This window comes from Terribacillus saccharophilus, assembly GCF_002272745.1.
GTDB lineage: Bacteria > Bacillota > Bacilli > Bacillales > Amphibacillaceae > Terribacillus > Terribacillus saccharophilus_B.
This window is the reverse complement of record NZ_NPBD01000002.1, coordinates 461,371-575,473: the sequence shown is the minus strand read 5'-3', so window position 1 is coordinate 575,473 and position 114,103 is coordinate 461,371. Positions and strand designations below refer to the sequence as shown.

The 114,103-nt window shown below is 44.0% G+C and carries 133 protein-coding genes, 1 other RNA gene and 1 riboswitch (2 of these 135 running past the window's edge); of the genes, 119 read left to right on the top strand and 15 right to left on the bottom strand.

Annotated elements, in window-relative coordinates:
- A protein-coding gene (locus tag CHH58_RS04720) for an aldo/keto reductase (RefSeq protein WP_095262090.1) crosses the window boundary here: on the bottom strand, positions 1-89 show its start. It extends 832 nt beyond the left edge of the window; 89 of the gene's 921 nt are visible here — the first part of the coding sequence; it begins with the start codon at positions 87-89; its stop codon lies off the left edge, out of view.
- Between the two features lie 125 nt (positions 90-214).
- On the opposite strand from CHH58_RS04720, the gene CHH58_RS04715 reads away from it, so the two are divergent.
- The 20 genes from CHH58_RS04715 to lysA all read left to right on the top strand — a co-directional run bounded on the left by CHH58_RS04715 (position 215) and on the right by lysA (position 16,081).
- Complete coding sequence (locus tag CHH58_RS04715; protein ID WP_095262089.1) at positions 215-763, top strand: NUDIX hydrolase; 549 nt, start codon at positions 215-217, stop codon at positions 761-763.
- 66 nt (positions 764-829) lie between these two features.
- Positions 830-1,465 (top strand): stage II sporulation protein M, encoded by a 636-nt coding sequence (gene spoIIM, locus CHH58_RS04710; protein WP_038561067.1) that lies wholly within the window; start codon positions 830-832, stop codon positions 1,463-1,465.
- Positions 1,466-1,573: 108 nt separating this feature from the next.
- A complete protein-coding gene (locus CHH58_RS04705; protein WP_051748136.1) occupies positions 1,574-2,065 on the top strand; it encodes a Fur family transcriptional regulator in 492 nt (163 codons plus the stop codon).
- 160 nt (positions 2,066-2,225) lie between these two features.
- Complete coding sequence (locus CHH58_RS04700) at positions 2,226-2,435, top strand: DUF4227 family protein (protein ID WP_038561065.1); 210 nt, start codon at positions 2,226-2,228, stop codon at positions 2,433-2,435.
- Between the two features lie 5 nt (positions 2,436-2,440).
- Positions 2,441-3,325, top strand: a complete 885-nt coding sequence (gene xerD, locus CHH58_RS04695) for a site-specific tyrosine recombinase XerD (protein WP_095226997.1) — start codon at positions 2,441-2,443, stop codon at positions 3,323-3,325.
- Positions 3,326-3,349: 24 nt separating this feature from the next.
- The gene (gene deoB, locus CHH58_RS04690) at positions 3,350-4,534 is read left to right on the top strand and encodes a phosphopentomutase (RefSeq protein WP_095262088.1); all 1,185 of its coding nucleotides are present in this window, start codon (positions 3,350-3,352) and stop codon (positions 4,532-4,534) included.
- A 2-nt stretch (positions 4,535-4,536) separates the two neighbouring features.
- Positions 4,537-5,361, top strand: a complete 825-nt coding sequence (locus CHH58_RS04685) for a purine-nucleoside phosphorylase (protein ID WP_095226999.1) — start codon at positions 4,537-4,539, stop codon at positions 5,359-5,361.
- 15 nt (positions 5,362-5,376) lie between these two features.
- Positions 5,377-6,678 carry a pyrimidine-nucleoside phosphorylase gene (locus CHH58_RS04680; RefSeq protein WP_095232782.1) on the top strand — a complete coding sequence of 434 codons (1,302 nt, stop codon included), beginning with the start codon at positions 5,377-5,379 and terminating at the stop codon, positions 6,676-6,678.
- Between the two features lie 106 nt (positions 6,679-6,784).
- Positions 6,785-7,945, top strand: a complete 1,161-nt coding sequence (locus CHH58_RS04675) for a D-alanyl-D-alanine carboxypeptidase family protein (protein ID WP_095227001.1) — start codon at positions 6,785-6,787, stop codon at positions 7,943-7,945.
- 98 nt (positions 7,946-8,043) lie between these two features.
- Positions 8,044-8,400: an anti-sigma F factor antagonist gene (spoIIAA, locus tag CHH58_RS04670; RefSeq protein WP_093879646.1), complete on the top strand. Its 357-nt coding sequence runs from the start codon at positions 8,044-8,046 to the stop codon at positions 8,398-8,400.
- Positions 8,397-8,840, top strand: a complete 444-nt coding sequence (gene spoIIAB / locus CHH58_RS04665; RefSeq protein ID WP_095227002.1) for an anti-sigma F factor — start codon at positions 8,397-8,399, stop codon at positions 8,838-8,840. The genes spoIIAA and spoIIAB overlap by 4 nt, the downstream gene beginning before the upstream one ends.
- A 9-nt stretch (positions 8,841-8,849) precedes the next feature.
- Positions 8,850-9,605, top strand: a complete 756-nt coding sequence (gene sigF / locus CHH58_RS04660) for an RNA polymerase sporulation sigma factor SigF (RefSeq protein ID WP_095217964.1) — start codon at positions 8,850-8,852, stop codon at positions 9,603-9,605.
- 113 nt (positions 9,606-9,718) lie between these two features.
- Complete coding sequence (locus CHH58_RS04655; RefSeq protein ID WP_095227003.1) at positions 9,719-10,342, top strand: stage V sporulation protein AA; 624 nt, start codon at positions 9,719-9,721, stop codon at positions 10,340-10,342.
- A complete protein-coding gene (locus CHH58_RS04650; protein WP_095227004.1) occupies positions 10,323-10,739 on the top strand; it encodes a stage V sporulation protein AB in 417 nt (138 codons plus the stop codon). The genes CHH58_RS04655 and CHH58_RS04650 overlap by 20 nt, the downstream gene beginning before the upstream one ends.
- Positions 10,740-10,754: 15 nt before the next feature.
- Positions 10,755-11,216: a stage V sporulation protein AC gene (gene spoVAC, locus CHH58_RS04645; protein WP_095227005.1), complete on the top strand. Its 462-nt coding sequence runs from the start codon at positions 10,755-10,757 to the stop codon at positions 11,214-11,216.
- A gap of 4 nt (positions 11,217-11,220) precedes the next feature.
- The gene (gene spoVAD, locus CHH58_RS04640) at positions 11,221-12,231 is read left to right on the top strand and encodes a stage V sporulation protein AD (protein ID WP_095227006.1); all 1,011 of its coding nucleotides are present in this window, start codon (positions 11,221-11,223) and stop codon (positions 12,229-12,231) included.
- Between the two features lie 2 nt (positions 12,232-12,233).
- Positions 12,234-12,584, top strand: a complete 351-nt coding sequence (spoVAE, locus tag CHH58_RS04635; protein WP_095227007.1) for a stage V sporulation protein AE — start codon at positions 12,234-12,236, stop codon at positions 12,582-12,584.
- Positions 12,585-12,591: 7 nt separating this feature from the next.
- Positions 12,592-13,155: a stage V sporulation protein AE gene (locus tag CHH58_RS04630; protein ID WP_095262087.1), complete on the top strand. Its 564-nt coding sequence runs from the start codon at positions 12,592-12,594 to the stop codon at positions 13,153-13,155.
- Complete coding sequence (locus CHH58_RS04625; protein WP_095227009.1) at positions 13,148-14,623, top strand: spore germination protein; 1,476 nt, start codon at positions 13,148-13,150, stop codon at positions 14,621-14,623. Before CHH58_RS04630 ends, CHH58_RS04625 begins: the two co-directional genes overlap by 8 nt.
- A 159-nt stretch (positions 14,624-14,782) precedes the next feature.
- Positions 14,783-16,081, top strand: coding sequence for a diaminopimelate decarboxylase (gene lysA / locus CHH58_RS04620; protein ID WP_095227010.1), 1,299 nt, complete (start codon positions 14,783-14,785; stop codon positions 16,079-16,081).
- Between the two features lie 35 nt (positions 16,082-16,116).
- On the opposite strand, the gene CHH58_RS04615 is transcribed toward lysA, so the two are convergent.
- Complete coding sequence (locus tag CHH58_RS04615) at positions 16,117-16,557, bottom strand: peptidylprolyl isomerase (RefSeq protein ID WP_038561014.1); 441 nt, start codon at positions 16,555-16,557, stop codon at positions 16,117-16,119.
- 351 nt (positions 16,558-16,908) lie between these two features.
- Here CHH58_RS04615 and CHH58_RS04610 point away from each other — a divergent pair, with 351 nt between their 5' ends.
- Complete coding sequence (locus tag CHH58_RS04610; RefSeq protein WP_095217955.1) at positions 16,909-17,262, top strand: GNAT family N-acetyltransferase; 354 nt, start codon at positions 16,909-16,911, stop codon at positions 17,260-17,262.
- 48 nt (positions 17,263-17,310) lie between these two features.
- On the opposite strand, the gene CHH58_RS04605 is transcribed toward CHH58_RS04610, so the two are convergent.
- Positions 17,311-17,391 (bottom strand): YjcZ family sporulation protein, encoded by an 81-nt coding sequence (locus CHH58_RS04605; protein ID WP_038561009.1) that lies wholly within the window; start codon positions 17,389-17,391, stop codon positions 17,311-17,313.
- A 137-nt stretch (positions 17,392-17,528) separates the two neighbouring features.
- Between CHH58_RS04605 and CHH58_RS04600 the strand changes: the two genes are divergently transcribed.
- From CHH58_RS04600 to CHH58_RS04535, 14 genes are all read left to right on the top strand, one after another.
- Complete coding sequence (locus CHH58_RS04600; RefSeq protein ID WP_093879651.1) at positions 17,529-18,281, top strand: segregation/condensation protein A; 753 nt, start codon at positions 17,529-17,531, stop codon at positions 18,279-18,281.
- Positions 18,265-18,837: an SMC-Scp complex subunit ScpB gene (gene scpB, locus CHH58_RS04595; protein ID WP_095227011.1), complete on the top strand. Its 573-nt coding sequence runs from the start codon at positions 18,265-18,267 to the stop codon at positions 18,835-18,837. Before CHH58_RS04600 ends, scpB begins: the two co-directional genes overlap by 17 nt.
- Positions 18,838-18,888: 51 nt before the next feature.
- Complete coding sequence (locus CHH58_RS04590) at positions 18,889-19,743, top strand: superoxide dismutase (RefSeq protein WP_249275030.1); 855 nt, start codon at positions 18,889-18,891, stop codon at positions 19,741-19,743.
- 101 nt (positions 19,744-19,844) lie between these two features.
- Positions 19,845-20,900, top strand: coding sequence for a D-alanyl-D-alanine carboxypeptidase family protein (locus CHH58_RS04585; protein WP_095262086.1), 1,056 nt, complete (start codon positions 19,845-19,847; stop codon positions 20,898-20,900).
- Positions 20,894-21,487 carry a nucleoside recognition domain-containing protein gene (locus CHH58_RS04580; RefSeq protein ID WP_095232778.1) on the top strand — a complete coding sequence of 198 codons (594 nt, stop codon included), beginning with the start codon at positions 20,894-20,896 and terminating at the stop codon, positions 21,485-21,487. Before CHH58_RS04585 ends, CHH58_RS04580 begins: the two co-directional genes overlap by 7 nt.
- A complete protein-coding gene (locus tag CHH58_RS04575; protein WP_095227014.1) occupies positions 21,484-22,017 on the top strand; it encodes a spore maturation protein in 534 nt (177 codons plus the stop codon). The genes CHH58_RS04580 and CHH58_RS04575 overlap by 4 nt, the downstream gene beginning before the upstream one ends.
- Before the next feature lie 64 nt (positions 22,018-22,081).
- Positions 22,082-22,822 (top strand): pseudouridine synthase, encoded by a 741-nt coding sequence (locus tag CHH58_RS04570; protein ID WP_095217949.1) that lies wholly within the window; start codon positions 22,082-22,084, stop codon positions 22,820-22,822.
- 56 nt (positions 22,823-22,878) lie between these two features.
- Complete coding sequence (resA, locus tag CHH58_RS04565; protein ID WP_095227015.1) at positions 22,879-23,412, top strand: thiol-disulfide oxidoreductase ResA; 534 nt, start codon at positions 22,879-22,881, stop codon at positions 23,410-23,412.
- A 17-nt stretch (positions 23,413-23,429) separates the two neighbouring features.
- The gene (resB, locus tag CHH58_RS04560; protein WP_141235082.1) at positions 23,430-24,977 is read left to right on the top strand and encodes a cytochrome c biogenesis protein ResB; all 1,548 of its coding nucleotides are present in this window, start codon (positions 23,430-23,432) and stop codon (positions 24,975-24,977) included.
- Positions 24,977-26,134, top strand: a complete 1,158-nt coding sequence (ccsB, locus tag CHH58_RS04555; RefSeq protein ID WP_095232776.1) for a c-type cytochrome biogenesis protein CcsB — start codon at positions 24,977-24,979, stop codon at positions 26,132-26,134. The genes resB and ccsB overlap by 1 nt, the downstream gene beginning before the upstream one ends.
- Positions 26,135-26,160: 26 nt before the next feature.
- Complete coding sequence (locus tag CHH58_RS04550; protein ID WP_038560981.1) at positions 26,161-26,877, top strand: response regulator transcription factor; 717 nt, start codon at positions 26,161-26,163, stop codon at positions 26,875-26,877.
- Positions 26,877-28,637, top strand: coding sequence for an ATP-binding protein (locus CHH58_RS04545; RefSeq protein WP_095227019.1), 1,761 nt, complete (start codon positions 26,877-26,879; stop codon positions 28,635-28,637). Before CHH58_RS04550 ends, CHH58_RS04545 begins: the two co-directional genes overlap by 1 nt.
- 15 nt (positions 28,638-28,652) lie before the next feature.
- Positions 28,653-28,831: riboswitch (cobalamin riboswitch) on the top strand.
- A 74-nt stretch (positions 28,832-28,905) separates the two neighbouring features.
- On the top strand, positions 28,906-29,295 hold the full coding sequence (locus CHH58_RS04540; protein WP_212551787.1) for a DUF4430 domain-containing protein: 390 nt from the start codon (positions 28,906-28,908) through the stop codon (positions 29,293-29,295).
- A complete protein-coding gene (locus tag CHH58_RS04535) occupies positions 29,295-29,822 on the top strand; it encodes an ECF transporter S component (RefSeq protein WP_095227020.1) in 528 nt (175 codons plus the stop codon). Before CHH58_RS04540 ends, CHH58_RS04535 begins: the two co-directional genes overlap by 1 nt.
- 14 nt (positions 29,823-29,836) lie before the next feature.
- On the opposite strand, the gene CHH58_RS04530 is transcribed toward CHH58_RS04535, so the two are convergent.
- Complete coding sequence (locus CHH58_RS04530; RefSeq protein ID WP_038560969.1) at positions 29,837-30,085, bottom strand: ferredoxin; 249 nt, start codon at positions 30,083-30,085, stop codon at positions 29,837-29,839.
- Between the two features lie 102 nt (positions 30,086-30,187).
- On the opposite strand from CHH58_RS04530, the gene CHH58_RS04525 reads away from it, so the two are divergent.
- From CHH58_RS04525 to CHH58_RS04405, 25 genes are all read left to right on the top strand, one after another.
- Positions 30,188-31,186: a helix-turn-helix domain-containing protein gene (locus CHH58_RS04525; protein ID WP_095234056.1), complete on the top strand. Its 999-nt coding sequence runs from the start codon at positions 30,188-30,190 to the stop codon at positions 31,184-31,186.
- A complete protein-coding gene (locus tag CHH58_RS04520; RefSeq protein ID WP_095227022.1) occupies positions 31,183-32,703 on the top strand; it encodes a RecQ family ATP-dependent DNA helicase in 1,521 nt (506 codons plus the stop codon). The genes CHH58_RS04525 and CHH58_RS04520 overlap by 4 nt, the downstream gene beginning before the upstream one ends.
- A 26-nt stretch (positions 32,704-32,729) precedes the next feature.
- Entirely contained in the window at positions 32,730-33,029 is a 300-nt protein-coding gene (locus CHH58_RS04515; RefSeq protein WP_095262085.1) for a hypothetical protein, read from the top strand.
- A 194-nt stretch (positions 33,030-33,223) separates the two neighbouring features.
- Complete coding sequence (locus CHH58_RS04510; protein ID WP_095222640.1) at positions 33,224-33,805, top strand: genetic competence negative regulator; 582 nt, start codon at positions 33,224-33,226, stop codon at positions 33,803-33,805.
- Between the two features lie 162 nt (positions 33,806-33,967).
- The gene (locus tag CHH58_RS04505; protein WP_249275029.1) at positions 33,968-35,239 is read left to right on the top strand and encodes a Glu/Leu/Phe/Val family dehydrogenase; all 1,272 of its coding nucleotides are present in this window, start codon (positions 33,968-33,970) and stop codon (positions 35,237-35,239) included.
- Between the two features lie 88 nt (positions 35,240-35,327).
- Positions 35,328-36,305 (top strand): YpdA family putative bacillithiol disulfide reductase, encoded by a 978-nt coding sequence (locus tag CHH58_RS04500; protein WP_095227025.1) that lies wholly within the window; start codon positions 35,328-35,330, stop codon positions 36,303-36,305.
- A gap of 14 nt (positions 36,306-36,319) precedes the next feature.
- Complete coding sequence (locus tag CHH58_RS04495; protein WP_095262084.1) at positions 36,320-37,282, top strand: asparaginase; 963 nt, start codon at positions 36,320-36,322, stop codon at positions 37,280-37,282.
- Positions 37,283-37,381: 99 nt separating this feature from the next.
- A complete protein-coding gene (prsW, locus tag CHH58_RS04490; protein WP_095227027.1) occupies positions 37,382-38,050 on the top strand; it encodes a glutamic-type intramembrane protease PrsW in 669 nt (222 codons plus the stop codon).
- 107 nt (positions 38,051-38,157) lie between these two features.
- A complete protein-coding gene (gene sleB, locus CHH58_RS04485) occupies positions 38,158-38,988 on the top strand; it encodes a spore cortex-lytic enzyme (RefSeq protein WP_095227028.1) in 831 nt (276 codons plus the stop codon).
- Between the two features lie 15 nt (positions 38,989-39,003).
- A complete protein-coding gene (gene ypeB / locus CHH58_RS04480; RefSeq protein WP_095232769.1) occupies positions 39,004-40,356 on the top strand; it encodes a germination protein YpeB in 1,353 nt (450 codons plus the stop codon).
- Between the two features lie 85 nt (positions 40,357-40,441).
- Positions 40,442-41,116 (top strand): flagellar brake protein, encoded by a 675-nt coding sequence (locus tag CHH58_RS04475; RefSeq protein ID WP_170937519.1) that lies wholly within the window; start codon positions 40,442-40,444, stop codon positions 41,114-41,116.
- 85 nt (positions 41,117-41,201) lie between these two features.
- Positions 41,202-41,882, top strand: coding sequence for a (d)CMP kinase (gene cmk, locus CHH58_RS04470; RefSeq protein ID WP_095227031.1), 681 nt, complete (start codon positions 41,202-41,204; stop codon positions 41,880-41,882).
- 12 nt (positions 41,883-41,894) lie between these two features.
- Positions 41,895-42,479, top strand: a complete 585-nt coding sequence (locus tag CHH58_RS04465) for a lysophospholipid acyltransferase family protein (RefSeq protein ID WP_095227032.1) — start codon at positions 41,895-41,897, stop codon at positions 42,477-42,479.
- Between the two features lie 108 nt (positions 42,480-42,587).
- Positions 42,588-43,733: a 30S ribosomal protein S1 gene (gene rpsA / locus CHH58_RS04460; protein WP_095227033.1), complete on the top strand. Its 1,146-nt coding sequence runs from the start codon at positions 42,588-42,590 to the stop codon at positions 43,731-43,733.
- A 108-nt stretch (positions 43,734-43,841) separates the two neighbouring features.
- On the top strand, positions 43,842-44,429 hold the full coding sequence (locus CHH58_RS04455) for a YphA family membrane protein (RefSeq protein WP_095227034.1): 588 nt from the start codon (positions 43,842-43,844) through the stop codon (positions 44,427-44,429).
- Positions 44,430-44,534: 105 nt separating this feature from the next.
- A complete protein-coding gene (gene der, locus CHH58_RS04450) occupies positions 44,535-45,845 on the top strand; it encodes a ribosome biogenesis GTPase Der (protein WP_095232767.1) in 1,311 nt (436 codons plus the stop codon).
- 21 nt (positions 45,846-45,866) lie between these two features.
- Positions 45,867-46,904 (top strand): NAD(P)H-dependent glycerol-3-phosphate dehydrogenase, encoded by a 1,038-nt coding sequence (locus CHH58_RS04445; RefSeq protein ID WP_141235080.1) that lies wholly within the window; start codon positions 45,867-45,869, stop codon positions 46,902-46,904.
- A 57-nt stretch (positions 46,905-46,961) separates the two neighbouring features.
- Positions 46,962-47,222, top strand: a complete 261-nt coding sequence (locus tag CHH58_RS04440) for a stage VI sporulation protein F (RefSeq protein WP_038560923.1) — start codon at positions 46,962-46,964, stop codon at positions 47,220-47,222.
- A 336-nt stretch (positions 47,223-47,558) separates the two neighbouring features.
- Positions 47,559-49,037, top strand: coding sequence for a stage IV sporulation protein A (gene spoIVA / locus CHH58_RS04435; RefSeq protein WP_095227037.1), 1,479 nt, complete (start codon positions 47,559-47,561; stop codon positions 49,035-49,037).
- Positions 49,038-49,264: 227 nt separating this feature from the next.
- Entirely contained in the window at positions 49,265-49,537 is a 273-nt protein-coding gene (locus CHH58_RS04430) for an HU family DNA-binding protein (RefSeq protein WP_038560918.1), read from the top strand.
- 148 nt (positions 49,538-49,685) lie between these two features.
- A complete protein-coding gene (locus CHH58_RS04425; RefSeq protein ID WP_095227038.1) occupies positions 49,686-50,468 on the top strand; it encodes a heptaprenyl diphosphate synthase component 1 in 783 nt (260 codons plus the stop codon).
- Between the two features lie 2 nt (positions 50,469-50,470).
- A complete protein-coding gene (gene menG / locus CHH58_RS04420; protein WP_095227039.1) occupies positions 50,471-51,190 on the top strand; it encodes a demethylmenaquinone methyltransferase in 720 nt (239 codons plus the stop codon).
- A 35-nt stretch (positions 51,191-51,225) separates the two neighbouring features.
- Positions 51,226-52,197, top strand: a complete 972-nt coding sequence (gene hepT / locus CHH58_RS04415) for a heptaprenyl diphosphate synthase component II (protein ID WP_095234065.1) — start codon at positions 51,226-51,228, stop codon at positions 52,195-52,197.
- 64 nt (positions 52,198-52,261) lie between these two features.
- Positions 52,262-52,711 carry a nucleoside-diphosphate kinase gene (gene ndk / locus CHH58_RS04410; RefSeq protein WP_095227041.1) on the top strand — a complete coding sequence of 150 codons (450 nt, stop codon included), beginning with the start codon at positions 52,262-52,264 and terminating at the stop codon, positions 52,709-52,711.
- Positions 52,712-52,822: 111 nt separating this feature from the next.
- Positions 52,823-53,605, top strand: a complete 783-nt coding sequence (locus CHH58_RS04405) for a CheR family methyltransferase (RefSeq protein WP_249275028.1) — start codon at positions 52,823-52,825, stop codon at positions 53,603-53,605.
- Between the two features lie 21 nt (positions 53,606-53,626).
- On the opposite strand, the gene CHH58_RS04400 is transcribed toward CHH58_RS04405, so the two are convergent.
- Positions 53,627-53,860: a DUF2798 domain-containing protein gene (locus CHH58_RS04400; RefSeq protein ID WP_095217919.1), complete on the bottom strand. Its 234-nt coding sequence runs from the start codon at positions 53,858-53,860 to the stop codon at positions 53,627-53,629.
- 117 nt (positions 53,861-53,977) lie between these two features.
- Between CHH58_RS04400 and CHH58_RS04395 the strand changes: the two genes are divergently transcribed.
- The 12 genes from CHH58_RS04395 (at position 53,978) to CHH58_RS04340 (ending at position 64,348) form a co-directional block, all read left to right on the top strand.
- On the top strand, positions 53,978-54,274 hold the full coding sequence (locus CHH58_RS04395; protein WP_095227042.1) for a MerR family transcriptional regulator: 297 nt from the start codon (positions 53,978-53,980) through the stop codon (positions 54,272-54,274).
- Positions 54,275-54,377: 103 nt separating this feature from the next.
- A complete protein-coding gene (aroC, locus tag CHH58_RS04390; protein ID WP_095227043.1) occupies positions 54,378-55,544 on the top strand; it encodes a chorismate synthase in 1,167 nt (388 codons plus the stop codon).
- Complete coding sequence (gene aroB, locus CHH58_RS04385) at positions 55,544-56,623, top strand: 3-dehydroquinate synthase (RefSeq protein WP_095227044.1); 1,080 nt, start codon at positions 55,544-55,546, stop codon at positions 56,621-56,623. The genes aroC and aroB overlap by 1 nt, the downstream gene beginning before the upstream one ends.
- Positions 56,620-56,994 (top strand): chorismate mutase, encoded by a 375-nt coding sequence (aroH, locus tag CHH58_RS04380; RefSeq protein ID WP_095227045.1) that lies wholly within the window; start codon positions 56,620-56,622, stop codon positions 56,992-56,994. The genes aroB and aroH overlap by 4 nt, the downstream gene beginning before the upstream one ends.
- Positions 56,991-58,091 (top strand): histidinol-phosphate transaminase, encoded by a 1,101-nt coding sequence (hisC, locus tag CHH58_RS04375; RefSeq protein ID WP_095227046.1) that lies wholly within the window; start codon positions 56,991-56,993, stop codon positions 58,089-58,091. The genes aroH and hisC overlap by 4 nt, the downstream gene beginning before the upstream one ends.
- 1 nt (position 58,092) lies before the next feature.
- The gene (locus CHH58_RS04370) at positions 58,093-59,190 is read left to right on the top strand and encodes a prephenate dehydrogenase (protein WP_095227047.1); all 1,098 of its coding nucleotides are present in this window, start codon (positions 58,093-58,095) and stop codon (positions 59,188-59,190) included.
- Positions 59,191-59,201: 11 nt separating this feature from the next.
- Entirely contained in the window at positions 59,202-60,491 is a 1,290-nt protein-coding gene (gene aroA / locus CHH58_RS04365; RefSeq protein ID WP_095227140.1) for a 3-phosphoshikimate 1-carboxyvinyltransferase, read from the top strand.
- A gap of 120 nt (positions 60,492-60,611) precedes the next feature.
- Entirely contained in the window at positions 60,612-61,865 is a 1,254-nt protein-coding gene (locus tag CHH58_RS04360; protein ID WP_095227048.1) for a tetratricopeptide repeat protein, read from the top strand.
- Positions 61,866-61,909: 44 nt separating this feature from the next.
- Entirely contained in the window at positions 61,910-62,479 is a 570-nt protein-coding gene (locus tag CHH58_RS04355; RefSeq protein ID WP_095227049.1) for a ReoY family proteolytic degradation factor, read from the top strand.
- 143 nt (positions 62,480-62,622) lie between these two features.
- Positions 62,623-63,204: a DUF1405 domain-containing protein gene (locus tag CHH58_RS04350; protein WP_373554248.1), complete on the top strand. Its 582-nt coding sequence runs from the start codon at positions 62,623-62,625 to the stop codon at positions 63,202-63,204.
- Positions 63,205-63,274: 70 nt separating this feature from the next.
- Positions 63,275-63,595 carry a sporulation protein YpjB gene (locus CHH58_RS04345; RefSeq protein WP_095227051.1) on the top strand — a complete coding sequence of 107 codons (321 nt, stop codon included), beginning with the start codon at positions 63,275-63,277 and terminating at the stop codon, positions 63,593-63,595.
- Positions 63,596-63,661: 66 nt separating this feature from the next.
- Positions 63,662-64,348 carry a zinc metallopeptidase gene (locus CHH58_RS04340; protein WP_095227052.1) on the top strand — a complete coding sequence of 229 codons (687 nt, stop codon included), beginning with the start codon at positions 63,662-63,664 and terminating at the stop codon, positions 64,346-64,348.
- A gap of 27 nt (positions 64,349-64,375) precedes the next feature.
- On the opposite strand, the gene CHH58_RS04335 is transcribed toward CHH58_RS04340, so the two are convergent.
- Positions 64,376-64,900, bottom strand: coding sequence for a type 1 glutamine amidotransferase domain-containing protein (locus tag CHH58_RS04335; protein ID WP_095227053.1), 525 nt, complete (start codon positions 64,898-64,900; stop codon positions 64,376-64,378).
- A 66-nt stretch (positions 64,901-64,966) separates the two neighbouring features.
- On the bottom strand, positions 64,967-65,839 hold the full coding sequence (locus CHH58_RS04330) for a YitT family protein (protein ID WP_095227054.1): 873 nt from the start codon (positions 65,837-65,839) through the stop codon (positions 64,967-64,969).
- A 144-nt stretch (positions 65,840-65,983) separates the two neighbouring features.
- Between CHH58_RS04330 and CHH58_RS04325 the strand changes: the two genes are divergently transcribed.
- The 15 genes from CHH58_RS04325 to nth all read left to right on the top strand — a co-directional run bounded on the left by CHH58_RS04325 (position 65,984) and on the right by nth (position 79,414).
- The gene (locus tag CHH58_RS04325) at positions 65,984-66,334 is read left to right on the top strand and encodes a nucleotide pyrophosphohydrolase (protein ID WP_095227055.1); all 351 of its coding nucleotides are present in this window, start codon (positions 65,984-65,986) and stop codon (positions 66,332-66,334) included.
- Positions 66,327-67,133, top strand: a complete 807-nt coding sequence (dapB, locus tag CHH58_RS04320) for a 4-hydroxy-tetrahydrodipicolinate reductase (RefSeq protein ID WP_095227056.1) — start codon at positions 66,327-66,329, stop codon at positions 67,131-67,133. The genes CHH58_RS04325 and dapB overlap by 8 nt, the downstream gene beginning before the upstream one ends.
- 10 nt (positions 67,134-67,143) lie before the next feature.
- Positions 67,144-67,557: a methylglyoxal synthase gene (gene mgsA / locus CHH58_RS04315; RefSeq protein WP_038560866.1), complete on the top strand. Its 414-nt coding sequence runs from the start codon at positions 67,144-67,146 to the stop codon at positions 67,555-67,557.
- Positions 67,554-68,681 (top strand): N-acetyl-alpha-D-glucosaminyl L-malate synthase BshA, encoded by a 1,128-nt coding sequence (bshA, locus tag CHH58_RS04310; protein WP_095262082.1) that lies wholly within the window; start codon positions 67,554-67,556, stop codon positions 68,679-68,681. Before mgsA ends, bshA begins: the two co-directional genes overlap by 4 nt.
- A complete protein-coding gene (locus CHH58_RS04305) occupies positions 68,678-69,847 on the top strand; it encodes a CCA tRNA nucleotidyltransferase (RefSeq protein ID WP_095262081.1) in 1,170 nt (389 codons plus the stop codon). The genes bshA and CHH58_RS04305 overlap by 4 nt, the downstream gene beginning before the upstream one ends.
- Complete coding sequence (locus tag CHH58_RS04300) at positions 69,831-70,811, top strand: biotin--[acetyl-CoA-carboxylase] ligase (protein ID WP_095262080.1); 981 nt, start codon at positions 69,831-69,833, stop codon at positions 70,809-70,811. Before CHH58_RS04305 ends, CHH58_RS04300 begins: the two co-directional genes overlap by 17 nt.
- 4 nt (positions 70,812-70,815) lie before the next feature.
- Entirely contained in the window at positions 70,816-71,646 is an 831-nt protein-coding gene (gene panB, locus CHH58_RS04295; RefSeq protein ID WP_095262079.1) for a 3-methyl-2-oxobutanoate hydroxymethyltransferase, read from the top strand.
- A gap of 2 nt (positions 71,647-71,648) precedes the next feature.
- Complete coding sequence (gene panC / locus CHH58_RS04290; RefSeq protein ID WP_095232761.1) at positions 71,649-72,518, top strand: pantoate--beta-alanine ligase; 870 nt, start codon at positions 71,649-71,651, stop codon at positions 72,516-72,518.
- Between the two features lie 16 nt (positions 72,519-72,534).
- Positions 72,535-72,921, top strand: a complete 387-nt coding sequence (panD, locus tag CHH58_RS04285) for an aspartate 1-decarboxylase (protein WP_095227063.1) — start codon at positions 72,535-72,537, stop codon at positions 72,919-72,921.
- 78 nt (positions 72,922-72,999) lie between these two features.
- Entirely contained in the window at positions 73,000-75,765 is a 2,766-nt protein-coding gene (gene dinG, locus CHH58_RS04280; RefSeq protein ID WP_095262078.1) for an ATP-dependent DNA helicase DinG, read from the top strand.
- Positions 75,766-75,965: 200 nt separating this feature from the next.
- On the top strand, positions 75,966-76,139 hold the full coding sequence (locus CHH58_RS04275; RefSeq protein ID WP_095227065.1) for a YpmA family protein: 174 nt from the start codon (positions 75,966-75,968) through the stop codon (positions 76,137-76,139).
- Positions 76,105-76,635: a DUF5590 domain-containing protein gene (locus CHH58_RS04270; protein WP_141235079.1), complete on the top strand. Its 531-nt coding sequence runs from the start codon at positions 76,105-76,107 to the stop codon at positions 76,633-76,635. The genes CHH58_RS04275 and CHH58_RS04270 overlap by 35 nt, the downstream gene beginning before the upstream one ends.
- A gap of 39 nt (positions 76,636-76,674) precedes the next feature.
- Complete coding sequence (gene asnS / locus CHH58_RS04265) at positions 76,675-77,967, top strand: asparagine--tRNA ligase (RefSeq protein WP_095262077.1); 1,293 nt, start codon at positions 76,675-76,677, stop codon at positions 77,965-77,967.
- A gap of 69 nt (positions 77,968-78,036) precedes the next feature.
- Entirely contained in the window at positions 78,037-78,744 is a 708-nt protein-coding gene (locus CHH58_RS04260; RefSeq protein ID WP_095227068.1) for a DnaD domain-containing protein, read from the top strand.
- Positions 78,745-78,760: 16 nt separating this feature from the next.
- Positions 78,761-79,414, top strand: coding sequence for an endonuclease III (gene nth, locus CHH58_RS04255; RefSeq protein ID WP_095262076.1), 654 nt, complete (start codon positions 78,761-78,763; stop codon positions 79,412-79,414).
- Between the two features lie 51 nt (positions 79,415-79,465).
- Here nth and CHH58_RS04250 read toward each other — a convergent pair whose 3' ends face one another.
- Both CHH58_RS04250 and recU read right to left on the bottom strand, forming a co-directional pair.
- Positions 79,466-82,090, bottom strand: a complete 2,625-nt coding sequence (locus tag CHH58_RS04250) for a transglycosylase domain-containing protein (protein WP_095262075.1) — start codon at positions 82,088-82,090, stop codon at positions 79,466-79,468.
- Positions 82,090-82,698: a Holliday junction resolvase RecU gene (gene recU, locus CHH58_RS04245; protein ID WP_430980825.1), complete on the bottom strand. Its 609-nt coding sequence runs from the start codon at positions 82,696-82,698 to the stop codon at positions 82,090-82,092. The genes CHH58_RS04250 and recU overlap by 1 nt, the downstream gene beginning before the upstream one ends.
- Positions 82,699-82,790: 92 nt before the next feature.
- Between recU and CHH58_RS04240 the strand changes: the two genes are divergently transcribed.
- Positions 82,791-83,750 carry a DUF2515 family protein gene (locus tag CHH58_RS04240; RefSeq protein WP_095234074.1) on the top strand — a complete coding sequence of 320 codons (960 nt, stop codon included), beginning with the start codon at positions 82,791-82,793 and terminating at the stop codon, positions 83,748-83,750.
- 19 nt (positions 83,751-83,769) lie between these two features.
- Here the strand turns inward: CHH58_RS04240 and CHH58_RS18510 are convergent, their stop codons facing one another.
- Entirely contained in the window at positions 83,770-83,880 is a 111-nt protein-coding gene (locus CHH58_RS18510; RefSeq protein ID WP_212551786.1) for a spore protein, read from the bottom strand.
- A gap of 138 nt (positions 83,881-84,018) precedes the next feature.
- Between CHH58_RS18510 and CHH58_RS04235 the strand changes: the two genes are divergently transcribed.
- The 17 genes from CHH58_RS04235 (at position 84,019) to CHH58_RS04155 (ending at position 98,843) form a co-directional block, all read left to right on the top strand.
- On the top strand, positions 84,019-84,234 hold the full coding sequence (locus tag CHH58_RS04235) for a hypothetical protein (RefSeq protein ID WP_095227073.1): 216 nt from the start codon (positions 84,019-84,021) through the stop codon (positions 84,232-84,234).
- Between the two features lie 45 nt (positions 84,235-84,279).
- Positions 84,280-84,642: a DUF1798 family protein gene (locus CHH58_RS04230; RefSeq protein ID WP_249275027.1), complete on the top strand. Its 363-nt coding sequence runs from the start codon at positions 84,280-84,282 to the stop codon at positions 84,640-84,642.
- Between the two features lie 22 nt (positions 84,643-84,664).
- The gene (locus CHH58_RS04225; protein WP_095262073.1) at positions 84,665-85,081 is read left to right on the top strand and encodes a cytidine deaminase; all 417 of its coding nucleotides are present in this window, start codon (positions 84,665-84,667) and stop codon (positions 85,079-85,081) included.
- Positions 85,082-85,207: 126 nt separating this feature from the next.
- A complete protein-coding gene (locus CHH58_RS04220; RefSeq protein ID WP_095262072.1) occupies positions 85,208-86,731 on the top strand; it encodes a phytoene desaturase family protein in 1,524 nt (507 codons plus the stop codon).
- A complete protein-coding gene (locus tag CHH58_RS04215) occupies positions 86,728-88,209 on the top strand; it encodes a phytoene desaturase family protein (RefSeq protein ID WP_095262071.1) in 1,482 nt (493 codons plus the stop codon). Before CHH58_RS04220 ends, CHH58_RS04215 begins: the two co-directional genes overlap by 4 nt.
- The gene (locus tag CHH58_RS04210; RefSeq protein WP_095227077.1) at positions 88,178-89,032 is read left to right on the top strand and encodes a phytoene/squalene synthase family protein; all 855 of its coding nucleotides are present in this window, start codon (positions 88,178-88,180) and stop codon (positions 89,030-89,032) included. The genes CHH58_RS04215 and CHH58_RS04210 overlap by 32 nt, the downstream gene beginning before the upstream one ends.
- Positions 89,029-89,760, top strand: coding sequence for a carotenoid biosynthesis protein (locus tag CHH58_RS04205; RefSeq protein WP_095227142.1), 732 nt, complete (start codon positions 89,029-89,031; stop codon positions 89,758-89,760). Before CHH58_RS04210 ends, CHH58_RS04205 begins: the two co-directional genes overlap by 4 nt.
- Entirely contained in the window at positions 89,726-90,388 is a 663-nt protein-coding gene (locus CHH58_RS04200; RefSeq protein WP_170937518.1) for a lysophospholipid acyltransferase family protein, read from the top strand. Before CHH58_RS04205 ends, CHH58_RS04200 begins: the two co-directional genes overlap by 35 nt.
- 16 nt (positions 90,389-90,404) lie before the next feature.
- A complete protein-coding gene (locus CHH58_RS04195; RefSeq protein ID WP_095227079.1) occupies positions 90,405-91,526 on the top strand; it encodes a glycosyltransferase in 1,122 nt (373 codons plus the stop codon).
- Positions 91,523-92,992: a phytoene desaturase family protein gene (locus tag CHH58_RS04190; protein ID WP_095262070.1), complete on the top strand. Its 1,470-nt coding sequence runs from the start codon at positions 91,523-91,525 to the stop codon at positions 92,990-92,992. The genes CHH58_RS04195 and CHH58_RS04190 overlap by 4 nt, the downstream gene beginning before the upstream one ends.
- Positions 92,993-93,015: 23 nt before the next feature.
- Positions 93,016-94,056, top strand: a complete 1,041-nt coding sequence (gene fni / locus CHH58_RS04185; protein WP_095227081.1) for a type 2 isopentenyl-diphosphate Delta-isomerase — start codon at positions 93,016-93,018, stop codon at positions 94,054-94,056.
- Between the two features lie 80 nt (positions 94,057-94,136).
- A complete protein-coding gene (locus CHH58_RS04180; protein ID WP_170937517.1) occupies positions 94,137-94,571 on the top strand; it encodes a CotD family spore coat protein in 435 nt (144 codons plus the stop codon).
- An 80-nt stretch (positions 94,572-94,651) separates the two neighbouring features.
- Positions 94,652-95,221, top strand: coding sequence for an SLOG family protein (locus CHH58_RS04175; RefSeq protein ID WP_095227083.1), 570 nt, complete (start codon positions 94,652-94,654; stop codon positions 95,219-95,221).
- A gap of 75 nt (positions 95,222-95,296) precedes the next feature.
- Positions 95,297-95,671, top strand: a complete 375-nt coding sequence (gene gpsB / locus CHH58_RS04170) for a cell division regulator GpsB (protein ID WP_095227084.1) — start codon at positions 95,297-95,299, stop codon at positions 95,669-95,671.
- A 62-nt stretch (positions 95,672-95,733) separates the two neighbouring features.
- Positions 95,734-96,107: RNase P RNA component class B (gene rnpB / locus CHH58_RS04165), an RNA gene on the top strand.
- Between the two features lie 94 nt (positions 96,108-96,201).
- Positions 96,202-97,335 (top strand): THUMP domain-containing class I SAM-dependent RNA methyltransferase, encoded by a 1,134-nt coding sequence (locus tag CHH58_RS04160; protein WP_095227143.1) that lies wholly within the window; start codon positions 96,202-96,204, stop codon positions 97,333-97,335.
- 17 nt (positions 97,336-97,352) lie between these two features.
- Positions 97,353-98,843 (top strand): carboxypeptidase M32, encoded by a 1,491-nt coding sequence (locus CHH58_RS04155; RefSeq protein ID WP_095262069.1) that lies wholly within the window; start codon positions 97,353-97,355, stop codon positions 98,841-98,843.
- Positions 98,844-98,877: 34 nt separating this feature from the next.
- Here the strand turns inward: CHH58_RS04155 and CHH58_RS04150 are convergent, their stop codons facing one another.
- Positions 98,878-99,408 carry a hypothetical protein gene (locus tag CHH58_RS04150; RefSeq protein ID WP_095232745.1) on the bottom strand — a complete coding sequence of 177 codons (531 nt, stop codon included), beginning with the start codon at positions 99,406-99,408 and terminating at the stop codon, positions 98,878-98,880.
- Positions 99,409-99,599: 191 nt separating this feature from the next.
- On the opposite strand from CHH58_RS04150, the gene CHH58_RS04145 reads away from it, so the two are divergent.
- A complete protein-coding gene (locus CHH58_RS04145; RefSeq protein ID WP_095234082.1) occupies positions 99,600-99,881 on the top strand; it encodes a DUF6123 family protein in 282 nt (93 codons plus the stop codon).
- On the opposite strand, the gene CHH58_RS04140 is transcribed toward CHH58_RS04145, so the two are convergent.
- From CHH58_RS04140 to CHH58_RS04130, 3 genes are all read right to left on the bottom strand, one after another.
- Positions 99,875-100,267, bottom strand: a complete 393-nt coding sequence (locus CHH58_RS04140) for a ribonuclease HI family protein (protein WP_095227088.1) — start codon at positions 100,265-100,267, stop codon at positions 99,875-99,877. The two genes, CHH58_RS04145 and CHH58_RS04140, sit on opposite strands and share 7 nt — an antisense overlap.
- Positions 100,268-100,279: 12 nt before the next feature.
- On the bottom strand, positions 100,280-100,963 hold the full coding sequence (locus CHH58_RS04135; RefSeq protein WP_095227089.1) for a queuosine precursor transporter: 684 nt from the start codon (positions 100,961-100,963) through the stop codon (positions 100,280-100,282).
- Positions 100,964-101,093: 130 nt separating this feature from the next.
- Positions 101,094-101,294 carry a cold-shock protein gene (locus tag CHH58_RS04130; protein ID WP_038560820.1) on the bottom strand — a complete coding sequence of 67 codons (201 nt, stop codon included), beginning with the start codon at positions 101,292-101,294 and terminating at the stop codon, positions 101,094-101,096.
- Between the two features lie 381 nt (positions 101,295-101,675).
- Between CHH58_RS04130 and CHH58_RS04125 the strand changes: the two genes are divergently transcribed.
- The 9 genes from CHH58_RS04125 to CHH58_RS04085 all read left to right on the top strand — a co-directional run bounded on the left by CHH58_RS04125 (position 101,676) and on the right by CHH58_RS04085 (position 110,723).
- Positions 101,676-102,539, top strand: coding sequence for a DUF72 domain-containing protein (locus CHH58_RS04125; RefSeq protein ID WP_170937516.1), 864 nt, complete (start codon positions 101,676-101,678; stop codon positions 102,537-102,539).
- Positions 102,540-103,157: an HD domain-containing protein gene (locus CHH58_RS04120; protein ID WP_249275026.1), complete on the top strand. Its 618-nt coding sequence runs from the start codon at positions 102,540-102,542 to the stop codon at positions 103,155-103,157.
- Between the two features lie 14 nt (positions 103,158-103,171).
- Positions 103,172-104,128 (top strand): thymidylate synthase, encoded by a 957-nt coding sequence (locus CHH58_RS04115; protein ID WP_095262068.1) that lies wholly within the window; start codon positions 103,172-103,174, stop codon positions 104,126-104,128.
- Positions 104,129-104,140: 12 nt separating this feature from the next.
- Positions 104,141-104,635, top strand: a complete 495-nt coding sequence (locus CHH58_RS04110) for a dihydrofolate reductase (protein ID WP_095227092.1) — start codon at positions 104,141-104,143, stop codon at positions 104,633-104,635.
- 111 nt (positions 104,636-104,746) lie between these two features.
- A complete protein-coding gene (locus CHH58_RS04105) occupies positions 104,747-104,962 on the top strand; it encodes a YozE family protein (protein WP_095227093.1) in 216 nt (71 codons plus the stop codon).
- Between the two features lie 130 nt (positions 104,963-105,092).
- A complete protein-coding gene (plsY, locus tag CHH58_RS04100) occupies positions 105,093-105,689 on the top strand; it encodes a glycerol-3-phosphate 1-O-acyltransferase PlsY (protein ID WP_095262067.1) in 597 nt (198 codons plus the stop codon).
- A 6-nt stretch (positions 105,690-105,695) separates the two neighbouring features.
- On the top strand, positions 105,696-107,297 hold the full coding sequence (locus CHH58_RS04095; RefSeq protein WP_095262066.1) for an aminotransferase class V-fold PLP-dependent enzyme: 1,602 nt from the start codon (positions 105,696-105,698) through the stop codon (positions 107,295-107,297).
- Entirely contained in the window at positions 107,297-109,132 is a 1,836-nt protein-coding gene (locus CHH58_RS04090; protein WP_095232740.1) for an LTA synthase family protein, read from the top strand. The genes CHH58_RS04095 and CHH58_RS04090 overlap by 1 nt, the downstream gene beginning before the upstream one ends.
- 190 nt (positions 109,133-109,322) lie before the next feature.
- The gene (locus CHH58_RS04085) at positions 109,323-110,723 is read left to right on the top strand and encodes an L-cystine transporter (RefSeq protein WP_095262065.1); all 1,401 of its coding nucleotides are present in this window, start codon (positions 109,323-109,325) and stop codon (positions 110,721-110,723) included.
- A 55-nt stretch (positions 110,724-110,778) separates the two neighbouring features.
- On the opposite strand, the gene CHH58_RS04080 is transcribed toward CHH58_RS04085, so the two are convergent.
- Positions 110,779-111,111 (bottom strand): YolD-like family protein, encoded by a 333-nt coding sequence (locus CHH58_RS04080; protein ID WP_095227098.1) that lies wholly within the window; start codon positions 111,109-111,111, stop codon positions 110,779-110,781.
- 113 nt (positions 111,112-111,224) lie between these two features.
- On the opposite strand from CHH58_RS04080, the gene CHH58_RS04075 reads away from it, so the two are divergent.
- The 4 genes from CHH58_RS04075 to CHH58_RS04060 form a co-directional block, all read left to right on the top strand.
- Positions 111,225-111,443, top strand: coding sequence for a transcriptional regulator (locus CHH58_RS04075; RefSeq protein WP_095227099.1), 219 nt, complete (start codon positions 111,225-111,227; stop codon positions 111,441-111,443).
- Between the two features lie 73 nt (positions 111,444-111,516).
- A complete protein-coding gene (locus CHH58_RS04070; RefSeq protein ID WP_095227100.1) occupies positions 111,517-112,254 on the top strand; it encodes a YqcI/YcgG family protein in 738 nt (245 codons plus the stop codon).
- Positions 112,255-112,326: 72 nt separating this feature from the next.
- Positions 112,327-113,478 carry an exonuclease SbcCD subunit D gene (locus CHH58_RS04065; protein ID WP_095227101.1) on the top strand — a complete coding sequence of 384 codons (1,152 nt, stop codon included), beginning with the start codon at positions 112,327-112,329 and terminating at the stop codon, positions 113,476-113,478.
- A gap of 1 nt (position 113,479) precedes the next feature.
- A protein-coding gene (locus CHH58_RS04060) for an AAA family ATPase (RefSeq protein ID WP_095262064.1) crosses the window boundary here: on the top strand, positions 113,480-114,103 show its 5' end (the start). Its footprint extends 2,484 nt past the window's final position; the window shows 624 of its 3,108 coding nt (coding positions 1-624); it begins with the start codon at positions 113,480-113,482; its stop codon lies beyond the right edge, outside the window.

Genomic DNA, 114,103 nt, shown 5'->3' with positions numbered 1-114,103 from the left:
CCTTGCTGCTCGTCTGTACCGATACTCATTGTCCCGAAAGAAATTTCAGAAACTTGAAGATCAGAAGTACCTACTCGTCTTTTCTGCATCGTTAAGTCCCACCTTTCTTTTTATCCTACTTGTTAAGTGTAAGCGTAAGCAGATCAGCAGACAACTTATGTGTCCCAGGCAAGCTGTGGTAAGATGAAAGAAGCGATATAAAGGAGTGTACATAATGAAGAAATTTGAAGAAAAAACAATCGATACATCCTCCATATATGAAGGTAAAGTTATTTCATTAAGAGTAGATACTGTTTCTTTACCTGACGGAAATACTTCTAAACGGGAACTGATCAAGCATCCTGGTGCAGTAGCTATTATCCCGATTACAAAAGAAGGAAAAATCATTTTTGTCGAGCAATACAGAAAAGCACTCGAAAAATCGATAATTGAGATCCCGGCAGGCAAGCTTGAGCCTGGTGAAGAACCAGAAGTGACGGCTGTAAGGGAGCTTGAGGAAGAGACAGGCTATACAACTAAAAAATTAAAAAAGCTTGGATCATTCTATACATCTCCAGGCTTTGCAGATGAATTACTTCATGTATACGAAGCAGATGATATCGAACTCCTTAGCCAAAAGGTAGCCGGTGATGAGGATGAATTTGTCGAGTTGATGGAACTGACTCTGGAAGAAGCGGAAGAGCTTGTAAAAAAAGAACGGATCCATGATGCGAAAACAATGTATGCTCTGCTGCATCTACGTTTGAAACACGCAAGTAAGTAACAGTTCTATCAGACAGGCTTCCGTCATAGATTCTAGTAACTAGACTAGAATACGGAGGCAGATAAGATGAAACAGCGGGAGTTTATTCTCTTTCATCATTTAAAGCAGCATGCTACAAGCTACTTGTTCATGCTTGTTCTATTCCTAATCGGAATCATATTCGGGGCGATTGTTGTCAACAGCATGAACTTTACGCAAAAGGAAGATTTGTTTTATTATCTGGAACGGTTTTTCGCGCAGCTTCAGCAAGGACAGGTGATCAGCAAGCAGGAGATTCTTCAATCAAGTTTTCTTGCTCATCTCAAATTTCTGCTGTTTCTGTATGTGCTCGGACTTTCTATCATCGGCATACCGATCATCTGGATGCTGCTGTTCAGCAAAGGGCTCATGATGGGGTTCAGTGTTGGATTCCTAGTCAATCAGCTCGGCTGGAAAGGCCTTACGCTTGCAGCGGCAGCTGTTGCTCCGCAGAATCTAGTCGTCATCCCGCTATATCTTATTGCTGGCACTAGCGCGATGCTGTTCTCTGTTACACTTTTGCGTAAGCTCATCGCCAAGCGGTCTCCATTATCATTAAGGCGATATTTTTTCCAATACAGTACCATTTTTCTGGTGCTTATTGCAGGTTCGGCTGCAGCATCCATCATTGAAACTTTCCTTGCGAATCCGCTTCTGTCAATGCTTGTAAATGATTTGCTATGAGTTAATCTATTAATAATGATTACAATTAGCTGTTTATAATAATTATAATTTGACACCTTTTTCTCAATCAGTATATAATAAGTGTGGGATTACGAGGGAGGAATTCACTTGGAACACCGCATTGAACGCATAAAGAAGCAATTACATGCGCAGAGCTACAAGCTGACACCGCAGCGGGAAGCAACGGTACGTGTGCTGCTGGAGCGAGAAGAGGACCATTTAAGCGCTGAAGACGTCTACCTCCTCGTAAAGGAAAAAGCACCGGAAATCGGTTTGGCTACTGTATACCGTACACTGGAATTATTATCAGAATTGAAAATTGTTGATAAAATAAACTTCGGGGACGGCGTTTCCCGCTATGACCTTCGCAAAGAAGGGGCAACGCACTTCCATCACCATCTTGTCTGCATGGAATGCGGATCGGTCGAGGAAATTGATGAAGACCTTCTAGAGGACGTCGAGAAGATCGTTCAAAGTGACTGGGGATTCAAGGTGAAGGATCACCGCCTTACTTTCCATGGTATCTGCCGCGTCTGTCAGGCTAGTGAGAAGGAAGAAGAGCTCGAAGCAGCCACTGTGCAAGTGAACCGAACATCATAAGCAGATGAAGCCTTTCCAAGTAGATGGAAAAGGCTTTCTTTCGTTTCACTAACCAATTTACAAAACAACAGGAATGAGGTAACGTTATCCTGTACGTATAAATTCCGCTTTCTTTGGCATAGTCTGTTACAAAGACAAGTCAGAGAAAGGGGACGTATACATGAAGCGATTCATCTTCGACACCTGTAAACTTCTGCTCGTATTTGTAGCTTGCTCCACATTCTTCTATTTTGGATTACGGTTCATCCATAGTGAATATGAGAGCTATCACCGCTATGACCCTCCAGAGGGAAATGCAGTGAAAGTTGCAGCAATGGAGCAGGAAAGTCTAGTGGATAGGATGACGTTATTCTTCCGGTTAGGAGAGTAGGATACATGCAGGAAGCACTGGATGACTTTATCCATTATTTGCAGATCGAACGGGGTCTTTCGGAGAATACACTGCAATCCTACGCCCGAGATCTGCGTACATATGCAAGATATCTTCAGGAAAATGAAGTGCAAGAGTGGGCACACGTGACTCGAGCCAAACTGACTGCCTATTTGCGCTGGCTGCATGATGATGGGAAATCAGCTGCGACGATAGCACGGACATTATCCAGCATCAGACTCTTTCATCAGTTTTTGCTGCGTGAATATGGATTGAAGGAAGATCCGAGCATACATATCGATACACCGAAGAAAGAACGCAAGCTGCCGAAGATCCTTTCTTCTGAGGAAGTGGACAAGCTGCTCACATGTCCAGGAACTGATACATTGACGATTCGGAATCGTGCGATGCTGGAAACACTATACGCGACAGGACTGCGAGTATCAGAGCTTTTGGCATTGGAACTGGATGATCTGCATCTGGAAATGGGCTTTGTCCGCTGTTTCGGGAAAGGATCGAAGGAACGAATCGTTCCGCTTGGAGATATGGCTAAGGCGAGGCTGGAGGAATATTTGAACCGGTCCCGTAAAATCTTGCTAAAATCCAAAGCGAGCGACATTCTGTTTGTGAATCATCATGGAAATCCTTTATCTCGACAAGGATTCTGGAAGGTGTTGAAACAGATAGCCCGGAATGCCGGGATTCAGAAAGAAATCACCCCTCACACACTGCGTCATTCATTTGCGACGCATTTGTTGGAGAATGGGGCTGATTTGCGTGCTGTTCAGGAAATGCTCGGTCACGCTGATATTAGTACGACACAGATTTACACGCATGTAACGAAAACAAGACTGAAGGATATTTATAAAACACATCATCCTCGGGCTTAAAGATTTAAATTAGGAGGCTTTAACTTGGATTTCAAACGCGTATTTCTTATAGTAATGGATTCTGTCGGTATTGGAGAAGCACCGGATGCAGAAGCTTTCGGTGATAAAGGAGCGGATACGCTCGGTCACATCGCTTCTCACCGCGGCGGTTTGCAAATGCCGAATATGGCGGCACTTGGCCTTGGTAACATCCGAGAAGTAGAAGGTATACAGGCTGCTAAACAGCCAAAAGCTTATTACACTAAAATGCAGGAAGCATCTAATGGCAAAGATACGATGACAGGACATTGGGAGATCATGGGCCTGCGCATCGATCAGCCTTTTCGCACGTTTCCTGAAGGTTTTCCAGATCCATTGCTTGATGAACTGAAGCAGCGGACTGGACGCGGTATTATCGGTAATAAACCAGCTTCCGGTACAGAGATCTTGGATGAACTCGGAGAACAGCATATGGAAACTGGAGATATGATTGTTTATACATCTGCAGATTCCGTTTTACAAATTGCTGCCCATGAAGATGTCATCCCGCTTGATGAGCTGTACAAAATTTGTGAAATCGCACGTGAGATGACATTGGATGATCCTTATATGGTAGGCCGTATCATCGCTCGTCCATTCGTTGGTAAACCAGGTGCTTTTGAACGTACTTCGAACCGCCATGACTATGCATTGAAGCCTTTTGGCAGAACGACGATGAAGAGCTTGCAGGATGCGAACTTTGATGTCATTGCTCTAGGGAAGATTTCTGATATTTACGATGGTGAAGGCGTGACAAAGTCTGTTCGTACAAAGGACAATGACGATGGTATGACGAAGATTGTAGAAAGTATGGATGAAGATTTTACGGGCATTAGCTTCCTTAACTTAGTCGATTTTGATGCGAAATACGGTCATCGTCGGGATCCAGAGGGCTACGCACAGGCGCTGGAGGATTATGATAAACGGCTTCCAGAAGTACTTGATAAGCTGAAAGAAGACGATTTGCTTATTATTACAGCTGATCATGGTAATGACCCTGTTGCGCCTGGGACAGACCATACACGGGAATATGTCCCATTGATTGCTTATCATACTGGTACTGAGCAAGGAGAGGAACTGGAATTACGCAATACATTTGCGGATATCGCTGCGACAATTGCTGATAATTTCAGTATTGAAATGCCAGAGCACGGAACAAGCTTTTTACGAGCATTGAAAAAGGGGAAATGAAGATGCAGGCAGAAGCAATCAAACAGGCAGCAGATTATATTAAAGAGAAACTGACTAGTACACCAAAGATTGGCCTGATTTTAGGATCTGGACTTGGAGTACTGGCTGATGAGATTACAGAAACAACAGTCGTACCATATGGAGATATTCCAGGGTTCCCAGTTTCGACGGTCAGCGGACATAAAGGACAGCTTGTCATCGGGAAACTGGAAGGACAAGCTGTAATAGCTATGCAAGGACGGTTCCATTTTTATGAAGGATATCCGATGGAGCTCGTGACTTTACCTGTTCGTGTAATGAAGGCTCTTGGTGTACAATCATTGATTGTTACGAATGCAGCTGGAGGAATCAACGAAAGCTTCGAGCCTGGTGACTTGATGCTGATCACTGATCATATCAACAATATGGGCACAAACCCGCTGATCGGACCAAATGATGATGATTTGGGAGCTCGTTTCCCGGATATGTCTTCTGTCTATAGCAAAGAGCTATTAGGCTATGCGCGTGAAGTAGCCGCTAAAATCGGACTTGGAGTAAAGGAAGGCGTTTATGTCGGTAACACAGGTCCATCGTATGAAACAGGTGCCGAAGTGCGGATGCTTCGGGTTTGGGGCGGGGATGCCGTCGGTATGTCTACAGTTCCGGAAGTGATCGTTGCCAGCCATTCAAAAATGGAAGTTTTGGGTATTTCTTGTATCTCCAACATGGCTGCCGGTATCCTTGATCAGCCGCTTACGCATGATGAAGTGATGGAGACAACGGGTCAAGTAAGGGAAGACTTCCTACGTTTCGTAAAAGAAATTGTTAAGCAGCTTCCAATAAAATAAAGCAGGTGAACGAATATGAGAATGGTTGATTTAATTACAAAGAAAAGAGACGGCGGTACGCTCTCCAAAGAAGAGGTAGCCTTTTTCGTCCATGGTTATACAAAAGGGGATATCCCTGATTATCAGGCTTCTGCCTTCTTGATGACAGTCTATTTCAATGGCATGACAGAAGAAGAGACAGCTTGGCTGACAGAAGAGATGGCCAACTCTGGCGAAACATTTGACCTTAGCAGCATCGAAGGTAAAAAGGTCGATAAACATAGCACAGGCGGTGTAGGAGATAAAATCACCTTGATTACAGGACCGCTTGTCGCTGCTATCGGAATTCCGGTTGCGAAGATGTCTGGACGAGGTCTTGGTCACACTGGCGGAACATTGGATAAACTTGAATCCTTCAAAGGCTTCTCAATTGATTTGAGCCGCGAGCAATTCATGGGATTGGTGAATGAAAATAAACTTGCAGTGGCTGGTCAGACCGGTAACCTGGCACCAGCAGATAAAAAGCTATATGCGCTGCGTGATGTTACAGGAACGGTTAACACAATTCCACTAATCGCAAGCTCTATCATGAGCAAAAAGCTGGCATCTGGTGCGGAAGCGATCGTACTTGACGTGAAAACAGGTTCTGGCGCTTTCATGAAATCATTGGATGAATCCAAGAAATTGGCAGAAACAATGGTTAAAATCGGTAAGAACCTTGGTCGCCAGACAGTTGCTGTCATTACGGACATGAACCAGCCGCTAGGATTTGAGGTTGGAAACAGCAACGAAGTGAAAGAAGCAATCCAAGTGTTAAGCGGTGAGAAGATAACAGATCTACGTGAGATTTCTGTTGAATTGGCAGCTCATATGGCACTTTTAGCCAACAAATTCTCAAGCTACGAGGAAGCGCGTACGCATCTTGAAGCATGCTTGGATAACGGAACTGCATTGGCAGCTTTCCGTACGTTCATCGGCGCTCAGGGCGGCGATACGGCACTTGTCGATAAACCGGAACTATTACCTCAAGCTGATTATCATATTGAAGTCAAAGCACCTGTTGCTGGCTTCGTTCACAGCATTGATGCGGAAGGAATCGGAACAGCAGCTATGTATTTAGGTGCAGGCCGTGCGACAAAAGATGATGACATCGATCATGCTGTTGGTATCACTCTGAAGAAGAAGCAGGGAGATGCAGTAGAGCAAGGTGAAACAATCGCGATTTTGCATGCACGTGATGCACAAGCTGTGGATTCAGTGAATAAAGTTTTAGCTTCCTATACAATCGATACAGCTCAGCCTAATAAAATGGAACTAATTTACGACGTCATTTCCTGATTTAAAGCAGTCCTTTTCAAGGGCTGCTTTTTTTGTGTACAAAATATTAATAAATCATTTCATTTGGGAGATTCTAACTGTATTACCGTAAACGGAGGAACCTTAAATGAAAAAAATGAGTCTATTAAGTTTGCTGATTGCTTTCGTTATCAGTCTTATGGCACTACCATCACAGACTTTTGCTGCAAAACAAGAAGAAAAGACAGCTAAATCAACTATTTTAATCGAACGTGATACTGGCCGTGTCCTGGCAGGTGAGAATATGGAGGAACAGCTCCCGCCAGCCAGTATGACAAAAATCATGACGATGCTCTTGATTATGGAAGAAATCGAAGCTGGTAAGCTGCGATATGATGAAAAAGTCAGAGCAAGTGAGTATGCAGCAAGCATGGGCGGTTCACAAATATTCCTTGAACCTGGAGAAGAAATGACAGTGAAGGATCTCTTAAAAGGTGTAGCTGTGGCATCAGGTAACGATGCAAGTGTGGCACTGGCTGAGAAGATTGCGGGTACCGAAGATGGATTCGTCCAAAAGATGAACGAGAAAGCAAGAGAACTCGGGCTGACTCATACAAAGTTCCAAAATGTTACCGGACTTCCTGCTAAAGATCATTATTCGACGGCTAAAGATATGGCGATGATGGCCAGAGCATTGCTTGAGCATGAAGAAATCACTGAATTTACAAGTATTTATGAAGATTATCTGCGCAAGGACACCGACGATCCATTCTGGCTTGTCAATACGAATAAGCTAGTAAAGTTTTATCCTGGTGTTGATGGCTTGAAAACCGGATTTACGAAAGAAGCAAGATATTGCCTCACGGCTACCGCCAAGAAAGATGGAATGCGGGTTATAGCAGTCGTAATGGGCGCGGAGACACCAAAGCAGCGGAACAATGAAGTGTCCCAGTTGCTTGATTATGGCTTCAACCAGTATACGATAAAGCAGCTTTATAAACAGAACCAGACCGTGGCCAAGCTTGATATGCTGAAGGCTCGCAATAAAGATGTTCCAGTTGTGACTAGCACGCCAGTGTCGCTGCTTGTCAAAAAAGGGGAAAAGCTTGGAGAATTGTCGACGGAAATCGTATATAAACCAGAGCTCTCCCTTCCGCTAAAAGCCGGGGAACAAGTAGGTGTGCTTGAGTTAAAAGCCGATGGTAAACATGTTTCTTCAACGCCGCTCATCATGAAAGAAGACGTTCCAAAAGCAAGCTATTGGCTGCTGATCAAACGCAGCTTTGACGATGTGGTGAAATTCCGCTGATTCTGACTAAACGTGCGAGTTTCTTCTATTTTTGTCACTCGAAAGGTATTCGCCTTTTTCTGCAGAAATCTATAAGCAGATAAGGGAGGAGAAAAGCTATGGGGTTGACAGTTGATTATGAATTGAAGGAAACCATCTTGCTGGCACGTCTAAATGGGGAGCTCGATCATCACACAGCGAGCGAGTTGAAAGAAAGCTGGCAGCTTGCCCTGCAGCAGCCTGGAATCAAGCATATGGTACTTAATCTGGAATCTCTTTCATTTATGGATAGTTCTGGTCTAGGTGTCATTCTTGGCAGATATAAAGAACTGAAAGCAGAAGGAAGGGAAATGGTTGTCTGCAGTCTGACACCGGCTGTAGATAGACTGTTTCAGCTATCCGGGCTATTCAAGATTATCCGTTTTGAAGAAAATGAGCGCTACGCGCTGGAAACTTTCGGGGTGGTATTATCATGAACACGAATATGATGCGGTTTTCCTTTTCGAGTCAAAGCAGGAACGAAGCTTTTGCTCGTGTAACAGTTGCATCCTTCGTCTCTCAGCTGGATCCGACAATGGACGAGCTAACCGAAATCAAAACAGTCGTTTCTGAAGCTGTAACCAATTCTATAATCCATGGCTATAATTCAGATCCAGACCAGATGATTACAATTATTTGCACACTGTCTGATGATGAAGTGGAATTAATCATTCAGGACGAAGGTGTAGGCATTCCGGATGTGGATGAAGCGATGGAACCCCTTTACACATCAAAGCCTGATTTGGAACGTTCCGGTATGGGCTTTACGATCATGGAGAATTTCATGGACCATGTATATGTGCATTCCACAGAAGGCGAAGGCACAACAGTGACGATGAATAAGCAGTTCAATCGAAGCAAAGCCATGAGTCAGTAGGTGGGGCATATGGATGTATATTTGAAACAGCAGAAGGCAAAAGAACAATTGACCGATAAGCAAGTGAAAACATACATCCAGTTAAGTCAGAATGGTGATAAAGAAGCAAGGGACATCCTTGTCGAAAGAAATGTACGGCTCGTCTGGTCTGTCGTCCAGCGTTTTATTAATCGCGGCTATGATCCTGATGATCTGTTCCAGATCGGCTGTATTGGGTTGATTAAGTCAATTGATAAATTCGATTTGTCATATGACGTACGCTTCTCGACATATGCGGTACCGATGATCATCGGAGAGATTCAACGTTTTATCCGAGACGATGGCAGTCTGAAGGTCAGTCGTTCACTTAAAGAAACAGCTAATAAAGTGAGAAAGAAAAAAGAAGAATTAACAAAAGAACTCAATCGAGTGCCGACCATTCAAGAAATTGCCAAGGAGCTGGAGCTGTCACCGGAGGATATTGTCCATGCGGAAGAGGCTGCCAAACTACCTCATTCAATCCATGAGACAGTTTTCGAAAATGATGGAGATCCTATCACTTTATTGGACCAGATTGCCGAACAGGACGATAACTGGTTCGATAAGCTTGCCTTACAAGAAGCGATTCAATCACTTGGTGAAAGAGAGCGACTCATCGTATACTTGCGGTTTTATAAGGATCAAACACAATCGGAAGTATCTGAACGGCTCGGTATTTCCCAAGTTCAGGTTTCTCGGCTTGAAAAGAAAATATTGGCTAGCATCAAAGAGCAGTTGGAAAAGTAGCTTTTGCACATTGTGCAGAAGCTTTTTTTATTTCCTGTAATTACCAGCATGTTTTCCTGTGCTTTTCCCATACTAAGTACAGAAACCCTTCTTCATAGGAGGAGAGGTGTATTATGCCAGCTATTGTATATATCCGGTTCATCCGGAAGATCACTACTTCTCCAGAATCCGTGATCAAGCTCAAAGATATCGCGCATATCGCGAATGCTGGAGATTATAAGGAGCGCATGCTCGACACCGTCATATACCGAATAACTAAAAAAGACAGCAATATCGTTGTCCTAGATTGTTTTTCGGTATTTCAGCAGCTGATGAAGCTCTTTCCGGAGCATGAACTACAGCTGATCGGTGCGGAACAAACGATTGTCCATGTCCAGCATGCAAGGAAACGCACTGTATGGCCTCTCGTCATTCTCATCTGGCTGCTTTTGTTCATAGGGTCGGCTATGACGATCATGAATTTTCATTTCGATGTTGCGATGGAGCCGGTGCAGCAGCAGATTCACTTTCTATTGACTGGAGAAAGGCTTGTGCATCCGCTGTGGCTGCAAATTCCGTACAGCATTGGCATTGGAGTGGGGATGATTCTCTTTTTCAACCATGTATTCAAGAAGCGTTTGAATGAAGAGCCTAGCCCTCTGGAGGTAGAAATGCACAAATATCAGCGTGATATGGATGTTTATGTAGCTTATCACGAAAACGAATTGGAACAGCAGCATGTGGATCGCCACAGTTGAATTGCTGATTGGGCTCAGTGCCGGGCTTGCAACTGGAGCAGGATTTGTTGCTTTTCTGACTGTACTAGGTATTATTCCGAGATTGGTGCAGCTTAGCAAGACACAGAATTTCCTGATTTCATATGAAGCAGGTGTCACTGCCGGCGCGTTCGCCGGAACGATTCTTTCCTTTCACTATTTTCATTTTCATGCGCCGGCTCTTCTGATCACGCTTTGGGGTCTTTTGCATGGTATATTCGTCGGAATGCTTGCTGCAGCTTTGACAGAGGTGCTGAATGTATTCCCTATCCTGACTAGACGAATTGGTCTGGATGGTAGTCTGATCTGGTTCTTTATGGCAATCGTCCTGGGGAAAATCACCGGATCTTTGTTCCAATGGCTTTTACTTTCCTACTAACTAAGAGGTGACATCATGGATTCCAAGTTCAAGAAAGAAAATTACAACGATACAGCGAAAACGTACTATCCGAAAGTCCCATACTTCAGAAATTGTTTAAAAGCTTTCTTTGTAGGCGGCTTCATCTGTCTCATTGGAGAGCTGCTAACTAAGTTTTACATGCAAGTCTTTGATATGTCCCAGCAGGAGGCTGGAACGCCTACTGTCACAACACTAATCCTTATATCTGCGATATTGACAGGACTTGGTGTTTATGACCGAATCGCTCAATTTGCTGGAGCAGGTTCAGCAGTGCCAGTAACCGGATTCGCCAATGCAGTGACAAGCGCTGCTTTGGAATATAAGTCGGAAGGTTATGTGCTCGGTGTGGGTTCCAATATGTTTAAACTTGCTGGCAGTGTCATTGTATTCGGGGTTACGTCGGCCTATATTGTCGGCATCATCCGGTATATATTCAGCCAGCTGATCGGGGGATGAAAAAATGGTCAAACTTGGTAAGCAATCTTGGACGTTGAATCAGCGGGTTTATATTCAAGAATCAGGAACAAGTGTAGGACCGAAAGAAGCAAGAGGTCCATTAGGAGATTCCTTCGATAAATCTTACGATAATTTATACTGCGGTGAAGATAACTGGGAAATGGCAGAAAGAAAGCTCTTGCAGGATGCTATACAAATAACGTTGGAGAAAGCTGGTTTGAAGCAGCAGCATATTGATATGTTTATCGCTGGAGATCTTCTGAACCAAAATGTGAGTGCCAATTATACAGCACGTGACATGGATATGAGCTATCTCGGTATGTTCGGAGCTTGCTCCACTAGTATGGAAACGCTGGCTGTAGCATCACAATTGGTCGATGCAGGAGTGGCAGATCGCATTTTGACGGCTGTCTGCAGCCATAATGCAACAGCAGAGCGTCAATTCCGTTTCCCAACCGAATACGGTAATCAGAAACCAGCTACAGCAACCAGTACAGCAACTGGAGCTGGATGTGCACTAGTAAGCCGTGAAAAGAGTCAAATCCGAATTGAAGGAGCGACGATTGGTAAGGTAGTCGATTTCGGTGCAACGAACGCATTTGACCTTGGTAGCGCAATGGTTCCGGCAGCATATGACACGATCAAGCGGCATTTGAGCGATTTTGGCCGTACACCTGCTGATTATGATCTGATTGTGACTGGTGACTTGTCGAGTGTCGGTTCTCCTATCTTGAAGGATATGCTCCGCAGTGATGGAATCAACATCGATGCCGTACATAAAGATTGCGGCAACTTGCTTTATAACAGTGATCAAGGGATGCTTGCCGGCGGCAGCGGGACGGCCTGTTCCGCAATTGTAACGTACAGCCATCTTTTGGATGAGATGCGGAAGGGGACCTACAAACGGATACTGGTTACCGCAACCGGTGCTTTAATGAACCCGACATTGTTACGACAGAAGGAATCCATACCAGCTATTGCGCATAGTGTCGTACTCGTTAGGGAGGAGGGATAAGCATGGACTTTTTTTGGGCATTTGTAGTCGGCGGATTGATTTGTGTTCTCGGTCAGCTGCTTTTAGATGTTGCTAAACTGGATGCTGGACATGTGATGAGTACCTTCGTCGTTCTGGGCTGTGTGCTAGATGGATTCGACTTGTATGATAATTTGCTTTCTTTCGCGGGTGCCGGTGCTTCTGTTCCTATCACTAGCTTTGGACATTCCCTGCTTCACGGTGCAATGGAACAAGCTGATAAACACGGTTTTTGGGGCATTGCACTCGGAATGTTCCAGCTGACATCTGCAGGGATCGCTGCCGCTATTCTTTTCGGATTCCTAGTGTCTGTATTCTTTAAGCCAAGGGGCTGAACCCTTTATGAAGAGAGTAATTCTGATTACGGACGGAGACGCTTATGCAAAGCGAACAATCGACTATTTAGCTAAGAAAATCGGCGGGACTTCTCTATCTTATTTGGCTGATAATCCGATGACAGTTGAAACTAAAACTATGGTTGATGCTATCCATGCTGCTGAAGTAGAACCGATTTATGTCCTTCTTGATGATGGAGGGGTACCGGGTGTAGGTAGCGGTGAACTGTTGCTTCAGACTATCGCTGATGATCCGGAAATCAACGTGATTGGTGCCTTGGCGGTTGCAGCTCATACGCAAAACCGGGAATGGAGTCGCGTCAGCTTCTCAATTGACCAGGATGGGGAACTGCAGCCATTCGGTGTAGATAAGGAAGGCGTTATTACAGAGGAAATAGGTCGTATCAACGGCGATACGGTGTATCTGCTCGACCAGCTGGATCTCCCTTTAGTAGTCGCAATTGGAGATATCGGCAAGATGCATGGCAAAGATGCAATCGAAATTGGATCTCCAATTACAGAACAAGCGCTTCGCATCATCCTAGAAAGGGAGGGAAGCAGAAATGGCTAGTGAACAAATAACACCGATTCCGGCTAAGGTCGATGACGTAAATGAGTTTATGAAGGAGCGTGTTGGTGTCGGTGTCTCCTTCGACGTCGGTCACCGCACCTTGATCATTCTCAAGAAAAAAGTGGAAATCTACTACACCACCGGTCTTGCGGACGCTGAGGTTGTGCAGCGTGTGCTTTCGAAATTGATGAGTATCAATGATGACGAAAGAAACACAAACAAAGTTTCTGAAATCATCGAAAACCGATTGGTTCACATGCAAGTGAAGCGGACAGAAAGTATCGATGATTGTGTCGATCAGTTCCTTTCAGGATTGATTGTCGTATTCATAGATGGCTGTGAGTTTGCTTTTGTTGTCGACACAAGGTCCTATCCGGGTAGACAGCCGGAGGAGCCCGACACAGAGAAGGTCATCCGCGGACCTCGGGATGGGTATACGGAAAATATTATCATCAACACTGCTTTGACGCGCAGAAGGATTCGGGACGAACGGCTTCGACTGGAAATGATGCAGGTAGGAGAAAGATCGAAAACAGATATTTGTATCGCTTATATCGAGGACGTTGCTGACCCAAATTTAGTAAAGCTGATTAAAAAAGAATTGAAGGAAATCGAAATCGACGGACTTCCGATGTCTGATAAATCAGTGGAAGAATATCTCGTAAAGCAAGGAAATAGACCATTTCCTCTTGTGAGATATACTGAAAGACCAGATATTGGCGCAGTCCATCTTTTTGAGGGGCACGTACTTATCATTGTTGATACGTCACCAAGTGTCATCATTACACCGGCAACTTATTTTTCTCATTTGCAGCATGCTGAGGAATACAGAGAATCGCCTGCTCCTGGAACATTCATTCGCTGGGTCCGCCTGACAGGGATCTTTGTATCATTGTTCCTCTTGCCGTTCTGGTATTTGATTACTGTTCATCCTGAATTACTGCCACAAAGCATCGACTTTATCGGTCCCAATAAGGATGACGGACATATACCATTATTCCTGCAAATCCTCCTTGCAGATCTTGGTATAGAATTCCTCAGACTAGCTGCAATCCATACGCCTACACCGCTATCTACGGCAATGGGTCTTATCGCAGCTATCCTGATCGGTGAGATTGCCATTAACGTAGGGTTGTTCACACCAGAAGTAATTCTTTATGTAGCGGTTTCTGCTGTTGGTTCCTTTGTTACACCGAGCTTCGAGCTTAGTGTGTCAAACAAAATAACAAGACTCTTCTTCCTCGTTGCAACAGCTATTTTCGGGGTTCCGGGATTCGTCATCAGCATCACATTAGCCATTCTGATTCTTGTAGGGACGAAATCTCTTAACACACCGTATATGTGGCCGTTTATTCCTTTCAATATGAAAGCACTTCTGGAGATTGCTTACCGGACACCAGTTCCGTTGACAAAGTATCGTCCATCTATTACCAACTCTCCAGATAAGACAAGGGCACCGAATTCTTAGTTGCTAGAAAAATGAGAATATGGTACGTTTACTCTATCTATTTTTTACGACAGTACGGATAGTGTAGCGTGTGAAGCGAAAGCTCATCTTCTTCCTATGCGGAAAGATGGGCTTTGTTTTATGCCTTATCCGATGAAACCGTTGTTTGGAGGTTATTTTATGCAGCACCCTTTTGTAGTAAATGATCAGCACATTCTGGAAATAGGCGGAGTAGATGCCGTCACATTAGCCAAAAAATATGGTACACCTTTATTTGTTTACGATGTCGGCGTTATCCGGAAAAATGCAAAGGCATTTGTCGAAGCATTTGAAACATTGGGAGTCAAAGCTCAAGTCGCATACGCCAGTAAGGCGTTTTCTTCGGTTGCGATGGTGCAGGTAGCGAAGCAGGAAAAACTAAGCTTGGATGTGGTCTCCCGCGGAGAACTGCATACTGCTTTGAAAGCTGACTTTCCGACTGAAAAAATTCACCTGCACGGGAATAATAAAAGCTATGAAGAACTTTCAATGGCTGTCGAGCATAACATCGGCTGTGTGGTTGTAGATAACTTCCATGAAATTGCCTTATTGGAAGCGGTGTTGAAGGAACAAGGAAAACAAATGGATATCTTGCTGCGTGTTACGCCAGGCATCGAAGCACATACACATGATTATATTTTGACAGGAAACGAGGATTCGAAGTTCGGCTTTGATATTAGCAATGGACAAGCTGAGGAAGCATTTCGTAAAGTGAAAGATAGCAAAGTGATCAGAATGAAGGGGCTGCATTGTCATATAGGTTCCCAGATTTTCGAAACCGATGGCTTTCTGATGGCAGTTGGCAGGCTGTTCGAGCTTATCAAAGCATGGCAGAATGATTACGGTTATGCACCTGCAGTACTTAATGTAGGCGGCGGCTTTGGTATCCGATACACAGAGAACGACGAACCGCTTCCATTGTCCGATTACATCCATGCATTGGTAACGCGAATTAAAGAAGAGGCCGAGGAAGCGTCAATTGAGATGCCGGAAATCTGGATTGAGCCAGGAAGATCGATTGTCGGAAATGCGGCAGTTACGCTTTATACGATCGGTTCTGTTAAAGAAATTCCTGGTGTGCGTAAATATGTGTCTGTTGATGGCGGGATGACGGACAATCTTCGTCCAGCTCTTTATAAAGCTGTTTATGAGGCTAAAATTGCTAACCGTGCTGATGAGCAAGCAATAGAGACAGTCTCTATTGCTGGTAAATGTTGCGAATCAGGAGATATGCTGATTTGGGATATCGATTTGCCAAAAGCAGAGGCTGGAGACTTGCTCGCAGTTTTCAGTACTGGCGCTTACGGTTACGCGATGGCAAACAACTATAACCGCTTTGGCAGACCAGCTGTTGTCTTTGTCGAAAATGGAGTTGACAGACTTGTCGTCAGAAGAGAAGAAGCTGAGGAACTAACAAGGCTTGACCTTTCTTATGAATAAAAAAATCCTGTATGCATGATGCATACAGGATTTTTTTATTCTTCGTCGAAAACTTCTACAGTTTCCATTGTGTCGCCGTTTCTCATGTTGCGAGCGATTTCCAATCCGGAAGTTACTTTACCGAATACAGTATGAACACCGTTCAAGTGCGGCTGAGGCTCGTGCACGATAAAGAACTGGCTGGAGCCTGTATCTTTACCTGCATGCGCCATGCTCAAGCTGCCGGCTTCATGCTTATGAGGGTTTCCTTCTGTTTCACATTTGATTGTTGTACCGCTGCCGCCAGCACCAGTGCCAGTCGGGTCGCCACCTTGGCTCACGAAGCCTGGGATGACGCGGTGGAACGTTACGCCATTATAGAAACCGGAGTTCGCGAGCTTCTCGAAGTTCGCTACTGTGTTTGGTGCTTCCTCCGGATATAGTTCGAATTCAATTTTATCGCCATCCAGCATTAGGATGTAACCTTTTTTAGCCATTTGCTTGTCCTCCTAAATTAAAATGAGTATGTACTCGTGATGATTCTACCACAAAAACCCTTCCTCTCGCCAGATTCTGCTTCTGCCTTTTGCATGGAGTGCGAATTGTAGGAGAAACTACCATAGAATTTCTTTGTTGTAGTCCGGCAGTAAGCTTATGGAGAAAATACAGGATGTAAAGTTGACAAAAAACGTAGATAGGTTTTAAATAAGACTACGTACGGCAGGAGTTGAACACAGTTGCAGGATAGTGACAAACAAGAGAAGGTACTTTTTTGGGTCATGATGGGAGCAAGCTTCTTATTCCTTCTGTCTTTGATCGGAAAGTTATTTTCTTAATGAGGGGTTATTATGCTAATACGATACAAGAAGTCAATGGAAAAAATCGCAATGGGACTTTTATCTTTCATGCCAGATGTAAAAGAAGTAAAAAAATTGCAGCAGACAATTCAGGAATACAATAACAATCCGAATTGGCACTTGTTTCTTTGGAAAGATGAAGATGATATTCTTGGAGCACTGGGCGTCGTGATCGATGAGGATAAGGCCATCGTACAGCATATTTCGGTCGATCCATCTCACCGAGGCAATGGCATCGGCAAGCAGATGGTTTGTGAATTACGTAATATGTATTCGCCGATGCATCAAGTCACTGCGACGGATGAAACAAAGAATTTCCTTGAGAAATGCGAAACAGAAGCTTAAAATAAAAACCAGCCTCCTAAGAAGGCTGGTTTTCTTTATGCGCTCGGCTTATAGCCAAGCAGCACCTACGATGATTAGAAGAATGAAAAGCACAACGATCAAAGCAAATCCTCCGCCGTAGCTACCCATGGTGAAATTCCTCCTTTATAAAGTGTGACTCAGATAAAAGCCAGGATGTCTGAACATTTATCTTACGGTATAAGGTATGTCGGGAAGTAAGCTAGGGTATGGGCGGTTGTGAACTTTTTTCGGAAGGAGGAGATTTTATGCAAGGATACAGTGTGAAACTGGATGGGTTTGAAGGCCCGCTTGATCTGCTCCTGCATTTGATTAACCAATATGAAATCGATATTTATGACATACCGGTGGCGGTGATCACCGAGCAATATATGCACTATATACATACGATGCAGCAATTGGAATTGAACATTGCCAGTGAATATTTAGTGATGGCGGCAACGCTTCTTGCTATGAAAAGTAAGCTGCTTTTGCCGAATCAAGCAGCACTCGATGAAGAAGCAGCAATGGAGGAGGAAGATCCTCGAGATGAGCTTATGAATCGCTTGATTGAATATCGTAAGTTCAAAGAAGCAGCGGAAGAATTAAAAGAAAAAGAGCTATCTGCTGACAAGCTTTACACAAGACCGCCAGCACCGCTTCCGGATAAACCGGAGTTGAAACCGCTCGAGCCAGGTGAAGTTACGGTCTATGATATGGTAGCTGCGTTGCAGCGTGTTTTTCGCAGAAGGGAATGGAGCCAGCCGCTCGATACGAAAATCCAGCGTGCAGAAATTTTGCTGGAAGATCGAATGGGAGAGGTACTGCATTCTATTAAAGCCAGAAAAGAAGGGGTCGATTTCTTCGAATTATTCCCGGAACGGACGAAGCAGCACATTGTCGTCACCTTTATGGCTATATTGGAATTGATGAAAAAACAGCAAATTTTCTGCAAGCAAAAACAGCATTTTGATGAGTTAATCGTATTTGAAATGGGGATGCACGATGGAAGTACCGTATAACAGTATTCTGGAAGGGCTGTTGTTTGCAGCCGGTGATGAAGGTTTGACAAAGAAACAGCTTATGCATGCATTGGAATTAGGAGAAAAAGAAGTCGAAGAGGAATTGGCAGCACTTAGGGTGGCCTACGAATCACCAGACCGCGGTTTATCTATTATGGAAATGAAAGGTGCCTACCATCTGACAACAAAATCAGAGCATGCAGCTTATCATCGTAAACTGCTGGATTCTCCGCAAAACAGCAAGCTATCGCAAGCGGCCCTTGAGACACTGGCGATCATAGCATATAAACAGCCAATCACAAGAATCGAGGTTGAGGAAGTTCGCGGTGTTAAGAGCGAGAGGCCGATTCAGACACTTGTTGCCAGAGGCTTTATAGAAGAGAGCGGCCGCAAGGAAGGCATCGGCAGACCGATCTTATATGTTACGACACTTGCTTTTCTTGCTTACTTTGGTTTACATACATTGGATGACCTGCCTCCTTTACCGGAAGGAACCGATGACCCCGAAGGAGAAGCAGATTTATTCTTCGAAGATTTTCCTGCCGAATCGGATTGACAAGATTCCCCTAGCTGTACGGGTACATATGCTAGGGCGAGGTGAGTGATCTTGAACAACAGAAATTATCTGGAAGCATTGTTGGAATGGAGTAAGGCAATGCAGGAACATGCAGGAGAGGCTTCAATAGAGGAATGGGAACCTGATCTACGTGAACTGCAGCATAACCTGCAGCAGACGCTATTATCTGCGGATTCTATTGCACAGGAAGCTGTGTTGCAGCTTCGTCAGGATGCAGAAAGGTTAGCAGCCCGAGCAGAGCAGGCCAGCCGTCAGAATAGGGTCCAATGGGGCCAGCATAGACTGCCGCCACTTCCTTACCGCTTTGATGCACTAGAGCCGCACATAAGCAGAGAGATCATGGAACTGCATTATACAAAACACCATCAATCCTATGTTGATGGATTGAATAAAGCAGAGGAAATGCTGTATGTAAATCGAGGGAACAAAACAAGCTCGGACTATAAGCATTATTTAAGAGAGCAGTCCTTCCATGGTTCCGGTCATTTCCTTCACACGATTTTCTGGTACAATATGTCGCCAAATGGCGGAGGAGAACCTTCCGGACAGCTGGCGCAGCAGATTCGAAAAGATTTTGGATCCTTCCAGAGGTTTAAGGACATGTTCTCCAAGGCTGCGGACAGTGTCGAAGGAGTAGGCTGGGCTATCCTTGTTTGGGAGCCGAGGTCGCAACACTTGGCCATTCAGACACTTGAAAAGCATCAGCTTTTCAGTTTGGCAGATACAATTCCTTTGTTAGTCTTAGACATGTGGGAGCATGCATATTATCTGCAATATAAAACAGAAAAGAAGCAATATGTGGAAAACTGGTGGAACGTCGTCAATTGGGCGAATGTGACACAAAGATTTCAAACTGCCAAGCAAGTGAACTGGGCACCATTCTGAGTGAAAGACCCCTATCCATACGGATAGGGGTCTTTCACTTGTTCATAAGCTTGTCTTCTGTGCATACACTGATGATAGATGACTAAGGGAGGGTTTGAAACATGTTCAAGCGCGTTCTGGTTGTAATGATGGTTATAATCCTCAGTGCGATGCTCCTGCCAGGGCAAGCGGCCGCCAAACCTGGAGTATCTGCAGATGCTGCCATCCTGATGGAGCTTTCTACTGGCAGAATTTTATATGAAAAAAACGCATCTGATCCGAAGCGGATCGCCAGTATCACAAAAATCATGACCGCTATCATCGCTATCGAATCAGGCAAGATGGATGAAGAAGTCCATGTCAGTAAAAATGCAGTATATACAGAGGGATCCTCCATTTACCTGGAGGAAGGAGAGGAAATACCGTTGAAAGATCTTGTATATGGGCTAATGCTTCGATCTGGAAATGATGCTGCCGTAGCTATAGCTGAGCATGTGGGCGGCAGTGAAGAAGGATTTACACATTTGATGAACGAGAAAGCGGCATGGCTTGGCATGCAGGATTCTCATTTTGATAATCCGCACGGTCTGGATACCGAAACACACCAAAGCTCCGCATATGACATGGCATTATTAACGAAGTATAGCATGCAAAATGAGACCTACCGTAAGATTAGCGGGACGAAAACATACAAAGCCGATTCCAAGATGTATGCCTGGGGAAATAAAAATAAGATGCTCACACGTTATTATGATTACTCTACTGGCGGCAAGACAGGCTATACGAAAAAGGCGGGCCGGACACTTGTTAGTACTGCAGAAAAAGATGGAATGGAACTTGTAGTCGTCACGATAAACGACCCGGATGACTGGCGTGATCATATGAATCTCTTTGAATGGGGATTCGATGAATATGAGCTTACCAAGCTGAAACAGTCTGAAACAGGCACGTCACTTATTTATCCGCTTTCCGAGCAGGAAAAGAAACAAGCACATACGATGACGCAGCTCCTGAAAGAGGACAAGCAAAAGGAAAAACAGCAGATTGGTGCCGATGTTTATTATTTGAACGAAAAGAAAATCGGTACAGTGCCAATTTTCGCAGTCCCGCAGACACCGACGCTAGCTGGTTCTACAAAGCAACTTTTTGATGATATGGCTGGTGTCCGCTTATGGTGAACTATATATGGGCAATCATGGCGATCGGCGGCATTATTTATGCCATGATTAATGGCACGATGGATGAAGTAAATAAAGCTATCTTCAAAAGTGCAGATGACGCAGTGGTGCTTGCTATCAGTTTGATTAGTGTGATGGTATTTTGGCTCGGAATCACAAAAATAGCAGAAGCCGCCGGACTTTTAAAAGGTCTAGTGCGGCTGGCTAAGCCATTCATAGCCAGATTATTTCCGGACATTCCGAAGGATCACCCGGCAATGGGATATATCCTGTCCAACTTGACTGCCAATTTCTTTGGTTTAGGAAACGCTGCGACACCTATGGGAATCAAAGCGATGGAAGAGATGAAAAAGCTCAGCGGCAGTCCGAAAGCAAGCCGTTCAATGATTACCTTCCTTGCTATCAACACTTCAAGCTTGACGCTTATTCCTACTACAGTACTTGCTGTTCGGATGAAATATGATTCGCAAGCACCGACTGAGATTGTCAGCGCAACCTTGCTGGCTTCTATCATCTCATTTATCGGAGCCATTCTGATTGATCGGCTCTTTTATGAAATCAGGCGGCGGAAGGAGCGGCATCTATGACTCTGCTTACGACCGCCAGCATCTGGATCATTCCTTGTCTGATTCTTGTCGTACTAACAATTGCAACAGCGAAACGACTGCCGACCTACGAACTGTTTGTGGATGGCGGAAAAGAAGGTATCAGTCTGGCTATCTCAATCCTGCCTTTTCTGCTCGGGATGCTTGTCTCCATTGCAATTCTTCGGGCATCCGGTGCATTAGATGCGATTATCGGTCTGATTACACCTTTTTTGAGTTTTATCGGAATGCCTGCTGATATTGTCCCGCTGGCACTCGTCAGGCCGATCAGCGGAACAGCCGCACTCGGAATGACAACAGAGCTGATTGCGACCCATGGTCCAGACTCTTTTATTGGCAGACTGGCTTCTGTTCTTCAGGGGAGTACGGATACGACCTTTTATGTGCTGACTGTATATTTTGGTGCTGTCGGTATCCGTAAGATGGGAGATGCATTAAAAGTTGGACTGTTAGCTGATGTTATTGGTATAATGGCTTCAATCATAGTAGTAACGATTATATTCGGAGCATGAGAGGCGTTGACAACCGTTAACGCTCTTTCTTTTGTTCCTAATGATAAAAAGTGAGGATCAGTAAATGGATAAACAAGCAGAACGCCTGCAGAAAGTAATCGCACACAGTGGCATTACATCAAGAAGAAAAGCCGAGACGATGATTTTGGAAGGAAAAGTCAAGGTTAACGGCAAGGTTGTAAAGGAACTTGGCATTAAAGTAACAGATAGAGACACCGTTGAGGTAAATGGTATACCGCTTGAAAAGGAAAAGTCCGTCTATTATATGCTTTACAAACCCCGTGGTGTCATTTCAAGCGTACAGGATGAGAAAGACCGGAAAGTGGTGCTCGATTTGATGCCGGATGTGTTGGAAAGAGTCTATCCGATTGGCCGTCTGGACTATGATACATCAGGCTTGCTGCTTTTGACGAATGACGGAGAATTTGCCAACATGCTCATGCATCCAAGCCAGAAGATCGACAAAGTGTATGTGGCCAAAGTTAAAGGCATACCTTCCCCCGAAGAACTGAAACAGCTGAAACGAGGCATTATGATAGACGGGCATAAATGTAAAGCTGTCTATGCGAAGCTGATGAGCGCTGATAGAAAGAAGAATACGAGCCTCGTTCAAATTATCCTTCATGAAGGACGTAACCGTCAGGTGAGGAAAATGATGGAGAGAATTCAATTTCCTGTTCAGAAGCTAAAGCGCGAAAGATACGGTTTCCTAACACTTGAAGGGCTTCAGCCAGGTGCGTATCGTAAGCTGACCCCTGAAGAAGTACATCGCATTAAACAGGAATACAAAGAAAATCGTAAATAATTTGTCAAAATTGGCAGCCAGCCGACGTGCTATACTTGGCAAAGAGGTGAGGATACGTGACACCTATTCGTAAACGGCGTTTCATTGTACGCCTGACAGTGCTTGCCATACTGGCTTGCCTTGTTTTGATAGCATGCTGGCAGTTGTTGGGAGAAGGGAAGGCGTCAAAAGTGGAAGCAGGACAGCAGGCTCCTGATTTCATGCTGACGGATTTACAGACAGGTCAGGAATTCAAGCTATCCGAAAAGCACGGCAAAGGTGTTTTAGTCAATTTTTGGGCAACCTATTGCGAGCCTTGTAAGCAGGAAATGCCTTTATTCGAAAAGGCATCTCATACATATGAAAATAAAGATGTAATTTTTGCTGCTGTCAATGTGGACGAAAACAGCGTTGTTATTGAGCGTTTCTTAGAGCTGTATAATTTGTCCTTTCCAATCTTATTGGATAATGGACAAGTGATGGAAGCATATGGAGTAGATGCGTTGCCGGCTACGTTCTTCATCTCCGCTGACGGAACAGTCAGCAGGACGGTTTATGGTCCGTTAGAGAGGGAGCGGCTGGAGGAATATTTGGATGAGATTGTGCCTTGAGAAAAGAGGCGTTGTATTTGCAGAAATGTTCTATTTGTAAGCATGAAAACAATCTGTTTAGTGAAGAATGCCACCATTGCGGAAGCACTTTAAAGGGAAAATTGGATATGCGCTATGAAGGAGCCGGCCGGCGCTCCCAGCAGCGCAACCAGACGTTAATTGATAAGGTTTGGCGGTTTTTCGCTTCTGTGCGGAACGGGATGTATATCCTGCTGATGACATTGCTTGCAACGGCGCTCGGCACCATTCTTCCGCAGCGAACATACATCCCTATTGGGAGAGTGCCCCAGGAATTTTACGAATCGGAATATGGTGTGTTTGGACGTCTGTATCATTACTTAGGTTTTGATCAGTTATACAGCTCATGGTGGTATATGACGCTGCTCGGACTGCTTGGCGCCAGTATCCTGATCGCAAGTATTGACCGTTTTTTTCCTTTGTACCGTGCATTAAAGCTCCAGCCAGTGAAACGCAAAGAGCATTTTCTTACACATCAGCTGTACGTCAAAAATAAGGAAATAAGTGATCCTGAGCGCTTGATTAGGCAAATACGAGACAGGCGTTATCGAGTTCGTCAAGATGGCGAAGACTATCTTGCAGAGAAAAACAGGTTTGCTCGATGGGGACCTTATGTGAATCATATTGGACTCCTTCTTGTTTTGCTGGCTGCTTTTCTTCGTTTGTTTTCTTTCTTTTATCAGGATGAATTTGTATGGATAAGAGACGGTGAGACAGCAGTCGTACCCGATACCAATCAGTCACTGTTTATCAAGAACAAGCAATTCAGTGTAGATACATACGATGCGGACGACCCGAAGTTCGAAGCAGCTATTGAACAAGAAGGTAGGTCGATTCCGAAAAGCTTCACAACAGATATTATTGTCTACGAAGCTGAGAATCATATAGCTGGCGATACTCCTGATTTGAAGGTATTGAAACAAATGCAGGTGTCCGTAAATCATCCTGTCAAAGCAGCCGGGTTTACGATCTATCAATCAGGCTATCAGATGAATGAGTTCAGCGGTTTGACTCTCCGTGCTGAAAATGAGGATGGTTTAACTGCTGATTTTCAAGTCAATACCGAAGATCCCCAGACAGATTATGAACTTGCTAACGGGCTTCATGCAAAGTTAGTGGATTATTATCCAGACTATCAATTGAACGGGGACAATATTATCACTGCAACGAAATACCCTCGTAATCCTGCATTCGTCTTTGATATTTCAGAGGGCGATATGACGGAAAGACTTTTCATTGCAATTGATGAGGTTGTATCGGAAACGGGATCGAACAAATACAATATACATGCAGTCGATTATGATACGCATAATGTGACTGGGTTATCAGTGAAACGTGATTGGACATTACCGGTCTTCCTGCTCGGAGGACTAATTTTCATGATGGGCCTCATCCAAGGACTTTATTGGCAGCATCGCAGAATATGGCTTCAAAGACAAGCAGATGGCTCTTATCTGATAGCGGGACATACGAATAAGCATGCGTCCTCCTTTGAAAGAGAAATGGATCGTATTTTAGACATCTACGATAAAGGGGAGAGCGGCTGATGGAAAATTTATCGATCATAAGCGGACATTTGCTGGAAGCTGCGTTTATAAGTTATCTGCTAGGTGTCATCCTATTTACATGGTCAGCAGCCAAACAGCAGCATGGTCAACTTGAGCGTATTGCCTGGGGAGTCACTGCTGTCGGGTGGATGGCACATCTAGGCTTTTTCATCCTTCGATGGGTGTACAGCGGACATGCACCAGTAAGCAATTTATTCGAATTCATGACCTTCTTTGGCATGATGCTCATATTGGTGCTGCTGATTATGTATCGGTTTTATCGCTATTCGCTTTTAGCGGTGATGGCATTAGTAATCAGCATTCTGATCATTGGCTGTGCTGCCATGTTTCCGCGTGATGTGGCGCCGCTTGTGCCCTCGCTGCAAAGTCACTGGCTGTATATTCACGTAACAACTGCTGCACTTGGAGAAGCAGTACTTGCTGTCAGCTTTTTCGCAGGCTTTCTTTATATCCTGCATGAAACGGATCAAGCGATACAGCATAAGAGGGTATGGCTCATCGAAGCTATAATCGCTCTTATCTTATCGGTTGCAGGGTATATGCTTCTCGCTATTTCTTTCCGAACTTTCGGATTTACTGCGACTGTGATGACTGCAGATGCAAGCATCATCTATCAGCTGCCGCCTTTCTTTGTTCCAAGTGATATGGTATCTTCACCATTTCCGTTCGGGGTATCTGTTCCGGATTGGATGCGCGGTGAAAATGCGGCGCTGAAGCTTAATACTATCTTCGTATCCTTGCTCGCAGGGTGTGTGTTGTATATTCTCATTCGTTTCTTTACAAGAAAAAGGATTGGAGCAGCACTGCAGCCTCTAGTACGGAAGATGCCAAAGGATATGCTGGATGACATTGGCTATCGTTCTGTAGCAGTCGGTTTTCCTATCTTCACACTCGGTGCTCTAATCTTTGCGATGATTTGGGCCCAGCAGGCATGGGACCGCTTTTGGGGCTGGGATCCAAAGGAAGTATGGGCGCTGATCACTTGGCTTTTCTATGCTGCTTATTTACATATACGTATGCTGAGAGGCTGGCAAGGAATTCGATCTGCCTGGCTTGCAGTTATCGGTTTTTGTATTATCATGTTCAATTTGCTGGCAGTAAACTTGCTTATCGTAGGTTTACACGCGTATGCTTAACCTAAAAAGAGAAAAGGGGAAGGACCATGGAAACAGAAGCACATATTCTTGTAGTAGACGATGAAGAAAGAATCCGCAGACTCGTGCGCATGTATCTGGAGAAAGAAGGCTACACGCTCGATGAAGCTGCTGACGGAGACCAGGGACTTCAAATGGCAAACGAAACAGACTATGACGTTATCTTGCTGGATGTAATGATGCCTGGCAAGGATGGAATTGAAGTTTGCCAGGAAATCCGCAAGGAAAAAGGAACACCGATCATTATGCTGACAGCTAAGGGGGAAGAAGCTGACCGAGTGGAAGGCTTCGAAGTCGGTGCGGATGATTATATTGTAAAACCTTTCAGTCCTCGTGAAGTTGTTTTGCGTGTCAAAGCATTATTACGACGGTCTTCGACGACTAAATACTTGCATACTGATGCAAAAGCGAAGGATTTGCTTGTATTCTCTCATCTTACTATCGATAAAGATGCCCATCGGGTTACGGCGGATAATCAGGAAGTTACACTGACACCAAAGGAATATGAACTGCTGCACTTTCTTGCTTCGACACCAGATAAAGTGTACGGAAGAGAAGAGCTACTGAAGCAGGTTTGGAAGTATGAATTTTTCGGGGATTTGCGCACAGTAGATACTCATGTCAAAAGACTACGGGAAAAATTGAGCAAGGTTTCAGAAGAAGCAGCTAGCATGATTGTGACAGTGTGGGGTGTCGGATACAAATTCGAAGCGGATAAAAGCTGATGCTGTGGGGAAGTGTTGTTAACAAGCTATGGCTGACCATCTTGGTTCTTGTGTCAGTCGTTCTTGGTCTGCTTACTTTTCTGCTGCTGGAGTTCTTCGGTAATTTTCATATTGAAGAAGCAGAGGAAAGCCTTATGCAGACCGCTGCGAAGGTGTCTATTTTGCTGGAAGAAATCGATGACCGCAGTACCGTCTATGATACTGCAGAACGTGTGCAGGATCCGAATTCCCGCATTGCTATCCTTCAGAATGATGAGCTTTGGATATCTGATCCAGATAAGGCGGAGCCATTGCCTGATGTTGACCAGGAATGGCTGCTGAATGATGCTGTACTAAATAAAGCTGTAACAGAAGGAGAAGATGTATCCAAACAGCTTATCTTGCCAAATACCGACAGAAGTGTAATAGTTGTCGGTACTCCACTGCAGGATGGGTCTGGTGCGGTTTATGTCTATCAATCGTTATCTGTCGTAAAAGAGACAGGAAATCAAACAACACAAATCATCCTGCTGGGAGCAGGAATCGCCTTTGTCCTTACAACCGTGTTTGCCTTTTTCTTGTCATCGAGGATCACAAAACCACTGATTAAGATGCAGGATGCAGCACTGAACGTTGCTAGAGGTGAATTCGGAACCACAGTGCCTGTTGTCACACATGATGAGATTGGTATGCTGGCGACTGCTCTTAACAAGATGGGAAAACAGCTGGAATTCAATATTAATGCCCTCAGTCAGGAAAAAGAACATCTTGCCCGTGTTGTTAATGCAATGGTAGATGGTGTTGTCATGATCAATCGGCAGGGTGAACTGACCGTCACGAATCCGCCGGCTGAAGAATTTATCCATGATTGGCAGTTTGAAAATGGCGAAACATTCCATGAAGTGCCAGGTGTCTGGCTTGAAATCATGGAAAGTGTTGTCTCAACTGCATCAGAGGTTACCCGTGAAGTGACGATCCAAGGACGGGAATGGGTGATTATTGCTACGCCTCTTTATGATGATGCGGCTATTCGCGGTGCGGTTGCAGTTGTGCGGGATATGACTCAGGAACGCAGATTGAATAAGCTTCGCGAAGACTTTATCACGAACATTACGCATGAACTGCGCACACCAATTTCCTTGCTGCAAGGCTATAGCGAGGCAATTATTGATGATATCGCTGATACCGTTGAAGCGAAAAACGAGCTTGCTCAAATCATTCATGATGAATCTTTACGAATTGGAAGGCTCGTCAACCAGTCGCTCGATCTTGCTCGGATGGAAGCAGGAGATACAAATCTGGTGATGGAAGAAGTAGAAATAAATCCATTCCTAGAGCGGATCGTCCGTAAGTTTCAGGGCTTAGCTGATGAACGGGAAATCAAACTGGGACTCGTCAATGCAGTGGATAAACGCACCTACCAGTTTGCTCCCGATGCAATTGAACAAGTACTTACGAATTTAATCGATAATGCCATTACCCATACTGAAAATGCAGGTGCTGTCCAAGTGTTGGTATCTGTCGATAAAGATCAGCTTGTTATGATTGTGAAAGACTCTGGAAGCGGGATCCCTGAAGAGGATCTGCCTTTTGTGTTCGAACGATTTTACAAGGCCGATAAATCGAGGACGAGAAAAACTGCCAGAACCGGAAATGGATTAGGGCTTGCGATTGCTAAAAATATCATCCAAGCACATGGTGGAACAATCAAAGTAACTAGTAAGCTTCATGAAGGGACAACATTCACTATTCGTCTCCCACGGGATACAAACTTGACATAATATGATAAAATAAGCTGGATTAAAAGCATACAAGGTGTCAACAGACTTGATAGGGAACGCGGTGTGATTCCGTGACTGTCCTCGCAGCTGTGATTACCGCCGAAAGGAACATAACCACTGTCCTATTGGATGGGAAGGGTTCTTAGTAGATTAAAGGTATCAGTCAGCAGACCTGCCCTGTGTGCTTGTGTTTCACCGCTTCGAGGACTGAGCGGGTGAGGCGGCAGCTTCTAATGCTCTTTCCTTTACTAAAAGGGAGGATTTTTTTATGAAAAAAGCACTACATATGTTATCAGTTTTATTGTTGGCAGCAGGCATCCTGGCTGGTTGCGGGACGGCAGAACAGCCGCAGCAAAACCAGCAGGCAGAGCAACAGACCGAACAGCAGGTCACAGTAACACTATCTGAAGATGGAGAAGAGATTTCATCCAAGGAAGTCAGCTTTGAGGAAGGCGACAATCTATTGGATGTGATGAAAGAGAATTTTGAAATCGAAGAAGATGGTGGATTCATCACGGCAATTGATGGCCACGCTCAGGATGCAAATGCCAACAAATATTGGCTTTTCACCGTTAATGAGGAAATGTCACCAGTCGGAGCGAATGAGGTTGAACTGAAAGACGGCGACGAGGTTGTCTTCAATCTGCAAGAATCTTAATGTTTACCACACGTAAGCTGACGCTTTTGGCAATGCTGACGGCACTTGCTGTGGTGGGTAGGATATATGCGAATGTGCTATTTCCCTTTCTACCAAACATGCAGCCGATGACAAGTGTCATCATCATTTGTTCGCTTTTGCTAGGTCCGGCTGCAGGCGTCATTATCGCTGTGTTGTCCACACTTTTATCCAATATGATACTTGGTATGGGATTATGGACATTGTGGCAGATACTTGCCTGGGGGCTAATTGGTCTGACATTCGGTCTAATAGGCAAGCTATGGAGAGACCCGCCATTAATTGTGATGACGGCTGCCAGCGTTTTGACTGGGTATGTGTATGGCATATTGATATCACTGCCTTATGTATTCATAATGGAACATTTTCTGGCGTACTATCTTGCTGGCATAAGTTTCGATACAATGCATGCAATCGGTAATGGAATTTTCTTTTTCATTTTGTATCCTGTTCTGCGCAGGCTGTTTAACAAATGGGTTCCTGCCCCAAAAAGAACCACTTCCTCTTAATGGGAAGTGGTTCTTCATATATGGGATAATGCATCTTTTGCAATAACCAGATCACTCAGCTTGATTGACTCGGTCGGACACTCTTCAAATGCCTCTGTCACATCCTCCTGCAATTCCTCCGGTACAGAGAAAGTACCAGTATTGCGGTCGAGCAGGACAAATGCCAGACCTTCATCATCATAATCATATACATCGGGCGCGACAGCTCCGCATGTACCGCAGGCGATACAAGTATCTTGATCGACATATGTATACATTGCCATCCCGTTTTTCCCCCTTCCGCTTTCACCAAAGCTGCTTCTTGCTTTATACTAAGTGTAGCGCGTACCGAAACGGAATACAAGCTTACAGAAAGGTTGGTTAGCATGCTTCTGGCATCTATCATCATCCATGCCGCAGAGCCCATACGTCAGGAACGGAGTGCGGCGTCCATCTATCATCTGCTGCAAGGCAAGCGTTCCGCTCAAACATTGCAGGATGCCCATATGTACGGTCTTACCCATCTGTTCGGTATCTACCCGAAGCTATCGAGACAGGTATTCGACCAGGTAGCTGCCAATGCCATGCAAGAAGAAGGACAGGATATTAAAAAAATTATGCCGTATTTCAATGGTATGGCCTATCAATCACAAACAGAGCCATTCCTGTATCGGCTGCTTCTGCTTATTCAGCTGCTTTCCAATCAAACAAAAGGGGAGAATCGGTATCTACCTGTAACTGATAACCTTGCTATCCAGCAATGGATAAAGCAGTTGTATCGACAGGAACAGCATCACTTAGATGATTGGCGAAACGGAGTATATGAGGAATTATACGGCTTGCTGGAAAAACTGCCGCAGATACAGGCTGAGTTATTTGTAGATCGATTGACCGGATACCATCATATCGGTTTGACGACTGTACAGCTAGCAGAAAAATATCATGTGTATGATACGGATGTGCTCCTTTATCAGACGTCGACTATTCACCATCTTTTACAGCACACAGAGAGCAATACGGCAGCTTTCCCACATTTAGCTGCACTCATGGATAGACCCCAGCACAAGATCCGTTCCATAACTTCCACGGCGCTAAAGACACGGACCATGCTTGAACGCGGTATGTCAGTAGAGCAGATTGCGCTTGTCAGAGGGTTGACGGAGAACACAATAAAGGATCATATTGTGGAAATAACTTGGCTTGATGGAGAAGCACTTTCCAGTAAGTTTATTTCTGATACCGATGCTGCTGTCATTTTAGACTGCGCCATGCAAGCAGGTACTAATAAACTTAAACAAATCCATGCTTTGCTGGAAGGAAAATATGACTATTTTCAAATTAGATTGGCTTTAGCTTTACGGAAAGAGCAGGAGGTGAAAGCATGAACGCAGATTTGCAAAATGCATTGCAGAAATTCTATGGGTATGACGGCTTCCGGACCGGGCAGGAAGAGATACTTGAAAGTGTATTGGAGAATCATCATACATTGGGAGTTTTACCGACCGGAACGGGGAAATCTATTTGCTATCAGCTACCGGCATTTATGCGGAGCGGACAAGTTATTGTTGTTTCACCTCTGCTTTCACTGATGGAGGATCAAGTGAAACAGCTGCGTGCCAGAGGATTCAAGCGGGTAGCTGCACTGAATAGTTTTCTCGATTATGAAGACAAACAGCAGATTATGCGAAAACTCCAGAATTACGATCTGCTATACGTTTCACCGGAGATGCTCCAAAATGATTTTCTGATCAATCGTTTGCAGTCGCTGCATATCCAATTGTTTGTAGTCGATGAAGCTCACTGTATTTCACAGTGGGGGCAGGAATTCCGGACTGATTACCTGCGTCTGGCAGAAGTGATCCGGAATCTAGGCAGTCCGCCGGTACTTGCATTGACTGGAACAGCTACTCCAGAAGTCCAAGTGGATATTCAGCATTTGCTTGGGGATTTGGACATGGATAAGCATATCTATCCGATGGATCGGGAAAATATCTCATACTTTATCAGGGAAGTACAAGATCAACAGGAAAAAAATGAAACGATGCTAGCATTACTTAGAAAGATTCAAGCTCCGACCATCATTTATTTTTCAAGCCGAAATATGGCCGAAAGCACTGCGGCCATAATCCGGGCTAATATGCCGGATATGCCATGTGCTTACTATCATGGAGGCATGGAGAACGAAGACAGGATATTAATCCAGCAGCAGTTCCTAGCCGGCCAGCTGCAGATCATCTGCTGTACAAGCGCATTTGGCATGGGAGTGGATAAAGAAGACGTACGCCTTATTATTCATTATCATTTGCCAAGTGACAAGGAATCTTTCATTCAGGAAGTCGGCAGAGCTGGCCGGGATGGCGAAGAAAGTGTAAGTGTGGTTCTATATAGTCCGGGAGATTGGCAAATCCCTATCCACCTAATCGAACAGGACCTTCCGGAGCAAGGTTCGATTCAGCAAATGCTGCGTTTCCTTTATCAGAGGGTAAAAGCAGGACAGCTTGAACTGCCTTCCTACGAGCTGCTCATCCAGCATATTCCGATTAGTGAGACACAATGGCGATTTTTACTTTATCAAATGGAGAAACATGATATAGTAAAGGGAAATCATCTGCATTATAAGGCAAATGCTTGGAAGGATTTCCTGGACCAGATAGAGAAGTTTGTTGGGAACAGGAAAAGGCATAAGCTGAAGCAGCTGCAGCGCATGAAGGAATGGGTCTATACGGATTCATGCAGACGACAGGCACTTTTTGCTGACTTCCAATCTGAAGTACGACCAGCAAAAGGCCGATGCTGCGATAATTGCGGAGATACCCTTGCTGATTGGCAGTCGGGTTTGACGAATGCACAGCCGGAACGTACTGGCTGGCGGGAGCAGCTGTATCACCTCCTGCAGCAGTAAAACGGAAATGGAAGGATGGACACTTCATGGCAAAGACAGAAGAGAAGGACCAGAATCTGGAAGAGCTGGTGGCATCCGTGACACATACTCACGGTGACGAAGAATTACCACCCGAGAAAGAAGAATCGGAGCCAGCAGTTCAGCGTATCGATGTTCTTAATTTACCTCCACGCCGAACAATCCATGACGGACAGCGGACAAGCTTCCGCCTGCGCTGGAATGGAGGTATTGCCAGGTTCATCCTCCTGACGGTCATCGTGCTGGCAGTGATAGTATTTATCCTACTGTATACGGATGTGCCGCTGTCGATACCAGCCTTATTTTAGTCCGTTTTCAGTTTGGACAACGAGGGTATTTTTAACTGAAAGATTAATATACTAACTATACGTACAAATCCTTTCTGTTCGAGGCTAAAACCTATCATGAAAATGGACGCTCCCAATGGGGGAGTGCCGCGTACAAAACATAAAGCGAATCATATGCTATCTATATCTAGAGTGGCATCCAAGGGGGAAAAGTGATGAAGTTAGAGCGCGTATCATTAAATCAATTCAAGATCTTTCTTACCTTCGACGATTTAATCGAGAGAGGCTTGACTAAAGAAGATCTGTGGCATGATCTTCCGGGCGTTCATCAGCTTTTTCACGATATGATGTATGAAGCAAGCGATGAATTGGGCTTCGAATTGGAAGGCACACTTCTTGTTCAAGTGCATATTCTTCAAGCACAAGGGATGCAGATCATCGTAACACAGTATCCACAGACAGAAGACTTCGAAGAAGAAGAGGATTATATCGAGATGAAAGTGACACTTGACGAAAGCAGGGAGCTTATCTTCTCATTCACAGATTTTGAGGACATCATCAGCGTTTCACGTCAGCTGGACCAGATCGGCATTGAAGATGCCGCTGTGTACTTTATGAATGATCTTTATTATATGGAAATTCGCACGCTGCTCCATCCGGCGGCGCGTGAAAACTTGATTGCAGTCATGTCGGAATTCGCTAACCCGAGTATTGTCACCTCGGTTAGGCTAAATGAGTACGGCAAGAAGATTTTCGATAAGGATGCAATACGGCAGATCTGCACGTATTTTGCATAAGTTGCCGAAGATACCGGAGCATCCGCCGGTATCTTTTTGATTTTTGATTAAAAACACGGTTCTCATTATCTATCTGGGTGCTTTTTTGTTAGAATGGATGTGAAGATTCGATGTGGTAATATCGCTAAACAAGATGGGGAAACATTTAGGAGGTACAGAACAGTGGCCGACAACGCTGCGGAATCTACCAACAACAAGCATAGGGACGTATTAGAATCAACACAGAGGGTCGTACAATCGGCTTTGCAGAAACTTGGCTATCCCGAAGAAGTCTATGAATTACTGAAAGAACCGGTACGGTTAATGACAGTTCGTATTCCCGTTCGGATGGATGATGGCAGTACGAAGATTTTCACAGGGTACCGGGCTCAGCATAATGATGCAGTTGGTCCCACCAAGGGTGGCGTGCGTTTTCATCCGGAAGTGAGCGAGAATGAAGTAAAGGCATTGTCCATTTGGATGAGTCTGAAAGCAGGTATCGTCGACTTACCTTATGGAGGCGGAAAGGGCGGTATCATCTGTGATCCCCGCGAAATGAGTTTTCGTGAGCTTGAAGGTGTAAGCCGTGGATATGTACGGGCAATCAGCCAGATTGTCGGGCCGACGAAGGACATACCCGCACCCGATGTGATGACAAACTCTCAGATAATGGCATGGATGATGGACGAATACAGCCGGATGGATGAATTCAACAATCCAGGTTTCATCACTGGTAAGCCGATCGTACTGGGAGGGTCGCATGGCAGGGAGACAGCTACAGCTACAGGCGTGACGATTTGCTTGAAAGAAGCTGCCAAGCAGAGAGACATCAGTATCGAGGGAGCCCGTGTTGTCATTCAAGGCTTCGGAAATGCCGGCAGTTACCTAGCTAAATTCATGCACGAAGCTGGCGCGAAAGTAATCGGTATTTCAGATGCTTACGGGGCGCTTCATGACCCGGATGGTCTGGATATCGACTATTTGCTTGACCGACGGGACAGTTTCGGTACAGTGACCAACTTGTTCAAGTCTACAATCTCCAACCAGGAATTATTGGAGCTTGATTGCGATATACTTGTACCAGCTGCGGTAGAAAACCAAATCACCAAAGATAATGCACATAATATTAAAGCCCAGATTGTGATTGAGGCTGCAAATGGCCCGACAACGTTCGAAGCGACCAAGATTTTGACCGAACGCGGTATCTTGATAGTTCCGGATGTGCTTGCATCAGCAGGCGGCGTGACGGTCTCCTATTTTGAATGGGTGCAGAATAACCAGGGCTTTTATTGGACGGAGCAGGAAGTTGAAGAGAGATTAGAGAAAGTGATGCTGAAAGGGTTCCAAAATGTATATCAGACTGCACAAACAAGGCGAGTTGATATGCGACTGGCTGCATACATGGTCGGTGTCCGAAAAATGGCGGAAGCTTCCAGATTCAGAGGCTGGATCTAATCATATTGGAAATCATGCTCTTATCCTGAAGCGAAAAGGATAAGAGCTTTCTCTTTTCTTGGGAAGAGAGATGGAAAGGAGCAGTACAATGCAAAAAGAACGAGTAATTATAATAGGAGCAGGTCCATGTGGGCTATCCGCAGCAATTGAGCTGCAAAAAGCCGGAATGGAACCGCTTCTTATCGAAAAAGGCAATGTTGTCAATTCGATTTATAACTATCCAACACATCAGACCTTCTTTAGCTCAAGTGAACGGTTAGAGGTAGGCGACATAGCATTTGTTACCGAAATGAAGAAACCTGTCAGGAACCAGGCGCTGGCTTATTATCGAACTGTAGCTCAGCGACAGAATTTGCGTATACATACCTTCGAACGAGTGATGCAAGTGTCTGGAAGTGTTCATGATTTTACGTTAACTACGAAGACGATAAAGGAAGAAGAAAAACACTATAAGGCAGATTATGTTATTGTGGCAACTGGATACTACGATCAGCCTTACTTGATGAACGTGCCTGGTGAGGATCAGCCGCACGTATTTCATTATTTTAAAGAAGCTCATCCTTATTTCGGAAAAAATGTGACAGTAATTGGCGGAAAAAATTCCGCAGTCGATGCTGTGCTAGAACTTCATAAAGCTGGTGCGAATATTACAGCACTCTATCGTGGCAGTACATATTCCAAAAGTGTAAAGCCGTGGATTTTGCCAGAATACGAATCATTGGCTCGTAATGGATACATCGACCATAGATTCAATGCACATATTAAAGAGATTACTGAAACACAGGTTACTTATGAAGTAGAAGGAGAGACGCATTCAGTCGACGCTGATTTCGTTTTTGCGATGACTGGGTACCGGCCTGATCTGAAGCTGCTGCAAAGCATGGGTATCTCAATTCATCCAGAAACAGGAAAGCCTGACTATGATCCGGAAACGATGGAGTCAAACGTACAGGGTATTTTCATTGCTGGTGTAATCGCAGCTGGGAATAATAATAATGAAGTATTCATTGAAAATGGACGTTTCCATGGTGGACAGATTGCCCAATCAATTGCTTCTCGCAACTGAAAGGAAGGAAATAAATGATAAAAGGGAAAGTCGTATTGATCACTACTGGTGGCACAATTGCCAGTGTACCGAACGAAGAGAGCGGAAAGCTTGCTTCCGGAGAAATGACTGGCGATGAATTGCGAAGCCAAATTGACCTGCCGGATCATATCGAAGTCAAAGTGGTGAGTGCACTTCAAAAACCGAGTATGCATATCACATTTGATGACTTGCTTTCATTAAAAGATATGATCGAACAGCAATTAGAAGATCCAGAAGTAAAAGGGATTGTGGTTACGCATGGAACGGATTCTCTGGAAGAAACGGCTTATTTTCTTGATTTAACCATAGCAGATGCCCGGCCAGTTGTAGTCACAGGTTCACAGCGAGCTATACATGAACTAGGTTCCGATGTGTTCATCAATCTGCGGCATGCTGTTCTGACAGCTTATGATGATCAATTGCTGGAATGCGGAACTGTTGTTGTTTTCAATGAGCGTATTTTCCCAGCAAAATATGTTAAGAAGGAGCACGCATCTAATATCCAAGGCTTCAATGCTTTCGGATTCGGATATTTAGGTATTATCGACAATGATAAAGTGTATCTTTATCAAAAACCGGTTAAACGGAATACGTATGAGCTGAAAAACAAGCTGCCTGATGTAGATATCATTAAGTGCTATCTGCAGGCGGACGGTAAATTCGTGAAAGCAGCGCGTGAAGCAGGCGTCAAAGGTATTGTTTTAGAAGGCGTAGGTCGAGGACAAGTTGCTCCGAATATGAAAGACGAAATTCTTCAAGCCTTGCACGCGGATATTAAAATTATCCTTACGACTGCATCTGAAGAGGGTAATGTATACACAACCTACGATTATGAAGGTAGTGCCTATGATTTGTATAAGGCTGGTGTTCTGCTAGGGAAGGATCAAGATAGTAAGAAGGCACGTATCGAGCTTGCTGTAGCTTTGGCATCTGATCAGACAGATAGACTTTTATAGAAGCATGAATTATTTCCTGTTTCTTTCCAGTAACATATTCCAAAAAAATAGAGCACATGGTACGATAAGGAAAGATTGTTAGTTGGAAGAGGTGCTCTCATGCTTACCATCCTTTCCGCAGCCATTGCGCCTGCCCTCGCGCTCCTCACCTTCTTCTATCTGAAGGATCGTCTGGAGCCCGAGCCGCTCAGCATGGTGTTGCGGACTTTCCTATATGGCGCTTTGCTTGTTTTTCCGATCATGTTCATTCAATATGCGATGAAAGCAGAAGGAATAAGTGCGAATCCGATTGTTTATTCATTCTTCACTGTCGGATTCATGGAAGAGTTCTTCAAATGGTTCATCTTCCTGTACACTGCTTTCAGGCATACCGAAATGGATTCGGTTTATGATGGGATCATTTATGGTGTCAGTATCAGCCTAGGTTTTGCTACGGTGGAGAATGTACTCTATTTATTTGCTCACGGAGTAGACTATGCGTTCACGCGGGCACTCTTCCCGGTATCTTCCCATGCACTTTTTGGAGTATTGATGGGATATTACCTCGGCAGAGCTAAATTCGGCAGCTATCATCCTCGTTTGCGTATTTTTGCAGCGATGCTGATTCCATTTTTGCTGCATGGATTATATGATTATATCTTGCTGATTGTAACATTTAATTGGATATACGTTCTCGTACCTTTCATGATCATCCTTTGGATAATTGGACTTCGTAAAGTTCGGGCGGCAATCCAGCATCCTATCGAACAGATACATACAACGAAATAAAAGAGTCGGGCAGTGCATCTGCCTGACTCTTTTTTTATTGCATAATATGAGCACACCAGAAGAAAGCTATCGGTATCAGATCATAGTTAGGTTGGAGGAAATGAACAATGGAAAGTAAAAAGTTTCGGCTTTGCAAATTGTTTTGTGCCGGTCTGATCCTGATAGGCGCAATCCTATCAGCACCTGTGCAGACAAGTGCTTTTTCCGATCAAGTGATCCAGCATGGAGCCACTGGTGATGACGTAGTGGAACTGCAAGCCCGCTTACAATATGCAGGATACTATAATAAGACAATTGATGGTGTTTTCGGGTGGAGTACGTACTGGGCATTGCGCAATTTTCAATATGAATTCGGAATGGAAATTGATGGTGTTGCCGGTCAGCAGGCTAAAGACAAACTAGCTTCCATAACAAAATTTGATAAAGCCTTCGTTATGCGCCAAATCCAAGAAGGTAACACATTCACTTATTATGGCGGGACACCGCAAGAAAATCAGGTGAAGAAGCGCGGTAATGGAGGAAATGGAGGCGGTGGTAATGCAAAAGCGCCAAATACGTCTGCGGTCAACGTTCCGAATGGCTATTCGCAAAATGATATTAAACTAATGGCTAATGCCGTTCATGGAGAAGCACGAGGAGAACCGTATGTAGGTCAGGTGGCAGTAGCGGCAGTCATTCTGAACAGGGTAGAGGATGCTTCTTTCCCGAACACGATCTCTGGTGTCATTTTCGAGCCGAGAGCTTTCACAGCTGTTGCTGATGGTCAAATATGGCTGACACCGGATGAGACAGCAGAACAAGCTGTACTGGATGCAATCAATGGCTGGGATCCTTCTGGCGGAGCAATTTATTACTTCAACCCGAATACAGCCACTTCGCCATGGATTTGGGGCAGACCTCAGATAAAAACGATCGGCGAGCATATTTTCTGTATGTAGAAAGGAGAGCGAACGATGTACAAATGGGTGATAATTGGTGTTCTAGCTTTGGCACTTACAGGAACAGCTTTTTGGGGCTATAATGAACGGCAGGAAAAGAATGATATCAAGATGCAAGCAGAGAATAATTATCAGCGTTCCTTCCACGAGCTGACGTACCGGATTGACATGCTGCACGACAAGATTGGATCGACGCTGGCGATGAACTCAAGGGACTCCCTGTCGCCTCAATTAGCGGAAATCTGGCGTTTATCTTCTGAAGCACATACAGATGTCGGTCAGCTTCCGTTAGCATTATTACCGTTTGAAAAAACAGAGAAATTTTTAACGAACATAGGTGATTTTACGTATAAAACAGCGGTGCGGGATTTGGATAAGGAACCGTTGTCTGAAGAAGAAATGCAGCGTTTGGAGAAGCTGCATGATAATGCGGGGCAAATTAAAGATGAACTGCGAAATGTCCAGAATACGGTACTGGGAGATAATCTGCATTGGACCGATGTGGAGCTTGCGTTAACAGATGATAATCCAGACCATTCAGATAATACGATCATCTCAAGCTTCAAAACAGTGGAGGATACCTCAGGCGGTTTTTCGGACGAAAAAGATTTCAATAACGGTGCGTTGCCTGCCTCCAATGAAGAGCATAAATTCGAAGGTGTGACGGGTGAACGTATCAATCAAAAACAGGCAAAGACTGTTGCAGCAAAGGCTTTTGATTTGAATACAATCAGCGGGATTAAAGGCGGAAAATCGGGTAAAGGTTCAGATGTACCCCTCTACAGTCTTTCCTATCAAAAGGAAGGCGAAAGCGGATATGCGGATATAAGTCAAAAAGGTGGCCATATTCTCACGCTTATGATGCAGCGGGATCGAGAGGAGCCAAAACTGGGATTGCACGATGCCCAGCAAAAGGCACAGGATTTCCTGGAAGAGCAGAAGTTGACTGAAATGGAAATGGTGCAGAGTAGTCAGTATGATTCTGTCGGTATCTTTTTCTTTGTACCTGTCCAAAACGATGTGCGTATTTATGCAGATATTGTCCAAGTAAAAGTGGCGCTCGATAACGGAGATATCCTAGGCTATAATGCCCGTGACTATTTTATGAATCACCATGAGCGTGATTTACAGAAACCAAAGCTAACGGAAGAACAAGCAACAGAAAAACTGAATCAAAACGTTAAGGTTCAGGAAACACATCTTGCTTTGATTGAAAACGATACACACGAAGAAACGCTAGTTTATGAAATTATGGGTACACGGAATGACGACGAAACTTATCGCATTTATGTGAATGCAGATACAGGAAAAGAAGAAGAAATCGAGAAACAAACAACAACAGAAGCGCGTTTCTTGCAAAGCACGTAAAGGGGAAAGGCAAACAGCCTTCCCCTTTTTGATTATTTTTGCAATAATAGGAATAAAGAACGGTTTAGGAGAAGAGGAGAGGCGTTTGCTGAAAATTGGTAGTACTTTAGTCTTAGAAAAAAAGGATATATCAAAAAATGAGGAATGGTCGCGTTATCGAGCGAAAGTAATCGACTTAGCTGATGATACAATTTACATAGACTATCCGATAAATGAACAGACAAAACGGACAGATATCTTTCCGGTAGGTACAGCTTTCAGAGCATTGTATGTGACAGAAGAGGAGAACGCATTCACGTTTGGGACATCAATCCAGGGCAGGGAAATGATGAAAGTGCCGGCATTGAAACTGACAATGCCAAAGGAAAACGATATCCGGAAAATACAGCGGCGTCAGTATGTACGGATTTTGACGAGTACGGATGTTGCGCTTCATAGTGATGAATCGGGTATCACTCCAATCTCATCCATTACGCTTGATGTTAGCGGTGGCGGTCTATCCGTACTGCTCCCAGAAAAACATAGTTTCAGGGAAAGAATGAGTGTGACGCTGTATCTTGCATATTCCCTGCAAAAAGAAGGGCCTTCATTTCTGACTGCATCCGGAAGCATCGTCCGAATCGTTCGTAATGAAAAATCCGGAAAAATCATCGCTAGCATTCAGTTCGATGAAATTCTGGAACGGGACAGACAAGCAATCATCCGTTTCTGCTTTGAGCGTCAGCGGGAACAGCGGAAAAAAGGGCTCCGAATCAGGTAGACTTCAAATAGACCAAGCCGCTATCCTGTGTTATGCTTTATTAGGTTTTATTCCAAGATTATGAAGAGAAAAAGGATTGAATTGAATGAATTCGAAAACTATCGCTATCGCAATTGATGGACCTGCTGCTGCAGGTAAAAGTACGGTATCCAAACTAGTAGCCAAGAAATTACAATTCGTCTACGTGGATACTGGCGCTATGTATCGAGCGCTTACACTTACTGCACTCGAAGCTGGAGCCGATTTGGAATCCGAGGAAGCTTTACTTTCCTTGCTGCAAGGTATAGATATTGTCTTGGTGCAGCATGAAGACGGTCAAAAAGTGCTTGTAAACAGTAAGGATGTAACCGAAGCTATTCGCACAAATGAAGTAACAAATAATGTGTCCATTGTCGCTAAGCATGCGCTGGTACGAGAAGAAATGGTAAAACGTCAGCAGAGACTTGCAGCTGATAATGGAATTGTCATGGATGGCCGTGATATTGGGACTCGAGTCCTTCCTGATGCTGAAGTGAAGATTTTTATGATCGCTTCTGTCCAGGAACGTGCAGAGCGCCGTTATAAAGAAAATATCTCCAAAGGGTTCGAGGCGGATCTGGAGCAGCTGAAAGAGGAAATACGTCTACGTGACAAGCTCGACTCCGAAAGGGAAGCGTCTCCGTTAGTAAAAGCGGCAGACGCTGTTGAAATCGATACAACTTCACTATCGATTGATGGTGTTGTAGAAAAAATTCTCAAAGCCGTACACGAGGCTCTCGGAAGATAAGGAGTAGGGATTATGTCATTATATACCATAGGTAAAATGATCCTCAGTGCCGCTTTTTACCCGATGTTCCGTATAAAAGTGTATGGCAAGGAACATGTTCCTAAGGAAGGACCGGTTTTGGTCTGTTCCAATCATATTTCCAATTTTGACCCACCTGTCTTGGGTATTACATGTCCACGTGATATAGCCTTCATGGGGAAAAGTGAGCTTTTTAAACCCAAGCCACTTGGGTGGCTCATGAAAAATCTTAATGTATTTCCGGTAAAACGCGGTATGCAGGATCGGGGAGCGCTGCGTGTAGGTTTGGATATTCTGGCTGAAGGCAAGACGATGGGGCTGTTTCCAGAAGGAACAAGAAGTAAGGACGGAAAACTCGGCAGTCCGCTTCCTGGAATAGGTTTCTTTGCCATGCGCTCGGAAGCAAAAGTTGTTCCTTGTGCGATTATCGGATCCTATAAAGGGGTAAAAGCATTGAAAGTCATCTATGGACCACCGATTGATATGGAAGAGCTGAAAGAGCGTAAAGCACCAGCCAAAGAAGTATCACAGGTGATCATGGATGAGATTCAACTTCTAATAAACAAGCATGTCGGATAGATGCCCTATCACTTGACAAATATCTTCAAATGTTAGAAGTTAGAAAAAAGGACATTTCTATGTTTTTTTACTTATGTTTTGTCTCGTAAACTGAAGGAGGTCTCTTTGATGGATGAAATGAATGAGCAAGCTACGGATTTCAAGGAATTGTCTGTAGGCGATACTGTAACCGGTAAAGTGGTGAAAGTGGAAGATAAACAAGCTTTGGTAGACATTGGCTACAAAGTGGAAGGTATCCTGCCGATCAGCGAATTATCTAGTCTTCATGTTGAACGCGCTGCTGATGCAGTGAGTGAAGGTGAAGAATTGACACTAAAAGTGAAAAAAGTAGATGACGAAGAAGTCGTTCTATCCAAGCGTGCAGTTACTGCTGAGCTTGCCTGGGATGACCTGGAAGCGAAATTCGAATCCGGAGAAATCTTCGAAGCAGAAGTCAAGGAAGTCGTTAAAGGCGGTCTTGTTGTAGATGTGGGCCTTCGCGGTTTCATACCTGCTTCACTCGTAGAAACATATTTTGTTGAAGAGTTTGAAGGATACAAAGGCAAACCGCTTACGCTTAAAGTAGTCGAGCTTGACCGTGAACAAAACCGCGTCATCCTTTCTCACCGCGCAGTAGCCGAGGAAGAGGAAGCTTCCAAGAAGCAGGAAGTGCTTGACAGTTTAGAAGCAGGTCAGGTAATTGACGGTACTGTACAGCGTTTGACTGACTTTGGTGTCTTCGTCAGCATCGGCGGCGGAATCGACGGCCTTGTACACATTTCTCAGCTTTCACATGAGCATGTGGAAAAAGCATCTGATGTCGTGACAGAAGGTCAAGAGATCAAAGTCAAAGTACTTAGTGTCGACAAAGAAAACGAGCGCATCAGTCTATCCCTGAAAGAGACACTCCCTGGACCATGGGAGAACATCAGTGACCGTGCACAAGCAGGGGATGTACTAGAAGGCGAAGTGAAGCGCTTAGTGAGCTTCGGAGCATTCGTTGAAGTATTTCCTGGTGTTGAAGGCCTTGTACACATTTCCCAAATCGCTAACCGTCACATCGGTACGCCGCAGGAAGTGCTTGAGCCTGGTCAAACAGTGCAAGTGAAGGTTCTTGAAGTTAACGAAAGCGAAAAACGCATGAGTTTGAGCATCAAGGAATTAGAACAAGATGAAAATGATGCTGTCATCAAGGAATATGAAAAAGAAGAAGAGCATTCCGGCTTCCAGCTTGGAGATATTCTCGGTGACAAATTGAATAAGTACAAGCAATAAAAATTAAAAGACCAAGGCTGTCCTAAGGACAGCCTTGGTCTTTTTTTTGTCCTCCGTGTATAGTTTCACTCCTCACTTGTCATAATGCAGATAAAAGGAGGAGTGAAAATGGATGGATTCTACTTTTTTTGGGCTACGTGGATCAGCTGGATCTTGGTAACATTTTTCATGCGTCATTCATTGGCACGGATACTTTTTGCATTTGCCATACTGCTTACTATCTCATTATCTGGTTTTTCCGTTAATTTTGCCGGCCATCGGATTTTTGCTACTGTTTTTCTGCTTGCTGTTATTGGCTTCCTATTTATTTTTGCCAGTAAGAGAGTGGGACGCGGAACATTTGGAAGCATTTGCTTAGGAATAGCTTATGCGGGAATGTTGCTTTGGGAGCTGACAAATCCAGTCGCACTGCTTATTCCGCGTGTTCTTCTGTTCTCGTTGACATTATTTGCTCTTGTCATGTATCTGACTCGGAATTTCCATTTGCAGATTGGCATTATTTGCCTAGGTTTTTCCATCGGGGAAGTGGTTTATCTTTTATTATTAGATATTTATGGTCTTCAGCAAGATGCCGGCAGCTTCAAAGCTATGGATGTAATGGGAATAGTACTGCTGTTATTAATCTCGGCAAAGCTGCTCAGCATGCTTAGAAAGTATCTGCGAAATAAGTCAAAATGGACCCCTGGACGAACATGATGTCGAAAAATATTGTGTCCCTATGATGCTTTTGCTAGAATAAAACAGTTAGGTTGCAACAGAAGAACCAGCACATAAAGGAAAGTAGGAAAGGATGTTCCTTTCATGAGGAAATCAGTAGTTGCCATTGTAGGCAGACCAAACGTAGGAAAATCAACCATATTCAACCGTCTTGCCGGGGAAAGGATCTCCATTGTGGAAGATACACCTGGTGTGACACGTGACAGAATCTATACGGAAGCTGAATGGCTGAACCAGCCGTTTAACATAATTGACACCGGCGGTATCGAAATCGGAGATGCACCATTTCTAGTGGAAATCCGCGAACAGGCAGAACTTGCCATTGCGGAAGCAGATGTCATCATTTTCATGGTGAACGGACGCGAGGGTATCACAGGGGCGGACGAAGAAGTAGCTAAAATTCTATTCCGTTCCAATAAGCCAGTCGTATTGGCTGTCAATAAAGTGGACAACCCAGAAATGCGAGATCAGATTTATGAATTTTACAGCCTAGGGTTTGGAGAACCATTCCCGATCTCTGGTACACATGGTTTAGGTCTAGGTGATTTGCTTGACGCAGCTGTCCAGCATTTCCCTGAGCGTGCTGAGATGCAGGAAGATGAAGAGACAATTCATTTCAGCTTGATCGGAAGACCGAATGTCGGAAAATCCTCACTTGTTAATGCGCTGCTTAATCAAGAGCGTGTAATCGTAAGTGATGTTGCAGGAACGACGCGTGATGCAGTCGATTCATCTTTCACTAGAGAAGGTCATGATTTTGTTATCATCGATACCGCTGGTATGCGTAAACGCGGAAAAGTATATGAAACGACCGAAAGATACAGTATCCTTCGGGCATTGAAAGCGATTGAGCGATCTGATGTCGTCCTTGTGCTGATCAATGCAGAAGAAGGTATCATCGAGCAAGATAAAAAAATCGCTGGTTATGCCCATGAGGCAGGCAGGGCGGTTGTAATCGTCGTCAATAAATGGGATACGGTCGAATCAGATGAGAAGAAGATGAAAGAATTCGAAGATGAAATTCGGGCGCATTTCCTTTACCTGGATTATGCACCGATCGTCTTTTTATCTGCCAAGACGAAAAAGCGAATTCACACACTAATGCCTGCAATTTTGACGGCAAGTGAAAACCACGCGAAACGTATCCAGACAAACGTATTGAATGATGTCATCATGGATGCCTTGGCAATGAATCCAGCTCCGACATTTAAAGGCCAGCGTCTAAAAGTGCTTTATGCTACTCAAGTGGCAGTCAAGCCGCCAGCTTTTGCTGTATTCGTCAATGATCCGGAACTGATGCATTTCTCTTATGTTCGTTTCTTGGAGAACAGAATCAGAGAAGCATTTGGATTCACCGGTACACCAATAAAGATTTTCCCTAGAAGAAGATCATAAACAGGGACGAGGAGGATTTATATGACACAACAGATAGCAGCAGTACTCGGTGCCGGCAGCTGGGGAACCGCCCTAGCCATGGTTTTGGCGGACAATGGACATGATGTGAGACTCTGGTCTCATAATCCGAATCAGGTTGCTGAAATTAACGAGAAGCACCAGAATGAGAAATACCTGCCTGGAGTCACACTTCCTGAGGCTATTACTGCTTATGCAGATATAGAAGAGGCTGTACGTGATGCGGCTGCTGTCATCCTCGTCGTACCTGCAAAAGCAACTCGAGAAGTAGCGGCGAAGCTTGCTGGACACATTCCTGCTGAAGCGGTTATCGCGCATGCTACAAAGGGAATAGAGCCAAAAACAAGTAAACGTGTCTCCCAGATGATCGAGGAAGAACTTGAGCATGTTACACATCGTCCAGTCGTCGTTTTGTCTGGTCCGAGTCATGCAGAGGAAGTAGCGAAAAGACAGCCGACGACTCTTAGTGCCTCTTCTGTCGAAATGGAAGAAGCTAAGAAGGTGCAAGAGCTGTTCATGAATGAAAATTTCCGTGTTTACACCATCACAGATATGGTCGGCGTGGAACTTGGCGGTTCCTTGAAGAATATCATTGCACTTGGAGCAGGTATTTCTGATGGACTAGGTTATGGGGATAATGCAAAAGCGGCATTGATTACAAGAGGACTTGCTGAAATCGCGCGCCTTGGAACGAAACTTGGGGCAAATCCGCTCACGTTCATTGGTTTATCCGGTATGGGAGATCTTATTGTGACATGTACGAGTGTCCATAGCCGTAACTGGCGCACTGGTAATATGCTCGGTAAAGGCATGACATTGGATGAAGCACTCGCTAAGATGGGTATGGCTGTAGAAGGTGTTCGAACAACGGAAGCAGTTGCTGAGCTTGCTGACAAAGCTGAAGTCGATATGCCTATCACTAAGGGAATCAATCAGGTTCTCTTCCATGGTGCGAAAGCGAAGGATATCGTTGATCAGCTTATGACACGTTTGCCGAAGCATGAAATGGATGATCTTCAAGATGTTCTAAATGCCCGCTAACATTTTTTCTCTCCTTGCATATACTGTTTCGTAGCTAATCTGCAAGGAGGAATGAACGTGGCAGACTTTCAAAAGAACTTGATTGATCAGATTCAGAAAAAATCAAATGTGAATGCTGATGATATCTACAAGGTGGCCAATTCTGTTAAAAGTGCTAACTTTCAAGACGAAGCAACAGTGCGTGGTTTGGTAAAGCAATTGGCTGCAATGGCAGGCAAGCCGCTCACCCAGGCGAAAGAAGATAAAATAGTCAAAGCGATCATTGGCAACAATATGCCAGCTGATATGAACACACTTAGCAAATTATTCAAAAACTAACTGTGACAATTGGGCAGAACAACTTACCATCCCTTGCCCTTTACGCATAAACTAACTCGCACCAGCATATTTTTCTAGGTTGCTTGGGTATATTTAGTCTATTTCAAGAAGAAGCGTCTGCTTCTTCTTTTTTTATTGGCATGAACCCTGAATGCAGTGCATAGATTATCCGCAGAGGGCAATATGCTGTTCGTCCTTTCCTGCAAAACCGCCCTTTGATGCCAGCAGGCAAGGAAACCATTATTTCTAGCATATTTGGATAGGACAACATCATAAACTGCTAGTGTATGTAGCTAAGACTGTCCATGCATCGAAAGTAGATCGGGAGGGGATCTTTTGGAAAGAGTAGATATTTTTAAAGATATCTCGAAACGGACAAACGGCGATATCTACCTTGGGGTGGTAGGAGCCGTCCGAACTGGGAAATCGACTTTTATCAAGAAATTCATGGAATTGGTTGTCCTGCCTAACATGGAGGATGAAGCAGAACGGGCCCGTGCCCAGGATGAATTGCCGCAAAGTGCAGCAGGCCGGACAATCATGACGACAGAACCGAAATTCGTTCCGAACAACGCTGTCTCCCTTAAAGTGGACGAAGGTCTGGAAGTAAGTGTCCGGGTCGTCGATTGTGTAGGATATACAGTGGCAGGTGCGAAAGGTTTTGAAGACGAGAATGGACCTCGCATGATCAACACACCGTGGTATGAGGAACCTATTCCATTCCATGATGCTGCCGAGATTGGAACTCGTAAAGTGATTCAAGAGCACAGCACCATTGGTGTCGTCGTGACGACGGACGGTTCAATCGGTGAAATTCCGCGCACCGACTATGTGGAGCCGGAAGAGCGTGTTGTATCTGAGCTGAAGGAAGTTGGCAAGCCATTTATCATGGTGATCAATTCAGTAACACCGCATAATCAAAACACCGAGCTGCTTCGTCAGGAATTGAGTGAAAAATATGATATCCCAGTACTCGCGATGAGTGTTGAAAGCATGACGGAACTTGATGTTTATAACGTGCTGCGGGAGTCGCTGTATGAATTCCCGGTCCTGGAAGTAAACGTCAACTTACCGAGCTGGGTAATGGTGCTTAAGGAAGACCATTGGCTTCGTTCAAATTACCAGGTAGCCATCCAGGAAACGGTCAAAGATATCAAACGCCTTCGTGATGTTGATCGTGTTGTGGGATACTTTGATGAATATGATTATATCGAAAGAGCAAATCTTGCTGGAATGGAACTTGGCGAAGGAGTAGCAGAGATAGATTTACATGCTCCAGATGCTTTGTATGATCAAGTGCTGAAAGAGATTGTCGGCGAAGAGATTCGCGGTAAAGATCATCTTTTGCAGCTGATGCAGGATTTCTCTCATGCGAAACGCGAATATGATCAAGTATCCGATGCACTGCATATGGTAAAACAGACAGGCTATGGCATTGCAGCACCAAGTCTTCAGGATATGGCTTTGGATGAACCTGAAATCATTCGTCAAGGCTCACGCTTCGGCGTTCGGCTGAAGGCTGTCGCGCCAAGTATCCACATGATTAAAGTAGATGTCCATTCCGAATTTGCACCAATCATCGGCACGGAGAAGCAAAGTGAAGAGCTGGTTCGATACTTGATGCAGGACTTCGAGGAAGATCCGCTTTCTATCTGGGATTCAGACATCTTTGGTCGCTCCCTAAATAGCATAGTCAGAGAAGGTATTCAAGGTAAGATTAGCTTGATGCCGGAAAATGCCAGATATAAATTGAAAGAAACTCTGGAAAGAATCATCAACGAAGGATCGGGCGGGTTAATAGCGATCATTCTATGAGCGGCAAATGAGCCGCTTTATTTTTTTTGTCAAATATTATGCTGAAATGCGATAAATTTAAGGATTTCTGGCGTTTTGTGTTGAATTATGCCGCTAAGTCGTATATTATAAGCGTTGATATCGCAACATGAGCGGTATTGATAGGTATAAAACCTATCTTTATGGTGAACAAATGATAGCAAATGCTATTGTCTTACTGTTCAAGGTAATGTCAGGGAGGTGTAACTATGAACAAAACAGATCTTATCAATACTGTTGCTGAGAAAAGCGATCTTTCTAAAAAGGATGCTACGAAAGCTGTTGACGCGGTTTTCGATTCAATCATGGATTCTCTTAAACAAGGTGACAAAGTACAATTGATCGGTTTCGGTAACTTCGAAGTACGCGAGCGTGCTGCACGTAAAGGCCGTAACCCGCAGACTGGGAATGAAATCGAAATCCCAGCGAGCAAAGTGCCAGCGTTTAAAGCCGGCAAGGCCCTTAAGGATAACGTGAAGTAATTACATATGGGCTAGAATGAGGGATGCCTGAATACCAGGTGTCCCTCATTTTTATTTGACAAGCTTGCATACAAGACGAATTAGGACATGCTATGTTATAATACTTTTTATACAGTTTGAAATACGAAAAAGGGCGCAGGTGATTGTTTTGTCCTATGCATCCACGGAAGAGCTACACACACTACGAAATAAAATAGAGAAGCGCATGCAGCAGGATTATCTGGACAAGAATACGGAAGCGCCATTCTTGGACGAGAATAAACTGCTGCTATTGCAGACGCTATTTGGTCAAACGAACCTGCCCGATAAGCAGCAGACAGACTATACGATCACCATTATGCTGATCCAGATGGCGCTGGATACGCACGATAAAGTGATTGTTACTACCAAAACCAACGAGACAGCTGATGAACGGAAGAACCGACAGCTGACTGTTTTAGCCGGTACTTATTACAGTGCGCTGTATTATCAGATACTTGCTGGGTTGGAAGAGATTGATATGGTGGCTTTATTAGCTACCAGTATCAAAGAAATCAATGAACAGAAGATGTCACTCCATTATGATGCGACAACGTCCGAAGCATTTTTCAAAAAGCTTGGACAGCTGGAGGGCTGCTTGTTCCGAACAGCAGCTTCCCGTTTTATTGATACAGCAAGACTTGAACCGCTGGATGACTATTGCTTGATAAGCAGACTGCAGCAGGAAGTAAGAGAAGGGAAGCAAACTTCCCTTCTCGTGAAGCTTGCTTCAATCATCGAAATGGAAAAGAGCGGACTAACTGTGATGCAAGTGATACAACAGGAGATAGAAGCTGCTAAACGCAGGCTTCTAGCAGGGCTGGATACACTGCCGCCAGCTTTTGCAAAGCTATCCCGTAAGCTGCTGCTTCAGGGGAATCGGCAGGAAGAGTTATTTCTGGAAGAAGGGTAATTATGGCACAAGAAACGAAAGAACAGCGTGTACATCACGTTTTCGAAAAGATATACGATCGCTATGATTTTATGAACTCTGTCATTTCCTTCAGGCGTCACCGTGCTTGGAGACGGAGTGTGATGAAGAAAATGCAGGTACAGCCAGGAGATTCAGCATTAGATGTATGCTGCGGAACTGGTGACTGGTCTTTTTCTCTTGCTAAGGCTGTTGGTCCGAAAGGGCAAGTAACAGGTCTTGATTTCAGTAAGAATATGCTTTCAGTAGCAGAAAAGAAAAACACGGAAAAGTCAATTGAGCAGTTATCGTTCACTTGGGGAAATGCGATGGAGCTGCCGTTTGAGGATAATTCTTTTGATTTCGTGACCATCGGCTTTGGCCTGCGAAATGTTCCTGATTATCTCCAAGTACTGAAGGAGATGTATCGAGTCGTCAAGCCTGGTGGCAAAGTGGTTTGCCTGGAAACATCACAGCCGACAATGTTCGGTTTCAAACAAGTATATTATTTTTATTTCAAACGAATCATGCCAGTATTAGGTAAGCTTCTGGCGAAAAGTTATGATGAATACAGCTGGCTGCAGGAGTCTGCAAAGGATTTCCCAGGCAAGAAGGAGCTTCGCGGGCTTTTCCAGCAAGCGGGACTGACGAATGTGAAGATTAAGACATATACAGGCGGCGTAGCAGCTATGCATATGGGAGAAAAGCCGGCGGTCAGGGACTGACTGGTAATATGTCTGGACGGATGAAGGTGACGTGAATGAAATTACCGATGATCTACTCATATTTAAAAAAGGACTTGGACAGAATCGAAGATGCGATGACCAACACGATTCGCGCAGAGCATCCTGTCCTGGAGGATGCGTCGGTACAGCTTCTCCGTGCTGGTGGCAAGCGGATACGACCGGTTTTCGTTTTACTGAGCGGTAAGTTTGGCACGTATGAACTGCCCCGGATACAAACGGTGGCCGTCGCACTCGAATTGATCCATATGGCTTCGCTTGTCCACGATGATGTTATTGACGATGCGGAACTCCGACGAGGAAAACCGACTGTGAAGGCGAAATGGGACAACAAAGTGGCCATGTATGCAGGTGATTATATCTTCGCTCGTTCCCTGGAATACCTTTCTAAGCTGGAAGAGCCAAGGGCACACCAGATCCTTGCTCATACGATTGTCGAGCTGTGTGTGGGCGAAGTGGAACAGATTCGTGATAAATATCGAATTGAGCAGCACTTGAAGGATTACCTTCGACGCATACGCCGTAAGACAGCGATTCTCATCGCTGCAAGTGCACGGCTCGGTGCTATTGCATCCGGTGCTCCACTCGAGCATGAGCGCGCTTTGTATCGGTATGGGTACTATGTGGGGATGAGCTATCAGATCATTGATGATGTGCTTGATTTCACTGCATCCGAAGCTGATTTGGGCAAGCCTGCCGGCGGCGATTTACTGCAGGGGAATATGACACTTCCTGCTTTACTGGCATGCGAAGATCGCTTCTTCAAAGAGCGGCTTACGCAAGCATTTCGCAATCCCGAAGCATTGGATCAGGAAACTTTGCAACCATTTATCCAGCACATCAAAACTTCAGACAGCATCAAGCGATCGTTGGAAATCAGTGACCGCTACTTACAGAAAGCATATCAGGAATTGGATAAATTGCCGCCAACAAGAGATCGTAATACACTGAAACAAATTGCTAGACATATAGGTAAGCGCAGCTCCTGATTGTAAAACGCTTACATCACTGGTATGATGACAGTAAAGTTCATAAAAGGGAGCTAGAATTAGTATGGAAAAAACATTTTTGATGGTTAAACCGGATGGCGTACAACGTGGATTGATTGGTGAAATCGTAACAAGATTTGAAAAGAAGGGCTTAAAGCTTCTGGCAGGTAAGATAATGGTCGTGACAGAAGAACAAGCGAAGACGCATTACATAGAACATGAAAGCAAACCCTTCTTCGGTTCGTTAATCAGCTACATTACATCCGGTCCGGTATTTGCAATGGTTTGGGAAGGTAAAGATAGCGTCGCATTGACAAGAAGTATGATAGGGGCGACTAAACCAACAGATGCAGCACCAGGTACGATTAGAGGCGATTACGCAGTTGAAATGAGCCGTAACCTTATCCATGGTTCTGATAGTGTGGAAAGTGCTGAACGTGAAATCGCAAATATGTTTAAAGCCGATGAACTTGTTTCTTATGAACAAGTAACAGCGAAATGGTTATATGAATAAATGAAAATTGCAGGCAAACATGCCTGCAATTTTTTTTGTTATTTTTTTCTACCAACAACCCTCTATATGCAGTAAAATAGAACTAGAAACATATAGACAGGGGAACGTGACGTGGCATCAGATTATGATTACTTTGTTCAGCAAATCAAAACAAATACTGGTATCGATTTATCTCAATATAAAGAAGCGCAGATGCTAAGGCGTTTGACGACTCTTCGGGAAAAGAGAGGCTTTAAGGATTTTAAGGCATATTCCCATGCAATCAACGGTGACGCAGCTTTGTTGGACGAGTTCCTTGATCGCATGACCATTAATGTGTCAGAATTCTACCGAAATTATCAGCGGTGGGAAGTGTTAGAGCGACGCATCCTTCCTGATCTGCTTAAGAAAAAGAAGCCGCTGAAAATATGGAGTGCTGCTTGCTCTACTGGTGAAGAGCCATACACATTAGCAATCCTTCTGGATCGTTACGCTAAAGGAACTTCATACACAATTCACGCAACCGACTTGGATCAGCGCGTGCTGGAAACCGCTATGGTTGGAAAGTATAACGAAAGGGCATTGAAAGAAATGCCAGCGGCAATCAAATCCGCTTATTTCAACCAAGACGGATCTGTATTCCAAATAAAAGATGAATTAAAGCAGCATATACAATTCAAACAGCATAATCTGCTGGCGGATGCTTATGATACGAACTACGATTTGATTATTTGCCGGAATGTGCTTATATATTTCACAGAAGAAGCGAAGGCAGATATCTATCATAAGTTCAGTAACTCACTGGCACATAATAGTTATCTTTTTGTTGGAAGTACTGAACAAATATTTAACCCAAACGTTTATGGCTTAGGAGCAGTCGATACATTCTTCTATCAAAAACAAAAAACAGACTAGGATATTTCCTAGTCTGTTTTCTTATTCTTTGATCCGTATTATCTTTGATACATGCCGATTAACGAATGCTGGAAGAAAGAAAGAGATGGCAAATACTAAAGAAAAAGCGATAATCCATGCGCGCAGCCAGTTCGAAAACTGGAATGCATGTAATCCTGAATTAACAGCTGTTAATGTGAAAGATATGATAGCGGTCATAATGGCAGCAGTGACAGCACTGCAAAGAACGCGGTGAATTTTTGAATTGACAATCATGTTCGTACTCCTTTTTGTAACTAATCTCCAATAATTATATATTATCTTCAAAAGTTGTCAAATAAATTAAATGAGGTATAATGAGGCTAAAGCTGCAAGGAGGGGGCAGAATTCTGAATGGATGAAATTGATTATGAATTGCTTGGGCAGATGGCAGTAACAATTGGAGACGCAGCTAGAATTACTGATATCCCTATAAGAAAGCTTAGATACTGGGAAGATAAAGGTTATATCGATAGTGTAGAGGAAAAGACGAATACAACTAGACGATTTGATTATTATATGATCAAGAAAATTGTTCTTATGAAGGAATTGCTAGAAGACGGTTATACCGTGGAAGCTGCCTCTAACAAAGCGGAAGCCCGTCTTAGCACACTGCGTGAAGTATTCAATGAACGCAGCAGGAAATATTGATAAGATACAGCTCGGAAATATTGTCAGAATAGTTCCCACTTAAGAAACAAGTTATGTTATAGTAAATAAAATTACAAAGAACAGAGACAACGGAGGAATATACATGCGCTACTTAACTGCAGGTGAATCACATGGTAAACAGCTTACAACAATTGTAGAAGGTGTTCCTTCCTATTTACCGTTGACTACCGATGACATCAACGAATCCTTGCTTGAAAGACAAAAAGGCCATGGGCGAGGCAAGCGAATGCAGATTGAAAAAGATTTGGTCGACATTGTAGGCGGTGTCCGTCATGGATATACACTAGGTTCGCCTATCGCACTTGTTATACATAATGATGATTTCAAGCACTGGATAGATGTAATGGGGGAGGACCCAGTCGAAGATCCTCAAGCTGTCCGTCGTATCGTTTCTCGTCCGAGACCCGGGCATGCAGATTTAAATGGAGCCTTAAAATACGGCCATCGCGATATGCGGAATGTATTGGAGCGTTCATCGGCTCGTGAAACAGCAGCGCGCGTAGCAGCCGGTGCTGTAGCTAAAAAACTCCTAGCTGAATTGGATATAAATATTGTCGGCTATACAAAAGAAATTGCCGGCATTAAAGCAGTTGAGTTTCCAGATTATACATATGAAGAAAGAGATAGTATATCGAAAGCATCGTCTGTACGGTGCCTTGATCCCCTGGCTGCAGAACAAATGGTAAATGCGATTGATCAAGCAAAGAAAGACGGAGATTCTATCGGCGGTGTCGTGGAAGTCTATGTAGAAGGACTGCCAGCAGGAATTGGCTCTTATGTTCACTATGACCGGAAGCTTGATGGACGTATTGCGGGAGCTGTAGCGAGCATCAATGCATTCAAAGGTGTTGAATTCGGAATCGGCTTTGAAGCAGCCAGACTGCCAGGCAGCCAAGTACATGATGAAATTGCATGGGACAAAGAAAATGGCTATTACCGCAAAACGAACCGTCTAGGTGGATTGGAAGGCGGTATGACAACAGGTATGCCACTTGTTGTCAAAGGTGTCATGAAACCGATCCCTACTCTTTATAAACCGCTTCAGAGTGTGGATATAGAAACGAAGGAGCCGTTCAATGCGAGCATCGAACGTTCAGATAGCTGTGCCGTTCCGGCAGCAGCTCTAGTAATGGAGCATGTAGTCGCATTCGAGATTGCGAAAGCGATCTTGGAACAATTTCCTCATGATCAGTTTCCAAAGCTTCAAGAAGCGATCAAAAATTACCGAGAAGAAATCCGGGTGTTCTGATGGAACAGATTACAGTAAAAGCGAGTCAGTCTAGTTACAAAGTTTCTGTAGGTGCAGGTATCAGACATAAATTGTCTGAGTTCCTGCCAAAGTCCTATCAAAATGTATTTGTAGTTACTGATACGAGCATTGCTCCTCATTATCTGGATGATTATGTATCTTCGCTTCTGCCAGATGCAAAGATAACAAAGAAAATCATCAAGCCGGGAGAAGCAGCGAAGAACAAGGATGTGTATTTCGACATTTTGGATAGTATGTTCGAGGCAGAGCTTGATCGAAAAGCGCTTGTTCTTGCTTTAGGTGGAGGCGTTATCGGTGACTTGGCTGGATTTGTGGCAAGTACATATATGCGAGGTATCGATTTTGTTCAGCTGCCGACAACCATCCTTGCCCATGATTCGAGTGTTGGTGGCAAAGTTGCAATCAATCATGAAACTGGTAAAAATCTGATCGGGAGCTTCTATCCTCCTGTTGCTGTCGTCTACGATGTTGACACTATTACTACACTTCCGGAAAAGGAAGTGCGAAGTGGCTATGCTGAGCTGATAAAGGAAGCATATATCGGAAACGCTGGTTTCCTTAGCCAACTGCTTGACCGAGAAAAACTTGACAAAGAAAATGAGGAACAGCTGGTCCAGGATCTATCTTTTGGAATCCGGGTTAAAACGAAAATCGTTGAGGCGGATGAAAAAGAAAATGACCTACGCAAGTTTCTGAACTTAGGTCATACACTCGGTCACGCTATTGAAGCGGAAGCAGGCTATGGCACATTCACTCATGGTGAAGCAGTCGCAATCGGCATGCTGTTTGCTTTGGAATTGAGTGAGAAAAGATTCGGAGCTGATTTGCGTTTAGATGAATTCCGCAGCTGGATGGAACGAAACAATTATCCTTTGCAATTACCGGATCTTTCTGCCGATAGACTAGTTAAAAGAATGCAAATGGATAAGAAATCGGAGAACAAGGAAGTCCATATGGTGTTGCTTCGGAAAATCGGAGACCCGGTGACGGAAAAAGTCGATCATGACACGCTTTATAATGCTGTCACATCGTTTCTTGAGAGGATGAGGAGAGCATGATACGAGGTTTCAGAGGAGCCACAACTGTAACAGAGAACGAAGAAAAGCAAATAATTGAAGCAACTGCTACTATGCTGGATGAAATGGTCTCCAAGAATGCTATAGACTCGGAGGATGTTGTCCAAGTACTCATTTCGGCAACTCCCGATTTGACAAAAACATTCCCGGCAAAAGCATTGCGAGTTTTTCGTGATAATTGGACATACGTACCTGTTATGTGTATGCAGGAGCTTTCAATCGAAGGCGGCTTGCCGAAATGTATCCGCGTGATGCTGACAGCACGGACTGACTTGGCACAGCAGGACATTCATCACGTTTATCATGAGGAAGCAATTAAGTTACGTCCCGACCTAAAGGAGGAGCATCAATGAGAGCAAAACAGATTTTGAATGAATTGACAGCTTACAAACCAGGAAAACCGATGGAAGAGGTTCGGAAGGAATTTGGATTGGACCGAATCGTAAAACTCGCATCTAATGAAAATCCATACGGCTTTTCAGCTAAGGTAAAAGAGGCTTTGCCAACATTCGCTGATGAACAGGAGATCTATCCGGATGGATATGGTACAGCGTTGAAGGAAAAATTGGCGAAGCGTTTTAATGTAGGTTTAGATCAACTTGTTCTCGGAGCAGGCTCTGATGAAATCATTATGATGCTTTGCCGTACTTTCCTTGCACCCGGCTTGAATACTATTATGGCACATCCTTCGTTCTCTCAATACCCGCATCATGCCCTGATCGAAGGAGCAGAGGTCCGAGCTATTGAAACGAAGAACGGATTCCACGACCTTCCAGCAATGCTAGAAGCAATTGATGAGAAAACGGGGATTGTTTGGCTATGTACACCGAACAATCCAACAGGAAACCATATTGCCAAAGCAGACTTTGAAAACTTCCTTCGCCAAGTTCCGAAAGAGGTTCTAGTAGTTGCGGATGAGGCTTATGTCGAGTTTCTGGAAACAGATGACTACTTTGATACACTAGCTGCTTTGAGCGAATATCCGAATCTGATTACGCTCCGTACTTTCTCTAAAGCATACGGACTTGCTGCATTGCGAGTTGGATACGGAATCGGTCATCCGGAAGTTATCCATAAGATCAACGTTGTAAGAAGTCCGTTCAATAATACGACTATTGCACAAAAGGCAGCTATTGTAGCACTTGACGACCAGGAGTTTATCAATGATTCCATCGCAAAGAATAACCAAGTGAAGCATAGCTTCCTAGCATTCTGTGATGCTCACCAAATCAAATATTATGAGTCTCACACAAACTTTGTTTTGATATACGACCTTCCTGTAAGCGGAGATTCTGTCTTCCAGCATATGCTTTCCAAAGGCTTCATCATCCGTTCCGGAGATGCCCTTGGTATTCCGAATAGCGTCCGAATTACAATCGGTAATGAGCAAGACATGACTGAATTCAGTGTATTGCTTGATCAATTCCTGACTAGCGTGAAAGAAAGCTAAGATGGAGACGGTCGTTATCGCGGGACTAGGTTTGATCGGCGGCTCGCTTGCCCGTAATATCCAAACACACAAGCAAGTTCATCTTATAGGAGTAGATCAAAGGGAAAGTACCCTGGAGTATGCCTTAAAGCATGAGATCATCGATGAAGCGTCGTCTTCTTTCCAAGAAGCTGCACATAAGGCAGATATAATTATACTTGCTGCACCAGTTTCCAAGTCTGTCGAGCTGCTCCAAGAACTTGATAGTATGCAGCTGGAAAAAGACGTACTCGTGACGGATGTTTCTTCGGTTAAAGGTCCGATTTTCCAGCAGGCTGCGTCACTACAGTCCGACAAAGTCTTTTTCGTAGGGGGCCACCCAATGGCAGGTTCCCACAAACACGGAATTGAGGCTTCAAAAGCTCATTTGTTCGAGAATGCCATTTATGTTCTGACACCTGTACAGCGGGCTAAAGAAAGTGATATTAAGCGGGTCGAAAACCTGCTTGATGGTACGAAAAGCACCTTTATCACATTATCAGCAGAAGAGCATGATGAAATGACAGGCGTTGTTTCTCATTTTCCGCATTTGATTGCATCTGCTTTAGTGCAGCAGGCCAAGAAATGGGAAGCCAAACATAGCTTCTTGCCGAAGCTCGCCGCGGGTGGATTCCGTGACATTACCCGGATTGCCTCGAGCAATCCCGGTATGTGGCAAGACATTTTCTTTCAGAACAAAGAGAAGATGGGGATCCTGCTTGACGATTGGATAGAGGAAATGCAGGCTTTCCGAAAGCTTCTAGCGGAAGATCAAGGACAGCAGATTCATACCTACTTGGAAGAAGCGAAACAATATCGTGACGGCTTGGAACCTCGGAAAAAAGGTGCAATCCCAGGCTACTACGATTTGTATGTCGATATAACTGATAGGCCGGGGGCATTGCAAAAAGTACTCACCATTGTCGCCGATGCAGGTTTGAGTATCGTAAATATACAAATACTCGAGCTTCGTGAGGGTCTGACAGGTGTTCTTCGCCTCAGCTTTTCAGAGCAAAAAATCCAGCTGAAGGCTAAAGGCGTACTGGAAGTGTTCGGCTATGAAGTGAAGATAGAAGATTGAAGGTGAAAGCAGTGACAGATGTACGACTCAAACCGATAGCAAAGGGACTTAATGGATCAATTACAGTTCCGGGCGATAAATCGGTTTCCCACCGAAGCATCATTTTTGGAGCTTTAGCCAAAGGAAAAACTACCGTCCGTCATTTCTTGACTGGAGAGGATTGTCTTCGGACGATAGATGCTTTCCGGGCGCTCGGCGTCGCGATTGAGCAGGACGGAGACACCGTTATCATCGATAGCGCGGGAAAAGACAGCTTCAAAGAACCGACCGTTCCGATTTACTTCGGAAATTCTGGAACAACTGCTCGACTTCTGCTCGGTGTTTTTGCGGCCTTGCCATTTCATATAACAGCATATGGAGATGCATCACTTACTAAACGGCCGATGGATCGTGTTGTTATTCCTTTGCGTCAGATGGGTGCAAAAATTAATGGGCGGGAACAAGGAAAGTATTTGCCTTTGGCCATTGATGGACAAAAGCTCTCAGCTCTTACATATCATACACCAGTCAAAAGTGCACAAGTGAAATCTGCTTTGCTGCTTGCAGGTTTGTTAGCGGATGGTGAAACACGGATTTCAGAAGATGTCAAGACAAGGGATCATACTGAACAGATGCTTGAAAGCTTCGGAGCGATTATTGATGTAGCAGGAACGGCTGTCACGGTTCAAGGCGGTCAGCAGCTTGTTGGAACAGATGTCTATGTTCCCGGAGATATTTCCTCGGCTGCCTTCTTCCTCGTTGCCGCATGTCTCGTGCCTGGCAGTGAAATTGTACTTACGAATACCGGTTTGAACGACACACGTACAGGTATTTTGGATGTGTTGAAGCAAATGGGTGCCGATATGGAAATAAAAGAGCATGATATTAAGGCTGGAGAGCGAATCGGAGATATTACGATACGATATCGTCCTTTGAAAGGTACAGAGATTGGCGGGGACATTATACCCCGGCTTATCGATGAGCTGCCAATCTTGGCATTACTGGCAACGCAAGCTGATGGGGAAACAATCATCAAAGATGCGGAGGAACTTCGGTACAAGGAAACGGATCGCATCGAAGCAATTGCAGCTACACTGCGGAGCTTTGGTGCAGAAGTGGAATCAACGCCGGATGGGATGAGAATTCCTGGCAATCAATCTCTTAATGGTGCAACTGCTGATTCTTTTGGTGATCACCGGATTGGAATGATGATTGCTATTGCGAGTTTAATTGCAAAAGGGGAGACAATATTAAGTGATGCAGACAGCATCAATATCTCTTACCCTACATTTTTTGAGGATCTCCGTGCACTGCAAGATTGAATATGTCTGATTCCCAACCGGGAATCAGACTTTTTTGCTGTTCTAAAGCTATTGCTTTAGGTTACACTGAAGACAGATGGAAAAGCCGAGAGGCGTGTAAATAGAAGGAAGTGTTGAAAAATGGAAGAAATAAGAAAAGCAATAACACATATGGAAAATGATCAACCGCAAGAAGCAGTAGATACGTTGGAGGCTTATTTACCAGGTGCCAATGAGGAAGAAAAGTTCACGATAGCTGAATTGTATATGCAGTGGGGTATGCATGAAGAAGCAAAAGCAGTCCTGCTACAGCTAGAGCAAATGTTCCCAGATGAGATGGAGCTTAAAATGATGCTAGCCGAGCTTTTCATTGATTTGAATGAAGATCAGGAAGCAATCGATAAGCTTGATCAGATTGTGGAGGATGAGGACTATTTTGTCCCAGCTCAGATGCAGCTTGCTGATTTGTATGAAGCACAAGGGTTATTCGAAGTAGCAGAGCAAAAACTGTTGGCAGCAAAACGATTCGATCCTTCCGAGCCGGTCATCGATTTGGCGTTAGGGGAGCTCGCTTTATCGACTGCTTCTTATTTAAAAGCAATCACTTATTATGAAAAAGTCTATGAAAAGCAGCCTGTCATGGGTGATATCGATATCGCACTTCGCCTCGCGGAAGCTTATGCAGCTACAGGTGAATTTGAGAAAGCATTGACTTACTATCAAGAAACAGACGTAGATGACGTGGAACAGCTATTCAGCTTTGGCTTCACTGCCTTCAAGCTATCCAGATACGATATTGCCATCAGTACTTGGGAGAAGCTGCTCAAAGAGGAAGCGGACTATTTGTCTGTCTATGAGTATCTTGCTAAGGCCTACGAAGAAGAGGGATTGATGGAAAAGGCATTCGAAACAGCTGAAAAAGGATTGTCATTGGATGAGTACAATCAGAAACTTTATTTCACTGCAGGCCGTCTTGCCAGACAGCTCGGTAAAAATGATCGCAGCTATTTCCTGATTCGTCATGCGATTGCGCTGGACCCAGGTTATAAAGAAGCGATACTCTATTTGATTGAGAATTTCAAGCTGGATGAAGACCACGAGGCGATCATCGAGTTATTGACACATATCTTGGAAACAGATGAAGAAGATGCAGCATACCGTTGGGAGCTTGCACGTGCCTATAATGAAACTGAAATCTTTGATGAGGCATTAAAGGCATACGGAGAAGCATATACTAACTTCAAAGATGATAGCGATTTTCTAAAAGAATACGGATATTTCCTATTGGAAGAAGGGAGGATGCAAGAGGCTGTCGAAATACTAAAAGAGTATCTTCGTCTGGAGCCATCAGATATCGAAGTAGAAGAGAATATCAACCGGCTCTTGTCTCAATAAATGCATTGAATTGAAATCATTTCGCTTTCTGGGAGGGGGCACATATGAATATTTCCGTTACCATGCAGGATAAGAAGACGTTCATTCGCTGGTTCTTAGATAATTACCAATTGAAGCGCAGGGAAAGTGTCTGGATCTTGAACTACTTGATCAATCATGATTCATTTCTTGATAATGTGCATTTCATCCGTGAAGCAAGGTTCAGTCCCAGAGGAATCATCATATCCGCCCATTGTTCCGAAGAAGTACCGTTCCGCTTTTACAAGGACAACATCGTTACAACAGATGCAGAGAAATCATTCCATGATATTCGCATGAACAAGAAAGACCCGGTCTATATTCAACTCAATTTCAAGAACTCCCATCAAAGCATGGAGTATGTCGCTGTGCTGGAAGACAATCCTTTCTTACCGGAAGATCATTACGTGACAAAAGAGGACCGGCAGCTGGCAGCGAAGCTTCTGGATGCTTCGCATTATCAATACAAGAAGAAGAAGTTGCAAGAAGCAATTGATTTGGCTCTTGATAAGAGAGATGAAAGTAAATTTCAGCTACTGAGTAGGGCGATGCGCCAATTGAAAGAAGAAGCTGAAGATAAAATTGAAAACACATAACAAGGTGCGCTGTCAAAGCGCATCTATTTTTTATCTTTCTTGTTAAAAGTTCCAATAGAAAAGAAGGTTTCTGCTAAAATAAAGTGACTGCTTTTATTTGAGCAAATCGGAATACATAATAGAAATGAAAGGATAAGCACATCATGTATCATCTTTTATTCCATCGTTACAGCATCATGTTATTGTTTATCATCAATCTTTTTGGAACGATATACGGGTATATGTGGTATGGCTGGCAGCTTGAAATAACGCCGGCAATTTTCCTGCCTTTTGTTCCGGACAGCCCGACGGCTAGTCTCTTTTTTACAATTTTTCTAGGTTTATTTTTAATCGGAAAACAGAATGGTTATATCGAAGCGCTGGCAGTTGTTTCATTATTTAAATACGGCATATGGGCTGTTGTGATGAACCTTCTCACTTTAGCCGTGAATGGTACACTTTCCTGGCAAGGGTACATGCTAATTGCCTCTCATTTAGCAATGGCTTTACAAGGTATTTTGTATGCGCCGCTTTATCGAGTAAAACTGCGGCATCTTGCCGTGGCTGCCATTGTAGTCTTGCACAATGATATTATCGATTATGTTTTCGGTATGATGCCGATTTACGGTAATCTGATGGATTACATACAAGTGATAGGCTATTTCACTTTTTGGCTGAGTATTGTATCAATAGTAGTCGGTTATTTTGTCACACAACGGAAGTCATCAAGAAACCAAAACAAATAAGGCGGATACCGACATACGCAAGTGTTTAATCGCATAGGCTGTAGGAACATCTAAAAAAGAGGGGATGCTTATGAAAAAGCTGCTTCTCGTCATTGTTCTGACAGCCTCTTTTTTTGTACTTGCTAACCTTGCTGAATTGCTGCTGCAGCCGCATACAGAGGCTCTGTCGTCATCTTCCGACAAAATAGGTCAAACGTTTGATCAACGGTTTGAGGTGCTGCCTGCATATTTGTACAGTGTTTCTGTGCCAGATAAAAACAGTTATGGAACAGGACGATTCTGGGGAATACTTGGTATTAGTGCAAGCATTGTAGGGACACTTGTGTATGTTGGCTATAAGAAGTATCGAGCTGAAAATGACAAAAGTGTGAACAACGATCCTAATAGTTGATTTTTTTCGAATTTTTGACTAAAATTGACCTTAATAAGTTCCAAATATTTTTATGGAGGAATGTATATGTCACTAGGTGCTTATATAATCTATATAGCACTTCTTCTGATTATCCCTTTATGGGCTCAATCGAAGGTGAAAAGCACGTATAAGAAGTATTCGAAAGTTGAAACGTCATCTCTTATGACTGGTGCACAGGTCGCAAGAAAGATTTTAGATGATAATGGTATATATGATGTGCAAATCGAAGAAACACGCGGTATGTTGTCTGACCATTATGATCCGCGTCACAAAGTTGTCCGTCTATCTACAGACAACTATCATGGTCATTCTATGGCAGCAGCAGCCGTCTCTGCCCACGAGGTAGGACACGCAATCCAGGACGCAGAAAGTTACGGATTCCTTAAATTCCGTACTGCTCTTGCACCAGCAGCTGCGTGGGGGAATAACCTTTCCTTTATGCTTATCATTGCAGGTGCGATCTTCGGAGCTTTAAGTCTAGTAGGTTTCGGTATTGCGTTATTCAGTATCGCAGTATTGTTCCAGATTGTTACCTTGCCGGTCGAGTTCAACGCATCGAACCGCGCGATGACGCAGCTCGTATCTACGGGCATCATCCGTAACGATGAAGAACGCTCTACGAAAAAAGTATTGAACGCGGCAGCAATGACTTACGTTGCAGCAGCTTTAGTAGCAGTAGCCGAGCTTGTCCGCTTCATCCTCATGTTTTTCATGGGTAATAACGAAGAATAAGAAAAGGCATCCCTTGGGATGCCTTTTTTATTGTGCTTGAATGACTTTGATGAGTTCTCGTAGGTAGTCGGGCAGATCAGGCGGTCGTCTGCTGCTGACAATGTGACCGTCCACAATAACTGCTTCATCATGCCAGATGGCTCCTGCATTCGTCATGTCATCTTTAATTCCTGGCGTGCTCGTGACATGAACACCCTCCAGAATACCTGCAGAGATCAACACCCAGCCTGCATGGCAGATTTGGCCGATCGGTTTCTTATGGGTGTGGAAATGACGTGTGATTTCCAAAACGCTATGATAGCGGCGCAATTTATCCGGTGACCAGCCGCCTGGGACAAGCAAAGCATCATAATCAGTCGGAATGACTTCATCAAACGTTACATCTGATGTAGCAGGAACACCATATTTGCCTTTGTAGATTGTGTTGGCTGCTTCACCTGCCAAATGAACTTCCGCTCCAGCCTCACGAAGTCTCAAGATGGGATACCATAACTCCAAATCCTCAAAATCTTCACTCACAAATGAAAGTATTTTCTTACCAGTAAGCTCCATCATCTCACCTCTTTCGTTTATTCCTTTTCACTTTACCAATTCATTCGTATAAATGCATGCAATACGCTAGTCTGTGTGATAAGGCTTTTTGTTTTCGTCGAGTGTAAAGCCTTCTCCCATTACATCATGTACCTCGCTAAGGGCGACGAAGGCATGTGGATCTACTGCGGTGATGATTGCTTTCAGTCTGACAATTTCGTTTCGTGCAACGACACAATATAGTACATCGCGCTTTTCACCGGTAAAGCTGCCTCTGCCATCAAGAACAGTAACACCTCGGTCCATTTGCTTTAGTATCTGATTGGCGATGTCTGCACTCTGACTGGAAATAATGGTCGCACCTCTTGCCGAATAGGCGCCTTCTTGAATGAAGTCGATGACTCTCGCTCCAACGAAGACTGCAACGAGCGTATACATACCCCGGATCAGATCAAGATAGGTAAGGACTGATGTGACAATAACAACGGCATCAAAGAGAAACATTGTTCGTCCCATTGTCCAGCCGGCATATTTATTAGCCAGACGGGCAATGATGTCAACTCCGCCGGTAGTACCTCCGAAGCGGAAGATGATACCAAGACCGACACCGATGAACACGCCAGCTAAAAGCGAAGCAATCAGCAAATCATTCCCTAAATTAATATGGAAGGAATATGTCTGGAACAAACGCAAGAATAAGGAAACGGCCACTGTCCCAATAATTGTATAAATAAAAGTTGTACGGCCTAGGAATTTCCAACCGACCAGAAATAACGGAATGTTCAGCACCAAGTTCATAATTGCTGGATCCCAATCGAATTCGAATAGTAAAATAAGCGTTATCCCGGTGAATCCGCCTTCACCTAGTTTATTGGCTATATTGAAATGAACGATACCGAAAGAAAAGATGGCGGCGCCTAACAGGATAAAAAGGATGTTCTTTAAACGTATTCCGAACATAATCTACCTCCTAAGATGACAATTCCTTCTATATTATAGACAACTATGCCTTTTGCTACAAATTTGTCCAATAGGTAAAAACATTTGTCAAAGACCGTATTTTTAAGCTAACATGGTAATGATATAGCGAAAGGAAGAGCGCGCATGAATACTACATATACGACAAAAGAAATACAAGCACGTGTCGACGCTTATATTTCCCAATTTAAAGAAGGTTATTTCTCACCGCTCAGCATGCTTGCCCGAATGACAGAAGAAGTAGGGGAGCTTGCAAGGGAAGTGAACCATACATATGGCGAAAAGCCGAAAAAAGCTAGTGAAGATGCCAATACAATAGAAGATGAACTCGGAGATATTATTTTCGTGATGACATGCTTTGCTAATTCCCTGAATATCGATTTGTCGGAAGCATTCGAGAAATCGATGACAAAATTCGAAACAAGGGATAAAGACAGATGGACGAAGAAGACACAGGAGGATTTACATAATGACTAAAGATACGATCAGAATTATTGTAGCAGGACCAAGAGGACGAATGGGATCCGAAGCATTGCAGCTTATCGATCGGACAGCTCATTTTGAGCTAGTTGCAGCAATTGACAGGAAAAATGGAGGCAAGCGTATCAGTGATATCGACGGTTTGCCTGCAAGCGACGCGGTCATCTACGAGGATGCTGCGGCGTGCTTAGATGAAGTGGAAGCGGATGTGCTTATCGACTTGACCATTCCTGAAACAGGCTACAAACACATGAGACTTGCTATCGAACACGGTGTGCGTCCAGTAGTCGGTACCTCTGGCTTTACAGAAGAACAAGTAGAAGAGCTAGAAAAGCTAAGTGAAGAAAAGGGCATAGGAGCAATTATTGCACCGAACTTTGCAATTGGCGCCGTGCTGATGATGCAATTTGCCAAACAAGCAGCAAAATATTTCCCAACAGTAGAAATCATCGAAAAGCACCATGATCAGAAACTAGACGCACCAAGCGGTACGGCTGTAAAAACAGCACAGCTGATTCAGGAAGTGCGTGAACCGGCTAAACAAGGACATCCGGATGAGAAAGAGACGATGCCAGGAGCACGCGGTGCTGATGTAGACGGCATGCGAATCCATAGTGTCCGGCTTCCAGGTCTTGTTGCCCACCAAGAAGTTATTTTCGGTGCACCAGGAGAGCAATTCACAGTTAAGCACGATAGTTTTAACCGAGCATCCTTTATGTCAGGTGTAGAGCTCGCTGTAGATCGTGTCATGAAGATGGATGTACTTGCATACGGATTAGAAAATATATTGGAATGAGGCGATAGACATGCATATTGCTTTAATTGCCCACGATAAGAAAAAACCTGAGATGGTCCGCTTTACGGTCGCATATAAAGAGATGCTGAAGAAACATACCTTGTATGCGACAGGAACAACCGGTACACGTATCATGGAAGCTACAAACTTGCCTGTGGAATTGTTCCTGTCTGGTCCGCTTGGGGGAGATCAGCAGATCGGCGCCAAAATTGCAACAAATCAAATGGACTTGATTATCTTCTTCCGGGATCCTCTTACTGCCCAGCCGCATGAACCTGATGTAAGTGCCCTTATGCGTCTTTGCGATGTGCATCGCATACCGCTCGCTACCAATCTGGCTGCAGCAGAGATTTTCATACGTGGATTAGATAGAGGCGATTTCGATTGGCGCAAGATCATTCGTGATCGTGAGCCGGAGCTATGAAAAAGCTAAAAATCGGAATCACTTGTTATCCAACGCTTGGCGGCTCCGGCGTCATTGCGACAGAACTCGGTAAAAAACTGGCTAAAAAGGGACATGACATTCATTTCATTACATCCAGTGTCCCTTTCCGGCTGGATATGCTGCTTCCGAATGTTTTTTTCCACGAGGTCGAAATGAGCCATTATCCTGTCTTTCAATACCCGCCATACGATTTAGTGCTGGCTAATAAAATGGCTGAGGTGATCGACGAAGAGCAGCTGGATATCCTGCATGTTCACTATGCTGTTCCACACGCTATATGTGCGATATTAGCTAAAGCTATTGCAAAGCGTGATGTGAAAATCGTTACAACATTACACGGTACGGATATTACAGTGCTTGGAATTGATAATGGGCTGCGCAAAATGATCGTTCATGCAATCGAGGAAAGTGATGTCGTCACTGCCGTTTCACAAAGTCTTGTGCAGCAGACAAGGGAAATGCTTGATGTTGCAAGTCCAATCGATGTTGTTTACAACTTTGTGGATGAAGAAGTATACCGACCGGCTGATGTACGTGACATAAGAGAGCAGTTCGGTATCAAAGAAGAAGAAAAAGTACTCGTACATATAAGCAATTTCCGTAAAGTGAAACGTGTACAGGATGTTGTACAGGTTTTTTCGTATGTACAGGAGAAAATGCCCGCCAAGCTGATGCTGATCGGAGACGGTCCTGAGTATTCGGATATTCTGCGAGATGTGCAGCAGCGCGGTCTCGAAGATAAAGTCTTATTTCTAGGTAAGCAGAATAATGTTGCTGCGCTTTTAAATATGGCAGACATCATGCTGCTTCCTTCTGAAAAAGAGAGCTTTGGTTTGGTTCTCTTAGAAGCTATGGCCTGCGGAGTGCCGTGTATTGGAACAGATGTCGGTGGCATACCAGAAGTAATACAGCACGGGAAGAATGGGTTTATATCGCAGCTAGGTGATGTGGAGCAAATGGGAGCATTTGCATTGGATTTGCTGACAGATGAAAAGCTGTGGCAACGATTTTCAGAAGCATCCATCCGTTATGCAGCGGAAAACTTCCATTCTGATCAAATTGTCGCTCAATATGAAGCAATTTATGAAGAGGTTTTGCAATGAAGATATTTGAAAAAGCATTCCGGGTCATACAGGAGCTCGAGATGTATGGTTATGAAGCATATCTGGTCGGAGGAGCGGTAAGGGATTACCTCATAGGGAAAGCTGTCGGTGATTTGGATATTGCAACGTCAGCAACCCCGGACCAGGTAATGAAGGTCTTCGATAAGGTCATTCCGATTGGTATCGAGCATGGAACTGTTCTTGTACGTTTCGAGAAGGAAAGCTTTGAAATTACGACTTTCCGGACAGAAGGAGCGTATTCTGATTACCGGCATCCTGATAGCGTAAACTTTGTTACTGATGTTGCAGCTGATCTGGCTCGTCGTGATTACACGGTTAATGCAATTGCGATGGCCAGAACCGGGGAGTTGGTAGATCCTTTCGATGGCAGGAGCGCTATCGAAAAGAAAGAGCTGGTTACTGTAGGCAAGGCTTTTGACCGTTTTCAAGAAGATCCGCTGCGTATGATGCGCGGTGTCCGGTTTGTATCGCAGCTAGGGTACAAATTGGATCATGATGCACGAAAAGTGATGGAGGATCAGCGTCTTTGGTTATCACGTATTGCAATTGAACGCGTAAGCATTGAAATGGAGAAATTATGCTCTGGTAAAAATGTGAAAACAGCTGTTCAGCTTTTGCATGATACGGGATTATGGGAAGCAATGCCTATTTTTAAAGATCATCCTGAGCTGATGCGTGAGCTAGCCAAAAAAATCGAGCCACTAGGCACTTTGGCAGAATTGGTTGCCCTTTGTTCGTTGCTTAGCACAAGACCAGTTCTTGATTGGGTTAAGGAATGGAAGCTGTCCAATGCTATCAAACAAGATGCTCAACATTTAGTGCGCATACTTCAAAGTAATTTGGATACTTGGTCAGTTTATCAGCTGCCAATACGTCTTGATGAGGGTTATTGCCGACTTGAGAAAATCTATAAAAATAATGATGTACAAGATAACGTATCATCCATTAGATATATGCTCCCGATCCGAAACAGTTCGGAACTGGCCATTTCCGGAGGAGATCTGATCAGCTGGTTTCCCGATAGAAAAAAGGGGAGCTGGATTCGTGATCTTTTGCTTTCTGTTGAAAAGGCTGTTGTAGAAAACAGGATTCCGAACGATAAAGAACAGCTGAAGGAGTGGGTCATTTATGGATACAACACGTAATCGTCTCATCAGAATCCTTCAGGATCATAAGACGTCATTTATATCCGGCCAGAATCTGTCAGAACAGCTTGGTATCTCAAGAGCCGCAGTCTGGAAGCATATGAAAGCGTTGGAAGCAGATGGGTATGAGATAGATGCTGTTCCGCGTAAAGGATACCAAGTAAGACGATCTCCAGACAAACTCAGTAAAAATACTTTGAACTGGCAGCTGGATACCGAATGGATCGGACGCAAGATTATCTTTGAAGAAGAGCTTGAATCTACGCAACTTTTGGCCAAATCTTTGGCAGATCAAGGTGCAGTTCATGGTACTGTTGTTATTGCTGATCAGCAGACAAGCGGTAAGGGAACTAAAGGACGCAGCTGGCATTCACCAGCTGGAACCGGAATATGGATGAGTTTGATCATCCGGCCTGAATTCGGACCTCGGGAAGCAGCGCAGCTGACACTGGCTGCAGCAGTTGCAATTACACGTGTTTTCCGTCAGAACGACATTGATGCAAGTATTAAATGGCCGAATGATATTTATCTAGGCGGCAAGAAGCTCGCCGGAATCCTGACAGAGATGCAGGCGGAACAGGATTATATTCAGCATATCGTACTGGGTATAGGAATCAATATCAATCAGACAGTGTCGGAGATAGACCCTGATATCCGTAATAAAGCAACGTCATTGCGTATCGAGACAAACAAGGAATGGAAGCGGCAGGAGCTTATTCATTTGATTTGGAAAGAGTTCGAGGATGTCTATTCGCTATATATAAAAAGAGGTTTCCAAGATATCCGGGACGAATGGATGCAGTATGCGTTACGTCTGGGACACCGTGTAAAAGCAGCTACTCCAACAACTGTCTTTGAAGCAGTTTTCAGAGGTATCGGGGAAGACGGCGAACTTATACTTGAGAATGATGATGGCAGTACACAGCGCTTATATTCTGCTGAATTAGAATGGAAGGAGGAGTAACATAATGAAAACAAGGCTCGATTTTCAAAAGATGAAAGAAAACAGTGAGAAAATCACAATGGTCACCGCCTATGATTATCCTACTGCAAAATTGGCCCAGCAAGCTGGTATCGATATGCTGCTTGTCGGCGATTCACTTGGTATGGTCGTACTCGGTTATGATAGCACCATACCTGTAACAGTGGAGGATATGATTCATCATGGAAAAGCCGTGACTCGCGGAGGAAACGAGACGTTTGTCGTAGTGGATATGCCGTTTATGACGTACCACGTATCGGTGGAGGCAACTGTACCCCAAGCTAAACGCATCTTCCAGGAAACAGGAGCGCAGGCATTAAAGCTGGAAGGAGCAGATCAGGTCATTCTGGACAGTATTAAGGCATTAGCAACAGGCGGTATCCCAGTTGTCGGTCATCTTGGTCTGACGCCGCAGTCAGTCCATATGCTTGGCGGTTATAAGGTACAAGGTAAAAGCGAACAGACGGCAAAACAGCTGCTGGAGGATGCACGCAAAGTCGAAGCAGCCGGAGCAATTGCTGTAGTACTGGAATGTGTTCCAAAGCAGTTAGCAGCGCTCATTGCTAAAGATATTTCTATCCCGGTTATTGGAATCGGCGCAGGTGTCGATGTTGACGGCCAAGTTCTTGTTTTCCATGATATAAGCCGGTACGGTGTTGATCGTCTGCCAAAATTCGCAGTCAGTTATGCAGACCTCAACGAAACCATTACAAATGTCTTCTCCACTTATCGTGAAAATGTAAAAAACAGTATCTTTCCGAATGACGATCAGAGTTTCACGATGGACGAAACAGCATTACCTAAACTAGGAGAATGAACATGAAGATCATTTCGACATTAGAAGCATTGCAGCAAGAAAGAATACAGCTTGCAAATGAGCAGAAGTCAGTTGGCTATGTGGCAACGATGGGCTTTTTACATGAAGGGCATCAATCCTTGATGAAGCGTTCTAAAGCCGAGAATGATATTACAGTGCTTAGTATCTTCGTCAATCCGCTGCAATTCGGCGCGGGCGAGGATTTTGAGACTTATCCACGAGATGCAGTCCGTGATCAGAGTATTGCAGAACAAGAAGGCGTCGATATCGTCTTCATGCCAGAAGCAGCTGCAATGTATCCAGGCAATAGTACAATCAAACTACATGTTGCTGACCGGGTAGATGTGCTTTGCGGCAAATCAAGACCAGGTCATTTCGATGGCGTTGTTACTGTTTTATCAAAGCTTTTCCATTTGATTCAGCCGGACAGGGCATATTTCGGGCTGAAGGATGCTCAGCAAGTAGCAGTTGTACAAGCTTTAGTGCATGACCTTAATTTCCCGCTTGAAGTGGTTCCGGTACCGACAGTTCGCGAGGAAGACGGATTAGCGAAAAGCAGCCGTAATGTCTACTTATCAGAGCAGGAGAGACAAGTTGCACCAGCAATTTATCAAGCACTGCAGCAAGCTAAACAAAGCATCCAAGATGGAGCAAAGGATCCTGAAAAAGTAGCATCTGCTGTAAAAGAATTTATAAACAGACAAACAAGTGGTAGAATAGACTACGTTGAAATTTTGTCTTATCCAGCTTTGAAGCCAGTTAGGGAAATAGAAGCGCGTATTATCATTGCAGCAGCTGTCTATTTTGACAAGGCGAGATTGATCGACAATCTAGTATTGGAAGCCGACGGATCCATCATGGACCGTTTTTAATATAGGGGGAAATAAGATGTTTCGCACAATGATGAAAGCGAAGATACATCGCGCTCGTGTCACCGAAGCGAATTTGAACTATGTTGGCAGTATTACAATCGATACGCACATTCTGGAACAAGTGGGCATACTTCCTCATGAAAAAGTGCAGATTGTGAACAATAATAATGGAGCTCGTCTCGAAACATATGTAATCCCCGGTGAGCGGCATAGCGGAGTCATCTGCCTGAACGGTGCTGCTGCACGTCTTGTACAAAAAGATGATGTAGTAATTATTGTTTCCTATGCCATGCTATCTGAAGAAGAACTGGCTGACTTTAAGCCAAAGATCGCCCTGATGAACGAAGATAATACAGTTCAGCAAATCATCGAGGAAGAACCGCCGCTTACTGTGATGATGTAACGGCATAAAAGAATCGTACGATAAGACTCTTATCTGTGATAAGAGTCTTTCTTTTCTAAGCAGTATGGAGGGTGGAGTATGGAAAAATTTGTAGTGGTGGATCTTGAAACAACAGGGCACGCGCCGTCGAATGGCGATAAAATTATAGAGGTCGGGATTGTCGTCATCCAAGGACGTGTGATCACAGATCAATTTCAGACGATGCTGGATCCCGGTATGCCGATTCCACCTTTCATTTCCCAGCTGACAGGTATTACTGATGAAGATGTGGCTGGTGCTCCGCAATTCGAAGATGTAGCAGAAGAGGTTTCTGCTTTTTTCAAAGATAGCTATGTGGTCGCTCATAATGCGAATTTTGATTTGCGGTTTCTGAACAGCGCCTTGGAGGAGGCAGGACTTTCTCCAATTCAGCGTCCAGTACTTGATACGGTCGAGTTGGCCCGTATTCTGCTGCCAACGGCACCGAGCTATAAATTGAGTGTTCTTAGTGAGCATCTTTCTTTTGAGCATGATCAACCCCACCGGGCACTGTCCGATACGCTCGTAACAGCAGAACTCCTGTTGTCTCTTTTAGAGGAGCTAGGCAAGCTGCCATATGAGACAATTTCTCATCTATTAACACTTGAAAAATCATTGAAAAGTGATTTGCGCAGCTTGCTTGAGTATCGTTTGGAGGAACTTGCATTCGAGGATATACAGGATGATGGGCTTGAGGTTTATCGAGGACTGGCTTTTCGAAAAGTCCATGAAGAAGATGATACCGTTTCTGCTATTACCCAATCTTTCGGTGAGATGGCCGATCAGCTGTATCAAAAAGAGGGCTGGCTTTCAGAGGGAATGAAAGGCTACGAGCCGAGAAAAAGTCAGCTGGAGATGAGTGAACAGATCTTTGATGTTTTCCAATCAAATAGACACGCACTTCTAGAGGCTGAAACAGGTACTGGAAAATCACTTGCGTATCTTTTGCCAGCAGTTTACACAGCAGTAAAAGAAAAGAATCGCATCGTTATCAGTACGCATCTGACACAGCTTCAGGCACAATTGATGGACAAGGAAATTCCGCTTTTGCAGCGGATCCTGCCGTTTTCCTTCAAGGTAGCACTGCTGAAGGGAAAGCAGCATTATCTAAGTCTAAGCCGGTTTGAATCAGAGCTGCAGCAAACAGCAAATGACAATTATGATATCGTACTAACAAAGGCCATTTTACTTGTTTGGCTGACAATGACCGAAACTGGGGATATTGATGAAGTGAATCTGCCTTCCAGCGGAAAGCGGTTTTTCCTGCATATGTCTGCAGATGCAGAGGATACACAAGACCCATTTTCACCATGGTTTTCACGCTCGTTTTATCAGCGGGCAAAGAAAGCAGCTTGGCAGGCAGATATTATCGTGACGAATCATGCGCTGCTTTGTAGTGATATGCAGGAAGAGTACCAGCTCCTGCCATCATATCAGCGAGTTATTATCGATGAAGCACATCATTTTGAAGCGACAGCAGCGAAGCATTTCGGATTGGCACTTGATTATGTCTCAATCCACCATATGCTGTCTCATGCGAATAAAGTGTACGAGAAAGCAACAGATGAGCTTCCAATTACACAAGCGGAGATGCTGATTTGGCAAAGTTTATGGGACCAAACCAAAGAAGAAGCAGATGAAATGTTCCGTTATATCCATGATTTTGTTTTATCCCAGCATAAAAAGAAGCTCGGCACCAATGATATCGGCAGATTACAGCTGCGGCTTGAGGATGTTCGAGAGACGAAACAGGTCCTAGTGATTGCTGAAATGAGTAACAGATTATTATTCGTTGTGCGAGACTGTATCCACCATTTGCTCCAGCTGATAAAATCAGCCGATAAGCAAGGTGAGAAAAAGATTGCTGACTCCATACGAAATGCTGCGGATCAGCTACAGACGATTATCGATGCGATTGAACGGATGTTCCTCCTATATGACGATGGAGAAGTGAAATGGATAGAAGTCGATATGTACGGCGCACGAAATGCAGTTTATTTATACAGTGAACCATTAGATATTGCTGATTTGCTGCTTGAACATTTCTTTTCGGAAAAGAAGAGTGTTGTTCTCACGAGTGCAACTCTAACAATGAAGCAATCGTTTGCTTTCATTCAGGAACAACTCGGCTTGGATGAACATACCGTCACAAGACGTTTCGATTCTCCTTATTCATATCAGGAGCAAGTGCAGCTGCTCGTTCCAAATGATTTTCCAGATGTCCGAGGAAAAGATAATTATCCTTTCATCTATGCTGTTTGTGAAGCGATACTCAGTCTCGCCGCTATAACGGATGGACGAATGCTCGTTTTGTTCACTTCCTATGACATGCTGAAAAAAGCTTTTGGACTTGTGAAGGAACTGACAGAGGATCAGGATTATACCTTGATTGCCCAAGGTATTACGAGCGGCAGCCGCGATCGGCTGAAAAAGAATTTTCAGAGCAATAAGAAGGCCATCCTATTCGGAACCAGTTCATTCTGGGAAGGCGTCGATATTCCTGGAGAAGACTTAAGCTGTCTAGTCATTGTCAGACTGCCATTCCAGCCTCCAGATCACCCAATTTATGAAGCAAAAGCTGCCAAATTGAAGGCAGAAGGGAAGAATGCCTTTATGGAGCTTGCATTACCTAATGCAGTCATTCGCTTCAAGCAAGGTTTCGGCAGGCTGATCAGGTCTTCAAACGATAGAGGAATTGTGTTCGTTTGTGATGACAGAATGATGAAAACTAGATATGGCAGCTACTTCACTGCTTCCATACCGGATGTACCGACACATTATAAAAGTACAGCTGAACTTTTAGAACTCTCAGAGGATTGGCTATAAAAAAAGTGCGCCACAAGGACGCACAACTGCTGGGGAGAAGGAAGATTTTTGTTGAAAAAACTTTGAACTCGTCTTAGAATTACACCAGGACAACTGGTATAATAAGAATTGGATTGCTTCTCAACATACATTAGTTTGCTGCAGAAAGCCATCTCTATGAGTAACAAATCATGTAAATGAATTGCTCGGAGGTAACGAAGATGGAAAATAATAAGATGGAAACCATGTCCACTGTACGTGTACAATACAGCAGCGACCTGTACAAGCTGGTCGATTCACTGAACCGTACACTGAAGGAAAAGGACTTGATGTTCGGATTAGCATTGGATGAGGAAAATCATGATACGGCGATATTCACGATTTACCGTACCTAAGTGGGCAAAGATCACACTGTTTAGCGCTTTAGCTGTTTTGATCATTGTCCTCGGCTGCGGTATATACGTTTATAGCACTGCTCAAAATGCACGCACAGAGGGCTTTGAAGCTTCAGAGGATTTTGCACTTGAGAACACGGATATAGAAACCATAGATGAAGTGACACGCTTCAATGGCGAACATATCTATCATGTCGTCAAAGGCAAGCAAGCCGATGGAGAAGATGCTATCGCTTTTGTTAAAAAGAGCGAGAAGGATTCAGAACAGATCATCTATACGACCGACACAGCTGATGAGCAGCAAGTCGAGAGCAGCTGGCAGTCAGCATGTGGCGCAGACTGTGAAATGGATGATGTCCGGCTAGGATTGTATGATGATGCACCAGCATGGGAAGTCACATTTCGCGACGAACAGGATCGACTTGGCTACAGCTATTACACACTAGATGGTACAGAGCAGCTGGAAAGCTTTGCTCTATCCAACCAATATCAATAACACAACTACATATGTAGGACAGACAATGGAGGGTTCTTTTTGAAGACAACGATTGCAAAGCTAAGTGAGCATGTAGGAGAAGAAGTAACAATCGGAGCGTGGCTCCGCAATAAACGTTCCAGCGGGAAAATCGCATTTTTACAGCTGCGTGATGGAACAGGATTTGTTCAAGGTGTCGTCGTGAAAAGCGATGTACCCGAGGAAGTTTTCCAGACAGCCAAGAACATGACACAGGAAACATCTCTTTATGTTACAGGTAAAGTAGTGGAGGACAGCCGTTCTTCCTTCGGATATGAAATTCAAGTAAGCAATGTGGAGGTAATTCATGCGGCCACAGATTACCCAATCACACCGAAAGAGCATGGAACTGAATTCCTGATGGATAACCGCCATCTATGGCTTCGTTCTCAAAAACAGCATGCGGTTATGAAAATCCGCAATGAAATCATCCGTGCGACGTATGAATACTTCCATGAAAATGGCTACACGAAAATTGATCCGCCAATTCTGACAGGTTCCTCTGCAGAAGGTACAACGGAATTGTTCCATACGAAATACTTTGACGAAGAAGCATATCTATCCCAAAGCGGACAGCTTTACATGGAAGCAGCTGCAATGGCATTTAACAAAGTATTCTCCTTCGGTCCAACATTCCGCGCAGAAAAATCCAAAACAAGACGTCATTTGATCGAATTTTGGATGATCGAGCCAGAAATGGCTTTCGTGGAGCACGCTGAAAGCTTGGAAATCCAGGAGAACTACATCAGCCACCTTGTTGCTTCTGTGCTAAAGAACTGCAAACTGGACCTTGAAATCCTTGGACGCGATACAGATAAATTGGCAAAAGTAACTGCGCCATTCCCACGCATCACGTATGACAAAGCAATCGAATTGCTGAAGGAAAAAGGATTCGATGATATTGAGTGGGGCGAAGATTTCGGAGCACCGCATGAGACTGCGATTGCTGAAAGCTTTGACAAACCAGTATTTATCACCCATTACCCAGCTGCAATCAAAGCATTCTACATGAAGCCAGATCCGAATCGGGAAGATGTTGTGCTTTGCGCGGACTTGATTGCACCAGAAGGCTATGGTGAAATCATTGGCGGATCTCAACGTATCGATGATCTCGAATTGATGGAAAAACGCTATGAAGAACATAATCTGACTAGCGATGCATACAACTGGTACTTGGAATTGCGTAAATATGGCAGTGTGCCGCATTCAGGTTTTGGACTTGGTCTGGAACGGACAGTCGCATGGCTATCCGGCGTCGAGCACGTTCGCGAGACAATTCCATTCCCGCGTCTTTTGAATCGCCTATACCCATAATAAATAGATTACCTAACGATCCCTTGTCGAATGACGAGGGATTGTCCTATTAATGGAAGGAGAACCCAGATGAATAACGACTTGAATTACCAACGAATGCTGGGAAATCCATTTTCCTTTCCCGGTATCCTAATGAATAGATATGTATCTCTCGGTTTGAATGAAACGGAAATGATGGTCATTTTGCATATATGCTTTTTCCAGCAGCAAGGCATTATGTTTCCGACTACTGATGAACTAGCTAAAAAAATGACGCTTTCTGAAAGAGATGTAGCCCTGATATTACGCAAGCTCGTTCAGCGTAATTTGCTTCAGATTGAAGACGTGCAGGAAGAAAATATGCGTAGCCAAGCTTATAGTCTGAACGGATTATGGCATCTTGCCTTTGCAGAAACCGTCTATCCAGAACCTGAGAAGAAAACAGACAAAGAAGAAGAGGCAGCTATATTTATTCTCTTTGAGCAGGAGTTTGGCCGTCCGTTATCGCCTTTTGAAATAGAAACTGTCACGTTATGGCTGGATGAAGATATGCAGCCGCCATCTCTCATTAAAGCTGCTTTACGGGAAGCAGTACTTATGAGTAAATTGAATTTCCGCTATATAGATCGTATTCTGCGTGAATGGAAGCGCAAAGGTATCCGATCCGTAGATCAGGCCCGAAAGCAGAGTAAATCATTTCATGAGAACCAGCGCCCCACTGCAGCTGCGGTACGTTCAGAGCAGCAAGCACCAGCCCGCGATGTGAGTATCTACTACAACTGGCTGGAAGAAGATTGAGGAGGAAAAGCATACAATGCTGAACAAAACACAGATACGACGAGCATTGGATGTGATGCGTGACATGTTCCCGGAAGCAGCCTGTGAACTGGTGCACCGTAATCCATTCGAGCTGGTGATCGCCGTACTGCTGTCTGCACAGTGTACCGATAACCTTGTCAATAAAGTTACAAACGATTTGTTTGAAAAATATAAGACACCGGAAGATTACCTGGCGGTTCCGCTTGAAGAGCTGCAGCATGATATACGATCTATCGGTCTTTATCGCAACAAGGCAAAAAATATCCAGAAGCTCTGTCAGACGCTCATTGATCAATATGATGGGATTGTACCAGACACACATGATGAATTGGTCAAACTGGCTGGAGTAGGGCGCAAGACAGCTAATGTTGTGGCATCGGTTGCCTTTCATGAGCCTGCCATTGCTGTAGACACCCACGTTGAACGCGTATCCAAACGGCTTGGTTTCTGCCGCTGGAAAGACAATGTGACCGAAGTAGAAAATACATTAATGAAAAAGGTGCCGCGTGATGAGTGGAGCGATACACATCACCGCATGATCTTCTTCGGACGCTATCATTGTAAAGCCAGAAACCCAAACTGCCTGGCATGTCCGTTGAACGACATTTGCCGGGAAGGGAAGAAACGGCTGAAAGCCGAAGCAAATTAAAAGACAGTCACTCCAAATCGAAGTGACTGTCTTTTTTTGTTGTATATATTGTTATTGCTGATCTTCTGTTTCAGGTTGATCGGCTCCAGAACCAGCATCTCCGCCGGTATCAGCTCCCTGCTCACCTTCAGCAGGTTCTTCTTCTGTATTGTCTGAATCCTCGCCTTGACCAGAGTTTTCATCATTACCATTACCATTGCCGTTGTTATTCTCATTACCGTTACCATTGCCATTGTTCTGGTCACTGTTTTCATCGGCATTCTGGTCTTGGTTCTGTTCATCATTCTGATCCGGGTTCTGCTCGTCCTCATTTTGCTGCTCTTCATTGTTTTGATCTTGTTGATCCTCAGTATTTTCATCAGGATTTTCTTCTTCTTCTGCATTCTCTTCTTCACCAGGGACGGTGACAGAAGTTGATTTCGCTTCACTAGTCTCGCCATCAACAGACGCTGTAACTGCAATGTTGTAGGTTTGTCCAGCTTCGACGTTCTCGATTACTGCTGAAGTATCAGACGTGGACGTAGAGCCGCTTGGATCAGCATTTACACTGAAGCTTGCATCGCCATCGTAATTCCAGCTGATATTGATACTGTTGCTTGCTTCATCATAGCTTGCAGAAAGTCCGGTTACCGGATCGATTTCTTCCTCTTCATATCTTTCTGACGTAGTTCCAGGAAGATTGCCCTTTAGGAATAATTCCGTCAGGATCTCGGAAGAGGGGGTGCCAGCACTTGGTGAGGCAGCAGGGCGAGAGCCTTTTTCGACTTTCGCCTCCACTACGTCACTGGGTTTTTTAAAGCTTTCCGTGTCCTTGCCTTGATGTACATTGGTCATGATTTGTTTGAACAGCTGTTTGGCAACATTTGTCCCGATTACGCCGTTTCCGTCTTGAATCACTTTGTTACCCTCGGGGTTACCGGTCCAGACAGATAGAGTGTAGTTTGTAGTCAAACCGTTCATCCAGGAATCAGGACTGCCTTTTTGGTCTTTTAAGTTCGTCGTACCAGTTTTACCGGCAATATCTAATCCTGCTACATTTGCCATAGTACCCGTACCTTCTGTCATGACAGAGCGCATCATGTCAGTTACCATATAAGCTGTTGATTCACTCATCGCTGCTGCCGATTCTGGTTTCATATCCAAGGTGCTGCCATCGCTGAATTCAATTTTCGTAATGGCGTATGGCTCCGTGTAGATACCTTCGTTACCAAATGCTGCATAAGCGCCAGCTATATCAATCGTATGGAACTGAGCTGCTCCACCGATACTATCTCCATTCTTGATTCCATCTTCAAATTCTAGACCTAAGCCATTCGCAAATTGTTCTGCGTTTTCGGCCCCAACAGCTTGGAATGTTTTGATTGCCGGAATATTATACGATTTAGCTAAAGCAGTTCTTGCACTCATCCAACCATGGAATTGGTCATCATAGTTACCAGGAGTCCAATCACCAATCGTAAGTGGTTCATCATTGATTTGTTCATAAGTAGATGTATATACACCTGTCTCAAATGCTGGTGCGTAGTCTAGAATAGGCTTCATACCTGATCCTGGCTGACGACCATCACCTTGTATAGCGTAGTTGTAACCGCCCAGTTCGTTGTTCCGGTTTCCACCAATAGCACGAATTGCACCACTCTGCGTGTCGAGCAGAGTAATACCAGCTTGCAATTGATCGTCCGGCCATACAATGCCGCTGTCTTCGCTTAGTGCACTTTCTACAGTCTCCTGTGCATCCGGATCTAAAGTTGTATAGATCTTCATGCCATCCAGGTTAAGGTCTGTATCCTCAAAGCGCTCACTAAGCTCTTTTTGTACTTGATCCAGGAAAGCACCGTACTTATTAGATTGCGGTTGCTTTTCGGCAAGTAAATCTTCGACTTTCGTCTTTTTCGCTTCATCCGCTTCTGCTTGGGTAATCTTTTCATGCTGTACCATTAAATCGAGCACGGTGTTCATACGTTGTTGTGCAAGATCAGGGTTTTCAAATGGATTATAAGCAGTAGGGCGCTGCGGCAGACCAGCTAGTAAAGCTGTTTCCGGCAGAGTAAGGTCATTCAGATCCTCTTTGCCGAAATACGTTTCTGCAGCTGTAGCAACTCCGTAAGCATATTGACCGTAAAATACCTTATTTAAGTACATTTCCAAGATTTCTTCTTTGGAATATTGACGGTCAAGCTGGAATGCAAGCCACCATTCCTGCATTTTACGTTTTACTGTCTTCTCTGGAGACAGGAAGGAACGTTTAATTACCTGCTGGTCGATCGTACTGCCGCCTTCAGCACCGAATCCATTTTTAAAGTTGGAGACCAGCGCGCCGCCAGTACGGATGATATCAATTCCGTTATGTTCAAAGAATCGGGAATCTTCTGTTGCAGTTACTGCATCAATTAGCTGTTGCGGCAGATCGTCATACGTTACTTTTCGTCTGCTTTCAGAGCCTAATTCTGCAAACTCGTCTCCATTCATGTCATAGATAATATTGGAAGCTGGGTCGGATAGTTTTTCTTCGTCCAGCTTAGGCGCTGTAGCTGCGTAATAACCAAATACGGCACCGCCCGCAACAACACATAGGACACCTATTAATACAATCGTAAGTAAAATTTTCTTCCAAATAGGTCTTTTCTTCTTTTTCTGTTTTCTTCTTGATGCACGAGATTGGCCCTTTTCTGCCATTACTCCTCTTCCTCCGTTCTAAAATGAAGCTGGTCGATAATGTGCAAATAATCGACCTTTGCCTGATACTTCATTGGAATAAGAAATCCTTCCTCACAGATCACCTCATAAGGAATAGATTTTCTGCCTCCATCATATTGACGTTTCCACCACGGAAAAAGTTTCTCTGCTTCGAAAAAAAATGTTTGATTGTGTGCGGAAAAACGCATAATGACGAAGCAGATAGCCCCATGACTGCATACATTCTCCATATGAGCTATCTGATGCTCGTGGAAATTGGAGAGAGGGAAGCTGGTCTTGTTTTTGGTGACCTTCGCTTCAAAATCTACATATTTTCCGCGATATACGCCATTATAATCCGTAGTGGATGCTTGTTTGAAATACGCTTCCTTAATGACCGCTGCACTTCGTTTTGGATAGTCGACCTGGACAATCTGCACTGGGGTAGGTTTTTTATGGATGATAGCTTTTTGTTGAGCGAGGTAATACTCGTTTGTCTCATTGATATCTTCCTCTAAAGTCATCCCCCTGTTGCCGAAATCGATAGGCTGTGAGAGCCTCGATGCAACGGTTTGTCTCATGATCTTTTTCCCGTTAGGATATTGCACGGTTTCTCCCCCCACTATAGGAATGATCATACCATAATCCTTAGAATACTTCACTTTGTGCCTGTAACTCAACTAAAAAAAGGGGCAATTCGATGACATTTACTGACATAGCGCAGTTGCTTGCTTCCATCGAAGAGAAAACAGCCGCTGCAAACTTAGATAATATCCGAAGAACGATGGCTTATCAAGCTTTTTATGAAAGGAATCCAGAGATCAAGTGGGCATTCCTAGCTTCAATGGTTTCCAGAAACGCTGGATGGAATATGACAGATCTACAATTGGATATGTTTCAGAACTTGCTGTCAGCGCGTATAAGAAAACAGCTTTTCTCTCTTTATGAACGTGCCAATTGGCTTATCTTCTCTGATGCATATCCACAGCTGCTCTTATATGAAGCACATAAAAAAGGACAAATTGATATGGTTGAACATCTGCGCCATTTTCGTGTTTCTGTCTTTATGGAAGAAACGTGGCAGCATTACTTAAAAGAGGGTGACATGCAGCAGCTGCTCTATTGTCTTATTATCAACGAACAGCATGTCATCGGTTCCCCTGTCATAGTCCAGCCATTTTATAAAAAGCATATCTTCAGCCGATGGCCATTTCAGCTGCAAGATTTATTCCGTCTGAATGCCGTATTGTTCCCGACATTGGATGGAAGATTATATGGACTGTATGCTCACCATTTTACAAGTGTAGATGAACGGATACAGGTGGGGAAGAAGTTGAGTCAGCTCCTTTTTGATGAGCAGCTTCATACCGCTTTTTTGCAATTTGCCAAAGTAGCTACTTATACGGGGTCTCGTGATGACTATGAGTGTTTTGGTCGGTTTAGAACTACCGGCAGTCGTCCGCTGCGGACTTGTTATCCAGTCATTTCACACGAAGATAATATTCGAAGAGACTGGTACAGATATGGGGGCATTAAACGAAGTTGGGTAATCTCTGAAAAAAAAAGGCGTTATCGATCGACTGGATCCGTCTTTTATTGGAAAAGGCGATTGTTGAAAGTAGCCGCATTAATCAAGAAAAAAAGCAAAGCGGTCAATTGATCGCTTTGCTTTTTTAAACTTATATGGAAGGACGATTTGGTCCATCAAGCTTTTTGTCATACCCATCACCTGCAGTGCGAGCTGTAGGCCGTTTCTGGTCAGTAGATGTCTTTTTTTCCTGCTTTTTCATCATTCACCCTCCTTTATAGTTAGGATGAGCGAAACAGCTCTGAATCATGCGAATGTGCCCGTAATTTTTGTTGTTTTGTCAGCTGTGCAGGAGAAGTCTTATCTTAGCAGAAACAGTAAGGAAAAAGGGGGCATACGGATGAACATGCAAAATGGTGTAACCAAAGAAGAATTGCAGCTGGCTCTGTTCCAGCTTGCTGGCGCATATCGGAAATTGGACCAAAGACTCACCGTACAGGCGAACCGTTCCAGGACAACACTAAAGCAACCTTTAATTGAACGCGTGCTTCGAGCAGAGTCCCAGCTAGATAAAAAGCATGATAAATGGAATCATGAGCATGGTAAATTAGCCTGACTGCTTGTATAATAGAACAACACGATAAGCAGAGAAGGGGTTATATTGACGACATTAAAGATATATAATAAGCAGCTATCCGACTTGATGGCCCAACTGAAAGAACGCTTTCTTACGCATGAGCCGCCAAGTGAAAAGCATGATAAAGCATTCTTCGAGATGGTGAAGAAGGAAACAGAACCAATGTATCAGCTGCTTCAGGAGTGGCATCAGGCTGCAGCGGACTTTGTCCAGCAGCGCGAGATCAGTGTGCATCCGCAGCAGGTACAGTCTACAGAAGAAAATGTCCATTTAATCATCCTGCATAGCTATTACATAGACATCCGGTCGGAACGATATATGGATTATCACCAATCGATCGGCTACGTCATCCAATTGCTTGATGAAGATATGGACCGATTAGAATGACACGACGGAGAGGAAGTAAACAATGACGAAAGAAGAATTGATTAATCTAGCTAAAGAAGCAAGAGAACGGGCATATATACCTTATTCTAAATTTGGAGTAGGTGCAGCAGTTCTGACCAAGGCAGGAAATGTATATCAAGGCTGTAATATTGAAAATGCAGCGTATCCGGTGACATGCTGTGCTGAACGAACTGCTATTTTCCAAGCTGTTGCAAACGGCGAAAGGGAGTTTTCTGAGATCGCTGTTGTAGCAAATACAGAACGTCCAGTTCCTCCATGTGGGTCGTGCCGGCAAGTAATGGCTGAATTCTTCCCTCAGGATGCTGTCATCCATATTTCGAACATGAATGGCGTTTCGAAGACAGTTACTATGGAAGAGCTGCTTCCGTTTTCTTTCCAGCCAGAAGATCTTTTTTCTGACGAAAAAGCTGCCCTGTAAAAATTAAATTTAACCTAAAGACCTAAAGTGTATTTACACTTTAGGTCTTTTTTAATTTATCGTTCGATAGGTTTCTCTATTAAGCGAACAGGGTATAGGGAATTATTCGGAATGGAGGTCTGACCGTTGACTAAGAAAAAAGTAGCAATCATCGGTGCTGGTCCTGGGGGTCTGACAGCAGGGATGCTGCTTGCAGCTAAAGGATACAAGGTAGAAATATATGAAAAAAATGATGTGATCGGCGGCAGGACTTCACGTTTGAAGCAGGGTGAATTCCAATTTGATCTTGGTGCAACTTTCTTTATGATGCCCCAGCTTCTAGAGGAGCTTTTTGAGGAAGCTGGCCGCAACCTAAACGATTATGTTCAGCTGCATCGGCTGGATCCATTATATACACTCCGGTTTGGGGACGTCACATTTACACCACGAGTTGATAGACAAGATATGCTGGATGAAATAGAACGGGTTTTTCCTGGCGAAAGCTTAGGTTTTATTCAGTTCATGGAAAAAGAGGGAGAGAAGTTCGACCGAGTGGAAAAGCTTCTACGCCGACCTTTCGTACATAGACGCACTTATTTAAGTAAGGAGGTCCTGCATGCCCTCCCGAAACTGGATATTTTCCAGACAGTATACAGTAGGCTTTCTACCTATTTTAATGATGAACGGTTGAAATATGCCTTTACTTTTCAAGCAAAATACTTAGGAATGTCTCCTTGGAAGTGCCCGGGGACGTTCACGATACTTTCGTATCTCGAACATAAGTTCGGTCTGTGCCATCCGATTGGAGGAGTCAACCGAATTTGCGAAGCGATGCGACAGGTGATTGAGGAATACGGAGGCGTGGTTCATACCGGAAAACCTGTTGCTCAGATCCTTATAGAAGGCAAGCAGGCGACAGGTCTTCGTCTGGAAGATGGACTTGATGTTCAAGCTGACGAAGTTATCATTAATGCAGATTATAGCTATAGCGTAAAGCATTTGTTCGAGGATAAATGGAAAAAGAAATTCGAGAAGAAAATTGAGAACAAAAAATATTCCTGCTCGACCTTTATGCTTTATCTAGGTTTGAAGCAAGAAGTTAATCTTCAGCATCATATGGTTGTCTTTGCTGATGATTACAAAAGGAATGTAGAGGAGATGACAGAACAGCTTGTCCTCTCAGAAGATCCTTCCGTTTACATCCATTATCCGACTAAAATCGATCCAACAACAGCACCTGGTGGGAAGTCTACAGCATATTTGCTGATGCCGGTGCCAAATACAGAGGCTGACATTGATTGGGAAGAAGCAAGTCCTCGTATGCGTCAGAAAATGCTTGATATTCTTGCACGTGAAACAGGTATAGAGAATATCGAGTCTCTGATTGAAACAGAATATTGTATCACACCGTCAGATTGGGAAGCGATGAATATCCAGCACGGAGCAGTATTTAATCTGGCACATTCACTAGATCAGATGATGTACAACCGACCACATAACCAAGTGAAAGAACTCTCCCATTGTTATCTTGTCGGCGGAGGAACACATCCAGGCAGCGGACTGCCGACTATTTTTCAGTCGGCTAAGATCAGTGCGGATCTAGTCGAGAAAAACAGTGAGGCTAAAACTTATCAATCGATAAAATCATCTCAAGAGAAGGTGACAATGTGAAGACGGCTATAATCGGTGCAGGTATTGGAGGACTCACAACTGCATTGCTTCTTGAAAGACAAGGACATCAAGTTACAGTCTTTGAACAGCAAGCAAATCCAGGGGGGCGTATGCAATACGAATCGGACGGCGACTTTCGCATTGACCAAGGACCGACAATCGTCCTCCTTCCCGATATGATTCGCAATGTTTTGGATGCATGCGCTATTCCGCAAAAAGAACTCGATCTCATAAAGTGTGATCCGCTTTACAGAATTCATTATGCGGATGGCACTGCTTATACAAAATACTCTGATCCAGCAAAACAGAAAGAAGAATTGTTTGCAAAGTTTCCAAATCAAGCAGCGCAATATGATCAATTCATGCACGATATGGAAAACGTATATCGGGTTGGAGTGAGTCAGTTTTTGGAGCAAGGATTTTCTAACAGGCTTCGTTTCTTTACAAAAAGCAATCTGCGCTTCCTCTACAAATCAAAGGCTTACCGTGACGTTCATAGCTTCATTAGTAATTATTTCACTGAACCGAAGCTACAGGATGCATATGCGCTGCAATCTCTGTATATAGGAGGCTCTCCTTATACGACACCCGCTATTTATGGTCTAATTTCTTATAGCGAGCATGCCCACGGTATCTGGTATGTCAAAGGTGGCTATGCAGGGTTGATCGACACGTTGGTTTCGTATTGTGAAGAACGCGGCGTCACACTTCAATACAATGCAAAAGTGGATAAGATACAGCAGAAAGGGAAAAGAGTGAGCGGAATTGAGGTGGACGGAGTATTCCAGCCTTTTAATAATGTGGTGTACAACGGTGATTTTCCTGCCATTCATTCAATACTTGACGATAAAAAAGCAAAAAAGAAAAAGCAGCCTGCGGCCTCCAGTGGCTGTCTACTTATCTATGCAGGAACCAATCGGAGTTGGGAAGAGCTGCAAACGCATCAATTTGTTCTTCCTGATCAGTTCCGGCAAAATATGGAAGCTATTTTTGAATCTCGAACTATTCCAGAAGATCCTTCATTCTACATATTCAACCCTAGTTCATTGGATACATCTTGTGCTCCTGCTGGAAAGTCGGCTTTATATTTTCTTGTTCCTGTTCCATCTGGCGATCATATCAACTGGGACCAGCAGCAAGATCTGCTCGTTGAACGCGTTCTCCATAAAGCAGAGCAAACACTCCTGCCAGGATTATTGGACTCGATCGAATGGCTGAAGGTGAGGACACCGGCGGATGCGAGTCAGGCTGGATTGTACCAAGGGGGGAGCTTTGGAATCGCTCCCAACCTGCTGCAATCTGGAGGATTCCGCCCACAGAACAAGCCATTTGGCATTGAAGGACTTTTTGCTGTCGGAGCTTCTGTCCATCCTGGTGGAGGTGTGCCGATCGTCATGCAAGGAGCAAAGAACTTAAGTGATCTTATTATGAGTGAGGTGGGAGACTATGCTCAAGAAACAGTACGCAAAAGCGTGTGAAAAGGCGATGAAGCAGCATTCCGCGAGCTTTTATCAGGCTTTTCGCGAGCTTCCTTCTCCGCGTAAGGAAGCTGTGTTCGTTATTTATACATTCTGCCGAATGATTGATGACAGCATGGATGAACCTGAAAATAGCGTTTATACCCTAGACGAGCTGGAGTGGCACTTTCAACATCTCAGTAAAGCTGAAGGGCACTTTATCTGGCCTTCCCTGCGCTGGCTATTCGACACTTTCCCCAATCTGGAACCAGCGCCTTTCTTCACCCAGATTAAGGGCCAGAGGATGGATGAGATGCACACACATTATAAGACATTTGAACAGTTGGAAGACTACTGCTACCATGTAGCCGGATCTGTCGGCGAAATGCTGCTGCCGGTATTGCACGATTATCCTTCGGAAAAAATTATAAAAGCAGGAATCAAGCTTGGAAAGGCGATGCAAATCGTCAATATCCTGAGGGATGTCGGAGAAGACTTGGAACGGGGCCGACGATATATCCCGCTATCCATTCTGGCGGCATATGACTATTCGGAAGAAGCGTTTTATGCTCAGGAATTATCCATTTCGTTTCGACAGGTAATTGACGACCTGATAAATACAGCTAACAATTGGTTCGAAGAAGGACTGGAAGGGCTGAATACGTATCCAGAATCGAGCGCATTCGCAATCACTTTGGCTAGCAGCTATTATGCAGCCATTATGGATGTAATCAAAGAGAATGATTATGATGTGTTCCATAAGCGTGCTTATGTACCGCAGTCTCGTAAACTAGTACTCTACCAAACAGCTAAAAAGGCTAGGAAAAGGGAATCAATTACATGATGTACCGTATCTTTGCTGTTTGGTTGTTCATTGGGCTTGTGCTTCTTTTATTTTGGGAGCTTCCGGAATGGCTGTATTTCGCTAATAGTATCTTTATGATTCTCTATACGGCAGCGGTACTGGTAGAAAGTAAAACCCACTTTTTCAGTAAAACAAAAATGAGTAAGACGTTCACTGTTCTGTTTCTTATTGGAGTTACTACACTGTTGATTGAGGCACTGAGCGTTTATACCGGATTTCCCTTTGGTGAATACGAATACACGACGATGCTCGGTTATCACGTGTTAGGAGTACCTTTTACAATTGCCATTGCTTGGGTTGGTTTTATTATTAACAGCACTATGATCAGCACACAGCAAAATAAGTGGCTGCGTGCTTTAGAAACAGGTGTATGGGTCGTATTCATCGATTTCATACTTGATCCTGCCGCATTAGCATGGGAGTTCTGGCAATGGGATAACGGCGGCTTTTATTATGGAATACCCGCGACGAATTTTATTACTTGGTTTTTCCTTGCTGCCGTTTTGTCATTGTTGCTTCCTTTACAAAAGGGTGCAAAGCCGTCAGTCCAGTCTTATCGTTTATTGGAATTGATGTTCCTGTTTTTCGGTCTGTTGGCTCTGAAAAAAGGTTTCATCCTTGTTGCTTGTCTGGCCATTCTGTTCATTCTTCTTACAGAAGGGAGGAGAGTGCTTGATTCAAGCAGAAAAAAAGCGCTGGTTCATTGAACTTTTCGCCGCTTATCAACGTTATTATTTACTTCCCCGTAACTTTGAACGGGTTGAAGCTACCGGACATGTCCAGGTGCCAGAAAAACCAGCAATATTTATAGCAAATCACAGCTCCTGGTGGGATGGTCTGTTAATTTTTCAAGCCACTGAAAAGCATTTAGAGGGTAATCATTATATGCTGATGGCCCAAGAAGGACTGGAAACGTATCGCTTCTTTCGCAAGCTCGGTGCTTTCTCAATTGATAAAACAAGAATTCGCGATGTTGTCGCTTCCCTTCAGTATGCGAGACAGTTGTTGGAATCGGGCAGCTACATTTGGCTTTTTCCGCAGGGACAGATTTTACATCAAGACCAGAGACCATATCTTTTTGAGGCAGGAATAGGGTATTTGCTGCATCAGAAGCCGGTCCCAGTTGTTCCGGTCACCTTGCATTATCATTTTGGAGAAGAAAAGAAACCTATTGCATCATTGCACTTCGGTGAACCAATTCATGAGGACTGGGAAAGCATGACGAGAACCAGTGTGAGTTTGTATTTATCGAAACTGCTGGAGGAACAAGCAGACGAGCATAAACAGACGATCATCGGAGGACAGCATATAGAGCCCCAGGAACAGATCAGCTAGGGAGGGAGAAGCATTTATGTTTGTATTATTACTTATCATCATCTTCCTGCTTCTTCTTCAGCTAATCTGGGTGCTATATAACAGTACAGCTTTTCCTAAAAGCCCAATAAGAGCGAGTACACCGATAAAGCCACTGAGTATATTGATACCAGCACGTAATGAAGCAGATAATATTGAACGCTTACTTGAAAGCCTGATCCCACAGCAGGACTACATAAAAGAAATCCTTGTATTGGATGATCAATCAACAGATGAAACATCCACTGTTGTACGTCAATTTCAGCAAAAGCTTTGCAACTTAAAACTATATCAGGGCAAGGAGCTGCCTTATGGTTGGACTGGGAAAAACTTTGCTTGTCAGCAATTAGGGGAATATGCGGAAGGGGAATGGCTGTTGTTCCTAGATGCGGATGTAACAGTGGAAAAAAAGGGACTAGCGTTACTTCAGCCATATCTTGACAGGAATTATCGTATGATATCCGCGTTTCCTAGGCAGCGAGTGCATACCTTTCTTGAACGCATGCTTGTTCCGTTCATGATGTTCCTCGTTATTTGCCACTTACCAATCCGACAAGTAATGAGAACTCAAGATCCTAAATTTACAGCAGCTCACGGCGCATTTATCTGTATCGACAAGGAAAGTTATCAAAACGCAGGCAGTCATGCAGCGATCAAATCGGCCATAGTGGATGATATGGAACTGATGCGCCTTATGAAGCGATCTCAGTTTCCAGTCGCTTTGCTTCGCGGTGAGAAGTTCGCGAGTATGCGGATGTATGAAACGAACCGTTCCGTATGGCTAGGATTCCGTAAAAATATTTTTACAGGGACTGGAAGCAATATATTCCTTACTTTATTTATTTGTTTGTTATATGCACTTATATATGTGTTACCAACGGTTTGCTTAGTTTTCGGATTGATAATTGGAGACATGCAGATTGTACTCGCAGCGGCTACAGCTTATTTAATAGGAGCAATCATTAAGGTTTTCATTGATTTCCAGGCGAAAACAAGCTGGTATACGTCCTTTCTCTATCCTATCGGATGCAGCTGCTTTATTTTGCTTGCTCTGGATGCAATACGGATTCATAAGCAGGGAGAGGGATATGAATGGAAAGGCAGGAGATATTACGAATGAAACGGGCCGTTATTATAGGGGGCGGATTAGGCGGTTTAACGACCAGTATTTACCTTGCCCACGCTGGCTGGGATGTTAAAATTCTTGAGAAGAACAAAACACTTGGCGGTAAGCTCCAACAGGTTAATAAAGGTGGTTTCCACTTTGATCTGGGGCCTAGCACCATCACACTAAAGCATATCTTTGAACAAGTATTTCATGATACAGGGCGAGACAGCCGGAATTATTTGACCTTCTATCCAATTTCCCCAATCGGAAAGAATTTCTTTCCGGATAGGAACGTTGTCGAACTGACACCGGATGTTGAGAGGATGCAGGAGCAACTAGCCGTCTACAGCAAAGCTGATGCAAAAGCCTATCCTGCTTTCCTTTCTGAAAGCAGAAGGCTGTTTCAGATTTCTGAAAAGGCATTTCTTCATAAACCACTCTTTCTATGGCAGGAAAAGCTGCAGCCTGGGCTTTTGCACAATTTTGCCAAGATTCGTCCGACGCAATCATTTCAAGCTTTATTAAAAAAGTACTTTCGACATCCGAATACCTTACGCCTTTTCGGCAGGTACGCGACATATGTTGGTTCCTCTCCTTTTCAGGCGCCATCCATTTTCGCAATGCTTGCATTTTTGGAAGCAGGGGAAGGAGTTTATGGCATTAAAGGCGGCACGTATAAACTTGTGGAAGCATTTGAAAAGCTTGCTGTGGAATTAGGGGTTACCATTGAAACAGAAACAGATGTGACCAGTATACGGACATGTAAAGGGGCGGTAACAGGGGTTACGACTACCAAAGGTGACTATGCTTGTGATACGCTTATCGGAAACGGAGATGCCCTAAGTATGTACAGCGGACTGCTGGATGAGTCTGATCGACCGCATTTTTCTGATCATAAAATAAAGAAAGTAGAGCCTTCTTTGTCTGGCTTTACAATGCTTTTAGGTGTTAAAAAGCGCTACGCACAATTAGCTCACCATAATGTTTTCTTCCCGCCCGATTATCAAGCAGAATTTACATCGATTTTTAAGAAAAACCTTTATATCAAGGAGCCGACACTTTATATTTGTTTTTCTGGAGCAAGTGAACCAGACCTTGCACCTGCAAGCATGAGCAATTTATTTGTTCTTGCTAACGCACCGTATCTTACTGGTATGAACCAGCTGCAGGATAAGGAACTGTATAAAGAACAGCTTATAAAGCAGCTTGAAGATAAAGGGCTTACTGCTTTATCGGAATCAATTATCATGGAAGAACTTCAGACCCCAGCTGATTTAGCCGTTCGCACGCGTGCATTTCGGGGAGCTATATATGGAATGAGTTCAAACAATCTTCAGCAAGCCTTTTTCCGAATACCGAATAAAGATACACTTATCAAAGGTCTTTGGTTTGCAGGTGGTTCAACACACCCAGGCGGTGGTACACCAATGGTCACATTAAGCGGAAAACTTACAGCACAAGCAATAATGCAGGGATAGGTTTAGAACCAGGGGGAAACAGGATGACAGACAGATCCATACATAACCGTAAGGATGAACATATACATATTACGTTGAATGAACAGGTACAAGGAAAAGGTATCTCAACTGGCTTCGAATTGTACCGATTCGAGCATCAGGCTCTTCCTGAAATCAGCTTCGATACAATTGATACTAGCGCCACATTTCTTCGAAAACAAGTGAAAGTGCCTTTTCTGATCAGCAGTATGACCGGCGGCACACCCCGTGCCCATGAGATTAACCGGAACTTAGCAAGTGCTGCCGAAGAAAAAGGCTGGGCACTCGGGCTTGGATCCAGTCGAGTGGCGCTGGAAAATGAGACGGCCGCTGCAAGTTTTCAGCTTCGGGAAGAAGCTCCAAGCATTCCTATTTTCGCAAATATTGGTGCTGTCCAGCTGAATTATGGTTATGGACCTGATGAATGCAGTCAAATCGTTCGTTTGACAGGTGCAGATGCCATTGTGCTACATCTTAATAGCATGCAGGAAATTTTCCAGGATGAGGGAGATACTGATTTCAGCGGTCTTTTGTCTAAAATTGCGAAAGTAGCAGATACATTGTCTGTACCTGTCGGAGTCAAGGAAGTGGGCTTTGGGATTGCTCCTGACACATGCAGACAGCTAATCGAAGCAGGCGTACAATTCATTGATACAGCAGGTGCTGGCGGTACTTCTTGGATTGAAGTAGAGAAATATCGTTCTCAGAATACTATAAAGCAAAGAGCTGCATCAGCATTTCTTGATTGGGGCCTTCCGACAGCCAAATGCGTCGAACAGCTGAGTAGAATGCCCGAACCTCCTGAATGCCTAATTGCCAGCGGAGGAATTACGAATGGCGCGGATGCAGCTAAAGCAATTGCTTTAGGGGCAGACATGGCAGGCTACGGACGTTCCATTTTACCGGAAGCAGTGGATTCGAAAGAAGCACTGCTTGAACGCTTCGAGCAGCTGGAACTTGAGCTGCGGATCAGCATGTTCGGAATTGGGGTTCAAAACTTGGAGGCATTAAAAAATACGGACAGGTTAATCAGTCAAAACGCCTGAAATATAGGTGACTGTCATAGTACATGTTCTTTCGCCCTTTCATATGTTATAGAGAATCCAATACAGAAAGGGGAAAGAACATGCGTAAAAGACATTGCTGTCCTCCTCCGCGTCCAGTCCATTGTGGTCCAGTGCACTGCGGAACGAAGACGATAGTCGATCCTGTTATCAACAATGTAGAACACACTTACTCTGAAGAGGTAATTGAGCATATACACCCAGTTCATACAACAGTGGTGAACCATCATAAGGTGAAGAATGTCCACGCGTATCCACATACGACTTCTTTTGCTAATGAACAATCGATGGAGCAGACACATCTTAGCCCGACTCACAACAGCCCACCGAGACCGAATCCTTGCAAGGACTGTGGTCCGATGCCAATGGCTATGCCTATGCAGGCGCCAATGCCAATGCCGCAGCAGGTAAGCCCGCAAATGTACCAGCCAATGCCTGAGCAGCCAAAACCGCAAATGGCACCAAAACCTAAACCAACGCAGAAAAAGTGGTACTAATAGTCCTATTAGAGCTGGCGTCAGCCAGCTCTTTTATGTTTAGATAGAAACAGTGAAAAGAAGAGGAGCGCATGTCCCTAATGAAGAAATTATACGTTACTGGATACAAGCACTACGAAATGGGAATCTTTAAAATGAGTGATCCTCGTGTGCATTATATCAAGCAAACAATACGGGACAAGCTGCTCGGTCTGATTGAAACTGGATTGGAATGGGTGCTCCTGTCAGGACAGACTGGTGTAGAGTTGTGGACAGCCCAGGTTGTACTTGATTTAAAGGAAGAGGAATATGATATCCAGCTTGCTGTCATCCCGCCTTTTGATAATCAGGACGCGCGCTGGTCCGAAGATCTGCAGGAGGAGTACCAAGAAGTGATCATGCTTGCTGATTTTTACCAGCCGATATATGAAGGTGACTATAAGGGACCATATCAATTCAAGGCACGTGATAAATGGATGCTGTCAAAAACAGAGGCTGCTCTTGTTATGTTTGACGAAAACCAGACAGGCAGTATCGATTTTTTCCTGAAAGAAGCACGCAGCTATCAAGAAGCGCATGATTATGGGCTCTACTATATAACTGCGCTGGATTTACAGGACACACTTGAGCGGGAACAGATGAACGATCCTACTTATTGGGACCAGACATGAGAAGAAAATTGACAATCACGGATGAGTTTGAAAGAATGTACTTATATACAATTGTATAAATGAGGTGACTTGTGTATGGCTTTGGCAAACATCCAACTGACACAAAAAGATATCTTTGAAAAGAATTTTAAAACAGGTATGCGTGGTTATAACCAAGATGAAGTCGATGAGTATTTGGATAAGATCATTCAGGATTATGAAACATTCCAAAAAGAAATCGATCGGCTGAAAAGTGAGAATGAACGTCTTAGACAGCAGCAGTCCTCGAACGACACAACCAGATCATCCAGATCTGTACAGCAGCCAAAAGAACAAGCTCCACAGCCAGCTGCTCCTGTGCGAGAGCGAGAGACACAGATGAATCATCAAGTGAATTATGACATCCTTAAACGTCTGTCCAATTTGGAAAAGGCCGTTTTCGGGAAAAAATTCGCTGAGAATGATGTTTGATGCTGGGCGGTCTTGACTATTGACGTCGAACCGCGTACAATAGGTTAGCAACTTAAAAATGAATGTTTGAGTAATCGCTGCAGTGATGCAGAGGAAAGTCCATGCTCACACAGGCTGAGATGCTTGTAGTGTTCGTGCTTGGCGAATTCATAAGCCAAGGTAGCAGTAATGCTAACGGCAGGCAGAAAGCCTAAGTCTTCGGATATGGCTGACATGTCTTGAAAGTGCCACAGTGACGTAGTCAGCTTGGAAACTTGCTGAGTGGAACGAGGTAAACCCCACGAGTGAGCAACCCAAATGTTGGTAGGGGCACCCTTGATTATGGGAATTCAACCTAAAAAGGGACAAGCGATGAGCTTGTAGATAGATGATTACTACCGTTGTACGAGGCTGACCACCGCTCGCAGTGCATCGGTACAGAACATGGCTTACAGAACATTCATTTGGTCCACTGTATACAACAAACAGCCCTTTCTAACTGGTTTCAGCTAGAGAGGGCTTTTTAATACATAAAAGCGAGGTTTTACATGATGAAAAGGCAAGTGACCCTGATTGCCACTGCTGCGATGGGATTGGAATCTGTTGTTGCACGCGAAGTGAAGCAGCTGGGCTATGAAGATGTACAAGTAGACAATGGCAGAGTAGTATTTCAAGCGGATCCGTCCGCTATTGTACGCTGCAATCTCTGGCTTCGGACAGCTGATCGTATTAAAGTGCTCGTCGGAGAATTCAAGGCGACTACTTTTGATGAGCTCTTTGAACAGACAAAGGCATTGCCGTGGGAAACGTACATACAGGAAAACGGAGAATTCCCGGTAATCGGAAAAAGTATCAAATCGACGCTTTATAGTGTCCCTGATTGTCAACGCATCGTAAAGAAGGCGGTAGTAGAAAGACTGAAACAGAAGCATGGCATTGCTTCCTGGTTGGATGAGTCAGGTCCAAGACACCGAATTGAAGTGGCTATCTTGAAGGATACGGTCAGTTTGACATTGGACACAAGCGGTACAGGGTTGCATAAACGCGGCTATCGCGTCGGGCAAGGCGAAGCACCGATTAAAGAAACACTTGCAGCTGCGATGGTGCTTTTGACGAATTGGCGTCCGGAATTTCCACTTCATGATCCATTCTGCGGTAGCGGCACGATTGCCATCGAAGCCGCACTAATCGGTCAGAACATTGCTCCTGGATTTAACCGCGAATTTGATGCCGAAAACTGGCATTGGATTAAATCCGACCTATGGGAAAAGGCGCTGGAAGAAGCAGAGGATTTAGCTAATTATGATCAAGAACTCCATATTTCCGGTTCGGATATCGACCATAAAATGGTGGAAATTGCGAAGGCAAATAGTATTGAAGCGGGTCTTGGCGAATTGGTCAACTGGAGACAGATGCAGGTGGCGGATTGGAATCCAAAGCAGGATAATGGTTATATGATAACGAATCCGCCTTATGGGGAAAGATTGGGAGATCGCCCTGATGTGGAAAAGGCCTATAAAGAGCTAGGCTCCATTATGAAGGATAACCCTTCTTGGAGCGGTTATATCTTAACATCTCATGAAGGCTTTGAAACATTCTATGGCAAACAGGCAACTAAGAAACGCAAGCTTTTCAACGGTTTTATCAAGACCGATTATTATCAGTATTTCGGTAAACATATCTGAAAAAGGGAGCGGATAGTATGTCAGATGCAACACAGCAATATTGGGACTTGATCAAGGAACAAAAAGCTTATGAAGAAGCAATTGCCCTCATGCATTGGGACTTGCGGACGAAAGCACCGAAAGCCGGTATGGAATATCGGGCTGAAGCGATAAGCTATTTATCACAGCAGTCGCATCGTCTATCCACATCTGACAAACTGAAAGAACTGATTGATGAACTTAAGCCGATCGCCGAGGACGAAATTCTAATCAAATCACTAGCTGAGAGTGAAAAAGAATACGATCGCAACAAGAAAATTCCTGAAGCAGAGTTTAAAGCATATATCATGCTTCAATCCAAAGCCGAATCCGTTTGGGGAGAAGCAAGGGAGAAAGGAGATTTCGGTTTGCTCCAGCCATATTTGGAGGAGCTGGTCACCTATAAGAAGAAATTCGCTTCCTATTGGAATGCTGAACAGCATGCTTATGACGTTCTGTTGGATATGTATGAGCCCGGCGTGACGATGGAGACACTGGACGAAGTGTTCTCAGCATTACGCAAATCTCTTACAAATTTACTTGAGCAAATCAAACAATCGGACGTGAAACCAGACACTAGTGTGCTTCAGACACCTTTCTCAAAGGAACAGCAAAAAGCTTTCACAATTTCTGTCCTGGAAAAAATGGGCTATGACTTCGAAGCGGGAAGACTGGACGATACAATTCACCCATTTGAAATCACACTGAACCCGAAGGATGTCCGAATTACAACTCGTTACGATGAAGAAGACTTCCGTATGGCTGTCTTCGGCACAATTCACGAAGGCGGACATGCGCTGTACGAGCAGAACATAGCAGAAACATTAGCGGCAACTCCTTTAGCAAGCGGAACGAGCATGGGAATCCATGAATCTCAGTCTCTATTCTGGGAAAACTTCGTCGCACGAAGCGAAGTTTTCTGGAAGGGGCATTTTGAAGAATTCAAAACGTATGCTCCTGCATCATTACAAGAGATTGATTTTAACACCTTCTATCAGGCGGTGAATGAAGTAAAAGCATCATTCATCCGGATCGAGGCTGACGAATTGACATACGCATTACATATCATGATTCGTTATGAACTGGAGAAGGCATTATTCAAAGATGAAATTGCGGTGAAAGATTTGCCGAAGATCTGGAATAGTAAGATGGAAGAGTACCTTGGTATTGTGCCTGAAAGTGATGCTCAAGGTGTTCTGCAGGATATCCACTGGTCAGGTGGGGACTTCGGCTATTTCCCATCGTACGCACTAGGTTATATGTATGCAGCACAGTTCCATGCCAAAATGCAGGAGTCTTTGGATATAGATAATCTGATAGAAAAAGGCGACTTTGCCCCGATTAAAGCATGGTTAACGGATCAAATCCATCAATATGGAAAAGCAAAGAAGCCGTTGGAATTGCTGCAGGAAGTAACAGGTGAAGGATTGAATGCTGACTATCTTGTAACCTATTTGACGGAGAAATACAGTAAAATCTATCAATTATAAAAAAACGATGCAGAGTAATCTGCATCGTTTTTCTTTAGCTTAGAGCTGCTGCCATATCTGGTACTTGCAAGCCAGCGTCTTTATAGATTCCTTCCAAGTCGGTCTGGAAAGTATCAAATTGTGTCTGAGCTGCATCGAGGTTCGGCTCTGTTTCAGAGGCATCGATAGCTTTGCTCACTTCCTCGAAGTATGCTTTTAAAGAATCAAGTGAAGCTGTAAAGGCTTCTTTCTCTTCATCCGGAAGATTGCTTTCCAGCTTGTAATCTGCAAGCTTAGCTGCGCCTTCATCAGCTGCTTTTTTGGCAGCCTCAGCAGTTGTTTTGATAACATCATCTGTGGACTCTTCGTCAGCTACTGCAGTCTGATAAGCTGCAATTGGTGCATAATTAGGACTGAAATCCGCTGTGAAATCCATTTGCGTATGTAGCAGTTCCTTTTTGACATCTGTCGTTTCTGTCTTTTCCGAACCGCTGTCTGATTTACTTTGTGAATCAGCACTTGAACAACCTGTTGCAAAGATGGCTACGATAGCCGTTAACGCAAGCAAATACATAAGCTTTTTCACGCTAACATCCCCTTTCTAATTGGCTTTTTTAGTTTAATGCTAACTTTTTGAATTGTAAATACTTAGGAGAAATGTTGCGCAAGTTAGAAAAATCTAATAAATCCAATAAAACGGAATTATCATTAAATCATTGAAACCGCAAACAAGAATGCTATAATAAAAGTCGGATTCTGATAAAGGGGTTTTGCGAGTTGACGAAACATAGCTTGGCCTATTTTCTGGACGATTTATGGGCAAAAGGATTCAAACTGACAGACGAAGACGTACAATTCATCTATTTTGGCAAAAATTATGCCAATGCTCCTGATTGGAAGGTTATTTTTGCTGTACAAGTGACGTTGCGATTCCAGCATGCCTTTGACGGCAGCTTCTATCTTAGTGTGCTTGATTTAATAGGAGAAGCTAAGATACATACAAAAAAACAAGCAGAAGATCTGCTTGCGAGGAAAGGATTTCAGCTTCAATATCATTGATTCTGCCGAATCGCATCCCGAGCAAGCTGATCAGCTGCTTTGTTTTGTTTTTCCGGTATCCATTTAATGAAGAAATAAGGAAACTGCCGGCTAAGCTGCATGATTTGTTCTAATAGTGGCTGGAATTCCTTGTTCTTCGTATGTTCCTTATCTATTGCTTGTACTGCCGCTTGGGAATCAGAACGTAAGGAAATTATTGCGTCGGGGTAATCGCTCTGACAGATTGTCAGTGCTTTGATGATGGCCCAAAACTCGGCTTGATGATTTGTCATCATTCCGAGCGGTACACTGTAAGTCTGACGTGTTCCATCATTTATAATTACGATACCTGCACCGCTTTGCCCTGGATTACCACTAGTGGCACCATCCGTATATACCTCGATCAATATCTATTCCCCCTAATCGTTGATCTGCCTGTACATCCGTTTTGCGCCATAAAGAAACGGTGTCGAAATGATGCTGACCACGAATTTCAACAAATACGTCGAGATGAAGATCTCAATCCATACTGACCATTCATATGTTCCTGCGAAGGCGATCGTACAGAAAACGAGCGTATCCAGCAGCTGGCTGAGCATCGTGCTGCCATTGTTTCGCACCCAAAGGAATTTATCATCTGGGAGCATTCTCTTGACGAGGGCATAAAGCCAGACATCTACATATTGGCTGATGCCGTATGCAATCAAGCTTCCAAGTGCTACTCGCGGCAGGAATCCAAATATTGTACTGAGGGATGAATGCGCAATGTCGCTTGGCGCCGGGTCGAACACGAGAACAATCTGCATGATGATTGTCATGATGATCAGGGTAGAGAAGCCGAGACCAACTGCTTTTCTTGCGATTTTCTTACCATAATTCTCATTTAGTATATCTGAAGCCAAGAAGATGGTTCCATATATGATATTTCCCATTGTCGCTGTTAAACCGAACAGCTCGATTGTCTTCGTAACCTGGATATTCGCCAATACTGTAGCCATACCAACCCACACGAACAATCCAAGACGTCCGAACAGTCGATACATGATTAACAGCAGGACAAAATTTATAATCGAAAAGACAATCCAAAGCAAATCGTTATTCAATGCTGCTCCTCCTAGTGAAAAAACATTAGACAATGGAAGAGTATACGCGCTTTTCCAAATGGATGCAACTTAGGGAAAAAGGTGTATACCAAAAAAGCGGCAACCCATTGGATTGCCGCTTAGAGTTATATTAGACTTTTTCTACGTTAGCTGCTTGAGGTCCTCTTTCTCCTTCGATTACTTCAAAGGATACTTCCTGACCTTCTTCAAGATTCTTGAAGCCTTCTTCCTGGATGGCGGAGTAATGTACAAACACATCGTTACCGTCCTCTACTTGAATGAATCCGTAACCTTTTTCAGCGTTGAACCACTTTACAATTCCGTTTGGCATATTCCTTATCCTCCTAAAAGACGTTTCACAGAAAACGCATGTAGTAATGCAAAAAAGACGTGCATGAATTAAAAAAGGCAGTCTGCTAGAAGGGCGGAATTACTTAGCTCTTCTAGCAAGCTGCCAATGTTCTTATTCCGCTCATCTTGTTTGCTTGACACAAATATAGCTTATTTTGAAAAATGCGTCAAGTATGGGGAAATGGGGGTTTATTGGGAAAGTAATCGCTCTCTGACTGAATTGAAAGACTGGTTCATTTCTTCTTTCTTATCAATATGCTACATTTTATGTTTTTTATTATAAGTAAAGCTCTTCGTTGATGGGTTGATACGATTCTATTACAATATAATAAATCGTATATTGTCGGAAGGAGGCGAGGGTTTGACAATTCAAATCGGTGTAACTGGGTGGGGAGATCACGATAAATTATACCCAGATGCAAAAGCCAGACAGCAGAAATTGAAAACATATGCGACCCATTTTGATGTTGTCGAAGTGGATTCTTCCTTCTACGCCATTCAGTCTGTCAAGAATTATACAAAATGGGCAGATGAAACACCTGATCATTTTTCTTTTATTATTAAAGCGCATCAGGACATGACCGGCCAGAGTCGAAAAAAGATGACCAGAGCAGAAGCAGCTTCACTATTTGAGCACTTTTTGGCATCGATTCAGCCTATCATAGAAGCAGATAAGCTAGCAGCGGTCCTTTTCCAGTTTCCACCTTGGTTCCAAGTGGAAAAGACAAGCATCGATAGGCTCCGTTTTATTCGTGAGCTGACGAAAGGACTGCCGGTAGCGATTGAATTCCGGAATCAGTCATGGTACGCGGAGGAATATAGAGACAGGACGCTTCTTTTGTTGCGTGAGCTAGGATTCATACATACAGTTTGCGATGAACCGCAGGCAGGAAGCGGTTCTGTACCTGCGATTGCCGAAGCCACGAACGACCAGCTGACGCTTGTGCGCTTTCACGGACGAAATGTGCATGGCTGGAATCAAAACGGTCGCGAAGACTGGCGAAAAGTCCGTTTTCTTTATCGATACAATCAGATTGAATTGAAGGAATGGCGGGATACTGCATTGGAGTTGGAGCATTCCTGCGCACGTGTCATCTTACTATTCAATAATAATTCCGGCGGTGATGCTAGTGATAATGCCAAGGAGATGATGCAGCTCTTCGGTCAGCAGCTGCCGGATCCGCCGCCAGAACAACTGAACTTATTTGACCAGGAAGGGCGATGAATGATGGAACAGAAAAGACAATTGGAAGAGATGGAGCGTTATGCTTATACCATTTTCCGTAAAGACGCAACAGGTCACGATTTCTATCATATGAAACGAGTAGCTAAGATGGGAAGGAAAATCGCATTCGAAGAAGGTGCAGATCCGTTCCTGACAGAGGCGATTGGATGGATGCACGATATTGGTGACCATAAACTGTTTGATGAGCCAGCAGATTCTGTGGCTGAGGCTCAAGGTTTTCTGCGCCGTATCGGGTTGGAAGATAACGTCATTCAAGATATCTTTCAGGCATGCCGCAATATTTCCTTCAGTAGAGGACGCACACCTGATACAGTGGAAGGAAAGATCATTCAGGATGCGGATCGTCTGGATGCAATAGGTGCTATCGGGATCGCTCGGACGTTCGCTTTTGGCGGAGCTGCCAGCCGCCTTATCCATTGGCCTAATGATCCCAAGCATTCGAGCGTTCAGCATTTTTATGATAAACTATTAAAATTGAAAGATACACTGCATACAAAAACAGCATTGCGTATGGCTGAGTCGAGACATGCTTACATGCAAGACTTCCTGAACCGATTTTTTGAGGAATGGGAAATGCCGTGTGATGATATACGATAAAGGAATGATATTATATGACAACCTCTGAACAAGCTTATCTGGATCTATGCAGATATGTACTTGAAAATGGCACAAAGAAAGAAGACCGTACAGGTACTGGCACAGTTTCTGTATTCGGCTACCAGATGCGCTTTGACCTGCAAAAAGGTTTTCCATTGCTGACAACAAAAAAAGTCCCTTTCCGGCTTATCGCAAGCGAATTGCTTTGGTTCCTTAAGGGAGATACAAATATCCGCTACTTACTGCAGCATAACAATAACATTTGGAATGAATGGGCGTTTAAGAATTGGGTGGAAAGTGAAGCATATGACGGTCCGGATATGACCGATTTTGGACGCCGTTCACTGCAGGATGATAACTTCCGTGCAGCCTATGAGACGCAAATGGGACGCTTCAAGCAGCAGATTCTGACCGATGATAGCTTTAGCGAACGTTTTGGCCATCTCGGGGACGTGTATGGAAAGCAGTGGCGAAACTGGAAGACGACACAAGGAGAAAGTATCGATCAATTGCAAGACATAATTGAAACGATCAAGAAAAATCCGGACTCCAGAAGATTGATAGTTTCAGCATGGAATCCAGAAGATGTACCATCGATGGCGCTGCCGCCTTGTCATACAATGTTCCAATTCTATGTAGCGGATAACAAACTTTCTTGCCAGCTTTATCAGCGCAGCGGCGATATTTTCCTTGGTATCCCGTTCAATATTGCCAGCTATAGTTTGCTGACACATATGATTGCCAAAGAATGCGGATTGGAAGTCGGGGAATTCATCCATACAATTGGAGACGCGCATTTATATACGAATCATCTTGAGCAAGTGGAGACTCAGCTAAGCCGTACACCAAAAATATTGCCAACATTGCAGATTAAAGACAGCTTGCATTCTGTTTTTGATGCTTCCATGGAAGATTTAGAAATCATCGGATATGAACCGCATCCTGCCATCAAAGCGCCAGTCGCCGTATAAGGAGGGACAAGTATGATTTCATTATTATTTGCAATGGATCAGAACCGAGGTATCGGATATGAGAATGACCTTCCATGGAGACTTCCGCGAGATCTGCGATTCTTCAAAGAAAAGACGACCGGTCAAATCATCGTCATGGGGAGGAAGACACTCGATTCGATGAATGGTGCACTGCCGAATCGGACGAATGTTGTGCTTACGAGGGATAAAGCATTCAAAGCAGATGGTGTTACGATTTTGCATGATGTGAATGCAGTAAAGGAATTAGCGGACGAGCACTCCGAAAAAGAGATTTTCATAATCGGTGGAAGCGAGATTTTTTCCCAGACATTGGAGATCGCTGATCGTATTTATATGACGTATATAGAGGAGAGCTTTCCGGCAGATACGCACTTCCCAGACTTTCCATTGAAAGAGTGGAATGAAACATCACGTGAGAAAGGCGTCAAAGATGAACGAAATCCATACGATTATTACTTTATTCAATATGATCGGGTAAGGCGCTAAATGCTGTATGTATTTTTGCCGCCTGTTTTTTTCTTCTTTCTTATAGTGCTGACAATTTATTATCCGGTATGGAGGAAGAAGAGCGGAGTACAACCGAAAGAAGGTGAATAAATGCGTTCTTTTTATCATTTTATGATGACATACCGAGGACGGAAGAAGCCAACGGATGAGAGTCTCCTTGCTGACTGGATGTTTGGGGATCATAATTTTCCGAAGCATAGCTCATCCTATGACGAAATCAGCGAATACTTGGAATGGAACAGTCCTTTCCATGGAGCGCTGCAGGTTTTTGATCGTCTATGGCGATCTTATGAAACAACAGAATAAGTGATTATCATGCCTGTATCAGCAGATACAGGCATTTTTTATACCGTATTTAGGTAAAATTTTGTCAAATGTCATTGAAGTTTCAGATATTTATTTATACTATGGAACTAATGCAAGGTGGTGTAAGTTTATGGAAGTTGTCGGGCTTGCTCTAATAAGTATAATATTGGCATATCTGCTTGGCTCTCTAAATGGAGCCTATTATATGATGAAATGGAAGCATGGAATCGATATACGTACGACTGGAAGCGGGAATGCAGGAGCAACGAATGCCGGAAGAGCGATGGGAAAGAAAGGTTTCTTGTGGGTGCTTGCTTTCGATTTAGCTAAGGGAATGCTAGCTGTGCTGCTTATCCGCTGGAGCGGTCTGACTGAGGTTATTCCAGGTTTAGGTATGATTGCAGCAGTGCTGGGTCATATATTTCCCATTCAGCTTCGTTTTAAAGGCGGAAAAGGAATAGCAGTGTCACTCGGAGCACTTGTCATTTTCTCTTACCAAGCAACCTTCCTGCTGCTTGCTGTTTTTCTATGTATCTATCTTTTTATTAGAAAATTCAGCATCTCAGGTTTACTAGCTTATGCCTGTACAGCGGTACTGCTTCCATTTTTACGATTGGACATGCTAACTATTGCTGTTTACGTTCTAGTGACTGTCCTTATCCTGGCAGCCCATCATACGCATCTGAAAGCTGCTTGGAGCTATTTGCTATTACGTAACGAGAGGTGACATACGATGAATTCGACACAATTAAAGTACAAAATTGCTACCGAGCCGTGGGAATTTGAACAGGTGCATGCGCTCAATTATCGTACCTTCACAGAGGAAATTCCACAGCACGAGACCAATCAGGAGCGTAAAAGAATAGACAGGTTCAATAAGGAAAATACATATATTATCGGCCTGGATGGGGAGAAGGTCGTTGCTATGATCGCTACCCGCTCAATCAGGCCTTTTTCGCTTGATGAAAAAATAGAGGGACTGGATGACTATCTGCCTCCTCATGATGCCAAATGCGAAATCAGATTACTGGCAGTCGAAAAAGCCTATCGTGAAAGTTTCGTATTTTTCAGGCTAGCAGAAGCGCTTATTCAATACTGTCTCGAAAATGGATTTGATATGGCCGTTATTTCCGGCGTCTTACGACAGCAGAAGCTGTATAAGCATATGGGGTTCGTTGCTTTCGGACCGTTGACTGGATCAGGAGATGCACAATTCCAGCCGATGTATGTGACGGAAGAACTGTTTCAGCGCAAAGCGCGAGCTTTTCAGCGCATCCTTCTACAAAACCAAGATCCGATCAGTTTCCTGCCAGGTCCTGTTCCAATGGCTGATCAAGTAAAAAAGACAATGGGTGAGACAGCATGCTCTCACCGTGCACCTGCGTTTCTTGATCAGCTCCATCAGTTGCGAGGGCGACTAAGGAGTTTGACCCAAGCAAAGCATGTTCAAATACTGCTGGGAACTGGAACACTAGGAAACGATGCCGCGGCCGCTCAGTTACGCACACTAAATAAGCAAGGCTTAATACTTGTTAATGGAGAGTTCGGATCGAGGCTGAAAGATCATGCACAGCGGGTGGGTCTACATTTCAACACAGTGGAAATACCTTGGGGTGAAAGCTTTGATTATGAACACATATTGGCAGAGGCAGAATCTTGTAATGCTGACTGGATATGGGCTGTTCATTTGGAAACCTCAACCGGTGTGCTGCAAGACTTAGATCAGCTGAAGTACATTGCGAAGAAGACAGGCAGTAAGTTGGTTCTGGACTGCTGCAGTTCCCTAGGAAATGTACCACTTGATTTGCGAGATGTGTTCCTAGCCACTGCTGGCAGCGGAAAGGGCATAGCTTCCTATGCTGGATTGGCTTTCGTGTTTTATCACCACACAATTGAAATATCCAGCAGCATTCCGCGCTATCTGGATCTGGGTCTTTACCATACATATGACAGTGCGCCGTTCACGCATTCTTCTAACTTGATCAGAGCTTTGTCTGCTGCAATCGATAAATGGGAAGATGCAAAACTGCTGCATCGGGTCGGTGAACTGACAGAAATACTGATCAAACTTTGCAGAAAGAAGGGGCTGACACTCTTAGCAGATGCAGCCTGGGCACCTGGGATTGTTACTATCGTTCTGCCGAAGGAACAGCGTGCGGATATCGTTGGCAGGGAGCTCGCAAAGAAAGGCTATTTGATAAGCTGCAATAGCAGTTATCTTATCGAACGTAATTGGATGCAGATTTCCGTCATGGGACATCATAAGGAGAAGGATTTGGAGCATGTGACAGATGCGCTTGCCGTTCTGATCGGAAAGAAGGAAACATTTGCCTGATGAATTTTCTTGCTACCGCTAAAGGATTCTGTTCGGTAGGAGCAGTTCTCCTTTTATGTAAGATGTACCTTATTTGTATCATCTATTTCAATTTACCTCTATATGAACCATTTGATTACATTCAGCTATTCCTGTCTTGTATGTCATCGGTTGCGGTATTGTTTGTCCTGCTGTATCTATTTTCCAGGAAGCTGCGCGCAGGCGCATTTCTTATTTTACATATCATCATAACTGGAATTCTATACGGAAATCTGCTGTATTTTCGTTTTTATATCGACTTTGTAACACTGCCTATTCTTTTTCAATTCAAAAATGTCGGGGGACTCAGCCAAAGCACAGCTGAATTAATGGATCCGCTGGACTTATTGCTTTTTGCAGATGCTATGATTCTTCTCTTATGGTGGATCTTCAAACGTCCGCGTTCTGTATCTTTCAAGTGGAAACGGAAGGGTATTCTCGTTGTAAGCACTGCATTATTAATAGCCATCAATGTCGGCTGCTCTTATATTGGCGGAGGAGATCAGCATGATGGCAGTTATAACCGGTCAGCAATGGTGAGTACACTAGGACCTGTATATTATCATGGATATGATATTTACCAAACGGTGCGCGCAGAGCTCAGCAGTACATTTGCAACAAAACAGGATTATAAGAAGGCTGCAGCATACTTGGAAGCTGCCGACACAGATATCACATCAGAATATTTTGGCGTTGCAAAAGGGAAGAACGTTATCTTAGTCAACTTGGAATCCACCCAGCAATTTGTCATTGGCAGAAAAGTGAAAGGAGAGGAAATCACTCCTTTCCTGAACAGCTTGATGGAGGGCAGTTTCTATTTCGACCAGATTTATCACCAGACTGCTCAAGGAAAGACCTCGGACGCTGAATTCATGTTCGATCAGTCTTTCTATCCGCTTACAAGCGGTTCTGTTTATGTAAGACGGGCGGAGAATGAGTTTATTGCTATGCCCGAAATCCTTGCTAAATCCGGATATCATAGCGCTTCGTTCCACGGTAATGTCGGCAGTTTCTGGAATCGGGAGGAAGCATATGATGCTTTTGGCTATGATGAATTCTTCTCTAAGGATTCTTATCAAGTTTCCGAAGAAAATTCCGTTAATTACGGTATAAAGGATGAGGCTTTCCTCGAGCAATCCATGCCTTATCTGGAAGAACTGAAGCAGCCGTTCTACAGCAAGTTTCTGCTGCTTACAAACCATTTTCCATTTCTGTTGGATGAAGAGGATATACTAATAGATGAAGCAGATACAGGTCTCGATGTCGTGGACCGTTACTTCCAGACAGTACGATATGAAGATGAAGCACTTAAAGAATTTTTTGGTGAATTGAAACGCACCGGCTTATACGAAGATTCCATCATTGTGCTCGTTGGTGATCATTATGGGATATCAGAGAATTATTATGATGGAATAGCATCCTATCTGGATGAAAATCTCTCGACACCGGAAGAGCTTGACTTGCAGCGGGTTCCGCTGATCATTCACGTACCCGGGCAGGAGGGAGAAACCTTCCATAGTCCTGGAGGGCAGATTGATATCCAGCCAACCATCTTGCATCTGCTTGGCGTGGATACGGCTGCTTATCCAAATTTCGGCCAAGATCTGCTAGCTGCTGATCGTGAACCATTCGTTGTTTTTCGAGATGGTGATTTTGTTTCGGAGGAAGTCATCTACACAAAACAGCTTTGCTATGATAAGACTTCAGCTGAACAGACAAAAATGGAAAAATGCTCTCCTTATTTTGAAAAGCGCAATAAAGATTTATATTATTCAGATGCTATCCTGAATGGTGATCTTCTTCGTTTCGCTGATTGATGAAGACCGGTTCCGATTAGAGGAACCGGTTTTTTGTTGGGGTGAATTCATATAATTATTACAGTATCCAACACCTTGCCTGCTCATTTCTTAATCACAGATTCATATTTACATAATCTTTCCATCATGGTATTGTGTAAAAGGTCAATTCATACTTAGTTGATTGGAATTATATAATTTAATAAGGAGGATGATTTATTTGGACTTATTCACATTTGTGAACATTGTTATTCTTTTAGCCTTAATTGGCGTACTCTTTTACATGCAGAAGAAGCATATTTCCTTTTCTAAACGAGTACTGACCGGATTGGGTCTCGGTATTGTATACGGAGTTATACTGCAGTTAGTGTATGATCCGGCTTCTGAAACCATCGTCATGACAAGTGATTGGTTTGGGTTGGTGGGAAGCGGATATGTGAAACTTTTGCAGATGATCGTAATGCCGCTAGTTTTCATATCGATTGTAGCTGCTTTCACGAGACTAGAGAAGTCTTCTAATCTTGGAAAGATAAGCGGGCTTGTCATCGGTACACTTATGGTGACAACAGCAATTGCCGCAGCAATCGGTATTGCAGCTGCTGCAGGTTTCGACCTGAAAGCAATTGATATAACTGCAGGTGATGCGGAGATAACACGCGGTGAAGATTTGGAAACAAGCCTGACTGAAGTACAAAGTACAACAGTCCCCCAAAAAATATTGGAATTCCTGCCTGCTAATCCATTCTTGGATTTGACAGGAGCAAGACCTACTTCCACGATTGCAGTAGTTATATTTGCAGCATTTGTTGGGGTAGCTTACCTTGGGATAAAGAGAAAGACACCTGAGCATGCTGCTTTCTTCCAAAAAATAATTGAAGCGTTGCATAGTCTTGTCATGCGTATTGTCACATTGGTATTGCGTTTAACACCATATGGCATACTTGCTTTGATGGCAAAGACAGTTGCAGGCAGTGATTTTAACGCAATCGCAACATTAGGTAAGTTTGTTATCGCTTCTTACGTCGCACTGATTGCTATGTTCGTTGTGCATCTGATTGTGCTGGCTGTACTTGGACTAAGTCCAAAGCAGTATCTAAAAAAGGTCTTTCCGGTATTGGCATTTGCCTTCACTTCCCGTACGAGTGCCGGCACCCTGCCGCTGAACGTTGAAGCGCAGCGAAATAAATTAGGTGTACCAGAATCTATCGCTAATTTCTCGGCATCATTCGGTATCACAATCGGACAAAATGGATGTGCTGGAATCTATCCAGCTATGCTTGCGGTTATGATTGCGCCTTCTCAAGGTATCAATCCTTTATCACCGTCATTTATTGCAACCTTAATACTAGTTGTTATGATTAGTTCATTCGGTGTAGCAGGAGTGGGAGGAGGAGCAACATTTGCTTCTTTGATTGTTCTTTCTACGATGAATTTACCAGTGGCTTTAGCCGGTGTATTAATATCGGTTGAACCGTTGATTGATATGGGTCGTACGGCACTTAATGTTAGCGGTTCGATGGTATCAGGACTTGTTACCAGCCGGACGCTTGGCGAATTGGACACAAAAACATATACTTCTGATGACACATCAGCGGAAAGCATGGCACGTTAAAGCTGATTTATCCGCTGCATTAAAAAAAGCCGCCTCCAGCTGAGAGCGGCTTTTTTTAATGCAGCGTGATATCTATAATATGGTCGAATGGAATGCGAATAGGATACAGCCTATCCATTGTATCCAGAAGCAAATATTGCTCGGACTGCTTTAGTCCTGTAACGATCCCTGACGCATTTTCCACATTTCGCCCTTTTCTGTACATCATACTGGCTTTCGTTTTGCCTACCTGAATATAACGAACCTTCTGTTCCAATTCTTCCAGCTGCTGTTCATCCATGATTGGGGGATTTGCTTTTCCGATTTCCCGTCCCATTTGCTGCAGCATCTCAACATGCTCAGGCAGCATCAAGGATGTCCATTTGATTTTCCCGCGATCATTCACCATAAGTCATGCCTCCTGTAAATAGTATAATCGAACGTGTGTTCTTTTTCAAGTGACAAGGAACGTATGTTCTTATATAATAAATATATGAAATTATACAGAAAGCAGGGATCTTAATGGAAAGAGCCGCATTGGCGAAATTCATAGAGCAGCAGGTTACGATGATTTATATGGCAAAGGATGGCTCCTTGACGAAGCGCCAAGTAATGATCGAACGAATCAATGACGAATCAGTGACCGGCTATTGTTTTTTGCGCAAACAACTGCGCACATTCAGAGTGGACCGAATTCTTGCCATTCAGCCACAGCGGAACGTGTGGCGCATGTCTTCATAATTCCTGTCATTCACTCGGTATCTCCATCCTGAATAAAGTACTAGGGATAAACCCAGGAAAAGGAGAACATGTGATGACGATCTTGTTCGACAGCTCTAATGCTGACAATCACCTCAAGACTTCTTGGCAGCAAGAAGCACTACTTACCTTCCATAGCAAATTATCCGATCAGAAATCCCAGTTCCCTTGCATACCAGCCACGGTAGGCCATAGGCTTGGTCAATTCCGTTACGGTTTTGCCGTTGATCCTACGACAGAAGATGCAGCTAAGCAGCTGGCGGATTTTCTGCACACATACGGACAGCAAGCAAGGGAATTTGGTTCTTATACTTCCCTGATTATATTCTTTGATACAACGAAGCAGCAGGAGCTACACCTTGATGTATCTGCTTATTTCGATATTTTTTGGAATCTGCTCAGCAAGACGACAGCTCACGATCAACAGAGCTGGCCAATTCACATTCCAAATAATCCGGCAAATGCATTGTGGGAATATTGCTTTGGCGGTGAGCAATATTTCATGTATTGTGCCACGCCAGCACATTCCAATAAGAAAAGCCGGAATTTCCCATGTATGATGCTAGCCATAACACCAAGATGGGTGCTGGAGACATTCGAATCAAAACCAAAAGCTGCTGCTGGCATCAAGCAGAAAATCCGGGAACGTATCCTCAAATATGATTTAAGTGATATTCATCCTGATTTGAATGCATACGGCAATAAGGACAATCTTGAATGGAAGCAGTACTTTCTCCATGATGATAATAGTTCGCCAATTAAATGTCCTTTTCATAGAAGAAAGCAAGACTAGCAGTTTCCTGCCGGTTCTTCCCATACCACCCTTTTCTAAATCATGCTAGAATAATAGCAGGAGGAATTCGTTATGAAACTATTGCATACCGCTGATTGGCATCTTGGTAAGATTGTCAACAGCGTACATATGACAGAAGATCAAGCTCTTATCCTGGAGCAGATCAAAACGATAATCGATAGAGAACAGCCTGATGCGGTCATCGTAGCAGGCGATTTATATGATCGGGCTATTCCGCCCCGAGATGCAGTGGAACTGCTGAACAATACATGGAACTGGCTTATTGGCGATAAGGAAATACCTGTATTGTCCATCAGCGGCAACCATGACAGCCCGGATCGTCTCGATTTCGGCAGCCAGCTGTTCAAGGCAAGTAAGTTGTACATCGAAACGAAGCTGCGTCCTGGTTTGACTCCAGTCACACTGGAAGATGCACATGGTCCTGTGCATTTTCACCTAATTCCATATACAGAGCCTGCTGACGTACGTGCATTCTTTGGAGATGACAGCATTACTACCCATCAACGAGCAATGGAGCAAATTGTTTCATATATTACCGACACATACGACATGACAGAACGTCATGTTTTTATCGGACATGCCTTCTTGGCAGGCGGTATGGAATCTGACTCTGAAGAACGACTCTCCATGATCGGCGGGAGTCCGTATGTGGATGCAGCTCTTTTCAAACCATTTACGTATGCAGCGTTTGGGCATTTGCATCAGGCACAGCGCATCGTCAGTGACCATATACGCTACAGCGGTTCACCGCTCAAATATTCCTTTTCCGAGGCAAGTCATAAGAAATCGGTGACAATGGTGGAGCTTGATGCAGCCGGATTCCAATCATTTGAGAAGATTGATCTTGTACCCGAACGGGATATGCGCATTGTGGAAGGTTACTATGATGATTTAATGGAAGGATCGGCGGGAAATCCAGACGATTATTTGCATATACGTCTATTGGATGACGGGCAGCTGCTAGATCCTATGGGGAAACTCCGTAAACTGTATCCAAATATCCTTCGATTAGAACGAAAGGCTAAGGTCGGCGCCAGCTCCATGTCTGACATCAAACAAATCAAGGAAAAGCAGCGCATGTCGCACATGCAGCTTTTTGCTGCCTTTTATGAGGAAATGAAAGGTGAAGCCATACCGGAACACCGTCAGACTCATATGGAAGCGGTCATCCAGCGTCTGATTGAGCAAGAGAGGAGAAGCTGATATGCGTGCCATTACATTGAATATGACCGCTTTTGGTCCTTATCATAAACCACAGACCATTGATTTCAGAGAACTTGGAGCAGAATCCATCTTTTTGATCACAGGTCCGACTGGTGCAGGAAAGACGACGATTTTTGATGCGATTTGTTACAGCTTGTATGGACGGGCCAGCGGAAGCGATCGTGACCAAGATTCTCTTCGCAGCCATTTCGCAGCACCAGGTGAAATAACAGAGGTACGGTACCGTTTTGCACTTCGCGGTAAGGATTATGAAGTCATCCGTTATCCGAAACAGCAGAAAAAGAAAGAGCGTGGTGACGGTTTTACGGATGATCCGGCAAGAGCAGAATTTTATGAGTGGAAAGATGGAGAGCAGATACTGATCAGCTCCAGGATCAAGGAAGTGAACGAGGCAATCGAAGAAAAGATTGGCCTCGATTATGAACAATTCCGTAAAATGATCATGATTCCTCAAGGAGAATTCCGGAAGCTCATCTCTGAGAACAGCAAAGAACGGGAAGAAATTCTTCAACGCATCTTCCGCACGTACTTTTATGAACGAATGACAGATGCGCTAAAGGACGAAGCGAAACTCTTGAAGGAGAGTTTGCAGCAGACGGAATGG

Bases quoted from the DNA above. Each gene is read 5' to 3' on its own strand.
- CHH58_RS04715 (WP_095262089.1), top strand. From the start codon at position 215: ATGAAGAAATTTGAAGAAAAAACAATCGATACATCCTCCATATATGAA.
- spoIIM (WP_038561067.1), top strand. From the start codon at position 830: ATGAAACAGCGGGAGTTTATTCTCTTTCATCATTTAAAGCAGCATGCT.
- CHH58_RS04700 (WP_038561065.1), top strand. From the start codon at position 2,226: ATGAAGCGATTCATCTTCGACACCTGTAAACTTCTGCTCGTATTTGTA.
- xerD (WP_095226997.1), top strand. From the start codon at position 2,441: ATGCAGGAAGCACTGGATGACTTTATCCATTATTTGCAGATCGAACGG.
- CHH58_RS04685 (WP_095226999.1), top strand. From the start codon at position 4,537: ATGCAGGCAGAAGCAATCAAACAGGCAGCAGATTATATTAAAGAGAAA.
- CHH58_RS04680 (WP_095232782.1), top strand. From the start codon at position 5,377: ATGAGAATGGTTGATTTAATTACAAAGAAAAGAGACGGCGGTACGCTC.
- CHH58_RS04675 (WP_095227001.1), top strand. From the start codon at position 6,785: ATGAAAAAAATGAGTCTATTAAGTTTGCTGATTGCTTTCGTTATCAGT.
- spoIIAA (WP_093879646.1), top strand. From the start codon at position 8,044: ATGGGGTTGACAGTTGATTATGAATTGAAGGAAACCATCTTGCTGGCA.
- spoIIAB (WP_095227002.1), top strand. From the start codon at position 8,397: ATGAACACGAATATGATGCGGTTTTCCTTTTCGAGTCAAAGCAGGAAC.
- sigF (WP_095217964.1), top strand. From the start codon at position 8,850: ATGGATGTATATTTGAAACAGCAGAAGGCAAAAGAACAATTGACCGAT.
- CHH58_RS04655 (WP_095227003.1), top strand. From the start codon at position 9,719: ATGCCAGCTATTGTATATATCCGGTTCATCCGGAAGATCACTACTTCT.
- CHH58_RS04650 (WP_095227004.1), top strand. From the start codon at position 10,323: ATGTGGATCGCCACAGTTGAATTGCTGATTGGGCTCAGTGCCGGGCTT.
- spoVAC (WP_095227005.1), top strand. From the start codon at position 10,755: ATGGATTCCAAGTTCAAGAAAGAAAATTACAACGATACAGCGAAAACG.
- spoVAD (WP_095227006.1), top strand. From the start codon at position 11,221: ATGGTCAAACTTGGTAAGCAATCTTGGACGTTGAATCAGCGGGTTTAT.
- spoVAE (WP_095227007.1), top strand. From the start codon at position 12,234: ATGGACTTTTTTTGGGCATTTGTAGTCGGCGGATTGATTTGTGTTCTC.
- CHH58_RS04630 (WP_095262087.1), top strand. From the start codon at position 12,592: ATGAAGAGAGTAATTCTGATTACGGACGGAGACGCTTATGCAAAGCGA.
- CHH58_RS04625 (WP_095227009.1), top strand. From the start codon at position 13,148: ATGGCTAGTGAACAAATAACACCGATTCCGGCTAAGGTCGATGACGTA.
- lysA (WP_095227010.1), top strand. From the start codon at position 14,783: ATGCAGCACCCTTTTGTAGTAAATGATCAGCACATTCTGGAAATAGGC.
- CHH58_RS04615 (WP_038561014.1), bottom strand. From the start codon at position 16,557: ATGGCTAAAAAAGGTTACATCCTAATGCTGGATGGCGATAAAATTGAA.
- CHH58_RS04610 (WP_095217955.1), top strand. From the start codon at position 16,909: ATGCTAATACGATACAAGAAGTCAATGGAAAAAATCGCAATGGGACTT.
- CHH58_RS04605 (WP_038561009.1), bottom strand. From the start codon at position 17,391: ATGGGTAGCTACGGCGGAGGATTTGCTTTGATCGTTGTGCTTTTCATT.
- CHH58_RS04600 (WP_093879651.1), top strand. From the start codon at position 17,529: ATGCAAGGATACAGTGTGAAACTGGATGGGTTTGAAGGCCCGCTTGAT.
- scpB (WP_095227011.1), top strand. From the start codon at position 18,265: ATGGAAGTACCGTATAACAGTATTCTGGAAGGGCTGTTGTTTGCAGCC.
- CHH58_RS04585 (WP_095262086.1), top strand. From the start codon at position 19,845: ATGTTCAAGCGCGTTCTGGTTGTAATGATGGTTATAATCCTCAGTGCG.
- CHH58_RS04580 (WP_095232778.1), top strand. From the start codon at position 20,894: ATGGTGAACTATATATGGGCAATCATGGCGATCGGCGGCATTATTTAT.
- CHH58_RS04575 (WP_095227014.1), top strand. From the start codon at position 21,484: ATGACTCTGCTTACGACCGCCAGCATCTGGATCATTCCTTGTCTGATT.
- CHH58_RS04570 (WP_095217949.1), top strand. From the start codon at position 22,082: ATGGATAAACAAGCAGAACGCCTGCAGAAAGTAATCGCACACAGTGGC.
- ccsB (WP_095232776.1), top strand. From the start codon at position 24,977: ATGGAAAATTTATCGATCATAAGCGGACATTTGCTGGAAGCTGCGTTT.
- CHH58_RS04550 (WP_038560981.1), top strand. From the start codon at position 26,161: ATGGAAACAGAAGCACATATTCTTGTAGTAGACGATGAAGAAAGAATC.
- CHH58_RS04545 (WP_095227019.1), top strand. From the start codon at position 26,877: ATGCTGTGGGGAAGTGTTGTTAACAAGCTATGGCTGACCATCTTGGTT.
- CHH58_RS04540 (WP_212551787.1), top strand. From the start codon at position 28,906: ATGAAAAAAGCACTACATATGTTATCAGTTTTATTGTTGGCAGCAGGC.
- CHH58_RS04535 (WP_095227020.1), top strand. From the start codon at position 29,295: ATGTTTACCACACGTAAGCTGACGCTTTTGGCAATGCTGACGGCACTT.
- CHH58_RS04530 (WP_038560969.1), bottom strand. From the start codon at position 30,085: ATGGCAATGTATACATATGTCGATCAAGATACTTGTATCGCCTGCGGT.
- CHH58_RS04525 (WP_095234056.1), top strand. From the start codon at position 30,188: ATGCTTCTGGCATCTATCATCATCCATGCCGCAGAGCCCATACGTCAG.
- CHH58_RS04520 (WP_095227022.1), top strand. From the start codon at position 31,183: ATGAACGCAGATTTGCAAAATGCATTGCAGAAATTCTATGGGTATGAC.
- CHH58_RS04515 (WP_095262085.1), top strand. From the start codon at position 32,730: ATGGCAAAGACAGAAGAGAAGGACCAGAATCTGGAAGAGCTGGTGGCA.
- CHH58_RS04510 (WP_095222640.1), top strand. From the start codon at position 33,224: ATGAAGTTAGAGCGCGTATCATTAAATCAATTCAAGATCTTTCTTACC.
- CHH58_RS04500 (WP_095227025.1), top strand. From the start codon at position 35,328: ATGCAAAAAGAACGAGTAATTATAATAGGAGCAGGTCCATGTGGGCTA.
- CHH58_RS04495 (WP_095262084.1), top strand. From the start codon at position 36,320: ATGATAAAAGGGAAAGTCGTATTGATCACTACTGGTGGCACAATTGCC.
- prsW (WP_095227027.1), top strand. From the start codon at position 37,382: ATGCTTACCATCCTTTCCGCAGCCATTGCGCCTGCCCTCGCGCTCCTC.
- sleB (WP_095227028.1), top strand. From the start codon at position 38,158: ATGGAAAGTAAAAAGTTTCGGCTTTGCAAATTGTTTTGTGCCGGTCTG.
- ypeB (WP_095232769.1), top strand. From the start codon at position 39,004: ATGTACAAATGGGTGATAATTGGTGTTCTAGCTTTGGCACTTACAGGA.
- cmk (WP_095227031.1), top strand. From the start codon at position 41,202: ATGAATTCGAAAACTATCGCTATCGCAATTGATGGACCTGCTGCTGCA.
- CHH58_RS04465 (WP_095227032.1), top strand. From the start codon at position 41,895: ATGTCATTATATACCATAGGTAAAATGATCCTCAGTGCCGCTTTTTAC.
- rpsA (WP_095227033.1), top strand. From the start codon at position 42,588: ATGGATGAAATGAATGAGCAAGCTACGGATTTCAAGGAATTGTCTGTA.
- CHH58_RS04455 (WP_095227034.1), top strand. From the start codon at position 43,842: ATGGATGGATTCTACTTTTTTTGGGCTACGTGGATCAGCTGGATCTTG.
- der (WP_095232767.1), top strand. From the start codon at position 44,535: ATGAGGAAATCAGTAGTTGCCATTGTAGGCAGACCAAACGTAGGAAAA.
- CHH58_RS04445 (WP_141235080.1), top strand. From the start codon at position 45,867: ATGACACAACAGATAGCAGCAGTACTCGGTGCCGGCAGCTGGGGAACC.
- CHH58_RS04430 (WP_038560918.1), top strand. From the start codon at position 49,265: ATGAACAAAACAGATCTTATCAATACTGTTGCTGAGAAAAGCGATCTT.
- menG (WP_095227039.1), top strand. From the start codon at position 50,471: ATGGCACAAGAAACGAAAGAACAGCGTGTACATCACGTTTTCGAAAAG.
- hepT (WP_095234065.1), top strand. From the start codon at position 51,226: ATGAAATTACCGATGATCTACTCATATTTAAAAAAGGACTTGGACAGA.
- ndk (WP_095227041.1), top strand. From the start codon at position 52,262: ATGGAAAAAACATTTTTGATGGTTAAACCGGATGGCGTACAACGTGGA.
- CHH58_RS04400 (WP_095217919.1), bottom strand. From the start codon at position 53,860: ATGATTGTCAATTCAAAAATTCACCGCGTTCTTTGCAGTGCTGTCACT.
- CHH58_RS04395 (WP_095227042.1), top strand. From the start codon at position 53,978: ATGGATGAAATTGATTATGAATTGCTTGGGCAGATGGCAGTAACAATT.
- aroC (WP_095227043.1), top strand. From the start codon at position 54,378: ATGCGCTACTTAACTGCAGGTGAATCACATGGTAAACAGCTTACAACA.
- aroB (WP_095227044.1), top strand. From the start codon at position 55,544: ATGGAACAGATTACAGTAAAAGCGAGTCAGTCTAGTTACAAAGTTTCT.
- aroH (WP_095227045.1), top strand. From the start codon at position 56,620: ATGATACGAGGTTTCAGAGGAGCCACAACTGTAACAGAGAACGAAGAA.
- hisC (WP_095227046.1), top strand. From the start codon at position 56,991: ATGAGAGCAAAACAGATTTTGAATGAATTGACAGCTTACAAACCAGGA.
- CHH58_RS04370 (WP_095227047.1), top strand. From the start codon at position 58,093: ATGGAGACGGTCGTTATCGCGGGACTAGGTTTGATCGGCGGCTCGCTT.
- CHH58_RS04360 (WP_095227048.1), top strand. From the start codon at position 60,612: ATGGAAGAAATAAGAAAAGCAATAACACATATGGAAAATGATCAACCG.
- CHH58_RS04355 (WP_095227049.1), top strand. From the start codon at position 61,910: ATGAATATTTCCGTTACCATGCAGGATAAGAAGACGTTCATTCGCTGG.
- CHH58_RS04350 (WP_373554248.1), top strand. From the start codon at position 62,623: ATGTATCATCTTTTATTCCATCGTTACAGCATCATGTTATTGTTTATC.
- CHH58_RS04345 (WP_095227051.1), top strand. From the start codon at position 63,275: ATGAAAAAGCTGCTTCTCGTCATTGTTCTGACAGCCTCTTTTTTTGTA.
- CHH58_RS04340 (WP_095227052.1), top strand. From the start codon at position 63,662: ATGTCACTAGGTGCTTATATAATCTATATAGCACTTCTTCTGATTATC.
- CHH58_RS04335 (WP_095227053.1), bottom strand. From the start codon at position 64,900: ATGGAGCTTACTGGTAAGAAAATACTTTCATTTGTGAGTGAAGATTTT.
- CHH58_RS04330 (WP_095227054.1), bottom strand. From the start codon at position 65,839: ATGTTCGGAATACGTTTAAAGAACATCCTTTTTATCCTGTTAGGCGCC.
- CHH58_RS04325 (WP_095227055.1), top strand. From the start codon at position 65,984: ATGAATACTACATATACGACAAAAGAAATACAAGCACGTGTCGACGCT.
- dapB (WP_095227056.1), top strand. From the start codon at position 66,327: ATGACTAAAGATACGATCAGAATTATTGTAGCAGGACCAAGAGGACGA.
- mgsA (WP_038560866.1), top strand. From the start codon at position 67,144: ATGCATATTGCTTTAATTGCCCACGATAAGAAAAAACCTGAGATGGTC.
- bshA (WP_095262082.1), top strand. From the start codon at position 67,554: ATGAAAAAGCTAAAAATCGGAATCACTTGTTATCCAACGCTTGGCGGC.
- CHH58_RS04305 (WP_095262081.1), top strand. From the start codon at position 68,678: ATGAAGATATTTGAAAAAGCATTCCGGGTCATACAGGAGCTCGAGATG.
- CHH58_RS04300 (WP_095262080.1), top strand. From the start codon at position 69,831: ATGGATACAACACGTAATCGTCTCATCAGAATCCTTCAGGATCATAAG.
- panB (WP_095262079.1), top strand. From the start codon at position 70,816: ATGAAAACAAGGCTCGATTTTCAAAAGATGAAAGAAAACAGTGAGAAA.
- panC (WP_095232761.1), top strand. From the start codon at position 71,649: ATGAAGATCATTTCGACATTAGAAGCATTGCAGCAAGAAAGAATACAG.
- panD (WP_095227063.1), top strand. From the start codon at position 72,535: ATGTTTCGCACAATGATGAAAGCGAAGATACATCGCGCTCGTGTCACC.
- dinG (WP_095262078.1), top strand. From the start codon at position 73,000: ATGGAAAAATTTGTAGTGGTGGATCTTGAAACAACAGGGCACGCGCCG.
- CHH58_RS04275 (WP_095227065.1), top strand. From the start codon at position 75,966: ATGGAAAATAATAAGATGGAAACCATGTCCACTGTACGTGTACAATAC.
- CHH58_RS04270 (WP_141235079.1), top strand. From the start codon at position 76,105: ATGATACGGCGATATTCACGATTTACCGTACCTAAGTGGGCAAAGATC.
- CHH58_RS04260 (WP_095227068.1), top strand. From the start codon at position 78,037: ATGAATAACGACTTGAATTACCAACGAATGCTGGGAAATCCATTTTCC.
- nth (WP_095262076.1), top strand. From the start codon at position 78,761: ATGCTGAACAAAACACAGATACGACGAGCATTGGATGTGATGCGTGAC.
- CHH58_RS04250 (WP_095262075.1), bottom strand. From the start codon at position 82,090: ATGGCAGAAAAGGGCCAATCTCGTGCATCAAGAAGAAAACAGAAAAAG.
- CHH58_RS04240 (WP_095234074.1), top strand. From the start codon at position 82,791: ATGACATTTACTGACATAGCGCAGTTGCTTGCTTCCATCGAAGAGAAA.
- CHH58_RS18510 (WP_212551786.1), bottom strand. From the start codon at position 83,880: ATGAAAAAGCAGGAAAAAAAGACATCTACTGACCAGAAACGGCCTACA.
- CHH58_RS04235 (WP_095227073.1), top strand. From the start codon at position 84,019: ATGAACATGCAAAATGGTGTAACCAAAGAAGAATTGCAGCTGGCTCTG.
- CHH58_RS04225 (WP_095262073.1), top strand. From the start codon at position 84,665: ATGACGAAAGAAGAATTGATTAATCTAGCTAAAGAAGCAAGAGAACGG.
- CHH58_RS04210 (WP_095227077.1), top strand. From the start codon at position 88,178: ATGCTCAAGAAACAGTACGCAAAAGCGTGTGAAAAGGCGATGAAGCAG.
- CHH58_RS04205 (WP_095227142.1), top strand. From the start codon at position 89,029: ATGATGTACCGTATCTTTGCTGTTTGGTTGTTCATTGGGCTTGTGCTT.
- CHH58_RS04195 (WP_095227079.1), top strand. From the start codon at position 90,405: ATGTTTGTATTATTACTTATCATCATCTTCCTGCTTCTTCTTCAGCTA.
- CHH58_RS04190 (WP_095262070.1), top strand. From the start codon at position 91,523: ATGAAACGGGCCGTTATTATAGGGGGCGGATTAGGCGGTTTAACGACC.
- fni (WP_095227081.1), top strand. From the start codon at position 93,016: ATGACAGACAGATCCATACATAACCGTAAGGATGAACATATACATATT.
- CHH58_RS04180 (WP_170937517.1), top strand. From the start codon at position 94,137: ATGCGTAAAAGACATTGCTGTCCTCCTCCGCGTCCAGTCCATTGTGGT.
- CHH58_RS04175 (WP_095227083.1), top strand. From the start codon at position 94,652: ATGAAGAAATTATACGTTACTGGATACAAGCACTACGAAATGGGAATC.
- gpsB (WP_095227084.1), top strand. From the start codon at position 95,297: ATGGCTTTGGCAAACATCCAACTGACACAAAAAGATATCTTTGAAAAG.
- CHH58_RS04160 (WP_095227143.1), top strand. From the start codon at position 96,202: ATGAAAAGGCAAGTGACCCTGATTGCCACTGCTGCGATGGGATTGGAA.
- CHH58_RS04155 (WP_095262069.1), top strand. From the start codon at position 97,353: ATGTCAGATGCAACACAGCAATATTGGGACTTGATCAAGGAACAAAAA.
- CHH58_RS04130 (WP_038560820.1), bottom strand. From the start codon at position 101,294: ATGCCAAACGGAATTGTAAAGTGGTTCAACGCTGAAAAAGGTTACGGA.
- CHH58_RS04120 (WP_249275026.1), top strand. From the start codon at position 102,540: ATGATGGAACAGAAAAGACAATTGGAAGAGATGGAGCGTTATGCTTAT.
- CHH58_RS04115 (WP_095262068.1), top strand. From the start codon at position 103,172: ATGACAACCTCTGAACAAGCTTATCTGGATCTATGCAGATATGTACTT.
- CHH58_RS04110 (WP_095227092.1), top strand. From the start codon at position 104,141: ATGATTTCATTATTATTTGCAATGGATCAGAACCGAGGTATCGGATAT.
- CHH58_RS04105 (WP_095227093.1), top strand. From the start codon at position 104,747: ATGCGTTCTTTTTATCATTTTATGATGACATACCGAGGACGGAAGAAG.
- plsY (WP_095262067.1), top strand. From the start codon at position 105,093: ATGGAAGTTGTCGGGCTTGCTCTAATAAGTATAATATTGGCATATCTG.
- CHH58_RS04095 (WP_095262066.1), top strand. From the start codon at position 105,696: ATGAATTCGACACAATTAAAGTACAAAATTGCTACCGAGCCGTGGGAA.
- CHH58_RS04090 (WP_095232740.1), top strand. From the start codon at position 107,297: ATGAATTTTCTTGCTACCGCTAAAGGATTCTGTTCGGTAGGAGCAGTT.
- CHH58_RS04085 (WP_095262065.1), top strand. From the start codon at position 109,323: ATGATTTATTTGGACTTATTCACATTTGTGAACATTGTTATTCTTTTA.
- CHH58_RS04080 (WP_095227098.1), bottom strand. From the start codon at position 111,111: ATGGTGAATGATCGCGGGAAAATCAAATGGACATCCTTGATGCTGCCT.
- CHH58_RS04075 (WP_095227099.1), top strand. From the start codon at position 111,225: ATGGAAAGAGCCGCATTGGCGAAATTCATAGAGCAGCAGGTTACGATG.
- CHH58_RS04070 (WP_095227100.1), top strand. From the start codon at position 111,517: ATGACGATCTTGTTCGACAGCTCTAATGCTGACAATCACCTCAAGACT.
- CHH58_RS04065 (WP_095227101.1), top strand. From the start codon at position 112,327: ATGAAACTATTGCATACCGCTGATTGGCATCTTGGTAAGATTGTCAAC.